The sequence below is a fragment of the Mangrovimonas cancribranchiae genome (assembly GCF_037126245.1).
GTDB lineage: Bacteria > Bacteroidota > Bacteroidia > Flavobacteriales > Flavobacteriaceae > Mangrovimonas > Mangrovimonas cancribranchiae.
On the sequence record NZ_CP136925.1, the window covers coordinates 1 to 115,343 of the forward strand.

Consider the following 115,343-nt stretch of genomic DNA (forward strand, 5'->3'; position numbering starts at 1 on the left):
AAAAGTCGTAACTTTCCGGATCATTAAAATAGTCCAGCTTTAAAACTATGAATAGTCCGGTTGAAAATTATTAAACGAGTCATTATTTTGAAAAAGCACAACCTACAGCGGTTTACATTCAGATAGCCCAACAAATTATTAATGCTATCAGCGTGGTTATTTACTTGAAGGTACAGCTTACCGGTACACGTAAATTTAGTGAGTTGTTGTTATTAACAGAAATACAGCACGTAGCGGGTTACGAAGAATTAGCGTCACAGGGTTGGGTGGATATTGTTCCTAACAAAGGAACTTTTGTGCTTCTTCCAGAGAAAAAAAACAGCCACAATAAAAGTACAGTACATGGGATAGATCATGTAAGAGATTATCCAAAGCGTGCAGGATTTCCTTTTCAACCGTCACTTAATTTAGCTTCCACCCAAGAATTTCAAGCTGTACTTATGGTATTAATGATGGGCGTCCCGATTTACGTTTACATCCTACACATCAATTTTCACGGTGGTATAGTGCTTCTATGAAACGCACGGGTTTAATTTCAAAATGGCATAGAGCAGGAGAGCAATCGTATAATTTTGGGAAATATTTAAGCAATTATTTAAACGCTACGCGGGGATTTCACATTACGCCCGCAAATATTATGAGTACGCGAAGTACCGAAATGAGCCTGTACATTGTGTCGCAATTATTAATAAAGCCTAAGGATGTTGTGCTAGTAGGTATCTTAAGTCATTATGAATCTAACATGATTTTTCAACAAGCGGGAGCTACAGTAAAAACCATTCCTGTTGATGATTATGGAATGGATGTTGACTTTATTAAAACACATTTTACAAAAGGCAGTATACGATGTGTTTACATATGTGCACATAGGCATTATCCAACAACGGTAACGTTAAGTGCCGAGCGACGTTTAAAACTATTGCAGTTAGCAAAAGCTTATAAGTTTGCTATTATAGAAGACGATTACGATTACGATTTTCAATTTGAAGGATCTGCCATGCAACCTATGGCAAGTTCCGATGCGCATGGTATGGTTATTTATTTAGGAAAGTTAGGGCAATCGTTGTTTCCTAGTTTTCAAATAGGGTTTGTTGTTGCCCCAGAGTATATAATTAATGAAGCTAAAAATTATTTACAGATATTAGATAAGCAAGGCGATTTAATACAGAAACAAATGTTATCTGAACTTATTGCCGAAGGAGAAATACACCGCTTAATTAAAAAAAATAGCACTGTTTATAAGCAACGATTAGATTATTTGTGCGATTGCCTAAAAAGTATTTCAAACAAAAATTGAATGTCAAAAACCCTCTGGCGGATTAGCCATTTGGTTACATTTCACTCCGAGAATATCGCTTGTAAAACTTGCCGAAAAGGCAAAAAAACATGATTTATTTCTACCTAAAACCATTTTATATCACAATAAAAACACCTGTGCTATTAGGTTTGGTTTTGGACATTTAAATGAAGATGAAATAAAAGAAGTGGTAAAAAACTACAACAAGCTTATAATGATATTGTAGATTAAAATTATTGTTTTTCGATAATTTTTTTATATTTGTTATCGAAAAACAATAATTTATGAAAACTATCAAGCTTCTTAAAACAGCCATTGACATTTATTATTACTTGATGTTAATTGCTTTGGTCTTTGGTATAATAACCTTGCCTATTTTGCTGTTTACTAATCAAAGCTATCAAGTTAATATGTTTGATTCGGAACCAATTGATTTGGGTATGCTAGACACCTTGGAAACATTAATAATTGTGGTTTCCATGATTGCGGTATTGGGCATTTACTTTGTCGCGATACGTTTAATAAAACAAACGGTTGATATCATGTCGCATGGCAATTATTTTTCAGATGATGTAATAATAAATTTTAAAAAAATAGGCCGACTATTTATTGTGTGTGCCTTTGGTTTTTCCGTATTAAAACTCCTTATAAATCTTGTGCTATTTAGCCAGTTTTCAATAAACATAAATTCAACATTTATGATATTCTTGATTATGGGACTTTTTATGATGTTTTTAAGTGAGGCTTTTGCTTCGGCAAAACAAATGAAAGAAGAAAATAACTTAACCATATAATTATGAAAGCATTAAATATTTTAATTTTTACCCTATTTACAATATTACTTATAGCTTTATTAGGGAATGTAGTGTTGTCAATTTTAGGATTGGTTTTTGAAAAGGATGTTTTGCATTTAGGGCACTTTTCTTCTGAAGGAGTGCCCATTTATATTAAGCTATTAGCATTGGTTAAAGGATGTGTGTTTTTATTATTCTGTTTAGGGGTTTTTTATTTGATGAAAATTTTAAATCGACTATCAAAATCTAATTATTTTTCAGAAAAACATGCTCAACTTTTTAAGACAACAGGAGTATATTTTATTATTTCAGGAATATTAGGGTTTTGTTCAAGCTTATATCCTCTTCTATTTTCTTTTGATTTTTCACATTGGCAATATTTGAATTTTGATTCTAAAAACCTATATATTGTGTTAATTATTGTAGGGCTGTTTTTTATTGTTTTTGGTCGAGTTACGGCTCATGGATATGTTATAAAAAAAGAAAACGATTTAACCATATAATTATGCCGATACAAATAAATTTAGATGCTGTATTGGAAAAACGAGGCATGAAAAGTAACGAACTAGCAGATATTATTGGCATTACAACAGCCAACCTTTCTATATTAAAAACAGGAAAGGCAAAAGCTGTACGTTTTTCAACATTGGAGGCTATTTGTAAGGCATTAGATTGTCAACCAGCAGATATTTTAGAGTATGTTCCTGATTGATTTTATAAAGTCTTTCGTCTTTTTACATTCGACAAATAAATAGTTAGCCTGTTAAAATCTTTCTATTATCTTCTCCTATTTTAGGGCAACTCTTTTTTAATTTGTGTTGTTGATTGCTAATTGTTCACTGTTATGTATGCCTTGGTAGATTGTAATAATTTTTATGCATCTTGCGAACGGGTTTTTAACCCAAACTTGCAAGGACAACCAGTGGCTATTTTAAGTAATAACGACGGTTGTGTTATTTCTCGTAGCGACGAAGCAAAAACATTAGGATTACCCATGGGAGCGCCTATTTTTAAATGGGAAGCATTTTGTAAACAAAACAACATTCGCGTTTTTTCTTCTAATTACCCGTTGTATGGCGATATGAGTAGCCGGGTTATGAGTATTCTTAAACAATTTACCCCAGATGTTGAAGTGTATAGTATAGACGAAGCTTTTTTGCAATTTAAAGGATTTCAGTATTACGATTTTAACGACTACGGCACCCAAATGCGTCGCCGTATTTTAAAATGGACAGGTATTCCAACCTGTGTAGGTATTGCTCCTACAAAAGCATTAAGTAAAGTGGCCAATAAAATAGCGCGTAAATTTCCAAATGAAACAAATGGTGTGTATGTAATTAACTCTGAAGCCAAACGGATAAAAGCGCTAAAATGGCTTAAAATTGAAGATGTTTGGGGTATTGGTCGTCGTTTAGCAAAACGATTAAAAGCAAAAGGCTGTAATACAGCTTTTGATTTTACGCAATTACCTAATGATTGGGTAAGGAACAATTTTTCTGTAACAGAACTAAAGTTAAAAAACGATTTAGAAGGGATTCCAAGTATTCAACTAGATGAAGTGACCAATAAAAGAGCTATTGCTACAACACGAAGTTTCGAGTATACGTTTTCAGATATAGATAATATTAAAGAACGTGTGTCTACTTTTGCCACAAGTTGTGCCGAAAAATTGCGTAAACAGCAATCTAGTTGTTATATGATATTAGTAACTTTAAGCAGCGATAGGCATAAAAAAGAAGCAGAACAACATCGTACGAGCAAGACGATTCATCTAGCATATCCAACAGACTCGACATTAATTATTAGTAGTCAAGCTGTAAAAGCGGCAATAAATATGTTTAAACCTGGTATAAAATATAAACGCGCAGGTGTTATTGTTATGGGATTAGTGCCAAATAATAATTATCAATTACATTTATTTGAGCATGAAAACCCTAAACACAAACCATTAATGTTAGCTATAGATAAGCTAAACAAAAAGTATAAAGATTATAAAATAAAATTAGGTAATCAGGATTTAGAACGCACTTGGAAAATGCGCCAAGAGCGGTTATCTTTAAAATACACAACAAATATCAACCAAATAATAACAGTAAAATGCTAGCTAAAGAAACGACAAACCTAACTTTTTTTCTACCAGATACTAGTAATAGTGAAGGTGCTATTTTTTTTGATTCTGGTATCTCGGCAGGATTTCCATCGCCAGCAGACGATTTTAAAGAAGAGCGTTTATCGTTAGATAAAGAGCTAGTAAAAAACAAAGAGGCTACATTTTTTGCTAGAGTTAGTGGGCAAAGCATGATAGATGCAGGTTTAGATGATAACGATTTATTAGTGATAGATAGAAGCCTAGAACCTGAAAACGATAAAATTGCGGTTTGTTTTTTAGATGGTGAGTTTACCGTAAAACGCCTAAAAGTAGAAAAAGATGGACTTTGGTTATTACCAGCTAATCGTAACTATAAGCCTATAAAAATTTCGCCTGAAAACGAATTTGTCATTTGGGGAATTGTTACAAATGTTATAAAAAAGCTGTAACATTAGAGATCAATTAAAAAAGACTATCTTACAACAAATTAAAAAGAATGACCGAACAAAAAAACTACAATAAAGCACTGTATACGTTAGTTACAGTGTTTTTCTTTTGGGGATTTATTGCAGCGTCCAATGGCGTATTTATACCTTTTTGTAAAACTTATTTCAATATCGATCAGTTTCAATCTCAACTAGTAGACTTTGCGTTTTACGGGGCTTACTATTTTGGAGCTTTGTTCCTGTTTGTTGTATCGAATACATTAGGTAAAGATATTATGAATAGTTGGGGATATAAAAATGGCATTATCTACGGTTTGTTATTAAGTTGTTTAGGAGCAGTAGCCATGTTTCCTGCTATTAATGGTGCTAGTCCTGGCGATTCTAATGTGTTTTATTATGTGCTTATTGCGTTGTTTGTTGTTGGTTTAGGGTTCTCTTTACAGCAAACAGCAGCCAATCCATTTGCCATTGCTTTAGGCGATCCAGAGAAAGGAGCGCATCGTTTAAATTTGGCAGGAGGTGTGAACTCTTTTGGAACAACCATAGGCCCGATTGTTATTGCGCTTATTTTATTTGGTTCTACACCAAAAACGGGAGCCGAATTAAAACAAATGATAGATAACCATGAGATTTCATTATCAACTATTCAATACCTTTATTTAGCTGTTGGTGGGTTATTCCTTTTAGCGGCAGCCTTATTTTTCTTTTCAAAAAAATTACCACAAGCCAAAGCTAATCCAGAAATAATAAAAGCGCCTAATGCAGTTAAATCATTATCTATAATGACGGTTTTACTAGTGATATGTTTCTATTTTATTTTTGATCAATATACAGGAACGCCAAATAACGATTTTATTTTAAAGTTATCCATTTTAGGTTTGGTTACTGTAGTAAGTGTCTTGTTAATCTCTAACTATTTAGCAAAGAAGAATAGTGAAGGATGGGGCGCTATGCGTTTTCCGCAACTTGTATTAGGGATGTTAGCTATCTTTACTTACGTAGGCGTAGAAGTGACTATTCAGAGTAATTTAGGTGAATTGCTCAAGTTTGCTACCAATACGATAGATGGTGTTTCTTACAATGCTTTAGGCTTAAGAGCTATGAATGATTCTGAAATAGCGCCTTTAATCTCCTTGTATTGGGGTGGATTAATGATTGGGCGTTGGGCTGGAGCTATAACAGTGTTTAATCCTTCTAATAAACTAAAAACATGGTTATATATCCTAGTGCCTTATGTGGCTTTTGGTGTGGTGCTTTTTGTAAACTATATTACAGGATTTAATGTGTCTAACTTATTTTTATTTGCAGTATGTATCGCCATACAAATAGGCGGATTTTTCTTAGGCAAAGACAAACCAGCGCTAACCTTAAAGATTTTTGGACTATTAGGTCTTGTTGCTGTGCTAATAGGCATGTTTACTAGTGGTTATGTAGCTCTTTTTGCTTTTATTAGCGGTGGGTTGTTTTGTTCTATTATGTGGCCTTGTATTTTTGCTTTAAGCATAAAAGGATTGGGTAAATACACCTCACAAGGATCTGCGTTTTTAATTATGATGATCTTAGGTGGTGCAATAATTCCGCCTTTACAAGGGAAATTAGCTGATATTATAGGAATATTACCTTCTTATTGGATTGCTGCTTTATGCTTTATTTATTTAGCTTTTTTCGCTCAAAGAGTAGGTGTCATTACAAAAGAGGTTAAATAAGTATTTTAAGACAATTGTTCTTTCCAGTTATCTTTATCAACCCATTCGTAGGGATGCTTCACGGCGTTTAATAAGTTAATATTTAACTGTTCAGAAAGCTCAAAGCCTACAATAAAGGCATCGGTAATACTTTGCCTTTCGTAAAGTTCAAGATGTCTATTACTATTGTACCATAAATTAACTTGATAGGTATAGCTTCCGTCACTTAATAATTGTTTAAACACAGAAACATAGTCGTAGTTTTTTATAGTTTTCCATGCACCAATTTTTATAGGGCCTATTTCATAAGTGGGTTTTAATTTAGAATTTTTAAGATCGATATAAATTCGTTTTTGTGATGAATAACCTATGGCTACAGGAATTAAATAAAAGCTTATAAATAATTGTTCTGCAAATAATTGAATGATAGTGTTATTTATAAAAAATTGTAGCATGAAAGAAAGTATTATAGCAAAAGCTCCTGTAAAACATAATGAAGCAAGAATAATTTGCCAATATGGTCTATTTCTTTCAGAAACAATAATGTCATTATTTTTCATGTCTATAAAAGTAGACATAAAAACTAAAAAAGCCCGATAAATTAATTATCAGGCTTTTTTATTATTGGTAAAGTTTATTATTCTTTAATCTGCTAAGATAATCACTTTGTTGTCTTTCATTTCAATGGTTCCAGATGTGATTTCAACAGTTAATACTTTATTATCTGCTTTTTGTGGCACAATACTGGCATGTAAATCATCTATCACCAAGTGATTTTGAGAATGTGTGTGAATTTGTATAGTTCCCTTTTTTAGTAGCGATACAATAGGTGCGTGATTATTTAACATTTGAAAATCACCATTTACACCTGGTACAACTACAGAATCTATTTCTGAACTAAATAATGTGTCTTCTGGGGATACAACTTCTAAATACATAATTTTATAATTGATAATTGATAATTGTCAATTGATAATTATCAATTGAATTACGCTTCGGCTAACATTTTCTCTCCAGCTTCAATAGCTTCTTCAATAGTTCCTTTAAGGTTAAAGGCCGCTTCTGGTAAGTGATCTAATTCACCATCCATAATCATGTTAAAGCCTTTAATAGTTTCTTTAATATCAACTAACACCCCTGGAATACCTGTAAACTGCTCAGCTACGTGGAAAGGCTGTGATAAGAAACGTTGTACACGTCTTGCACGAGATACGGCTAATTTATCTTCTTCAGATAATTCTTCCATACCTAAAATGGCAATAATATCTTGTAATTCTTTATAACGTTGTAATAACTCTTTTACGCGTTGTGCACAATCGTAGTGCTCATCTCCTAAAATATCAGCAGTTAGAATTCTAGATGTAGAATCTAATGGATCTACCGCTGGGTAAATACCTAACTCAGCAATTTTACGAGATAATACGGTTGTTGCATCTAAGTGGGCAAAGGTTGTTGCAGGTGCCGGATCCGTTAAATCATCTGCAGGTACGTAAACCGCTTGTACAGATGTAATAGATCCTTTTTTAGTTGATGTAATACGCTCTTGCATCGCACCCATCTCGGTTGCTAATGTTGGTTGGTAACCTACAGCAGATGGCATACGACCTAAAAGGGCTGATACCTCTGAACCTGCTTGTGTAAAACGGAAAATATTATCTACGAAGAAAAGAACGTCTTTTCCTTGTCCGTCTCCAGCACCATCACGGAAATATTCAGCAATAGTTAATCCAGATAAGGCTACACGAGCACGTGCTCCAGGAGGCTCATTCATTTGTCCAAATACGAACGTTGCTTTAGAATCTTTCATAGAAGCTTTATCAACTTTTTGAAGATCCCAACCGCCTTCTTCCATAGAATGGATAAAATCGTCACCGTATTTAATAATTCCAGATTCTAGCATTTCTCTTAAAAGGTCGTTTCCTTCACGTGTTCTTTCACCTACACCAGCAAATACCGATAAACCACCGTGACCTTTTGCAATATTATTAATCAACTCTTGAATTAATACTGTTTTACCTACACCAGCACCACCAAATAATCCAATTTTACCACCTTTTGCATAAGGCTCAATCAAATCAATTACTTTAATACCTGTAAATAAAACTTCAGTAGAAGTTGATAAGTCTTCAAATTTTGGTGCTTCCCTGTGAATAGGAAGTCCGCTGTCTCCAGCTTTAGGTAAATCACCTAATCCATCAATAGCATCACCAATTACATTAAATAAGCGACCATAAACATCATCGCCAATTGGCATTTGGATTGGAGCTCCAGTTGCAACAACTTCGGTTCCTCTACTTAAACCATCAGATGAGTCCATCGCGATAGTACGTACAGTATCTTCACCAATGTGAGATTGTACCTCTAGTACTAATGTAGAACCATCAGGTCTGTTAATTTCTAATGAATCATAAATTTTTGGAAGTTCAGCCTCAGAACCGAATTCAACATCGATAACTGGACCTACAATTTGTGCAACTTTACCTGTAACTTTTGACATTACTTATATGTTTAATATTATGCAATTTAAATCTTTGAAAACACATCTAGTTTTCGCGCTGCAAAGATATGTTTTTTAATTTAAATATAAAGTCATTTTTCATGGCTTTTTTAAGCATAAAAAAACACCTTCGTATTGAAGGTGTTTTAGTTATCTTTTGCAATGTATTTCTTATTGTAAAGATGGTGAGTAATTTGTTGGGTAATTACCTGCGTTTAATAAGTTCCCCGAAGCTTCAAAATTACTACCATAAGTTGCATCTATAGCTTTCATCATCTCATTTGCCATCACAGCATAACCTCTTGCAGTTAGATGTACACCATCTAAACTTATTAAGCCGCCTGTTACAAGACTTGTATTTAATGTGAAATCTCCAGAAGAAAGACCAGTTGTGGAAGCTTCTTGAAGAATACCTTTAAAATCGACTAAAGCTAATCCATTGGCATCAGCTAAAGATTGAATTGTTGCATTGTAAGCATCGGTAGCTGTCATTACAGCTTGTTGCTCATTAGGTATTAATACCCATTTGTCTTCTAGTGGCAGAGTAATACCTTCTATTGCAAATTGTCCAGCAAGTGCAAGAGGTAACCCTTGACCAACTAATGCAGTCGCATAATCTTCGTTAACTGTACCAATTACAGAGCTGCTTGGTAATACAAATAAATCTTCAGCTGTTGCTTGTCTTGTTTGGCCATAAGTTTGTCCTAGTAAACCAGCCACTAGTGGAGCAGCAGATGGTGGAAGACCAAATTGTCCTATAAAAGCAGGAAAGGTTGGGCTAGCCATTAAAGCGCCTGTAATTTGAGCTGATATATCAGCTAAACTTTCATCTCTAATAACTACGGCACTAGCTTCTGTTTCTGAAAATACAATAGCTCGTTCAGGTTGTCCTAAAGCAACATACACTTCATTTAAAGCCCCAAAAATCATATTTAATGTTGGTATTTGTGGACCAAAATCTGGGTTTGAAGGCTCTAATGGATTATGTGGAACAGTTGTAAAATGTGCTAAACTTGTAATATAAGGGACATTAGCAACTACACCTTTTGCACCATTAGCTGTTAAGGCATCTATAGCTGCAGAGAATGAAGCGGCAAATACAGTAGGATCTGTTATGTCGTTTCCTGCATATGTATTAGGGTCCATGTTACCTGTTTGGTCAACACCTGTTCCGCCAGATGTTGCATAAGATAAAACATCGTTTCCTCCAATTTCTGATAGTGTGAAAAAGCTAGGGCCTTGTGCAGCAGCGTCTCCTAAAACGGTAGCCGAAGCACTTGAAGCCATTCTACCAAAATATGGATTTAAAGTGCCATAACCTGCAATACCCATATGAAAACTTTTCATGCCTGGAACACCATAATTATTAAAGGGACCAGTAACTGGTGTTGTAATTTCTGTTGTTGGTGTAGCAGGAAGTACAACAGGACCCTCTCCATCAAAATAAAGTCTAGGAGCTGCCGCTAACATGCCACCTGCTAAAAACCCACCAATATTATCATTCATTAATGGTTGATTAAAACTACCACCACCTAGCATAGCAAATTTTTGCGATAGCATATTTGGAAAGGAGTTATTTTGACCTGCAATAAACAAGGCGTTATCTGTGAAGCCAGCTGAAAAAGATGCACCAACGGCAACATATTTAGAAAAATCGGCTTCACCAGCTGTTAGAGCTGGTAATGGTTCGTTCATGCTAGAACTATCGTCATCACTACTACAAGCAACAAAGCCTGTTAGTACTGTGGATAGTAAAATGTATTTTAACGTTTTCATTGTCATAATTTTTTATAGGTTGTTAATTGTCCATGATAAATAGTACATTGAACCAATGTAACCTGTACCAATAGCTGTAAAGTATTCGTCACCTAATATATTAGTTGCACCTGCTTTAAATGATGATTTAATAGAAGGTACTCTGTAGTTAATTTGTGCATCTAAGGTGTGGTATGCTGGAATTTCTCCATCACCAAATGTAGCTTGCCATTTGTAATGGTCGCTCCATCTCCAAGCCACATTAAATCCGAAGTTTTTAAATACATCGGTGTTACCTAAACCTAATTTCACTTTGTGTTCTGGTGTGTTAAAGTTTGTTCTAAAGTCAGGATATTTGTCTTCATCAAAATCTTGTTTAGAGTAAGTGTAGTTAGCACTTAAATCGAAGTTGTTAAGTACTTTTGTTGATACGCCAACTGATCCACCAAAGGCATTTACATCGGCTGGTGAGTTAGTATAGGTTTGGTAGATCACATAGTCATTAACATCAACAGAATTTATAGCATCAGTAGTACCAACATCACCTATAAGTGGTGCAGCTACATTTTCACCAGAGATAAAATCTTGGTATTTATTGTAATATACGCTTAAATCTACGATAGTTCTGTCTAGTTTACCACGGTAACCCACTTCGAAAGAGGTTACTTTTTCTGGCTTAACAATTTCAGAATTACCAATTTCTAATAACGAAGAAGCTTCATTAACGGTCGCTCCATTTTTTCTCGCAGCTTCAAATGCTAAAACTGATGATAAGGTGTAGGAGTTATTATAAGCAGCAGAACCACTTTGGTAAATTCGTTCACCAGTTGTATTTGAGTCATGAGGCCTTACATAGCGTTCTAAATTATCAGGTGCAGAACCAACTAATATGGCACGACCAGCATCTAATCCAATAAATAAATCTTGGGTGGTAGGGTTTCTAAATCCTGTTTGGTAAGAAGCTCTAATATTATGGTCTTCGTTAAGTGTAACACCGGCTGATAATCTTGGTGATACAAAACCATCGAAAAATTCTGATTTATCGTAACGGATAGATCCTGTTAGCTTAAGTTTTAAAGATTCGTTTAAATCTAATTGTTTTTGTAATTGGGTGTAAACACCAAATTCGTTATAATCGATGTTGCCATCGTAATCGGTGTAAATAGTTCCCGAAGAATTTAAGCTATATTGTCTAAAAGACCCTCCCACTTGTACTTCAACAACATCCCATAAGTGACTAAAGTTATAATTAGCATCGGCATGATAATATTTTGAAGCATCTTTAAATTGTGAACCCCTGCTAAAATCAGGATCTGCAATAACTTGATTAAATGTTCTTTGAAAAGCTGGCGTTCCTGGTTCTAAACGTCCAGACTCAGCCTGATTTCTCGCTGCAGCATGTGCTTGTTCGTCTGTAGCACCTCCTAAAGTAGCTCCCACATAGGTGTTAATATATTCGCTAAACCATTGTTCATTGCTCTTCCAAGCACGGTTAATGTTAATACCCGTAAATACCATGTCATAAGAATCTCCAGCTTTATCGGCAACTACATAACCTCTTACAAAAAAGTTGTCGTTTTTTACTTCTAATTTGTGTTGTTGTTGCGTAAAGCCATCAATATAATAGCGGTTAGTTCCTTGATAAATGGTAGATCCTGTTCCTATTTTACCTATGTATTGAATCTCTAAATCGTCTCCCATTGGGCGATAATATAATCCCCAATCGGCTTTAATACTTTCGGCATTGTAATCGGTTAAATCGGCTTCATTATACCCAGTTCTACTCACGTCTACATTTGGAACAATGCCTAAACCTCCAGCTGCATCTCTAATATTTGTAGACACCTCATCACCATAAACATTGTAACCGTCATAATTTAATGAGGCTCTAGAGTTTCCTGTCCCAGGTTTTCCTTGCATATTGTTTGCCATCCAGTCGGTTCCTTTTAACCATCCAAAATTGACTTTTGCCGCAAATTTATCACTAAACTTATAAGCCATTCTTATACCTGAATCTCTATATGTATTGTCTCCAGCGGCATCTTGAGAGGTGATACCTTGTTTGTGGTAAGCACTAATACCTTGATGATCGAAAGGGTTTTTACTTCTCATAAATAAAATACCATTAAAGGCATTTGCTCCATATAATGCAGAAGCAGCACCAGGTAGAAGCTCGACACTCTGAATATCGGTTTCATTCATACCAACTAGGTTACCAATAGGGAAGTTTAACGCTGGTGTAGAGTTATCCATACCGTCTACTAACTGCATAAAGCGTGTATTAGCAAATGTGGCAAACCCACGTGTGTTAACTGATTTGAAGGTTAAACTATTGGTGTTGATATCTACGCCTTTAAGGTTTTCTAAACCGTCGTAAAAATCTGCAGAAGCTGTGTTTTTAATTTCTTTAAGTCCAAAACGCTCTACTGTTACAGGAGATTCGAAAATACGTTCAGGCGTTCTTGATGCCGAAATAACGACTTCATCTAAAGAAGTCCCTTCATTAAGGACAAAAGAAACGTTTTGATTGTTTGAAGTTACTTCTATAGTAGCCGACTCAAACCCTATGCTACTTGCCTTAAGCGTGAAAGGTGGTTCTTTATCAACTGTTAAAGAGAATGCTCCATCAAAGTCAGTCATAGTACCAGACGAGGTTCCTTGAATGATAACATTGGCTCCAGGAATAGGTTGGGAGCTGTCATCCACAACTGAACCAGTAACTGTAGTTTGGGCATAAATTGTGATGCCAGCAAAGAACAGAAATAGTGAAAATAATGATTTCATTTTTTAGTTTAGTTAATTAATAATAAAGCAATATATATAAATCTATAAAAAAAATATGCATTTTTCTCAAAAAATTATGCGTGCATAATAGATTTTGATAATTTAAAGCAGGTTAAAATGTGTAATTGTCAATTAATTACAGATTTAATGTAAAATGATAATTTTTTCAAAAAATTACTCCACCGTAACTGAATGTTGTCCCGTTCGTGATTACTCCACCGTTACAGACTTAGCTAAATTTCTAGGTTGATCTACATTTTTACCCAACATGACTGCTATATGATAAGAAAGTAATTGCAATGGAATTGTAGTAAGTAATGGTGATAAAGACTCTAGTGTTTCAGGAATTTCGATAACATGGTCTGCAAGTTCTTTAACATGTGTATCTCCTTCGGTAACAACGCCAATAATTTTACCTTTTCTAGACTTTATTTCCTGTATATTGCTTACCACTTTTTCATAATGCCCTTTTTTGGTAGCAATAACTACAATAGGCATGTTTTCATCGATTAAAGCAATAGGGCCGTGTTTCATTTCGGCAGCAGGATAGCCTTCGGCGTGGATATATGAAATTTCCTTTAGTTTTAAAGCGCCTTCAAGAGCTACGGGGAAGTTATAGCCTCTACCTAAATATAGGCAGTTTTTAGCGTCTTTATAAATATTTGCAATGGCTTTTACGTTATTATCTGATTGTAAAGCTTTTTCAACCTTTTCAGGGATAAGCTCAAGTTCGATTAGATGATGTCTGTAATCGGAACTAGAAATTGTGCCTTTTGCTCTAGCTAATCTAAGAGCCATGAGAGTTAGAACGGTAATTTGGGTTGTAAATGCCTTGGTTGAAGCGACACCTATTTCTGGTCCAGCGTGTGTGTATGCTCCTGCATCGGTTTCTCTAGCAATAGATGACCCTACAACATTACAAACACCAAAAACAAAAGCGCCTTTTGATTTTGCTAATTTAATGGCAGCTAAGGTGTCGGCTGTTTCACCCGATTGTGAGATTGCAATAACAATGTCGTTTTCGGTAATTACAGGGTTTCTATATCTAAATTCTGAGGCATATTCCACTTCAACAGGAACTCTTGCTAAATCTTCAAAAATATATTCGGCAACTAAGCCAGCGTGCCAAGATGTTCCGCAAGCTACAATAATAATTCTGTTGGCATTCAGGAATTTTTTCATGTTATCCTCAACACCAACCATTTTAATAATGGCTTGGTCTGTTTTTAAGCGTCCTCTAAACGTATCAAGAATAGCTCTGGGCTGCTCATAAATTTCTTTAAGCATGAAATGCTCGTAGCCGCCTTTTTCAATTTGTTCAAGGTTAAGCTTTAACTCTTGCATGTAAGGATCGACTAAAGAATCGTCTTTAATTTTCCTAATTTTAACGTCTTTACCACGTCTTACAATGGCCATTTCCTCATCTTCTAAATAAATGGCATTTTTGGTGTATTCGATAAATGGTGAAGCATCGCTGGCGATAAAGAATTCATCGTCACCTACACCAATAGCCAATGGGCTACCAAGTCTAGCTACAACTATTTCGTTAGGTTTGTTTTTATCAAAAACAGCAATGGCGTAAGCTCCTACAACTTGGTTTAAGGCAACTTGTACGGCTTTGCCAAGTTTAATATGTTCTTGTTTCATGACATCTTCAATAAGGTTAACTAAAACCTCGGTGTCTGTGTCAGATTTAAAAGAATATCCTCTTTTAATGAGCTCTTGTTTTAGGGCGTCGTAGTTTTCAATAATACCATTGTGAATGATAACTAAGTTCCCAGAATTTGAATAGTGCGGATGTGAGTTTACATCGTTAGGGACACCATGTGTTGCCCATCTTGTATGGCCAATTCCGAGGGTTCCATCGGTTGATATTTCTTGTTGTATTTTTTGCTCTAAGTCGGCTACTTTGCCTTTGGTTTTACAAAGTTTTATGTTGTTGCCGTCGTATAATGCAATACCGGCGCTATCATAACCTCTATATTCAAGTCGCTTAAGCCCTTTTATAATTATAGGGTAAGCTTCTCTTTTACCAATGTAGCCAACAATTCCGCACATAAATTTTATTGATTAGGGTCTGTGTAATTTATTTCTAATTGTAATCTTTTATCTTCAGGAACATTGGTATTACTACCATATATTGCGGTTCCTCTTGGTGATAGAACAGTACCGTTAGATACGGTATAATCTTCGTTTAAAACATCTGAAATAGTTGTGTTTTCTATGTTTGTTGTAACGAATAATCCTAACTTTAAATTTGTGGAGTCTCTGTGAATTATATTGTTTAAGTGTTCTGTTACACTAATTTTATATTTTACTCCTTCATTGCTTTCATTTCGTTCCAAAACTCTAGAAAATTGATTTCTCGAGTATTGAGGGTTTACACTATTGGTGTTGGTGTCGTAATAATAATCGGCAATAGGAACATTGTTTTTTAAATCGTACAAAGTAACTCTATCTGGTTCCTTACCATTTACAATTGTTTGATCGACATGAAAAGTAATGCTTGCCTCGTTTATAAGTTTTTTTGCGTGACCTCTTTCATCTATAAATGAAGCCAAAAAAGCCTCGTAATTATCAGAAAGCCCATCACCATCTTCAACACCATTATTATCTTCTCCAGCAAAAAGGTCTATAACTGCAAAAGCACCTTCGCCGCCTTTTAAGTAAAGCGTTTCATCGCCATCTATTTGGTTGGCATTGTTTGCTGCATTTTCGATTATGGTATTACTAGGGTCGTTTTCAAATAAGTTTAATCTATTAACATTAGCAAATCTCATAGTGTAGTCGAGTAGCTCATTAGGGGCAGAATCGTCATTGGTGTAAAGTAATGTAAGAGATGCAGAGGTATTGTTAAAATCAAGCATGAAAGATAATCCATCATCATTTACAGGTTCAACACGTAAGTATAAGCCTCTAAAGAAATTTTTAAAATTATTAGCATTACTTAATACTGGAGAGTCTTGATTTTGAAAAAAGAGTTCATGCCAAAAAAAAGGATTTGGATTTTCTTCGGGAAGGTCTTCTAAGTGAACTCTTAAGCTAGGTGTTAATCTATTGGTTTCGACAACATCGCCATTTTCATCTAAAACTTCGATTAAATGCTCTGAGGCGTTTGGTAAAAAGTCTTCATTTTTATATAGTAATTCAGCATTATGACTATCAAAGTTAATTGTTTGGTTGGCGTTTGAGTAATATTTTTCATCTTCAGAAAAATCACTTTCCGAATTGTAATCTGCTAAGAAATAATCATTTTTATAAATGAAAATTTTTATGGGTTCTGTTCCAAATAAAGAATCTAGTTTGTAAGTTGAGTTACCTTCATTATCTGTTTCTATTCTTGTACTGTAATAAGGTATGTTTAATATAACAGATTCAACTTGCGGATTTTCTCCAAAATCTGGATTATAATTATTGGATGTTGGTACTAGTTGTGTTACAATACTTGCTGTTGTTTTTCCATAAATAGGATCGTCGTAAACACCAAGTAAGTTAGAACTAAGGTTATCTGTTTGTACAGGTCCCATTTTTTGATTGTAAGCTGTTACAGGAAATTTTTCTGTAACAACATCAAAGTTTTGAACACCTTGAATATCGCTTTCAAGTGAGGTGTAATCTTTGTCGCAAGCAATAAATGTAATAGCAAGTATTACTAATGCTAATACAGGTTTTAATATTTGGGTAAACTTTTTCATAGTATTTTTTTGTGGTATAAATTAACAAGAGTTGTTAACCTAAAACCTTAGTGTTGTAAAACTCTGTGTAGGCCTCGCCAAATTCATCTTTGGTTTTATATTCCAATACAGGTTTTTGAGAGTCGTCAAGATACTGAGTGATTTCTTCTGGAATTTCTTCAGACCCAACAATTAAAGCATCAGAATAGTCTATGGCTAATTTCATGATGTTGTTGTATGTTGGTTTTTCTAAAACTTTAATGGCATCATCCTCAATATCATCAAACTTTATTTTATTCTGCATGTCTTTATTTAACGTGCCATCAAAACTTTGATTGTATATTGATGTAACAATTTTACTTTCATTAAATAAAGGTTCGCCTTTGTAATATTCTTTTAGGTAAAGTGGTAATAAAGAAGCTAACCAACCATGAACATGAATAATATCGGGTGCCCAATTTAATTTTTTAACGGTTTCAATAACACCTTTTGCAAAAAATATGGCGCGTTCATCGTTGTCTGGGAACAAATTACCATCTTCATCTGTTAAAGTAGCTTTTCTTTTAAAATACTCATCGTTATCTATAAAATAAACTTGAATACGTTCTTTAGGAATAGAGGCAACTTTGATAATAAGAGGCATGTCTAAATCGTTGATTACCAAATTTATTCCGGAAAGCCTTATAACTTCGTGTAATTGGTGTCTTCTTTCATTAATGTTGCCGTATCGAGGCATGAAGATTCTAATTTGACCGCCTTGTTGATTCACCATACGAGGTGCTTCAAACGACATAGAAGAAATTTCGGTTTCTGGTAAATAAGGAACTACTTCAGATGATACATACAATATCCTCTTATCTTTCATAAATTATATTGCTTTTGAAATTCAAAATAAAAAACACGCAAAATTACAAAAATTTATGCAAATTAACCGTAAAATCTTAAGTTTGCACGCGTTAATTTTTTATTAATTGTGAAAATTTTTTATAATAGAGAAGAAGTTGCTTATGTTGTTAAAGACTTAAAAGCAACAGGGAAAACCATAGGTTTTGTACCTACAATGGGGGCGCTTCATGAGGGGCATTTATCTTTAATAGAAGCAGCATTAAAGCAAAATTGCATAGTGTTTGTAAGTATTTTTGTTAATCCAACGCAGTTTAATAACCAAGAGGATTTAAAAAAATACCCTAGAGATTTAAATGCTGATGTTGAGTTATTGTCTTCTTTGTCAGAGTGTATCTATGTGTATGCGCCATCTGTCGATGATATCTACCAAGAAAAGGTCGCATCAGATAAATTTAACTTTAATGGACTTGACCAAGCCATGGAAGGTAGGTTTAGAGAAGGCCATTTTAATGGTGTAGCTACAGTAGTTAAGCGTTTTTTTGAAATTATAACACCAGACAACGCTTATTTTGGAAAGAAAGATTATCAGCAATTACTTATTATAAAAAAACTTGTTCACATTGCTAAAATTCCTGTAAATATTATAGGTTGCGATATTCTTCGAGAGTCTTCAGGCTTAGCTATGAGCTCAAGAAATATTAGGCTTAAACCAGAATATAAAACTGCTGCGCCTTTTATTTATAAAACGCTAATGTCTGCCAAAGAAAAGTTTGGCACAAAAAGTGCTAAAGTAGTAGTGGAATGGGTTGAAAATCAGTTTGAAAAGCATGAGTTGCTCGAGCTTGAGTATTTCACTATAGCTGATGCTGAAACCTTATTGCCAGTAAAACGTAAATCAAAACAAAAACAATATAGGGCGTTTATAGCAGTATATGCAGATAATATTAGACTGATTGATAATATAGCCCTAAATTAATTATCTTTGCACCATGCAAATACAAGTAGTAAAATCGAAGATACATAGAGTACAATGTACCGGCGCAGATCTTAACTATATTGGTAGTATAACTATAGATGAAGATTTAATGGATGCTGCCAACATTATACAAGGTGAGAAAGTTCAAATTGTAAATAATAACAATGGCGAACGCCTTGAAACTTATGCTATTCCTGGACCAAGAAATAGCGGTGAAATTACGCTAAACGGTGCTGCTGCAAGAAAAGTAGCCGTTGGAGATGTGTTAATTTTAATTACTTATGGTTTTATGGATATTGAAAAAGCTAAAACCTTTAAACCATCACTTGTTTTTCCAGACGAGGCTACTAACTTATTAAAATAGCATGTGAATAGTAAAGCCAAGCGTTTAATTAAGCTTTTATTGCCACTTCTTTTAGGAGTGGTTTTAGTTTGGTATTCACTTTCTAAAATATCTATCTCAACACTTATTAGTTACTTTAAAAATGCCAATTACTTATGGGTAATTGTTGGTGTGTTTTTTGGTGTTTTAAGTCATTTCTCTAGAGCGTATCGTTGGAAATACTTATTAGAGCCACTTGGGTATAAGCCTAAGTTTTTAAACAGTGCTATGGCAGTGTTTTCTGGGTACTTAATAAACTATACCATTCCCAGAGCTGGAGAGGTAACACGAGCCACTGTATTAACTAACTACGAGAAAGTTCCTTTTGAAAAAAGTATAGGAACCATTGTATCTGAACGTGTTGCCGATATGATTGTTTTATTACTTATCATTGCCGTTACGCTACTTTTAGAATTCGACTTCATTTACAACTTACTTATTGACAAATTCAATCCTAAAAAAGTTGTTTTAGGGTTGTTCATCCTAATTATTTTAGGAGGTTTTATGGTAGTTTACTTTAAAAAAAGCACCTCTAAATTGGCTATTAAAGTAAGAGGGTTTGTAGCGGGTTTAATAGAAGGTGTTTTAAGTATTTTTAAAATGAAACATAAATGGGCGTTCATTTTTCATACATTGTTTATTTGGACCATGTATATACTTATGTTTTATGTAACATCATTTTCAATTGAAGAGATCCAACCCATACCTTTTTCAGCTATTTTAGTTGGTTTTATTACAGCCACTTTTAGCATTGCAGCAACAAATGGCGGTGTTGGGTCTTATCCAGAAGCCGTGGTAATTGCCTTTTTATTGTTTAGTTTACCCGAAGAGCCAAGTCGTGCGTTTGGATGGATCATGTGGTCTTCGCAAACCATAATGCTTGTCTTGTTAGGAGGGATATCATTAGTATTTTTACCATTTTACAACAAAAAGCAGTCTGCCAAACCTAAAACAAGCCGTTAACAAGGCTTAAATCACTTCCAATCTATACTTTATTTTTTTATCTTGCCATATCATATAACCAAGATAAAAATGAAAAATCTAATCTATATTTTAGTGCTTGTATGTAGTACACAATTTACCTTTTCACAAGTTGATTATCAAATGCTTTTCTCTGAAAAATTAGGAGAAGAACGCGAATTAAAAATACAATTACCACGAGGATATAGTGATAATACCGATAAAAGCTACCCGCTTATTATTGTCTTTGACGGCGATTATATGTTTGAAGTTGTAGCAGGAAATGTCGATTATTATTCCTATTGGGATGACATGCCCGAAGCTATTGTAGTTGGAATTAATCAACTAGATAAAAGATATGACGATTGTTTATACTCCGAACAAAATTCCCTGCCAGTTGAAACAGGCGTAAGTTTTTTCGAGTTTATTGGAATGGAATTAGTGCCTTATTTGGAAAAAAACTACAGAACAGAAAACTTTAAAATGGCTGTTGGGCATGGAGAAACAGCAAATTTTATAAACTATTACTTACTTAAAGGACAGCCGTTATTTCAAGGATATGTAGTATTATCGCCAGATTTGGCACCAGATATGATTAGCTATATTCCAGAGAAGTTACAAAAAGTAGAATCTAAGATTTTTTACTATTTAGCATCTTCAAAAAACGATGTTAGTCATATTAAAGATGTAACTGGAACATTAGATGCCGAAATAAACAAATTAGAAAACAAAAACATCTTATACAATTATCGCAATTTCGAAGATCCAACACATTATGCCGTCCCGGCATATGCTATTCCAGACGCCTTAATGAAGACCTTCTTTGTTTACCAACCTATAAGCAAGAAAGAATATAAAGAAACCATTTTAAAACTTGAATCTTCTCCTGTTGAATATTTAGAAGAAAAATACCAAATGATTGAAGATCTTTTTGGTATAGAAAAGCAAATTTTAGTTAACGATTTTAGAGCCATTTCAGCAGCCATCGAAAAAAACGAGCAATACGAATACTACGAAGCGCTTGGTAAATTAGCTAGAAAAGAATATCCCGAAGCCATTTTAGGAAGTTATTATTTAGCGCGTTTTTACGAAGAAACCAACGAACCTAAAAAAGCCATGAAAACATACCAATCAGCTTATGTTTTAGAAGAACTTGGCGGTATTACCAAAGACGAAGTATTGGAAAGAGCAGATCGAATTAAAGCAGATTTTGGATATTAATGGCTAAAGTAAAAACCACCTTTTTTTGTCAAAATTGCGGCAGTCAATTTTCAAAATGGCAAGGACAATGTACGGCTTGTAAAGCATGGAATACTATTGTTGAAGAAGTTGTACAAAAACCTGAAAAAAGCGATTGGAAGACCAATAATACTTCGGGACCCCAAAAGCGTGTAACCAAACCGCTTAAAATAGGTGATATTGATACGACCGAGGATATTCGGTTTAATACAGAAGACACCGAATTTAACCGCGTACTTGGTGGCGGATTAGTTCCAGGGTCGTTAACACTATTAGGAGGCGAACCCGGTATAGGGAAAAGTACGCTGCTACTTCAAATAGCTTTAAAATTACCGTTCAAAACCCTTTATGTTTCTGGTGAAGAAAGCCAAAAGCAAATAAAAATGCGCGCCGAACGTATTAATCCTAAAACCAATAACTGTTACATTTTAACAGAAACCAAAACCCAAAATATCTTTAGGCAAATTGAAGCATTAGAACCAGATATTGTCGTGGTCGATTCTATTCAAACCTTGCATAGCGATTATATTGAAAGCTCCAGCGGAAGTATTTCACAAATAAAGGAATGTACTACCGAGCTCATAAAATTTGCCAAAGAAACTGCAACGCCGGTTGTGCTTATTGGTCATATCACGAAAGATGGACATATAGCTGGGCCAAAAATTTTAGAACATATGGTCGATACCGTTTTGCAGTTTGAAGGCGATAGAAATCATGTGTTTAGAATTCTTCGAGCAAACAAAAACCGTTTTGGTTCTACCAACGAATTAGGAATTTACGAAATGCAAGGTTCAGGATTACGAGAAGTAACTAATCCTAGCGAAATTTTAATCTCAAAAAAAGATGGCGAACTTAGCGGAAATGCTGTAGCAGCAACGCTAGAAGGAATGCGCCCGTTAATGATAGAAGTTCAAGCGCTAGTTAGCTCAGCTGTTTATGGTACGCCACAACGTAGCGCCACAGGATTTAATGCTAAACGGCTAAACATGTTGTTGGCGGTATTAGAAAAACGTGCTGGGTTTCGTTTAGGTACTAAAGATGTGTTTTTAAATATTACAGGAGGTATCACGGTTGACGATCCTGCTATCGATTTGGCTGTGGTCGCAGCCATTTTATCGTCTAATGAAGATGAAGCTTTACCCAGTAATTATTGTTTTGCTGCCGAGGTTGGTTTGTCTGGCGAAGTCCGCCCAGTACAACGTGTGGAACAACGCATTTTAGAAGCCGAAAAACTTGGGTTTTCAACCATTTTTGTGTCCAAATACAATAAAATTTCCCTTAAAAACACTAAAATTACGATTCAACTTATTTCTAAAGTAGAAGATTTGGTTGGAATTCTGGTTTAATTTACGCCAATTCTACAGTCCTATTTACTTAAAAATCATTAATTTCGCAGGTCGATTAGAATTAATGATATAATGAGTAAAAAATTCCCTGAATATAAAGGTCTTGACTTGCCAAAAGTGGCAGGAGACATCTTAGAATATTGGAAAGAGAACAATGTTTTTGAAAAAAGTGTAACCTCTCGCGAAGGCAATAAGCCATTCGTGTTTTTTGAAGGACCACCTTCAGCCAATGGGTTGCCTGGTGTTCATCACGTTTTAGCACGAGCTATCAAAGATATTTTTCCACGTTATAAAACCATGAAAGGCTATCAAGTAAAGCGTAAAGCAGGTTGGGATACTCATGGGTTGCCTGTTGAGCTTGGTGTAGAAAAAGAATTAGGGATTACCAAAGAAGATATTGGGAAAACCATTTCTGTAGAAGAATACAACGAAGCGTGTAGAAAAGCCGTAATGCGTTATACCGATATCTGGAACGACCTTACCGAAAAAATGGGATATTGGGTAGATATGGACGATCCGTATGTAACCTACGAACCCAAATATATGGAAAGCGTTTGGTGGTTGTTAAAACAGATTTACAACAAAAACTTACTGTATAAAGGCTATACCATTCAGCCATATTCACCTAAAGCAGGAACCGGATTAAGTTCACACGAGTTAAATCAGCCAGGAACCTATCAAGATGTAACCGATACCACGGTTGTAGCGCAATTTAAAGCTGTACAAAATACATTACCTGATTTTCTGCAAAATCTAGGCGATATTCACTTTTTAGCTTGGACGACAACCCCTTGGACGTTACCAAGTAACACAGCCTTAACCATTGGCCCAAAAATAGATTATGTGTTGGTAGAAACATTTAACCAATACACGTTCGAGCCTATAAAAGTAGTCGTTGGAAAACCATTAGTAGGCAAACAATTTACAGGAAAATATGTTGAAGCTGAAAGTGAAGCAGATATAACTAACTACACTAAAGAAGATAAGAAAATACCATATCGTATTTTAAAAGAATTTAAAGGTGTCGATTTAGTAGGGATTAAATACGAACAATTATTGCCGTATGCCCTGCCAAACGATAACCCTGAGAATGCGTTTCGTGTTATTTCTGGAGATTTCGTGACTACAGAAGATGGTACAGGAATCGTTCATACCGCGCCAACCTTTGGTGCCGACGATGCTTTGGTGGCAAAACAAGCCAATCCGCCAGTACCACCAATGTTAGTGAAAGATGAGAATGATAATTTAGTGCCGTTAGTGAATTTACAAGGGAAATTCCGTCCAGAAATGGGTGAGTTTGCTGGAAAATATGTCAAGAACGAATATTATAACGATGGCGAAGCACCTGAAAAATCGGTTGATGTAGAATTAGCCATCAAACTTAAAATAGAAAACAAAGCCTTTAAGGTTGAAAAATACAAGCACAGTTATCCAAACTGTTGGCGTACCGATAAGCCTATTCTTTACTATCCATTAGATTCTTGGTTTATAAAAGTAACCGATGTTAAAGAGCGTATGGTGGAATTAAACAACACCATCAACTGGAAACCAAAAGCTACAGGAACAGGGCGTTTTGGTAATTGGTTGGCCAATGCCAACGATTGGAACTTATCACGCTCACGTTATTGGGGTATTCCGTTGCCAATTTGGAGAACCGAAGACGGTAAAGAAGACATCTGTATCGGTTCGGTTGAAGAATTAAAATCCGAAATGCAACGAGCCGTTGAGGCAGGAATGATGAAGGCCGATATCTTCCAAAAGTTTGAAGTAGGCAATATGAGCGACGAAAACTATGCCACGTTAGATTTGCATAAAAACATTGTTGACCAAATTACCTTGGTGTCACCATCGGGGCAACCAATGAAACGCGAAGCCGATTTAATTGATGTGTGGTTCGATTCTGGAAGTATGCCGTATGCGCAATGGCATTATCCGTTTGAAAACAAAGAAAAAATAGATGAACACACCTCGTATCCAGCCGATTTTATTGCCGAAGGCGTAGATCAAACTAGAGGATGGTTTTATACACTTCACGCTATAGGAACGATGGTTTTCGATTCGGTAGCGTATAAAAATGTGGTATCAAATGGTTTGGTACTAGATAAAAACGGACAAAAAATGTCCAAACGCTTGGGCAATGCTGTCGACCCATTTGAAACCTTATCAAACTATGGTGCTGATGCTACGCGTTGGTATATGATAAGTAATGCCAATCCTTGGGATAATTTAAAGTTTGATTTAGATGGTGTAGAAGAAGTAAAACGTAAATTCTTCGGAACACTCTACAACACCTATTCCTTCTTCAGTTTATATACTAATCTAGATGGCTTTAAATACGAAGAAGCCGATATTCCTTTAGAAGAACGTCCAGAATTGGATCGTTGGATTTTATCAGAACTTCATACGCTAATCAAAAAAGTAGATGAATTCTATGCCGGGTACGAACCAACAAAAGCAGCAAGAGCCATTTCAGAATTCACACAAGAATACTTAAGTAACTGGTACGTACGTTTAAGTAGAAGACGTTTCTGGAAAGGCGATTACCAAGCCGATAAGATTTCGGCTTACCAAACATTATACACCTGTATGGTAACCTTGGCCAAATTAGGCGCGCCAATAGCACCATTTTATATGGACAGACTTTACCAAGACTTAACACAGGTAACACAAAAAGAAAACGTTGAAAGTGTACATTTGGCGGAGTTTCCTAAATACGATGAAAGCTACATTAATAAAAGCTTGGAGCGTAAAATGGAGAATGCGCAAACTATTTCTTCTTTAGTATTATCATTAAGAGCTAAAGAAAAAATAAAAGTGCGTCAACCATTACAAAAAATAATGATTCCTGTTGATAATGAACAACAAAAGGAAGAAATTATGGCGGTTGCCGATTTAATAAAACGCGAGGTTAATATTAAAAACGTTGAGCTTATGGAGGATGCTTCTGATATTTTGGTGAAGCAAATAAAACCTAACTTTAAAGTGCTTGGCCCCCGTTTTGGGAAAGATATGAAGCTGATAGCTAGTGCGGTAAACCAGTTTTCGGCAGAGGATATTAAAAAAATCGAGCAAAATGGTGAAATTGACGTTGAAATTAATGGAAAAAATGTTACTTTAGGGCTTGCCGATGTGGAAATTACATCGCAAGACATCGAAGGTTGGTTGGTAGCTAACGAAGGCTCGTTAACCGTTGCCTTAGATGTAACCCTTACTGATCATTTACGAAGAGAAGGTATTGCTCGTGAGCTCGTAAACCGTATTCAAAATTTACGTAAAGATTCAGGATTTGAAGTGACAGATCGCATAGATGTGAAACTTCAAAAAGATGATAATATTGTTAAGGCTGTAGATACAAACCTTGATTATATCAAGTCTGAAACCTTAACCGAAGAACTTGAAATTATGGACTCTGTAAACAATGGTATAGAAATTGCCTTTGATGAGGTAACGACCAAATTGTTTATACAAAAACATTAACATTATGTCAGCAGATACAAACGTAAGATACTCAGATAAAGATTTAGAAGAGTTTAGACAAATTATTCAAGAAAAGATTGATAAAGCCGAACATGATTTAGGCTTAATCAAATCAGCCTACATGAACGATTTAAATAATGGAACAGACGATACTTCTCCTACGTTTAAAGCGTTTGAAGAAGGTAGTGAAACCATGAGTAAAGAAGCTAATTCGCAATTAGCTATTCGTCAAGAAAAGTTTATTCGTGATTTAAAAAATGCTCTCATCCGAATTGAAAATAAAACTTACGGCGTGTGTCGTGTTACAGGAAAACTTATTAAAAAAGAACGTTTGTTGCTAGTGCCACATGCTACGTTAAGTATTGAAGCTAAAAACATGCAAAAATAATCTCTTTATTAATAACATATTGTATGAAAAGCGCTTCCCTATCGAAGCGCTTTTTGTTTTTAATTTATGTGTTAATCTGGTTTTTTTCACCTGTTTTAGTAGCACAACAACATATACAACGTCAATTAGACTTATCAAACGTTCAGCACATTAATATAAATGCCAATAAAAGCTTTAAAGTACATGTTAAAACAACCAATACTACAAGAGCAGAAGTGACGTTAAAATCTGAAGGCGAGTACGGAAATCAGCTAGCTTTAATTACAACAATTAAAAACGATACGCTTTATATTTCAAGTGAATTTCAGCCTTTATTTAAGGTGTTTGATGATAAGCTTGCCGCACATAAAGTAATCTCTTTAGAGTTGATGATAAGTTTGCCTGAAGGAAAAGATGTTTATCTAAAAAGTGACTTGGCAAATGTGTTTTGTAAAGGAAGGTTTAACCGTGTAGTTGTAGAGTTGGTTAATGGGCAATTTCATGGTAATAACATGCAGGGAAACGCAATTATAAATACCATTCGAGGAAATATTTATATAAAAACGTTGTACACAGAGCAATCGTATTTTAAGTCTCAAAATAGAACATCTAAAACAATCGTTAATAACGTATTTAAACAAACTTTAAATTCGATTAATGGTGACATATTTATATCTAAAACTGAATAATATGTCTATTTTTGCTGTCAATCTTAAGGCATGTCATTAAAGAAATCTATACTACTTATATTTATTATTTTACTTATCGATCAAGTGAGTAAAATTTACATTAAAACACATTTTGTTATTGGTGATGATGTCGAAATTTTTAAATGGTTTCGAATTTATTTTATTGAAAATGATGGTATGGCTTGGGGGACAAAAATTAGCGATTTTATACCTTTCATTTCTGATAGAACAGCCAAGTTATCTCTCACTATTTTTCGCGTAGTAGCCATTTTTGGAATAGGCTATTGGCTATACGATGTTACAAGAAAGCAAAGCTCTAAAATATTAGTGGTTTCAGTTGCATTTATTTTTGCTGGAGCTCTAGGAAATATAATCGACTCGGTATTTTACGGGGCTATTTTTAACGATAGTTATGGACAAATCGCTAGTTTTTTACCAGAAGAAGGCGGCTATGATACCTTGTTTCATGGAAAAGTTGTGGATATGCTGTATTTTCCAATATGGAAAGGCTATCTACCCGAATGGATCCCTTATTACGGTGGTAAATACTTTACCTTTTTCGAACCCGTTTTTAACATCGCCGATGTGGCTATTAGTACTGGCTTTGGTTTACTGATTGTGTTTAATAAAAAAGCGTTTTCAAAGGAATAGTTTTTTAAACATTACACATATTTCCTATAATTCCCACTTATTACTTCAAGTTGGTGTTTTAGGGTTTAAATCTTTAGCTTAATTTAAAAGTTTTTTAGATGATTACGGTTTTTCCGTAATGGTTTAGCCGTATTTGGGTGGTATACTAGGCAAAATACGTAGTTATACGTATAAAAAATCTAAGATGTATTTAATAGTTTACTGCCAATAACACCATTTAAAACCATGAAACACATATTAATAACTTTAACAATATTCTTTATATTACTATCTTGTAAAGCTCAAACTTTACCTTTATACAATCCTCCAAACGGTTTTAATATAAATAATGCTTATTATAAAGATTTAGATGGTGATTTAACCAAATTAGTTGGCACGTGGAAATACACAAACGGAAATGAAGTATTTCAAATAATTTTAAAAATTCAAGAATATGTACCTTATAATTCAAGTGTGCTGAATATCTCAAATCACGAAGATGAACTATATGGAGAATATCAATATATTGATAGTAATGGTAATGAAGTTATAAATACCTTAAATAATATTGATAATAATATAGATGTCTATGACCATTTAATTAATGGAGCATACATTAAAGGGAAAAATTATTTTCCGCCTTGCAACGATTGTACAGTTAATGAACGTCGTGTTTCTGTTACCATTGAAGATCCTTTACGCTTTTACTTTGACTATGAACTAGAAATACGTCATATACCACCAGACCCACTTAATAATACGCCTGAACAAATTAAGGTAATTGTTAGAAACAACACACATTTTGTAACAATTCCTACAGGTCAACCAAATACACATAGATTACCTTTTGGTGAGTTTATCTTAATTAAACAATAAAAACTAACCACAACAACCTATATAAAAAACAGCAGTTAAGAGGTAAAATTAAAGTTTACTTCTTTTCTGCTATCTTTGTTTCATAACAGAAAAATAGCACTGAACTTTCCTGAAATAGGTTGGCTAAAAATTAATCATTTAATTAAAGTTGAGTGATTTTAGAAACGTAGAGTTTATAAAACAATGAAAACAATAGCTTTAATAATTCCAATGTTATTTTTCTTTGCAATAAGCTGCAAAGCTCAAATAATACCCGTAGAGCAGGTGGTAGATCATTTTGGGAATGTTGAAGATGAAACTACTTACATTAAAGATGTTAATAATATATTAGATAATTATGTTGGTACTTGGGTAGGTATTCAAAATGGAAAATCATATACATTTATAATTACAGAAAAAATAATAGTCTATGATGAATATTACAGTACTTTAAATGATATATTAATTATGAAATATCTTATAGTAGATACTAACACACTAGATGTTATAGAAGATACGACTAGTATGTCTGATGAGGATGCTCCCTGTGAAGGTATCATATTTAGATCAAATTCTTCAGGAGGGCTAACCTATGTGTTTATGTATACAGGAATAAATGAGGATAAAGTATCTTGTGGGCAAAATGGCGACGTTTTTATTACCCTTAAAAATAACAATACCCAGTTGTATTTAAAATTAAGTTCCTATCATGAGATGTATGGTCCATGTCTAGGTGGTTCAGCAGAACAAATATTACCTGAAGAAGGGATATTACTTACAAGGCAGTAAAATACTATAATTAAAACCGATATACCTGTTTTGGCGTTACGCAGTAATCTAAAGGAATATCGTTTTTAAAGGTATTTTCAATACGGTCTTCAGCTTCAAAAAAGCTTACCCCAATTTTTAAAGTGTTTGGACGGCATTTTGATAAAAACTTGTCGTAAAACCCTTTGCCGTAACCTACGCGATGGCCTTGTTTATCAAAAGCTAATAGCGGTACAAAAACAACCTCTATTTTAGCGTTGGGTATATCAATACCATCAACAGGTTCGGGAATGTTATAATGGTTTTTTTTAATTACAGTAGCATCTGTTAGTAAAACATGTGTCATTTCAAACGTTTTAAAATCACTTTTCGAAATAATAATGTTTTTGTCTTTTCCAGAAAGAACATTCAGAATGTAATCGGTATTAACTTCACGTTGTTCTGCTATACTTAAAAAAATATGGTAGTAAGTATAATCCCAGATATCAAGCTTTAAAAGCTGATTAGCAATGTCAAGGCTTAAATCGTCTAATTGACTTGCAGAAAGTGCTTGTCGTTTTTGTTTGTAGGCTTTTCTAAGTTCAGCTTTACTAGCCATAAGTTATTATTTAAGCTTAGTTGTAATATGGAATAACGCATCGCCTTGGTAGACAATAGGCGATTCATTCACATTAATAATATAGCCCGAATGTGATGCTTTAACAAAATGATTGAGTTTCCCATACGGATCGGTAATATTACCCAAAACATCTCCTTTATTTACTTTAGAACTTATTCTAGCCGAAGGCTTAAACATTCCTGAAAAATTAGCACGTTGCCAGCGACTATTACTTATAAATACAGGACTTATTTTAGGTGTTGTTGTTTTAAATTTTGACGATAACATATCAAAATGTTTCAAAATACGTTTGGCGCCATTAACGCCAGTATTGGTAACTTGAGCATCAATATGAAAAGATTTCCCGCCTTCATACAACAGTATAGGTTTGCCTAGTTTTGTGCAAGCGTTTCTAAATGTTTTTTTTATGTTTTTGGAATATAGTACGAAGGGCGCGTTAAATACATGGGCAAAATCGTCTAATTCGGGTTTGTCTTTTATAAGTCTAATTTGCGGGGCATTAAAACGCCCTGATCCGCCTGTATGAAAATCTAAAATGAAATCGACATCGGGAATAATTTCTTTCATTAATTTATGAGCAACACGACTAGCTAAAGAGCCTTTACTACTTCCAGGAAAAACCCGGTTTAAATCTCTGCCATCTGGAAATTGACGTTCTAGATTAACAAAACCAAATACATTAATTACAGGCATACAAATAATAGTGCCACGTTTAGGTTTATTAATGCCTTTAGCAATAATTTGCCGTACAATTTCAACGCCATTTACTTCATCGCCATGAATACCAGCGGTAAATAAAACAACAGGGCCAGGTTTTTTAGAACGTTCAACAATTACGGGTACATCAACGCTTGATGAGGTGTGTAAATTAGCAACGCCAAAACTTAATTCATGGCTTTCGCCAACGTTAATATCTTTACCTAATATGGTTATGCTTTTCTTTTGTTCGTAGGTCATTTATAATTTCTTTCGATAAATGTAATAATCGCACGAGCAATATTTCGTCCTGTAGCGGATTCTATACCTTCTAATCCAGGTGTAGAATTAACTTCTAAAAGTAAAGGCCCTCGTTCCGATTGTAACATGTCAACACCGCAAACAGGAAGTTTTAGTGCTCTGGAAGCTTTCATAGCTAGTTTAAGTTCGTCTTCACTAAGTTTAACAATTTTAGCAGAACCACCGCGATGTAAATTAGAACGAAATTCCCCGTCTTTTCCTTGTCGTTTCATAGCGCCAACAACTTGTCCGTCTACTACTAAAGCACGTAAATCGGCGCCTTTGGCTTCTTTTATGTATTCTTGAACAATAACTCTAGCTTGTAACCCATTAAAGGCTTCTAAAACAGATTCGGCAGCGTTTTTTGTTTCAGCTAAAACAACACCTAACCCTTGGGTGCCTTCTAAAAGCTTTATGATAACAGGTGTTCCACCAACCGAATTAATAACTTCTTCTACATCTCTAGAGTAATTAGTGAATACGGTTTTTGGCATGCCTACACCCGCTTTGGTAAGACGTTGTAAGCTTCGTAATTTATCTCGTGACCGCACAATAGAATCAGAAGTAACCGTGGTAAACACATTCATCATTTCAAATTGTCTTACAACAGCACAACCATAAAAAGTAACAGAAGCGCCAATACGTGGAATAATAGCATCTACATAATCTAAATAACGGTCTTTGTAATAGATTTTAGGTTGCTCTTTTTCAATAATGATTTCGCATTTAAGCGGATCGATAACTTCTACGTCATGACCGCGATGAAGCCCTTCTTCAACCAAACGTTGGGTGGAATACAAATGGGAGTTTCTAGAGAGAATAACAATGTTCATTTTTAACGCGTGTTATGTGATAAGTTTTGTTTGTTAACATCAACAAGAAATTTCTTGCTTAAAAACTGTCGCCCTATAAGGACAGGAAATTTCATGTCGTCTCGTGTGCTTAAAGTTAAGTTAATTGCATATGTTTTACCAAATATAACGATGTCAGTTTTAATTTTAAACCTATTTTCTTTGTACCCATTACTACTTTTTACATCGGTTTTAGAGTAATTGGTAAAGGTAACTTCTTCACCACTAAAATTAGGGTGTCCTTTACTGTAAAACGTACATTTTAAGGTCTTGTTTTCCTCAATGATTTTTGAGCAGTGAATAGCCGATGTATAAGCGCCAGTATCGATTTTCACATCGATATTAAACAGTCCTAAGCTAGGGAAATCTACGATATCTACACGACCTATAATGGGTTTTTGCATCATTGTTTTTTTAGTATTAAAAAAGTGGCGAAAAGTAATGAATTTACCAAATTTGAAGCCATAAAATTTCACTAATTTTTTAGGGCTATGCATTAAAATAATTACCTTTGAAATAATGGGAGAAACATCGCTTGACGTACAATTAAAAACCTTGCCAAATCAGCCAGGTGTGTATCAATTTTTTGATTCAAATGATACGATACTTTATGTGGGAAAAGCCAAGAATTTAAAAAAGCGTGTTAGTTCTTATTTTAATAAGCAACATGATTACGGGAAAACCAAAGTACTAGTCAAAAAAATTGTTAGTATAAAACATATTGTTGTTGATACTGAAACCGATGCTTTACTTCTGGAAAATAACCTGATTAAAAAATACCAACCACGTTATAATGTACTACTTAAGGACGATAAATCGTATCCGTGGATTTGCATAAAAAAAGAACGGTTTCCTAGAGTGTTTTCTACGCGACGGATTATAAAAGATGGCAGCGAATATTTTGGGCCTTACACGAGTATGAAAACTGTAAGCACGTTGTTAGATTTAATCCGAGGATTATTTCAACTTAGAACGTGCAATTACGATCTGGCTCAAGAAAAAATTGACGCAGAGAAATATAAGGTGTGTTTAGAGTATCATTTAGGAAATTGTAAAGGTCCTTGCGAAGGTTTAGAAACTGAGGTGGCATATCATAATAACATTGCATCAATTCGAGAAATTTTAAAAGGGAATTTTAAAGACTCATTACATCAATTTAAAGCGCAAATGAAACGTTTTGCTGAAGAGATGCAGTTTGAAGAAGCCCAAAAAATAAAGGAAAAGATAGAGGTCTTGGAAAACTATCAAGCAAAATCAACTATTGTAAATCCTAAAATTAGCAATGTAGATGTGTTTAGTATTGTTAGCGATGAAAGCTATGGTTATGTTAATTTTTTACAAATATCTTATGGTTCTATAATTAGGTCGCATACTTTAGAAATAAAGAAAAAACTTCAAGAAACAGACGAAGCACTTTTGCAATTAGCTATTACCGAATTACAACAGCGGTTTAATTCAAAATCCAAAGAAATTTTTGTGCCATTTAAAGTTGATGTCAGTAGTGATATAAAAGTTACTGTGCCAAAATTAGGCGATAAAAAACACATTTTAGATTTATCGTTAAGAAACGCAAAATATTATCGTATGGAGCGTTTTAAACAAGTAAAAATAACCGATCCCGACAGACATGCCAATAGAATTATGGTGCAAATGAAAGCCGATTTACGCTTGCATGAAGAGCCAAGACATATTGAATGTTTCGATAACTCTAATATTCAAGGCACAAACCCTGTCGCAGCTTGTGTGGTGTTTAAAAATGGCAAGCCAAGTAAAAAAGATTACCGTCATTTTAATATAAAAACAGTAGAAGGTCCAGACGATTTTGCTTCCATGGAAGAAGTTGTTTATAGGCGTTACAAAAGGCTACTTGATGAAGAAAAACCCTTACCTCAATTAATTATTATTGATGGTGGAAAAGGACAATTGTCTTCGGCTTTAAAAAGTTTAGATGCCTTAGGGTTAAGAGGGAAAATTGCAATCATCGGAATTGCGAAACGTTTGGAAGAATTATTTTATCCAGATGACCCAATTCCCTTATATTTAGATAAAAAAAGTGAAACTCTTAAAATTATTCAACAGTTACGTAATGAAGCACACCGTTTTGGTATAGAACACCATAGAAATAGGCGTAGTAAAAATGCTTTAAATACAGAGTTGGAAACCATATCTGGCATTGGCGAAAAAACAGTTGTTGAATTATTAAAAACTTTTAAATCGGTAAAACGTGTTTCTAATGCTAAATTAGATGAATTAGAAGACGTTGTAGGAAAACACAAAGCAAACATTATTTATAACTACTACCATAACAAATGAAAAGACTTTTAGCCATTTTATTCATTTTAACCCATTTGGCAATGTTTTCCCAAAAAGAGCAAACAACATCTCAAAAAGTTGGCTTAGTGTTAAGCGGTGGTGGAGCAAAAGGATTAGCGCATATAGGTGTTTTAAAAGTAATTGATAGCCTTGGGGTAAAAGTAGATTATGTTGCTGGAACAAGCATGGGAGCTATTGTAGGCTCTTTATATGCTTCGGGATATTCCGGAAAAGAGATAGACTCTATATTCAATAATGTTGATTTTGATAAAATTATAAACGACGAATTACCCCGAGAAGCAAAAACATTTTACGAAAGAGATAACTCAGAAAAATATGCCATAACATTACCTTTCGATAAATTTAAACTGTCTTTGCCTTCGGCTCTATCTAGAGGTCAAAATATGTTAAGCTTACTTTCTAAGTTAACACTTCATGTAAGTCAAATAGAAAATTTTGAAGAGCTTCCCATTCCATTTTTCTGTATTGGGACAGATATTGAAACTGGAGAAGCCGTTATTTTAGACCACGGCAGCTTGCCTCTAGCCATTACGGCAAGCGGCGCGTTTCCATCATTATTTCAACCCGTAAATATAGAAGGAAGAATGCTTATTGATGGCGGTGTAGTTAATAACTATCCTATTGAGTTATTAAAAGATAAAGGTATGGATGTTATTATAGGAGTCGATGTTCAAGATGATTTAGCGACAAGAGAAGAACTAAAATCGGCGCCCGATATTTTACTTCAAATAAATAATTATCGCACCATAAAAGCGATGAAGAAAAAGTCGCAATTAACAGACATATATATAAAACCAGATATAGAAGGCTACACGGTTGTATCTTTTGATGAGGGAAGACATATTATTACAAATGGGGAATATGCAACTATTGAAAAAATAGACCAATTAAAAAAGTTGAAGCAAAAACAGGTGTCTCCCTTGAAAAAGAAACCACCTATAAAACCTGTTGATAGTATAATAATAAATGCTATTAATATCCACGGGAATGAAAAGTACTCTAGAGCTTTTGTGTTAGGGAAATTTAAATTTCGCCCTGGCGATAAAATAAAGTTTGAAACCTTTTTAGATGGCGTTAATAATCTAGCAGCAACAAATAACTTCGAAGATGTAGCCTATAGTTTTCATACTACAGGAAAAGAAAATGAGTACAATGTAGATTTTAACCTTAAAGAAAGCTCTAAAAAAACATTTTTAAAGTTTGGGGTTCATTACGACGATCTTTATAAAAGTGCCGCTTTAATAAATGTCACTAGAAAGCAGTTATTTTTTGGAAACGACGTAGCTTCAATCGATTTTATTTTTGGCGATAATATTAGATACAATTTTGAGTATTATATAGATAAAGGCTTTTATTGGAGCTTAGGTATAAGGTCGCGTTTTAATAGGTTTAAAGATGAAACACCAAGTGCTAGTGTTTTCCCTGATAACAACACTTCTGGAGTTAATAAGCTTGATATGAAATTAAACGACTTTACCAATCAATTTTATCTGCAAACACTATTCAGAAAAGATTTTTCTTTAACATTAGGCGCAGAACATAAAAAACTTAAGGTAAGCACAGAAACTATTTTGTCAAACTCTAACGATAAGGAAACAGTATTTGAAAATAGCGATTACCTAAGCTTGTTTGGGGGTTTGAAGTTTGATACGTACGATAACAAGTATTTTCCTAATAACGGCTTTTACTTTAATGGCGATTTTCATTTGTATCTATATTCTTCAGATTATAGTAATTCGTTTTCAGAGTTTTCTATAGCCAAAGCCACAATGGGATATTCGCATAGTTTTTCAAGCAAATTCACAGCCAATTTAACAGCAAAGGGCGGGTTTAGAATTGGCGAAGATGAAAATCCATATTTAAACTTTACCTTAGGTGGCTATGGTAATAACTTTATAAACAATTTTGAGCCATTCTATGGGTACGATTTCCTGTCAATTACAGGCGATAGCTATGTAAATAGTATCCTAACGTTAGATTACGAACTCTTTAAAAAGCACCATATCAATATAGCAGCAAACATTGCTAATGTAGAAGATGATATATTCTCAACAGGCGAATGGTTCTCAGCACCAGAATATACAGGTTATGCCTTAGGTTATGCTTTCGAAACTTTTTTAGGACCTATCGAGCTTAAATACACGTGGTCTCCAGAAATAAAAGAAAATCATTTCTTTTTTAATTTAGGGTTTTGGTTCTAGCTAGTGCAGTATTTGATAATTCAATTAAAAATTTGCATATTTGAAAGCATGAAACTCTATTGGAAAGACTTATTACTTCACTTACATTTTCTTATCAAGAGAAACCCTGAATAAGTTTCATATTTTGTATCTTTATACATAGTGCTTTACAGTAAAAAAAAGTGCTAACTAGTTAATTTTCAAATTAAAATAAAGCAGCATGCCTTTTTATCATAAATTAGGAGAAATCCCTCATAAACGACACACACAATTTAGAAAACCAGATGGTAGTTTATATTACGAACAACTATTTGGAACCATCGGGTTTGATGGGATGTCTACTAATATGTACCACGAACATAGGCCAACACAAGTTAAAGACATAAAAAAACAATACAGTGTTGCACCAAAAATTGCCAAAGCAAATCACATACAATCCTATAGACTACACGGTTTTAAAATTCCGCAAGTAAACGATTACTTAGAAAGTCGAAAAACAGTACTAACCAACAGCGATTGTAGTATTATTCTTGCAGCACCAAAACAATCAACCAAGGACTATTTTTATAAAAACACCGATGCCGACGAACTTATTTTTGTACATCGTGGTAGCGGTAAGTTGAGAACCCACTTAGGAAACCTCGACTTTAAATATGGTGACTATTTGTTAGTGCCAAGAGGAATTATCTATAAAATAGATTTCGATACAGAAGATAATCGATTATTTATTGTAGAATCCCGTCGCCCAATTTATACGCCAAAACGCTATCGCAATTGGTTTGGGCAGTTGTTGGAGCATTCACCGTTTTGCGAGCGCGATTTGCGTCAACCCCAAGAACTGGAAACCCACAACGAAACGGGCGATTTTTTAATGAAGGTTAAAAAACAAGACGATATTTTTGAAATGGTTTATGCCACACACCCGTTTGATGTAGTAGGTTACGATGGCTACAACTATCCATACGCTTTTTCAATTCACGATTTCGAACCCATAACAGGTCGTGTACATCAACCGCCACCAGTACATCAAACTTTCGAGACCGATGCCTTTGTGGTATGTAGTTTTGTGCCAAGGCTATACGATTATCATCCAGAAGCCATTCCAGCACCATACAATCATAGCAATATTGATAGCGATGAGGTATTGTATTATGTAGATGGCGATTTTATGAGTCGTAACGATATCGATGCAGGTCACATTTCATTACATCCAGCGGGAATACCTCATGGGCCGCATCCTGGGGCAACCGAAAGAAGTATTGGTAAAGTAAAAACAGATGAATTGGCCGTTATGGTAGATACTTTTAAACCTTTACAAGTAACAGAAGACGCATTAACAATAGCCGACGAAGATTATTTTAAATCTTGGTTGGAATAATATATTAATAAGAAGCTAATCCTGCTTTCGGCAGTCGCTTTTTGTTTTTTTTTCACTCTGAACTAAAATACAGAATCTAAAAACAAAAGAGCTCCAACAAACTGCCTCAATCAGGGCTAGAAAACAATTAAATAAACTTGAAGATAAAATAGCAGAATTTCAAAAGATGACCATGAGTTTTCAAAACAAACTATAAGTCTCATATCTTTTCTCTATTTTCTCTTCTCTCTAAAACATAAAATATGAGCAAGAATATAGAATCAGTAAACTACGGATTAGAAAAAATATTTGAAGGCGCCGAAGATTTTCTTCCGCTTTTAGGAACCGACTACGTCGAGTTTTACGTTGGTAACGCCAAACAAGCAGCACATTTTTACAAATCGGCTTTTGGGTTTCAATCGTACGCTTACAAAGGACTGGAAACAGGTAGTAAGGAAACCGTATCTTATGTGTTAAAACAAGATAAAATACGTTTGGTGTTAACGACACCTTTAAATTCAAAACACCCAATAAACGACCATATTGTAAAACATGGCGATGGAGTTAAAGTTGTAGCGCTTTGGGTAGAAGATGCTAGAAGTGCTTACGAAGAAACCACCAAACGTGGTGCTAAATCATTTATGGAGCCAACCGTAGAAAAGGATGAACATGGCGAAGTGGTTCGTGCCGGAATATACACTTATGGCGAAACCGTACATATGTTTGTAGAGCGTAAAAACTATAACGGGCAGTTTATGCCAGGATTTGTAAAATGGGAATCAGACTACAACCCAGAACCTGTAGGGCTAAAATTTATAGACCACATGGTTGGTAATGTAGGTTGGGGCGAAATGAATACTTGGGTAAAATGGTACGAAGATGTGATGGGCTTTGTTAATTTCCTATCGTTTGACGATAAGCAAATCCATACCGAATATTCAGCTTTAATGAGTAAGGTAATGAGTAATGGCAATGGACGCATTAAATTCCCAATAAATGAGCCAGCCGAAGGTAAAAAACGCTCACAAATTGAAGAGTATTTAGATTTTTACGAAGGTCCAGGTGTACAACACATAGCTGTAGCAACAGACGATATTATAAAAACAGTTGCCGATTTACGTGCTAGAGGTGTAGAGTTTTTATCGCATCCGCCAGAAGCCTACTATCAAGCTGTACCAGGTAGGTTAGAAGAGTTTGATCATGAGCTTAGAGAAGATATTGAAAAATTAAAAGGTTTAGGTATTATGATAGATGCCGATGAAGAAGGGTATCTGTTACAAATTTTCACCAAACCAGTAGAAGATAGACCAACCCTGTTTTTCGAAATCATTCAACGTATGGGAGCAAGAGGCTTTGGTGCTGGAAACTTTAAAGCACTTTTCGAATCTATTGAAAGAGAGCAAGAAAAGCGCGGGACGTTATAACATATAATTAACAAGTATATTAGTAAAAACTCCATCGCAATTTTTGATGGAGTTTTTTTGTTTTAATACTTTTGGAACAGTAATTGTAATTTATAACTAAAAATAGATCTCTATTAAAACATATAGTTACACTTACAAACAAAAAAACATGAAAAAAAATCTGCTCATAATACTAGTAATGTCAATCTCTTTTCAAGGGGTGTTTGCCCAAAGCGAATCGGCATTTAAAGAAGGCGAATGGTTTCGTTTTGAAATGAGCTATAGTGGGTTTTTAAAAGCTGGAGAAGCCACTTTAGAAGTAAAAGACAAAACTTATAAAGGGACGCCAGTATATCATGTTGTAGGAAAAGGTTGGACAACAGGTGCTATTAAATGGTTTTTTAAAGTAGAAGACCGTTACGAGAGTTATTTCGATAAAAATACTATAGTGCCTTATAAATTTATACGAGATATAGATGAAGGTGGCCATACCAAAGATATTGTAATTCATTTTGATCAAGAGGTACAAAAAGCCTACATAAATGATAAAAAACACAGGCAGAAATCGGTTATAGAAACAGAGCCAAATGTTCAAGATATGGTGTCTACTTTCTATTATTTACGGAATCAATTAGAGGTGACAGATTTGAAAATTGGCGATGAGGTTTTTGTGAACATGTTTTTCGATAAAGAAAACTATGGATTTAAAATTAAATACCTTGGCGAGGAAACCATATCTACTAATTTTGGTAAAGTAAATGCCTTAAAATTTAGACCATATGTAATGGCAGGAAGAGTTTTCAAAGAAGAAGAAAGTCTAACGCTTTGGGTTTCTAACGATAAAAATAGAGTACCTTTGCGTATAAAAGCTGATTTAGCGGTAGGCTCGCTACGAGCAGATTTAGATGCTTTTAAAGGGTTAAAACATCCGTTTAAAATTTTAGTTAAAAATTAAATGAATAAAGACATAACTAATCAACTAAAAGATAAATACGACAAAATAGGTCAAGATTTAGAGACCCATTTAGAAGGCTTACTATACAGTAAGCCTATCAACTATTGGGATTACATTCAAACAGATGCCTTGTTGGACTTACAAACACAACGATCTGTGTTGCCAGACGAGATGGTGTTTATTATGTACCATCAAATTAACGAATTGTTGTTTAAAATGATTCTTTGGGAAATAGATCAAGTAGCCAATCATGACGAATTAACCGTTGATTTTTTCTCAGAAAAACTTATGCGAATTAGTCGCTATTTCGATATGCTAACATCCTCATTTAATATTATGAAAGATGGTATGGAAGTAGAACAATACAATAAGTTTAGAACAACACTTACACCAGCCAGTGGATTCCAAAGTGCACAATACCGAAAAATAGAATTTGCTTCAACAGAGCTTATCAATTTAATTGATAATAGATTTAGAGAAACCATAGATAGAAATACCTCTTTCGAGCATGCTTTTGAACATTTATACTGGCAAGCTGCTGGAAAAGACTACAAAACAGGCAAAAAAAGTTATTTATTAACAGTTTTTGAAGAAAAATACAAAGAGGAATTTATTAGATTTGCGAAATTCTATAACACAAATAACTTATGGACAAAGTTTAAAGCGTTGCCTAGTAGTGTTAAAGAAGATGAAAAATTAATTAAAGCCATGCGCCATTACGATTATACTGTAAATATAAAATGGGTTATGGCACATTATAATACTGCAAACCATTATTTAAATATTAATGGCGAAACAGCAGAAGCAACAGGAGGAAGTGAATGGGTAAAATACATGCACCCAAAATATCAAAGAAGAATATTTTTTCCAGATTTATGGACAGAAGACGAATTAAAGCATTGGGGAGAAAATGTTTAGCTATATTAGTGATTACATTTATAGCAAGCTGTAAACAAGACCAAGAGCCCCAAATTAAAAACACCGAAGAATTAGCAGTAGCCCAACCAAAAGATATTTACGAGTTTGGGTTTAACTTAAACGATTTTACTGTTAAACGAGACACCGTACGTTCTGGCGATACGTTTGGCGTTATTATGGAGCGCAACAAATTGGGTTACCCAAAAATTTATCAAATAGCAGAACAAGCCAAAGAAGGGTTCGATATTAGATCTATCCAAATAGGAAAACCTTACACATTACTTTGTTCTAAAGATACGCTTCAAGAGCCTAAGTGCTTCATCTATCAGCCTAACAAAGAAGAGTATGTTGTAATTAACTTCCAAGACTCTATTCACACTTACAAGAGCCGAAAGCCTATCAATTTTGTCGAGAAAGAAATTTCTGGAGTAATTAACAGTAGTATTTCTCAAACTTTAGAAGAAAAAGGGTTAAGTCAAAGGTTAGCCTATAAACTAGCGGATGATATTTATGCATGGACCATAGATTTTAGACGCCTTCAAAAAGGCGATCGCTTTAAAGTTATTTATGAAGATAAATACATAGACGATTCTGTTTATGCAGGCATAGGTAAAATAAAAGCAGCCTATTTTGAACACAAAGCAGAACCTTTTTATGCTTTCGAATTTGAAACCGATAGCGCAAAAGGCATTGTAGATTATTTTAATGAAGACGCTAAAAACTTACGCCGCGCCTTTTTAAAAGCGCCAGTTAAGTTTAGTCGTATTTCGTCTCGCTATAACTTAAGACGCCGTATTGCACTTTACGGTAACCGTATTCGTCCACATAAAGGAACAGATTTTGCAGCTTCAGTAGGAACACCAATCATGGCAACAGCCAACGGAACCGTTATAAAATCAAGTTATACAAGAGGTAACGGAAATTATGTTAAAGTAAAGCATAATTCGGTGTATACAACACAATACCTTCACATGAGTAAACGCAAGGTGAAAGTAGGCGACTTTGTTAAGCAAGGCGATGTTATAGGATTAGTAGGAATGACAGGAAACACATCAGGGCCACACGTGTGTTACCGTTTTTGGAAAAATGGCAGACAAGTGGATCCTTTTAAACAAAAACTACCAGAAGCTAAACCTATTTCCGATAGCCTAAAAGCACAATATCTAGAATTTATTTCACCTATTAAATCTCAATTAGATAACATTCCTTTCGAGGAAGAACTACTTTTAGACGATAGTCAAGAAACCAATCTTATTACTCAAGCGTATTAATAAATTACATGGCTTTACCAAACACTAACCCAACCCAAACTCAAGCATGGAAAAAGCTTGAAAACAACTACAACCAAGTAAAAGAATTACACCTAAAAGAGCTATTTGCACAAGATGCCGATAGAGCTCAAAAAATGACCATTACTTGGGAAGATTTTTTGGTCGATTTTTCTAAAAATAGAATCACCAACGAGACTCTAGAGTTATTACAAGAATTAGCCAAAGAGGTTAAGTTAGACAAAGCTATAGAAGCCTATTTTTCTGGTGAAAAAATTAATGAAACAGAGAATAGATCGGTGCTTCATACAGCACTAAGAGCCAAAGAAAGTGACACATTCCTTGTAAATGGTGAAAATGTTATGCCTGAGATTTACAAGGTGAAAAATAAAATTAAAGCCTTTACCGAAGATGTTGTTAATGGAACACGCAAAGGATATTCTGGAAAACCGTTTACACATGTTGTAAATATTGGTATTGGTGGATCCGATTTAGGGCCAGCCATGGTTGTGGATTCGCTTCAGTATTACAAAAACAACTTAACAACCTATTTTGTTAGTAATGTGGATGGCGACCATGTTAACGAAGTCATTAAAAAAATTAATCCTGAAACCACACTTTTTGTTATTGTTTCTAAAACATTTACAACACAAGAAACTTTATCTAATGCCAATACCATTAGGGCGTGGTTTTTACAACACGCTTCAGAAGAAGCTATAGCTAAGCATTTTGTTGCCGTTTCTACTAATCTTGAAAAAGTACAGGAATTTGGTATAGAAAAAGACAATATCTTTCCTATGTGGAATTGGGTTGGCGGACGATTCTCGTTATGGAGTGCTGTAGGTCTTTCAATAAGTTTATCGTTAGGCTATCAACATTTTGAAAGTCTTTTATCTGGTGCCAATAAAATGGATGAGCATTTTAAAAATACATCGTTCGATAAAAACATTCCTGTTGTTTTAGGGCTTTTAACCATTTGGTATAACAACTTCTTTCATGCAGAAAGTGAAGCCGTTATTCCTTATTCCGAATATCTAGGGAAACTAGCTAAATATCTTCAGCAAGGTATTATGGAAAGTAATGGGAAGTATATTGACAGAAATGGAAGTAAAGTAAATTACCAAACAGGCACTATAATTTGGGGTGAACCAGGAACAAACTCACAACACGCTTTCTTTCAATTAATACATCAAGGTACCAAATTAATTCCAGCAGACTTTATTGGTTTTGCAAAATCGTTATACGGTAACCAAGATCATCAAGACAAGCTAATATCAAACTTTATCGCCCAAACCGAAGCCTTAATGAATGGGAAAACTAAAGCAGAGGTAATGCAAGAGTTTGAAGGAAGTGACTTGTCAAAATCGGAAATTGAGAAATTAGCACCATATAAAGTATTTGAAGGTAACAAGCCAACAAACACGCTGTTTATAGACAAATTAACTCCAGAGAGCTTAGGAAAACTTATCGCATTATACGAGCACAAGATTTTTGTACAAGGTGTTATTTGGAATATTTTTAGTTATGACCAATTTGGAGTCGAACTAGGAAAGCAACTTGCTGGAGAAATCCTTAAAGATTTGCAACAAGATGCTGTAAGTAAACACGACAGTTCTACACTAAACCTTATAAAATTCTACAAGGCCAACAATTAAGCTGTTAACATCTTTGTTAATTAAATTGTTTAAACGACTGATAATTAGTCGTTAGTATGTGTAACTTGCTTATTAGTAAAGTAAGGAATAATATGCGCGCATAATTAACAATTACGTAATATATATATTTGAAAGAGTTGCGTAATTTTGCCGAGAATTAAAACCAATTATCTTTTTATAAAAATGAGAAACATTACTAGATTTTTTGTGGCAGTAGCGTTTATGTTTACTGCTTTTTCTATGGCACAAAGTACAGTAACTGGTACTGTAATGGATGCCGAAATGAATGCGCCATTACCAGGTGCAAACATTGTTGAGAAAGGGACTTCAAACGGAGTGTCTTCCGACTTTGATGGAAATTTTACCATAACTACTGAAGCTACTTCAGGAGAAGTTGTGGTATCATATGTAGGTTACGGTAAAGTAACCGTATCTTTTGATGGCGATACGAATTTAGGTTCTATCACATTAACGCCAGACAACTCTTTAGACGAAATTGTTATTATTGGATCTGGAGTTATCGATTTAGCAGAAGATAGAAAGACTCCTATCGCGGTGTCTACAATTAAAGCTTCTGAAATTCAGGAGAAAGCTGGAAACTGGGATTTACCAGAAGTGTTAAAATCAACGCCTTCTGTACAGAATATAAAGGCTGGTGGTTTTGGTGATGGTCAAATGTTTTTAAGAGGTTTCGACCAAACAAACACAGCTTTTTTATTGAATGGGCAGCCAATTAATGGTATGGAAGATGGTAGAATGTACTGGTCTAACTGGTCTGGTGTTATGGATGTTGCAAACGCCATTCAAGTACAGCGTGGTTTAGGCGCTTCTAAACTAGCCATTTCTTCTGTTGGTGGTACAGTTAACATTGTAACAAAAACCATAGATAGAAAAGAAGGTGGTTTTGTTCAGCAAATGGTTGGAAACGATAACTATCTTAAATCTACAGCTTATTATTCTACAGGTGTTGGAGAAAAAGGATGGTCTTTTTCTGCATTATTAGGTCATTGGCAAGGAGATGGATATGTTAATTATACAGATGGTCAAGGTCAAACTTATTTCATATCTGTTGGATATCAGCCAACAGAGAAACACTCTTTAAATTTTCTTTTAACTGGAGCGCCACAATGGCATGCGGCTGCAGGAAGTGGAGCTATAAGCGACTTTTTAGAAAATGGAAGACGTTACAATTCTTGGAATTTTTCAGGAGTTAATAGTTCAAATACATTACATGGAGGTGGGAATGTATACCCTGGTGGAAGAAATATTTACCACAAACCAGTAGCCAACTTAAGTTGGGATTGGACTATTAATGATAAATCTGAATTATCAACTGTATTATATGGTTCTATGGGGCGTGGAAGTTTTGCGCAAGCTAGAACAGATAGTAATGGTGATGTAACTTATGCTCGTGGGTCTAACAACAATCATAACTGGTATGGTTTAGTAACCAACTATAACAACCAGTTAACAGAAAACTTAAACTTTAATATTGGTGCAGATGTGCGTTTGTATAACGGTATCCACTTTAGAGATGTTAGAGAATTTATTTCAGTAAATTCTGTTTCTGCTAATTCTGGGTATAGCGGAGATTATCAATTAACTGAGGCTGGAGGAATTAATCCTTGGACTGTTTTCTTTAAACCAAATACAGATCATGATCAAAGATTTGGCTATGATTATGAAGAGCAAATCAATTACGGAGGTATTTTTGGGCAATTAGAATATGCTACAGATAAATTTTCAGCTTTTTTCCAAGGTGCTGTTTCAACACAATCACATGTTAGAACTGAGTTCTTAAATACTTCTGAAGAAGGAAGGTCAGAGGAATCAGAAACAGTTAATAACCCAGGATTTAATGTTAAAGCTGGAGCATCTTATTTATTAGGTGAACAACACAAAGTTTTTGTTAATGCAGGATATTACTCTAGACAACCTTTTCATGATGTACTGTTTAAAGACAATAGAGGAGGAAACGAATTATTAAATCCTGAAGTAGAAAACGAAAACATTACTGGTTTTGAAGCAGGTTACCAATTTGGAGGAGAAATAATAAGAGCAAACCTTAACTTATACCACACAACATGGGATAACAGAACTCTTGTAAATAGTAATGGTGAGGTTGGAGACGATTATTTAGGTTATCAAACTCAAGGTGTTAAGCAAGTGCATAGTGGTGTTGAATTAGAAGTTTTCACAAATCCATTTGATAATTTATCAGTAAACGGATTCCTTTCTTTAGGAGAGTGGAAATTTAAAGATAATGCAACTCAAAGAACGTTTAATAACGATGGCGAAGAGGTAGGAACGGCTACAGAAGTTGTTATTGACGATTTCAATGTTGGAGGTGCAGCACAAGTAACGGGAGGTGTTAATGCTAATTATGAGTTTTTACCTAGATTAAGTGTTGATGGTGCATGGAATTGGTATAATGATATGTATTCAACAGGTTCTTTAACTGAAGAAACTATTGCAATGCCTTCTTATGATACTTTTGATGCTGGTTTCTCTTACAAGATATTAGTTGGTAAAAACAAACAAAACTCTTTGCAGTTTAGAATTAACGTTTATAATGTTTTTGATGAGGTATATTTAGAGTCTGTATCCGGAAATTTACAGGCCTCAGCTAATCCTGAAGAAAACTACAAGGGAGTTAACATTAATAACAATGGACGTTTTGGTTATGGAAGAACGTGGAATACAAGTATTCGTTTTAACTTCTAATCATTAGATTAATAGAATTAAAACCCCTTCAATTTGAAGGGGTTTTTTTATGGCTATATTCATTACCTTTGTGTATTATAAATACTAATCTAAATTTATTATGTACGACATTGTTAAAACATTACATTCTTATTGGGCATATTTAGTGCTGTTAATCCTTTTTATTGCGGTTATAAATAGTCTTGTTAAAAGAGCTAAAGGGAAAGATTATCTGGCTTTCGATTTTAGAATATCACTCTTTACATTAATTGTGTCGCATATTCAATTATTAATAGGGATTATTCTTTATTTAGTGTCGCCAAGATTAAGTTTATTTAGTGATTTAGGTATGGGAGGCATTATGAAAAACGAGTTAGCAAGATTATATTTAATAGAACATCCTGTAATTAATATAATTGCGATTGCTCTAATTACCATAGCTTATTCCAAGCATAAAAAGAAATTAATCTCAAAAACCAAGTTTAATACTATTGCCATTTTTTACACTATTGCATTAGTATTGTTCTTATCTCGAATTCCTTGGGATGCTTGGTTAGCATAAAAATCTATAAATAAAAAAGGCGACCTAATTGGTCGCCTTTTTTATGTTTTATAAAACCAAACTATTCTTTTACTTCTTTTAAAACGTAAACATAAACAGGAAAGTGATCGCTGTATCCATCGTCAAAACGTCCATTAGAGAAGCTTCTTTTAGGATACCCCTTCCATCTGCCATGTTTGCTTACAAGGTAGCTTTTATTATAAATCCCAGCTTTGTAGTATCTATATGAAGAAAAGTCTTTTTCTAGTAGAGGTTGGCTAACAAGAATTTGATCGAATAAACTCCAAGAATCTCTATAACCAGTAGTTCCTAAACCATCTTTTTTAAACATACTGTAATAAGGGTTATAAATGCCTTTAAAGCCAACATCTTCTTTATCTTCATCATTAGCTTTTAAAACCTTTGTAAAACTATCATTTGTAGGGTTATCATTAAAATCTCCCATAACAAATATTTTTGCGTAAGGGTCATTGTTTTGTAACGAATCTACTAGTTTTTTACTCAACTTTGCTGCAGCGACACGCTTAGGTCTGCTTCTTGCTTCTCCACCACTTCGCGATGGCCAGTGGTTAACAATAACATGAATCATTTCGCCGTCTAATTTACCACTAACTAATAATTGGTCTCTTGTGTAATCTCGTTCTGTAGAGTTGTCATCGTACAAAACTAATTCGTGACTACTTGTATGTAATGGCGTAAACAACGCTTTTTGATATATTAAAGCCACATCAATACCACGTTCGTCTGGAGAATCGTAGTGTACAATACCGTAATCTTTATCAACTAATTGTGGGTCGTTTACAACGTCTTCTAAAACGTGAATGTTTTCAACCTCAGAAATACCAATAATAGCAGGAGAGTTGTGTGTGACTTCTTTGCCAATATCGGCAAGAACTTTGGCCATATTAATGACTTTTTTCTTGTAAACCTCTTCAACATCACCATTCATTTCCATGATAGGACTTGCCTCATCATACTTATCAGGATCGTTTTCTGTATCAAAAAGGTTTTCAAGATTGTAGAAAGCAACGGTGTGTGCGATGTACTTTTTTTTGTTTTGTGCTTGAAGCCCAAAGACAAGCAATGTAATTATAGTTGTTGTAAATAGTCTAAGTTTTCTCATCTAAATCAGAATGTTATGTTTGTGTTATGTTCATACAAATGTTGCGCCAAAAGTAGATATTTATTATAAAAAATGTAAATTTGCAAGCCTTAAATAATGATTATTTAACGCAAAAAGAACTATTAACTATAAATTCAAGTATGAAAAAAAGTTTATTTATTTTTTTATTTGGAATTCTAGCTACATTTACCGCTGCAGCTCAAGAGACTGTGGTTAAAGGAAGTGTAACAGAAGGAGATTCGTATGAGCCTATTCCAGATGTAACAGTAACCATTGAGGGTACTAGTGTTTCTACAACAACTGATACATCTGGAGAGTTTCAATTTCTTCAAGAAGTTCCTTTAGGTGAACAAGTATTGCAGATTTCTAAAAATGGGTATGTGTCTAAACGTTACCCAATTATTGTAAATGAAGGTAAAACGTTAAACATAACGGATATGACTTTAGATAAAGTTGTAGAAGAAACCGACTTATTTACAATTACTTTATCCGATGATGAATTAAATGATGATACTAGTAATGCCGATAATATTTCGGGGTTATTACAATCATCACAAGATGTTTTTCAACGTACAGCCGCTTTCGAGTTTAGCTCATCTTTTTTTAGAGTGCGAGGTTTAGATTCTGAAAATGGTTCGGTTTTGATTAATGGAATCGAGATGAACAAAATGTACAATGGTCGCCCACAATGGAGTAATTGGGGAGGTTTAAATGATGTACTTCGAAATCAAGAGTTAACCACAGGACTAAAACCTTCTGAATATAATTTTGGCGGTATTTTAGGAACAAACAATTTAAATGTAAGGGCTTCTAGATACCGTGAAGGAGGACGATTAACGTATTCATCTTCTAACAGGAGTTATACTAATAGATTAATAGCAAGTTATGCAACAGGGCAGTTAGAAAAGGGATGGTCCATGGCCTTTGCAGCTGGAAGACGCTGGGGTAACGAAGGATACCAAGACGGTACATTATATGATGCCAATTCATTCTTTGCTTCTATTGAAAAAACAATAGGAGAAAATCATGCTATTAATTTTACAACGATGTATGCACCTACTAGAAGAGGAAAGTCATCACCTAATACGCAAGAGGTGTATGATTTAAAAGACATCAGATATAACGAATATTGGGGGTGGCAAGATGGTGAAAAGAGAAACTCTAGAATTAAAGAAATAGAAGAGCCTATCTTTATGCTTAACCATTATTGGGATATTACAGATAAAACCAAGCTTAATACAAATGTAGGACTTCAGTTTGGTAAAATTGGAAATAGTCGATTAGATTATAACGGTACTAGATTAAATGACAATGGTATTGCTGTTGGTGGTGGTCAAAACCCTAGTCCAGCATATTACCAAAAGTTACCAAGTTTTTGGGTAGGACAAGATGCAGGACCTAACTATGCACAAGCCTATTTATGGGAGCAAGAGTTTATTAATGATGGACAGGTAGATTGGAATAATATGTATCTTCATAATTTAGATAATGTAGGCGGACATTCTACTTATATTCTTTATGAAGATAGAAATGACGATACACAATTTACAGCCAATTCTATTTTAACTTCTGAAATTAACGAGAACATTATTTTAAATGCTGGTGTTACATATAAAAACTTAAAGTCGGAAAACTTTGCCGAAGTTTTAGATCTTTTAGGAGGTAACGGTTATTTAGATATTGATTCTTTTGAAACTAACCCAAATACACAGCAAAGTGATATGAACAACCCATTTAGAGTTGTTGGTGTTGGAGATAAGTTTAAATATAACTACAACCTGCATGCCGATGTAATTTCTGGATATGCCCAAGCACAATTTAAGTATAAGAATATTGACTTTTATTTATCAGGTAGTATAACAGGAACACAGTATTACAGAGAAGGATTATACCAAAACGGAGCCAATCCAAATAATTCCTTTGGGAAAAGTGATGAAGTATCCTTTACTGGTTTTGGAGGAAAAGGAGGTTTAACCTACAAAATAACAGGAAAACATTTGTTAGAACTTAATGGAGGCTATGTTACCAAAGCACCTAACTTAAGAAACACCTTTTCAAATGCAAGGGTAAATAACAGCATTGTTCCAGATATTACAGAAGAAAAAATTATGTCTTTTGATGCGAGTTACATTTTCAGATCGCCGTCAATACAAGCAAAGCTTACAGGATATTACACCAAAATTCAAGATGCTAACGAAATTTCTTTCTATTATGCAGATGGTGTTGTAGGTTTTGAAGACAGTAGCGAATTTGTTAACGAAATTCTTCAAGGAGTTGATAAAAGACACTTAGGTGCAGAATTAGGAATAGAAGCACAAGTGTTACCTACCTTTAAATTAAAAGGTGCAGCAGCTGTTGGTAACTTTACTTACGATAATAACCCCAATTTATACTTAACTTCTAATGAGAATAGAGTAAACTTTGGAGAATCGTATTTAAAAGATTATAAACTAGCTAGCGGACCTCAAACAGCAACATCTATAGGTTTTGAATATCGCGATCCAGATTACTGGTGGTTTGGTGCAACTGTAAATTACTTTACTAACACTTATGTAGATGTCGCTCCATTAACAAGAACTAAAAACTTTTATTTAGACCCTGAAGATTCTGTTTTTAATGCTGAAACTGGAACATTTTTAACAGAAATTCCATTTGATGACTATGATGAAGGTTTAGCAAGAGAATTATTAAAACAAGAAGAATTTGATGATTACTTTACAGTAAACTTAATTGGAGGGAAATCTTGGAAGGTAGATGATTATTATATAGGATTCTTTGCAAGTGTAAACAACTTATTAGACGAAGTCTTTAAAACAGGTGGTTTTGAACAAGGAAGAAATGCTAACTATAGACAATTAAGAGATGATGCTTCCAACGGAACCAAAGTTTTTGGATCAAAATATTGGTATGGAAGAGGAGCTACTTACTTTGTAAATGTGTACTTTAGATTTTAAAAAAAAATGATTATGAAAAATATAACTTCAAATATTATGAAAACAACAAAAATTTTAAGCTTGTTGTCATTAATGCTTTTTTCATTTATGACATCATGTGTAAACGATGACGATTACGATATTCCAACCGTCAATATTGAAGAGCCAAATATTACTATAAGCAATACTATTTCAGGTATTCAAACTGCTTATGATGAATCTGGACAAGCTGTAGTTTCGTTCTCAGAGCTTTTTAACTTAGAAGGTGATGATTCATATTACATAGAAGGATATGTTATCTCTAATGACGAAGCAGGTAATATTTTTAAAGAATTAATAATTCAAGATGCTGCCGAAAACCCAACAGCAGGTATTCGTATAAGAATTGACGATCCTTCACTTTATGATTTATATAAACCAGGACGTAAAATTTATATAAACCTTAATGGATTAGCAATAAACGATTACAATGGTGTTTATCAAATAGGTCTTTTAGGCGCTTCAAGTGTAGATAGAATATCAGGAGCTAATTATACAGATTATATTTCTAGATCTCCACAAATGGTAGCAATAGTGCCAATGGTTATTACACCAGACGATTATAATTCTACACCAATTGATATTTTAGTTCAGATAGACAACATGCAAGTACCAGGAAATGCAGATGGATCGGTAACATATGCAAACGTAAACGATACTAATACCGTAAATAGAGCTATTGAAAGCTGTATTGATGATTCTACAATTGATATGAGAAATAGTGGATATGCAGACTTTAAAGCTTATCCAATGCCAACAGGACAAGGATCTATAACAGCTATTTTTAGTCAATACAACACAAGCAAACAATTGTTTATTAGAGACACTGTAGACTTAGTTTTTAACGATGAGCGTTGCGATGGAAACGGTGGTGGAAATTCTGGTGATTGTAACTTTACAATAAGCACAGAAAGTTTACCATATACAGAAGATTGGAGTTCTTATGGAAGTAATCCTGATTATGAAGATATTGTAGCACCGTGGATTTCTTATGTTGAATCAGGTGAAAGAGAGTTTTCTATTAGAAACTTTGATGGTGTTAACTATGCACAATTATCAGCTTATAATTCTGGAGATGCTCAAAATATTGCTTGGCTAATCTCTCCAACAGTTAATATGGATGATGCTACAGAGAAAATAATCTCCTTCAATATGGCAGATGCTTATTCAAACGGAAATCCTTTAACATTACATTATTCAACAGATTTTGATGGTTCAGATTGTCCAGATGCATTTACTTGGACAGAAATAGGAGCTTCAGAAATAGCTGCTTTAAACCAAAACACTGGAAATTACGATAATAATTACGAGTCTACAGGAGATATAGACTTATCTGCCCTTTCTGGCGACGTTACTTTTGCTTTCATTTACGAAGGAGGAGAAAACGATATCACAACAACAGTTCAAATTAGTGAAGTATCTATCGGTGGAGAAGGCTCTGGCGGTGGCGGCAGCGGAAACACGGGAGCTGTTTTTTCTGAAGATTTTGAGTCAGGTACTGCTTACGAAGATCTTGATTTAGCTGGTTGGACGAATTACAATGTTAATGGAGGAGCCAATGTATTCCAATTTAGAAGTTATGATAGTAATATGTATGCACAAACATCTGCATATAATTCAAGTGAAGACCCTTACGAAGTATGGTTAGTAACACCTAGTATTGATTTAACTTCATCTACTTCAGCGACATTAAATTTTGGAACAAAGGATGGTTATTACAACGGTGATGCTTTAACAACATATATTTCAACAGACTTTTCTGGTTCTGGAGATCCAACAACAGCAACTTGGACAGAATTAACAGGTATTAATTATTCAACAGGTAATTCTGGAGGATATGGTGATAGCTTTGTAAATTCTGGAGACATTGATTTGTCAGCTTATGCAGGACAAACTGTATACATAGCTTTCCAATATGTAGGTGCTGATGGCGGCGTTACAACAACATATCAAATAGATAATGTAGAAGTATCGGCTAACTAGTTTTTAGTATTATAGTAAAAAAAAGCCTGCAATTTGCAGGCTTTTTTTATTAATAAGATTCTAATAGAATATACACAGGGAAATGATCACTGTAACCACCTTGGTATTTTTTGCCAATATAGGTTCTAAAAGGTGCGGCTTCATATTTACCTTTAAAAACCTGTAAAAAACGCTCATTAAAAATATCACTTTCTTTATACGTTAGCTCTCCTTTTCTTTTTTCAAAGAAATTGGTGCTAAACAATATTTGATCAAACAAGTTCCAGTCCGTATAATGTACTGTGGTACCTTTGTCATGAGATTGCAATGTCCTCATAGGATTAAACAGGTCTTGTTTTTCGGTTAGTTGCGTCATACTTTTATTATATGGATCATCATTAAAATCGCCCATAACAATAATTTTAGGACTCTCATGCTCTTGTTTAATCAAGTTTATAATGTTATCCACTTCATTTGAAGCAGTCAAGCGTTTTTGTTCTGTAACATCTTCACCACCATGACGAGACGGCCAATGATTAACAATAATATGAACAACTGAGCCGTCTAGCTTTCCAGTAACTAATAAAATATCTCTAGTATAATCTTTTGTGCCATCTTCATTATAAATATCTACAGAAAAAGGTTCGGAACGTGTAACAGTAAATATGGTTTTGTTGTATAATAATGCCACATCTATACCGCGCTCATCAGGAGAGTTGTAATGAACAAAATCGTATTTATGATGCTTTAACTCGCTAGAATTAATCAAATCCTGTAAAACTAATTTGTTTTCTACTTCGGCAAAACCTAATAAAGCTGGTGGAAAATTGGTTTCTTCCAAGCCAATATTTTTTATAGCGTAAGATAGTTTTCGTATTTTGTTATAATATCGCTTAGAGGTCCAACGTTTGACAGAGTTTGGTAAAAAATCATTGTCATTAGTCAAGTTGTCATCATAGATATCAAAAAGATTCTCCAGATTATAAAAAGCTACAGTAAACTGTTTTTTAGGCATAAGCAATTATGTTTTTTGTAAATATACAGATTAATAGGCGTTTCGTTTTTTCTGAAAATAACTTTAATACTCGTAACTTTGTAAATATGTTAGAAAAGAAAAATATAGAGCTAGAAAATGCGGTGTTGATAGGGATTATAACTCAAGACCAAGATGAAGTACAATCTAAAGAATATTTAGACGAGCTTGAGTTTTTAACTTATACAGCCGGTGGCGAAGTTGTAAAACGATTTACCCAAAAACTAGATACACCCAACCCCAAAACCTTTATAGGCTCTGGAAAATTAGATGATGTAAGGGCTTTTATTAAAGAAAATGACATAGGTACCGCCATTTTTGATGATGAGTTATCACCTGCTCAAGAACGAAATATTAGTAAAATTCTAGGATGTAAAGTGTTAGATAGAACCAATTTAATTCTAGATATTTTTGCGCAACGTGCCACGACAAGTTATGCTAGAACGCAAGTAGAATTAGCGCAGTGTGAATACTTATTGCCACGCTTAAAAGGGATGTGGACACACTTAGAGCGGCAAAAGGGCGGTATTGGTATGCGTGGTCCTGGTGAAACCGAAATTGAAACCGATAGACGTATTGTACGCGATAAAATAGCCTTATTAAAAGATAAAATAAAGACTATAGATAAACAAATGGCTGTGCAACGTGGTAACCGTGGGCAGTTAATACGCGTGGCTTTAGTAGGGTATACTAACGTAGGGAAATCAACATTAATGAATGTGGTAAGTAAAAGCGAAGTATTTGCCGAAAATAAATTGTTTGCTACACTAGACACTACGGTAAGAAAGGTTGTTATTAAAAACCTTCCTTTTTTAATGACAGATACGGTTGGGTTTATTAGAAAACTACCAACACAATTAGTAGAAAGTTTTAAAAGTACTCTAGATGAAGTTAGAGAAGCCGATTTGTTATTACATGTAGTAGATATTTCTCATCCTAATTTTGAAGAACATATAGAATCGGTAAACAAAATACTAGGCGAAATAGAAAGTGCTAATAAACCAACAATTATGGTTTTTAATAAAATTGATGCCTACGAGGCAGAACCGTTTGATGAGGATGATTTAATAACTGAGCGGACAACGGCAAATTATACCTTAAAAGAATGGAAACGCACCTGGATGAATAAAATGGATGGTAACGCGTTATTTATATCGGCGTTAAATAAAGATAATATGGAGTCGTTTAGGAAGAAAGTTTATCAAGAAGTTAGGAAAATCCATGTCACACGATTTCCTTATAACAACTTTCTGTATCCAGATTATGATGAAGAATAAAAAAAAGCGTTTCAAAATAGAAACGCTTTTTTTATTTATAGGTTTACATGAATGCCTAAGCCAAAAACTTCTCTAACTTGAAAGCCTTCAAAGGCATTATCGTCATATATGGTTTGAAACGTAAGGTTTGTCGAAAATATATCGTTAATTTTCATAACCATGTTCATGGTGTAATCAATATCGGTGTTTAAAGGTTTGTTTAAATAATTAGAATACAGCATGATTATGTTTTCCATGCTAATATTCTTCATTATATTAAACTTATAGTAGCCTCTAATATTTAAACCAAATTCATATAAAATACCTCTTCCTGGTGCAACACCGTAAGTTTCAATATCGTCACTAGACTCATAAAAAACATTGTTGCTATCATCGTCATTAATTGTGAAAACTTCACCTGTTAAAAAGGTGAATTTTGAAGTTGCTGGCGCGAAGTTAACATTTAAATTATCGCTTTTTTTCCATAAAAAACCTGGGCCAAAACTCCAATAAGCTGGTTTAAATGGTCCCGAAGTTCTGTAGTCTTCGTTATCACCAATAAAATCATCATTGTAATCATAACCATCAGAAAACTGGGTTTTAAAGTTCATGAAAAAGGAAAAAATCCAGTTTTGATTTTTCATTTTTCTACCAGCTACAGAGTTTATTTCTAAACGATCATCGGTTTTTCTTTTTCCATCATCTTCGTTAATACTAATACCATAATTGGCAAGGAGTTTATTGTCCCAAATCCAAGCGCCTTTAGTATAATTAAGATCGTAGTTTATACTGGCATTGGCACCTAAGTTATTGTCTCCACCAGCTTGCCAATTAGCAAATGCTGTTTGGTTAACTAAGAGTGTAATTTTACCAGAGCCTTTCCAGCCTTCTAAAGAATCTGTTTGTATAGTGTTGTCTTGAGCATTAGCTATAAAATAGCACGTGATAAAACAGATGATTAATAGCGATTTCTTCATAAAAATAAAGTTTAATAGGGACTATTCTTAAAAAGAATAGCTTAAACCAAAGGTAGTGTAAACTTGAATATCGTTATCTACATTGTCGAATGTTGGTTCTGGATTTGTAGAAGCTGTGTCGTATTGACTAATGGCATAATTTAATGCTTCTTGCTTGTTGTTTCTTAAACCAACTTCAACACCAACACCAATACCTTTCCAGAGCGAATAGCTAGCAGAGTTTATCCATGTCCAGTTTGAAAGGTCTGAATCTTTATAGCTTTGAAAAGCTGATAAATTAGAGATGAAGTTTATGCCACCAAAAGTTTTCGTATAGTTAGCTACAATTTTAGCACCTAAAGACGAATCGAAAACAGCATCGTTATCAGCAAAAACAAAGTTGTAGTTTAATGGGTGAACAACAACAACTAGGTCGGCATTAGGTTTCCAGGTAGCACCAACACCAACATCTAAATAACCTGGATCGTTAAAGTTATCTAAAACAGTTGTTCTGTATTCTGCTAAAGTAGACACCGCAATAGTTTTTGTAAGGTTATAACCAAAAAGAGAGGTTACGTTAAACACGTCTGTAGCTTCACGCCAATCTTTTTCGTCTGTTGGGTCGTCTTTATCATCAAACTTAACCCAGCTAAGATTAACATTAGCATTGTTGTACCAAAAGTAATCTTCCTTAATTAATTTAGCATAAGGTGTAAAAGTAATCCCAATTTTTCCAGAGGAATTGTTTGGTGAGCTTTGTGCGTACCAGTTATTAAACTCTGAGAAACTACCGCCAATAATACCAACAGCACCAAATCGCCAACCGGGCATCTCGTCTATTTGTTTTTGAATGTCGTCAACTCGCCCTTGAATTGCTGAAATAGAATCTTTTTTAGCAGCTTGTTCGGCTTTTAACTCTTCTAAAGTTTGTGCAAACCCTATATTTAAGGTTAGCAAAAACAGGATGGCTGTAAGTAATTTTTTAGTCATACGTTTTGTTTTTATTGTTGTTTTAAATTTTAAAAGCCTGCAAATATAACAGTTAGGATAAATAGTAGCAAAACTATTTTTTCTTAAACAAAGGTACAGTAGAACAAGCTTCACCAAACATAATTGATTTTGCTATGGGTTGTAATTTTGAAATAAGTAATGTGTAAGCAGATTCGGGTATAGGTTTGTTTGCGCAGCCTTTTACAATAATAGGCTTGTCTTTGTAGTCTTCTAAGGGTAAGTTATTTATAATATTTTGGTAAATAACGGTTTCTAAAGTGTCTAAATTACCAACTGTTACAGTATTGGCGAAAGGTGTTAATTTTGAGGTAATTAGCATAAACGCCCAAGAAGGGATAATAGCATCGACGCTAGAGGTTAATGCTATATAAGTGTTTTTGTATTGACTCCAGTCGTGCTGTTCTACATAATCCCTAAAGTCTTTTTCTTTAAGAATAAGTTCTTCGTACAACCAGTCCTTAATATCAAAAACAATGCGTTGTCCTTTTGGGTAAAAGTCCTCTAAGTCTAACGTGACTAACTTACTGTTTGCAATACGATTTATAATTTCTTCTGCCATAATGTTATAACATGCCTAATTCTAACTTGGCTTCTTCACTCATAAGGTCTTGACTCCAAGGTGGATCGAACGTAATTTCTACTTCGGCACTTTTAACGTTGTCTAAGGATTTTACTTTTTCTTCAACTTCCATAGGAAGTGTTTCGGCTACAGGACAATTAGGTGTGGTTAAAGTCATTAAAATTTTAACATCGTAATCTTCGTTTACAAAAACATCATAAATTAATCCTAATTCGTAAATGTCTACAGGAATTTCAGGGTCGAAAATAGATTTTAAAACTTTTACTATTTGTTCTCCTAAGGCATTGGTGTCTATTGTGGTTTCGCTCATGTTAACTTAATTGTGTTTGGTATGCCACGGCATACATTTTGAGTTGTTTAATCATGCTTAGTAACCCGTTGGCGCGGGTTGGTGATAAATGTTCTTTAAGCCCAATTTTATCAATAAAATTGGTGTTTGCTTCAATAATATCTTTTGGGTGTTGATTGGAAAATACACGTATTAAAATAGCAATAATACCTTTGGTTATAATAGCATCGCTATCTGCAGTAAACACAACTTTGTCGCCATCTAAATTGGCATGAACCCAAACACGACTTTGACACCCTTTTATAAGTTGATCGTCGGTTTTGTATTGTTCGTCAATTAATGGCAATGTTTTGCCTAAATCTATCATGTATTGGTAACGTTCTTCCCAATCGTCAAACATTGAGAATTCGTCTATAATCTCATTTTGTATTTCAGTAATACTCACGTTGTTTTCTTTTATGCAAAAATACAAATAGTAAAGTTGCTATTCAACCTTTTCAGATAATGATAACAGTTCTTCTACTAAAGCTTTAATAAGTTTAGGTGGGTTTCCGTGATCAAACGATGTGGTTTGATATGATTTGTTGTTGGTCGTTATTTTTAAGTTAGCAATAAGAGCGCCATCATATTGAAATGCTTTTGAAGGCGCTTCTAGAGTTTTTAAATCGTCTAAATTTAAAGCTTCTACTTTTTCTATAAGACTTTGATAAGCTTCTTTAGATATAGGCTTTGTAATAGGTTTTGCGCTTAATCCGTTTTGATATGTTATGCTTTCTGGGGTTACTTTTATTTCTTTAAAACTCCCTCTAGTGGTTGCTTTATAGTTAAAAATATAAGTGTCGTCGATTTGTTTTAATTCAGCTAGATTTGCTGTGTTATTGTTTTTTGAAGTTCCGCAAGAATTCATAACAAAGAAGCTAAATAATATAGTAAGAATTTTCATAGTAGTATGTTTTACTATAATAATACAAAAAAGACGCCAAAGTTGACGTCTTTTTTAATTTGTCATGACATAGTTTTTTTTAATTAGCCATAGCCGATCTTGATCCTCCAGACTGGAAAATAGCTCGCATTCTTTCTTTTTGTCCGTCAGAGAACATATACATACAAGCATCGTTTACATAATCCATGTAGTTCATAGTCATGTCGGTAGATCTACAATTAACTGTTGGGTAAGATGGGCAACCATAGTTAGGACCATCTGATTTTGGCGTATCAGCAACAAAATCATCTCTGTTGCATCTTCCATCACCCCAAATATGTCTTAAATTTAAGTAATGTCCTACTTCGTGAGTTGCTGTTCTACCTTCGTTATATGGTGCTGCAGAACCGCCAGGTAAAGAAGAATAAAGCAATACTACGCCATCGGTACTAGAAGGGCCACCTGGGAATTGTGCATATCCTAAAATACCACCACCAAGATTACATACCCAAATGTTTAAATGTGTTTCTGGGGTAATTGGAGGATATTCGTTTTTAACAGCATCGTTAGTTCCCCAAGATGTTTGTGGGTTAGCATGTCTAAATACACCATCAAGGGTGAAATTAATTTCGGAGTCCGTTACTAAGCTAGAAAATTCTGATGGTACTTGATTTAAATCGTTATTTGTTGCTCTAAAATCTTCGTTTAAAACAGCGATTTGCGAGTTAATTTGTTGGTCGCTAACATTTTCAGCAGAATTGCTGTAAACAACATGTACGTATATAGGAATGTTTATAACACCTAAATTATCGCCTGTTCCGCCATCGTCTCCGCCGCCGTCATTTCCACCGCCATTACCATTGCCGTTTCCATTTCCTGCTCCATCAGGTTTTTTTCCGGCAATAAAAGCTCTTGTGTTATATTCTATATTGTACATTTTCTTTTCTAACCCAGGATTTTCATTTAGCAATCTATTAAGATTAACCATAGAATAACAGGATTTGCCTTTTCCCTGGGCTAATCTATTTGTTTCATCTATGTCAGCATCTGTATAAACGTAAAAATCGCTCATATCAATTTTTGATTGCTGATCGTTTGCTAAGTTTTCATTTGAATTGTCACTACAAGATGACAAGATTAACCCTAAGGCGGTTAAGCTTAAAAATAGTTTTTTCATTATTAGTGTTTTTTTAATTAAAATCGGTTGAAAGTATAAAAAAAATGTTAAAAACATAGAAAATAAATTATTTTAATCCATTTTTTCGATGAAATACATTTTTTTGAAAATAAAAAAAGCACCCATTTAGAGTGCTTAATTGTTGTAGTTTTTTGTGAGCTTTATGATAACATCATTTTTGCTTTTTTAACCCCTTCAACTAAGGCGTCTATTTCTGCTTTGGTGTTATAAAAAGCAAACGAGGCACGAACGGTTCCTGGAATTTTATAGTAATCCATTATAGGTTGTGCACAATGGTGTCCAGTTCTTACGGCAATACCCATTTTATCTAACAAGGTACCTATATCGTATGGGTGGATTCCTTCTATATTGAACGAAATCACAGACGTTTTGTATTTAGAAGTTCCATAAATTTTAAGTCCTTCAATTTCAAGAAGTTTTTTAGTAGCATACTCTAAAAGCTCGTGCTCATAGTTTGCAATAGCTTTAAAACCAATTTGATTCATGTAATCTATAGCTGCACCAAAAGCAATACCGCCACAAATGTTTGGTGTTCCTGCTTCAAATTTATGAGGTAAATCGGCATAGGTAGTTTTTTCAAAAGTGACTTCGGCAATCATTTCGCCACCACCTTGGTAAGGTGGTAATTTATTAAGCCATTCTTCTTTTCCATAAAGGATTCCAACACCTGTTGGGCCACACATTTTATGTGCAGATGCCACATAAAAGTCAACATCTAAAGCTTGAACATCGGGTTTTATATGTGGACATGCTTGGGCACCATCCACTAAAACCGCAGCACCAAATTGATGCGCTTTTTTAATAATATCTTCAATAGGATTTATGGTTCCTAAAGCGTTAGAAATGTGATTAACAAAAACTAATCGGGTATTGTTGTTAAGCAGTTTATCGTACTCTGAAATTACCAATTCGCCATTATCATTCATTGGGATAACTTTTAAAATGGCTCCTGTACGTTCGCAAAGCATTTGCCAAGGGACAATGTTGCTATGGTGCTCTAAGGCTGAAACAATAATTTCATCGCCTTTATTTAATAAAGATGAAAACCCATTGGCTACTAAGTTAATACCATGTGTAGTACCTGAAGTGAAAATGATTTCGTAAGGCTTGTTGGCATTAAAATGTTTTTGAATTTTAAGTCGTGCCTCTTCATATTTATCTGTAGCTTCCTGGCTTAAGCTATGCACACCACGATGTATGTTGGCATTATAGTTACTGTAATAATCTACAATACAATCGATAACTTGTTGTGGTGTTTGCGACGTAGCTGCATTATCAAAATAGACCAAAGGCTTTCCGTTAACCTTACGATTAAGGATAGGAAAATCTTTTCTTAAGGCTTCAACATTAAAAGGTGTCTCTAATTTCATAGCACAAAGGTACAAAGCATTGGTGTATCTATAAACATAAATTGAGGTGCATTTTAAATTGTAATTTTAAAAAACAATACATTTTTATAAAATGTATTTAAAAAAAATGTATATTTGTGATATGTATAGTAAAGAATTGACTAAAGGAACGTTACAACCCATCATTTTAAAACTAATTAGTAGTAGGGATAAAATGTATGGTTATGAGATTACGCAAGAGGTTAAAAAAATAACTTCCGGCAAGATTGATATTTCTGAAGGAGCGTTGTATCCCATTCTTCATAAACTAGAAGCTCAAGGAGTTTTGGTTACGGAAAAAATATATGTAGGCAAGCGTGTAAGGAAATATTACAGTGTTACTAAAGACGGGAAGCAAAAAGTGATTGAGGCAACGAAAGAGATTAACGATTTTATAATAACGTTACAAACTATTTTTAATGCTAAACCAACAATATCATGAGGTTAACAGACAAACATATCGATTTTATAGAGCGTAGTTTAACACTTTATGGTGTTGAAGATAAAGCGTTGAGAGAGGATTTAGTTGATCATATATGTACTTATATTGAAAATGAAGAGACCAGTGATTTTAATACCTTATACCAAAAGGCTTTACGTAAGTTTGGTGGTTATGAGAGTTTTCAGAATTTGCAATTAGAAACCAACCATCAAAAATTTGCTAAACAGATAATTACAATTAACAGACTGAAATTTTCTATGGGGTTTGTAGTTATCCTGCTTTTGGTTATGAGTTTAGTTTTTCAAATGATGCATTGGCCTTATGCTAATGCTTGGTTGTTAGCTGCTATTGCGCTTTCGGTTTTAGTTATTCTTCCCATACACTTATATTTTAAGTATAAACTAGCTATTCATAAATTTTCTTAAACACTAAATACATGAAAAAATCATTTTATATTCTTGGTTTTATTACCTTTTTTATCCTTGGTATTGGTGCTATGTTTGAGTTTTTAACTTGGCCTTACAGAGGCATCATCGTATTTATTGGTTTTTTGTTTCTTAATTTTGGACTAATACCAACCTATTTTTATCAAAAATACAAGCAATGTCAGTCTTAAAATATGGAATTGTAGTTTTTGGCTTTTTGGTTGCTTGTAATGTTAATGCACAAGCCAATTTTACTGATAAGATTGATAAACTGTTAAGTGTTTACAATTTTAATGATGCGCCAGGATTGAGTGTAAAAGTTATTAATGAAGGTGAATCCATTTATTCCAAAGGCTTCGGACTTTCCAATTTAGATTATACTGTTAAAAACTCAGACTCTACCGTTTACGATTTTGCGTCTATTGGAAAGCAATTTACAGCATCGGCCATTTGGTCTTTGATTAAAGAGGATAAAATTAGTTTGGAAGATGATATTAGAACCTATTTGCCCGAATTTCCAGATTATGAAAACATTATTAAGATTAAACATTTATTAAATCATACTAGTGGCATTAGAAATTACCATACATTAATGTATTTGGCAGGATTTGATTACAATACTTCTTATTACGACAACAATACCGTATTAGAATTGGCTATCAAACAAAAGCACTTAAATCACCAGCCAGGCGAGAAAGTAAGTTATTCTAATACAAATTATAATTTATTAACCATTATTGTTGAGCGTATTTCGGGACAAAATTTAAATGACTATCTGAAGCATCATGTTTTTAGCCCTTTAAAAATGAATGCCACTTTTGTAAGGGTGGAACATGGTAAACCGGTTAAGAATAAAGCTATAGGTTATATGAAAAGTAAAGATGGATACAGTTTTTCTATTAATACTCAGTTAAGTTATGGCGCAGGAAGCATGTATGCTTCTGTAAACGATTTAGCTATATGGACGCGAATGCTAAACGAACAGATTCCTCGCTTTAAACCATTAGCACAATTTTTAAAAGAAGCTGACATTTTAAATTCTGGTAAAAAATTAAACTATGCTAGAGGACTAATGTTAGATACCTATAAAGGTTTTAATGTTGTTGGGCATAGTGGCTATGGTTTTGGTGGACGATCGCACTTACTTGCCATTAAAGAAAAGCAAATAGGCATTATTGTTTTAACAAACACGCCAACTATCAATGCAACAAGTATTGCTTATCAAATTTTAGATGCTCTTTTATTAAGTGAAGAAAAGACTCAAAAAGACAATAAAGTAAATTCACCTTTTGAAAAACAAAACATTAATGGGTTTGTTGGCGAATATAAAGAAGTGAATAGCGATATGACCATGACGCTATTTATTGAGAATGACACTTTGAAAGCTTTGGGCTCAATGGGTAAAATTCCTGTTTCTCTCGTACAATTTGCCAAAGATAAATTTCATAGAGCACAAAGTGAAAATGTGAAGTATGATTTCACTATTTCTGAAAATCATGATATGATAATTTCATTTGGTGGCACGCCATTTTATTTTAAACGCGCTCATTTTGTTGATGCAAACACGGTAAATATATTAGAATATATTGGTGATTACTATGCTGAAGAATTAGATGTTAGCTACCATTTTTATACAGAAAACAGTACGCTTAAATTAAGTTATAAAGGACATGAAAACATTACTTTAAAGCCTGTTCAATTAAACGAATTTGGAAATAATGACAGAACGCTCTATCATTTTGTAAAAGATAAAAATGATAAGGTTACAGGAATGCTATTATCTTGCGACGGAACGGTGAAAGATATCATTTTTAAAAAAGAAAAGGATCGCTAAATAGCCATCCTTTTTTTATTTCTCTTTCTAAAACTTACAAATCAAATCCAATATCAACACCAAGTTTATTAGCAATAAGTTTGGTAATGCGTTGTTTTATTTCAGGAATTTTTACGCTTTCTAAAACATTGTTGCTAAAGGCATACATTAGTAAGGCTCTGGCTTCCTTTTCAGGAATACCACGCGAACGCATATAAAACATAGCACTTTCGTCTAATTGTCCAATAGTACAACCGTGAGAGCATTTTACATCATCTGCAAAAATTTCTAATTGTGGTTTAGAGTTTATAGTTGCCTTATCACTTACCAGAATATTGTTGTTAGACTGGTAAGCATTGGTTTTTTGGGCTTCTTTTTCTACAACCACTTTGCCATTAAAAACACCTGTAGCACTGTCGCCAAAAATGCCTTTATAATCTTGATGACTTTCACAATTAGGTTCTATATGATGTACTAAAGTATTGTGATCTACATGTTGTTTGTCACCTATAATCGTGATACCTTTTAAGGTAGAATCCATGCGCTCACCATTTTGATAAAAATTAAGGTTATTACGCGTTAATTTTCCGCCAAACGAAAAGGTGTGCACAGAAGCATGACTTTCTTGCTTTTGTTTAATAAAGGTGTTGTCTATTAAAGAGGCGTTTTGATTGTCGTTCTGAATTTTGTAATAGTCTACAATAGCACGTTTATTAGCAAAAATCTCTGTTACCGAATTGGTTAACACAGGATTATCGGTAAGACTCTGGTGACGTTCTATAATTTGAACATGAGAATTTTCGTCAACTACAATTAAATTTCTAGGTTGAAGCATTAAAGCGGCTTCGTTACCTGTTGAAAAGTGCACAATTTGAATGGGTTTTTCAACAAGCTTATTTTTAGAAATATGAATGTAAGCACCTTCGCTTGAAAATGCAGTGTTTAAAGATGATAGGCTATCTTTTGTCGCAGCTTTGTTAAAATAATTTTCAATAACTAAGCGATACTTAGGTTTTGCTAAAGCAGCAGACATTAAGCAAACATCTATACCATCGTGAGTTGTTTCAGAAAGGTAAGATGAATATTTACCATCAACAAAAATAATCTTGTACGAATCAATATCGTGAATTAAATATTTTTTTATGTCTTTATATTCTATGCTTGTTTCCTGTTTAGGGAACAAGCTGTAATCGTGTTTTAAAACAGATTTTAGAGAAGTGTATTTCCAAGCTTCATCCTTTTTTGTAGGAAAGCCTTCTTGCTCAAACAATTTAATGGCTTGGTTTCTTACATCATGTATGGGCGAGGTGTCTTCTAAATGATCCTCGAAAGCCATAAATGATGATACTAATTTATCTTTTAATTCCATATGTTTCAGTATTCACTTTCAGCATTCAATTTTTAGCTATAATAGCTGGTCACTAAAAACTGTAAACTGGTTACTGGCACTATGCGCCAACTTCTTCTTTTACCCAATCGTACCCTTTGTCTTCAAGCTCATGAGCTAATTCTTTAGATCCAGATTTTACGATTTTTCCTTGATGTAAAACATGTACATAATCTGGTACAATATAGTCTAGTAAGCGTTGGTAATGCGTAATGACGATTACGGCATTGTCTTTAGTTTTTAGTTTGTTAACGCCGTTAGCTACAATACGTAAGGCATCGATATCTAAACCAGAATCGGTTTCGTCAAGGATGGCTAGTTTTGGTTCTAGCATTGCCATCTGAAAAATTTCGTTACGTTTTTTTTCACCACCAGAAAATCCTTCGTTTAAAGAGCGAGATAAAAACTTACGGTCTATTTCTAGAAGTTCAGATTTTTCACGAATCATTTTAAGCATTTCGTTGGCTGGCATATCATCAAGCCCTTTTGCTTTTCTGGTTTCGTTAATGGCTGTTTTCATGAAATTAGTTACCGAAACCCCTGGGATTTCTACAGGATATTGAAACGATAAAAACACCCCTTTGTGAGCGCGTTCTTCGGCATCTAATTCATTAATGTCTTCACCCTCAAAAATAATTTCACCTTCGGTTACTTCGTATTCTTCTTTTCCTGCAATTACAGATGCTAACGTACTTTTTCCAGAGCCATTTGGCCCCATGATAGCATGTATTTCGCCAGGGTTAACTTCAAGGTTAATACCTCTTAAAATTCCTTTATCTTCAACACTTGCGTGTAGGTTTTTAATCTTTAACATAGTCTTATTCGCTTCCTAATTTAACAACGTCTTTATTGTTTGGGTCTGGTTTAGAGACCTTAATAATTTCTTTTATTTCAACTCGAAATGGCCAACCTTCTTCATTTTTAGGTTTTGGTGTTATTAGTCCCATTATTTCAACAGGAACCATATCGGTATCTTCTTTTTTATATTGTTTTACTTGGTTATCTAACTCGTGCATTTTGTCGTTAATAATAACGCCGTAAACTTCTAAGTTGGTTTGTAGCACAGCAGCATCAGCTAAATACACAAACTCTCCTTTTAGTAGTGTGTAATTATCACTTTCTGTATCTTGTTTTTTAGTATTGTTTTTACAGGATACTAGTAATGTAAACGTTAAAAGTAATAGTGCTAGTTTTTTCATAGTATTTGTTATTATCCTACAGATCCTTCCAAGCTTATTTCCAATAGCTTTTGCGCTTCTACAGCAAATTCCATGGGTAATTTGTTCAATACTTCTTTACTGAAACCATTTACTATTAAAGCAATGGCTTTTTCGGTATCTATACCACGTTGGTTACAGTAAAAAATTTGATCTTCACCAATTTTACTAGTTGTTGCTTCGTGCTCTATCTGTGAAGTTTGGTTTTTATTTTCTATGTATGGAAAAGTGTGTGCACCACATTCGTTACCCATTAATAAACTATCGCATTGTGAAAAGTTACGGGCGTTTTCGGCACGAGAATTAACCTGAACTAATCCACGGTAACTGTTTTGCGATTTTCCTGCAGAAATACCTTTTGAAATAATGGTTGATTTGGTGTTTTTTCCCAAATGAATCATTTTGGTACCTGTATCGGCTTGTTGGTAATTGTTGGTTACTGCTATGGAGTAAAACTCACCCACAGAATTATCTCCTTTTAGCACACAGCTTGGGTACTTCCAAGTTACGGCGCTTCCTGTTTCAACTTGTGTCCAAGAGATTTTAGCGTTTTTCTCGCACAACCCACGTTTGGTTACAAAATTGAATACGCCACCTTTCCCTTCTGCATTTCCTGGATACCAGTTTTGTACGGTAGAGTATTTTATTTCGGCGTCATCCAAAGCAATTAATTCAACCACAGCGGCGTGTAGTTGGTTTTCGTCACGCATTGGTGCCGTACAACCTTCAAGGTAACTTACATAGCTGCCTTCATCGGCTACAACAAGGGTTCTTTCAAATTGTCCTGTTCCTGCTTGGTTGATACGGAAATACGTAGATAATTCCATTGGGCATCGTACGCCTTTAGGAATATAACAGAAACTACCGTCGCTAAATACAGCGCTATTTAATGCCGCATAAAAGTTGTCCTTTTTAGGAACAACGGTACCAATGTATTTCTTGACCAATTCTGGGTGTTCTTGAATGGCTTCGGAAATGGAACAGAAAATAATGCCTTTTTCTGCTAATGTTTTTTTGAATGTTGTGGCTACGGAAACCGAATCCATAACAACATCTACGGCAACACCAGCTAGTTTTTTTTGTTCGTCTAGAGAGATACCAAGCTTGTTAAATGTATCTAACAATTCTGGATCGACTTCATCTAAGCTTTCGTATTTAGGTTTTTTATTTGGTGCCGAATAATACGAAATGGCTTGAAAATCGGGTTTGTCATAATGTACGTTAGCCCAATCGGGTTCTATCATATCTTGCCAAACACGAAAGGCTTCCAAACGCCACTCGGTCATCCACTCTGGTTCGTTCTTTTTCTTTGAAATAGCACGAACGATATCTTCATTTAAACCCACAGGGAATGTTTCCGATTCTATATCGGTGTAAAACCCATACTCGTATTCTTTGGTTTTAAGTTCTTCTCTTAAATCGTCTTCGGTATACTTGCTCATTAGTTTTCTCGCTTCAAAAAGTTACAGTGAAAATGATTCGCCACATCCACAGGTTCTATTGGCGTTGGGATTGTTAAAAACAAACCCTGAGCCGTTTAATCCGCCTGAATATTCTAATGTGGTTCCTATAAGGTACAAAAAGCTTTTTTTGTCAACAATAATTCTTACGTCGTTATCTTCAAAAACTTTATCGCCTTCTAGCTGTTCTTTATCAAATTTTAAATCGTATGATAAACCAGAACAACCGCCACTTTTCACACCAACGCGAACAAAGTCTGTCTCAGCGTTATAGCCGTCTTCAGTCATCAATTCAATGACTTTCTTTTTAGCTGATTCCGATACTTTTATCATATATTATTTAGATTAATTAAAATAGAATGCAAATATACAATATAAGTGGGGTTTTACCATATTACCTAACATTATATTAATAAATAGCGTAATAGGGTTTAGCTATTGATTTGAGAAGTTTGGGTTGTTAATAAAGGATGGATCTGAAAGTGTGAGTAAAAATGCTTTTAAATCGGCTTTATCTTGATCTGTAAGTTGTACACCGCCTTGATCTATTTTTTTCATTAAAGGGTCAATCGTAGGGGAGTCTTGCAGGCCTTCGCTGTAGTGATTTATAACCTCGTCTAATGTAGTAAAACGTCCGTCGTGCATGTAAGGTGCTGTATAGGCTAGGTTTCGTAATGAGGGTGATTTAAATTTACCATTATCGGCTGGGTCGCCCGTAATTTGCCCTAAGCCATTATCTGAAAAAGTGGTGTCTAATCCATTGTTATGAAAGGCATTATCCGTCCACAATGGATTGTTTGGATTACCATGGCAATGAAAACAATCGCCACGATCTTCATCCATAAAAATATTAAGTCCGTTTTGTTCTTGAGGTGTTAACGTCGCTTGCCCCAATAAAAATTGATCGAATTTAGAATTAGCAGAAATTAAGGTTCTTTCAAATTGCGCAATGGCTTTGGTTGTTAATTCTTTGGTGATATCTTGGTTGCCAAATGCAGCTTTAAAAAGCTCTGGATATTCTTCATGATTATTTAATCTAGTAACCACTTCGCTCCACGTATTTGCCATTTCGGTAGGATCGGTAACAGGTTGTAAGGCTTGATGTTCTAATCTAAAGGCTCTGCCATCCCAAAAAAAGTTTTCGTCGTAATTCCAGGCAAGGTTGAATAGTGGCATAGAATTTCTTGTACCTAAATCGCCATTTACACCAGTACTAAATGTATTACTATCTGTAAACGCATTTTGGGGTAAGTGGCAACTTGCACATGCTTGACTAAAATCTACAGATAGAATGGGATCGAAAAATAGTTTTTTTCCTAAAGCTATGCCTTCAACTGTTTGTGGATTATCTATGGGGATTATTGGAGCTATAATATTGTCTTCAAAAACTTGAGGGATGTTTAATGGCGACGGTGTTGGGGTGTTTTGCGTTGGTATATAATCATTATCGGAACTGCTACTTGAGCAAGAACTAAATAGAAATATGATTATAATATGAATATACCAGCGGTTTTTCATGGCGTTTATTGTGTAATCTCTCCTAATGTGAATGCAGAAGCAATGTTTTCTTGCATCATTTTTTGTGCCTCGTAATTAGGCATTAAAGGTGTGTTGTAAATATTTAAATCCCATAAATTAGGGTTTTTGAATAGTTCGGCAAGATTAAATTGAATTTCAATTGTTGTGGTTTCCGAAATAGGTATTTCTGTTGGAAACTCAAAAGCAACAAAGTTTTGTTCAAAATTGTCTTCGCTAACCATAGCGGTACCATTATGATAATTAAAAGGCATTGGCGTTGTAGTATTAACGTTGTATTGCCCGTCAAATTGTAAAAAATGATAACCACCGCCTAACATTTCTGGCCAATTCCAAGATGCCGAATTTAAATCGGTATAGGCGCCATCAATATTATCTGCTTCGTTAAATCCGTAAACAAATTTTAAGGTGTAGCTTCCTGGTGTAACAGCACTTGTGGGGATAAAATTATATGTTTCAGCATCGGATAAATCGATGAGTTGATAGCCTTGTAATGGTGTTGTATTACCGTTTTCGTCTAATAGCTCAAAATGAGAAAGCAAATATCTAAGTCGTGTAATAGTTAGTACTTCGCCATTAGCATTGGTGTATTGCGTGTTTTCAATATCGGAAGAAGTAATTGCTGTGCCATCCCAATTTTGCGTAAAGGTAAATGTGGGAGTAACATTAATGTTGTTGCTGCCTAGTTTGTCGTCATTGTCTTCACTACAAGAGAAAGTAAGCATCCCTAAAAAGAGTATGTAAGCTATTTTTTTCATTTTCAAGTTATTTTAAAACTGTTATTAAAAGGTCGGTAAATCCTTTGTTTTCAATGATGTCAAAATCTAAACTGTTAGATTCGCCAACTGCTATAATGTTACCGTTATTAATTTGAACGGCATCGTAAAAAAAGTCTATTTGTGAGCCACCAACAGTTTTTTGCCATAATAAGTTGCCTTTGTTGTTCACCTCGAAAACCCAAGCATCGTTTTGCCCGTTGTTATTTGTTAGGTTACCATCTATACTTCTAGAGCTACCAGATATGACAAAGTTATTGTTTTGAGTTTTAGAAATAGAGCGTCCAACATCGAAACCACTTCCACCAAACGACTTTTGCCATAACAACTCGCCTTCGGGAGTTATTTTTATTAGCCATAAATCGGCTAAGCCATAGTTTGTGCTTACATTCTCATTGTCACTTCTGGTATCTCCAACAATTAAGTAATTACCGTCGTTTGATTTGGTGATGGCTCGTGCTTCGTCTATTTCGGTGCCACCAAAGTTTTTCTCCCAAACAATCTCTCCTGTGTTAGAGGTTCTAACGACCCAAAAATCGTAAGTCCCAATATTATTGGATATGTCTACATCGTCACTATCCGATGAGCCAACTATTATAAAGCCGCCATCGTTTGTTTCGGTTGCGCCATAAGGTGTATCAGTAAAAAAACCACCATAATAACGGCTCCATTCTATGCTGCCAGAAGTGTCTAGTTTTAATGCCCAATAATCGCCACCAGCATGTCTGGCATTTGCTCTAGAGTTGCCTTCGCCGTTAGAAGCCGTAACATCTAACACACCAGAAATAAGAAAGCCATTATCTGAGGTTGGAATAACAGTATATCCAGTATCTATTCCTGCATAACCAAAAGATTGTTGCCATAGTAAATTCCCGTTAGAAGATAACTTTGCTAGCCAATAATCTTTTAATCCATGGTTGTTGGTAACATCTTGATCGTTACTATCACTAAATCCTAAAACGGCTAGAGACCCATCTGGGGTTTCAATAATTGAATTTCCTCTGTCATTTCCAGAACCGCCATAGGTTTTGCTCCAAAGCAAGGTGTTTTCGCTATCAAATTTTAATACCCAAAAATCAAAACTTTCATTGTTTTTGCCCGATATGTCGCCATCCATACTTTGTGTGTAACCTAGAATAGCATAACCACCGTCTTGCGTATTTGTAACGGCTGTTGCAACATCGTTTAAACTACCACCAAAAGTATTTATACTTACAATATCTCTTGTTATAATATTTAGTGGATTAGAGTCGTCACTTTTAGAGCAATTGTACATACAAAAAGTGGCGCATAAAAGTAGTATTATTAATGTTGTATGTTTTGTTTTTTTAAACATTTTAATTCTGTCTTCTAATAATAAACAGTCCTCTATCAATATCGCTTACAATAATATTACCACTAGAAAAATATGGGTAAACACTCCAAGCACCTTGAAAATTAGCTGAATTACTTTCAGGGTAAGTGTCGAAATATCCAGATTCGGTCATGGAGCCTGAGTCAAGGTTGGAAGTATTAATAAATCGAACACCAGCACTATAATTTGCTAGGAAAAAGGTGTTGTTTTTTACATAGCCATTATGATCTATTGCAGGTGTTGGTCCTAAATAATCTAAATGAAAAGAAGGATTGTCTAAATCTGAAAAATTAAAAACTAAGGTTCTTGTATTGTTGCCGTAATATTGCTCGTCTAACTCATCACCTAAAATAAAGTATTCCATATTTTCGGTAAACCATCCTTGGTGTACATAGCCAATATTATTGTAGGCGATGGTTGAAATGATTGTAGGGTTGCTTTTATCGCTAACATTGGCAATAACTATTTCGTCTTCATTACTTCCAATTAAAATCTCTTGTCCTAAGTAATCATTGTCAGGGCCATTGTAGGTAATAACTTGTGCGTCGTGAGCATAATCATGTAACCCACCTTCGCTAATTGGTGATAGTGGATTTTGAATATTGATGAAAAGTGGCCCACCGGCATACGTACCACTTCTTGAGGTTCCAACAATGTATGCGTAACCAGAATCTTCGTTAATTACAATGTTGTGTGCGCTACCAAAATCGGTAAAATGTGTATCGGCTGTAAAGTCTTGGGCTTGTGTTATGTTTCTTAATCTTGTAAGATCGAAAACTTGCATACCGTGTCCCGTGGCTTCACTTACAATAAAAGCATGGTTGTTATACACTTTAACATCGCGCCAAATATTACCATTATTCCCTGGATTGGCACTGGCTAGTTTTCCTATAAGTTGTGGTTGTGTTGGATTAGAAATATCCACAAAAGCAGTCCCTTGAGTTGAACATATTAGTCCATATTCTTTGCCTGTAATAGGGTCTGTCCATCCCCAACAATCATTGCCTTCTGCATTAGGTTCGGCTAGTTCATCTAAAGACATGTAGCCAATAAGATCGTAGCCTTCGCAAGGGTAAATATCTGCCATCCCATCAATACATTCTGCAAGTGGTTGCGGTGTGTTGCTCTCGCATGCATCGCCAATGCCATTTCCGTTGGTATCTGCTTGATTTGCATTGGCTATTTGTGGGCAATTATCTTCACTATCTGGAACACCATCGTTATCTGTATCAATTACGGCAATTTCAGCCACAGGTTCGTTATCACAAGATAAAATAACACTAAAACTAAGTGTTATTAATAGCGTTTTTATGATGCTTTTTTTTGTAATCATAAGATTATTTGATAATTAGTTTTTTTATGGTGGTGTTATTTACTTTAACTAAATACAAGCCTGTTGTAAATTTTTTTGTGGGTAAAACGAAAGACTTAAGGTTAATATTGTTTGAGCTAAAGACAACTTTACCTAGAGTATTATAAACTTCAAGAGATTGAATTAAACCTTTTTTAGTGCTTATTTTGGTTTGATTTATTGCTGGGTTTGGGAACAATGTGAATGTTTCTTTAGTTTCGAAAGTATTAGTGTTTAACGTACCGCTTTTTCTAACAACAAATAATCCTCTTTCAATATCGCTAATAATAATATTTCCACTTGAAAAATAAGGGTAAACACTCCATGCGCCATTAAACGCCGTGCCGTTACTTTCAGGATGTGTGTCGAAATAACCAATTTCTTCCATAGCATCTGTTGTAGCTGCTATATTTGTAATATCTAAAACACGTAATCCAGCTCTGTAATTTGCTATAAAAAATTTATCACCCAAAACGTATCCGTTATGATCAATCGCAGGTGTAGAACCATAGTAGGTAGATGAAAGAGTGGGGTTGTCTAAATCGTTAAAATCAAAAACTAGTGTTCTAGTGTTAAAGCCATAACCTTGTTCGTCTGTTTCATCACCTAATATAAAGTATCTTTGATCATCGGTAAACCAACCTTGGTGGGTGTACCCCGTTTGTGAGTAAGTGATTTCAGCAAGTTTTACTACATTGTTTTTATCGGTAACATCTAGTATTAAAACTTCAGATTCATTGCTGCCGATATAAATTTCTTTTCCTACATGTTCGGTATCCGGGCCGTTATATGTGACTACTTGTGCGTCGTGAGAATAACCGTCATTGGCATAGCCGCCAGCGTTAGTGGGGTTTGTAGGGTTAGAAATATCAATAAATGCAGGGCCGCCAGCATAAGGACCGCTTCTACTTGTTCCAACAATATAGGCATATCCAGTATCTTCGTTGATAACAATATTGTGTGCGCTTCCAAATTCTGTATAATGTGCATCAGTAGTAAATGTTACAGGTGGAGAGGTTACGTTTCTAAGCCTTGTTAAATCGAAAACTTGCATACCGTGGTTGCCAACAAGGTCGGCTACAATAAACGCATGATTATTATACACTTTTACATCGCGCCAATAACTCGTTCCTGCTGCAGTATCTAAACGCCCAAGGAAAGTAGGGTTTATAGGATTTGAAATATCTACAAAAGCTGTGCTGTTTGTCATGGCTATAATGGCGTATTCTTTTCCGTTTGTGGGATCTGTCCAGCCCCAAACATCACTACCTTCTGGGTTACCTTGCGTGTTTGCTAGAACAGATACTGGTATGTTGGAAAGTAAATCGTAATCATTACACGGATATGCTCCTGCAAAACCATTATCGCAAGGTGTTTGCGAAAAAAGAAGGGTTGTTATAAAAAGAGTGTAGATTAAGGGTAAAGTTTTTTTCACGTTTTTTTGTTAAAAGATTAAAAATGATGAACAAAATTACGTGAAAATGGGGTAATTGTATGTTTTTTAACCGTTAAAATTAAAGATTTTATGAGTTTTAAGGCTATTTCATCGAAAGCGATTATTTTTGCATTATGATTGAAGATAAAAACCAAGAAAGAACACCGCTTTCGGAATTAGGCGAATTTGGTCTTATAGACCACCTAACAAAGCACTTTAAAATATCTAAAGAATCCACGGTAAAAGGCATTGGTGACGATGCTGCTGTTTTAGATTTTTCTGATAAAAAAGTAGTTGTAACCACAGATATGCTTGTTGAGCAAGTGCATTTCGATTTAAGTTATATGCCATTAAAGCATCTTGGTTACAAATCTGTTATGGTTAATTTATCTGATGTTTATGCTATGAATGCTAAGGCGACACAAATTACAGTTTCTATAGCAGTTTCTAACCGTTTTCCTTTAGAGGCATTGGAAGAATTGTATTCTGGAATTCAAACTGCCGCTGAGGTTTATGGTGTTGATCTGATTGGTGGCGATACAACATCATCTACATCGGGGTTAATCATATCAATTACAGCTTTAGGTGAAGTTGGTAATGAGACTGTTGTTTATAGAAATGGTGCTAAGCCAAACGATTTATTAGTTGTTACTGGAGATTTGGGTGGCGCTTATATGGGGTTACAAGTGTTAGAAAGAGAAAAAGAAGTGTTTAAAGTTAATCCGCAAAATCAACCAGATTTAGAACCATATACTTACATTGTTGAACGACAACTTAAACCAGAAGCTAGGAAAGATATTGTTGCTTTATTGAAGGAATTAGAAGTTAAACCCACGTCTATGATTGATATTAGCGATGGTTTGTCATCGGAGATTATTCATTTATGTAAACAAAGCGATGTTGGTATCGAGTTATACGAAAATAAAATCCCATTAGATCCACAAGTTATTTCTACCTGTGAAGAGTTTGATATAGATAGCACAACAGTTGCTTTAAATGGAGGTGAAGATTACGAATTGTTGTTTACAATAAGTCAGGAAGATTTCCCTAAAATTAAAGGTAATCCTAATTTAACGGTTATTGGTTTTGTAAAGGATAAGAGTCAAGGCATGCATTTAATTACACGTGCAGAGCAAGCTATTCCATTAAAAGCACAAGGATGGAATTCTTTAGAGCATTAAGAATAGCAAGTTTCTTGCCTTCTTTTAGTACGAGTTTTATACAAGCGTTCTAAATCTTTATTTATTTCTTGGCGTTTTTTGGTAAGAGGGGTTAAATGCCCTCTGTCGCTTGTGGTAACTTGTTTGTTGCAGTGTATGCATCTGTATTCTTTTACCGATGCGGTAACATTCTTTTTTACTACAAATTTATGTTTGAATAATCTACAATAAAGATTTTTCAAGATGTCTGTTTTTTTTGTGTTTAACAATTTAATGATTAATAACCTCTAACATAAAAAAATAATTGAGGTGATAAAACCTTTAATGTTAAGATTTTATAAAATAGTGTGATTGCTGTTATTTTATACGTACCATCCTTCTTGTATAGATATCTTCAAGAATGGAATTTATTTCTTTAAATGTAGGTGTTAATTCGGTTAAGTTGCCATTACTATTGGTTGTTAGTTGTTTTTTGCAACACTTACAGGTGTATTCTTTAACATGTGATGTTACTTCTTTGCTAACAACATATTTGTGACCAATAATATCACAAATAATCTTAAAGGCATTTTGGTTAGTAGATTTTTTCATAATGTAAAAGATTTGGGGATTCTAAACTTAGGAAAAAATCATTTGAAAGCAGTTTAAGTGTGTTATTTTTCGATGAAACACATAATTACGTAAGATAATTCCTTCGAATTTTCTATATGACTCATGTGTCCATCTGGGAACTCGTGTAATGAAATATCAGTTGGTTTAAACAGGGTTTTTATTTTTTCAGCATTTAAAACAGTGTCTTTCAGTCCAATAATTATCATTTTTTTGCATTTTGAGGTTTTAAAAAAAGAGGTTCTATTTGGTCTAATTTTCATACCTTCTAGTGCAGCAACTATTCCTTGGAGCGGTGTTTTTAAAGCTTCTTGCTTTACGTTTTCAATTTCAGAAGAAAGTCTTTCTCTATTGCTTATGGCAAATAAATTTGAAATTGCCATACTAATAAATGCTTTATGGTTTTGTTTTACAGCTTTTATAGCACGATCCCTATTAGCTTGCTTATCTTTGCTGTCGGCTTCCGATGTTGAGTTTAACAAACAAACACTTAATGCCTTTTTTGGGAACTTCTCTAACAATGCTAAAGTAACGTAGCCACCCATAGAGTGCCCAATAAAATGAGCGTTTTGAATGTTTAATTCATTCAAAACCGTATTTACGGCATCAGCCATATCTTCCATGGTATGAATATATCCTAAGCAATCTGTTTTACCGTGTCCTAGTAAATCAATAGTTATAACGTGGTATTTGTTTTTAAGCGTATTTGCTAAATTATCCCACATAGTTAGGTTTTCTAAAAACCCATGAAGTAGCACTACGGCTTCTCCGGTACCTATATGATTATAATGAATGCTAATGTTTTTATGTTGAGTAATCATAAGTGTTGTGCTCTTTTTAACTTTTCAGTTTTTTGATAACAGAAAAAGCTTTATCTACTAAGTCGTCTTCAACCAAAACAGTAAATTCATTCGTGGTTGAGACCACTTCGTAAAGGGCAATACCTTCCCATGCTAAACGCTTAAATATTTGGTAGTATAATCCGGTAACTTTAGAGTTGTTTTCTGGTAAGCTAATGCTTATTGCCGAAAGGTTTTCTTTAATACCTTTTTGTTTTTCATTTTTAAAATGCTCTAGAACATGTTGTTTTTCTGAGCTGGATACAATAATGTTGCTTTCTAAAATACCTCTTGTAAAGGCATAAAAAACATTAGCGTTTAAGTTTATATGTTCTAATATTTTTGAATGACTCTCTATTAATGTGTTTGAGTTTTGAAACGTGAAATCACTTAAGTTAGACCTAACGGTAATATCACCTAAGTTTTTAATAATACGTTTTAGTCTGGGTGAGCTTCCTAAATCTTTTGGTGGGTTATAGCGGCGTAAAGCCATCATTATAGCGCCTGTTTTTACGGGTTTTCTTAACATGTCGCCAACAGGTTTTGATAACTCCTCAGCTAATGCCGAATAGTTTATAATGTTCCGCGATAAAGCTTCTTCTAAAAATGGTTGAGCAACTAAAAGCTCTTCAACACATGCTGCAATAGTTTTCATATTGTTAATTATTTAACTAAGTGTGCAAATTTAGTTTAATTTTTTCAATTTTATTTTTAAAAAGCCGCTCTACGTTAGTTTTGTTCACATAAATAAAAAATCTAATATGCAAGTTTTAAAGTTTGGTGGAACATCGGTTGGTTCAGTGCAAAACATGACTAATGTGAAAGGCATTATAAATGATGGCAGCGAAAAGATTGTAGTGCTTTCTGCTATGTCTGGAACAACTAATGCTTTAGTTGCCGTTTCTGAGGCTGTAAAAGAAACAAACACAAAAAAAGCTATTCAGTTATTAGATGCGTTATATATAACCTATGTTGATGTCTTAGACGAGTTGATTCAAAATAAAGTCTTATACCAAGAAACGGAGAGGTATATCCAGTCTGTATTTAATAGGCTTAACGATTTTGTGAATCAGCAACATACGAGTTTTTTGCATAACCGTATGGTTTCTCAAGGCGAGTTGTTGTCTACCTTTTTGTTTAGTAGGTTCTTACAACAAGAAGGTGTAAATGCGCAGTTAATATCAGCTTTAGATTTTATGAGAATTGACAAATCTAACGAGCCAGATTATTTTTATATCAAGCAAAATTTATCCAGAATTATAGCCGAACTTCCTCAAGCCGATATTTATATCACACAAGGATTTATTTGTTTAGATGCTGATGGACATATTACAAACTTACAACGTGGTGGAAGTGATTATACAGCAAGTATTATTGGCGCTGCTATAAACGCAGAAGAAGTACAAATTTGGACCGATATAGATGGGTTTCATAACAACGATCCAAGGTTTGTAAACGATACACAAGCTATTTCGAATCTATCGTTTGATGAAGCTGCAGAGCTGGCATATTTTGGTGCGAAAATTCTGCATCCACAAACCGTAATGCCTATTAGAGAGCAGAATATTCCGTTACGGTTAAAAAATACGATGGCACCAAATGCTCATGGAACGTTAATAACAAATTCTGTACACGGCGAAGGTATTAAGGCTATAGCTGCAAAAGATGGTATTACGGCCATAAAAATTAAGTCTGGAAGAATGCTGTTGGCTCATGGGTTTTTAAAACGTGTTTTCGAGGTTTTTGAAAAATACGAAACGGCTATTGATATGGTTACAACCTCGGAAATTGCTGTGTCTTTAACTATAGATAATATAACGCATTTAACCGAAATAGTAGCAGAATTGGAGCGATTTGCATCTGTAGAAGTCGATGCATTTCGTACGATAGTCTGTTTGGTAGGAAATAATATTGTGTTCCATCCAGATACGCCTAAATTATTTCAAATATTACAAGATGTTAATGTAAGAATGATTGCCTATGGCGGCAGTAACAATAATATATCATTACTAATTAATACAAGCGATAAAGTAGAAACCTTAAGGAAGCTAAATCGTTATGTATTTGAAATGGAAATGGTATAGGTTTTTTTAATTAAATCAGAAAAGGCCGGGTTTAACCGGCCTTTTTATTTTTTAAGAATTCATAATATCTTCAATCTCATCAGCTTCAATAGGAATGTCGCGCATAAGATTAAAAGGCTCACCTGTTTCTTGAATAACAACATCGTCTTCTAAACGAATACCAAATCCTTCATTTGGAATATAAATACCAGGTTCTACGGTAAATACCATATTAGCTGTCATAGGTTCTGTTAAAATACCATAATCATGCGTATCTAAACCAATATGATGACTGGTGCCATGCATGAAGTATTTTTTATATGCTGGCCAATCTGGATTTTCGTTTTGCACATCGGCTTTATCCAATAAACCTAAGCCTAATAATTCCGAAGTCATTAATTTACCAACTTCAACGTGGTAATCGGCCCAAATAGTTCCTGGAATAAGCATTTTTGTGGCTTCATCTTTAACACGGTTTACAGCATTGTAAACCTCTTTTTGGCGTTTAGAGAACTTTCCAGAAACAGGAATCGTTCTAGTCATATCGCTAGAGTAATTGGCGTATTCTGCGCCAACGTCCATTAAAATTAAGTCGCCATCGTTACACGGTTGATTGTTTTCTATATAGTGTAATACATTAGCATTGTTCCCTGAGGCCACAATAGGAGTGTAAGCAAAACCACGAGAGCGATTTCTTAAAAACTCATGCATGTATTCGGCTTCAATTTCAAATTCTGAAACACCTGGTTTTACAAAATTTAATACACGTTTAAATCCTTTTTCGGTAATTCTACAAGCTTGTTGCATAATATCAAGCTCTATTTGGTCTTTTACAGAACGTAAACGCTGTAGTATAGGGTTGCTTTTTTCTACACTATGTGCTGGAAATTTCTCTCTTAACCATTTATTAAAACGGTCTTCGCGAGTTTGTGTTTCTATATTAGCTCGGTAATGTTCGTTAGTGTTAATATAAACGGTGTCGCATTGCGCCATGACTTCTCTAAAAACTTTGTCGAAATCTTGAAGCCAATACACGGTTTTTATCCCAGCTGTTTCAAACGCCTTCTCTTTGGTTAGTTTTTCGCCTTCCCAAACAGCAATATGATCGTTTGTTTCTGTAAGAAATAAAATTTCACGATGCTTTGGGTTTGGACAATCAGGAAATAATAATAAAATGCTTTCTTCCTGATCGACACCGCTTAAATAAAAAATATTGCGATCTTGTTGAAAAGGTATGGTGCTGTCTGCACCAATAGGGTAAATGTCATTACTATTAAAAACAGCTAAACTATTAGGTTTCATTTTAGCCATGAAGTTGTTGCGGTTTTTAATAAATAACTTGCTGTCTATAGGTAAGTATTTCATATTAAAAATTGAATTTTTCCAAAGGTACTCAATCCATGAGGTTTAATAAAATTAGGGTGTTAAAACTTTATTAATGCAATATTTTTTCACAAATTTGGTTATTAAAAGAAACCTCAAATCATGAAACATCTATTTAAAATTTGCTTTTTTACTTTTTTAATTGTCATGTCTTGTAGCGAAGATAACGATGATGCGCAACAACTTAATAGTCCTAATTTAGTCATAAAGCTAAAGTTTGATCCTAACCAAGAACGTTTAAATAATGTTGGAGAGCCAGCAATTATTCCTAGTGGTAATGCGGCGCAATCCCCAACTATTTCAAAAATGAGTGCTAATTATATAGAGTTGGCTCCAGGAGCATTTACACCACTAGGAGAGGGTGAAATTGTTTTTAATGGTTCTGAAACAACAGCTGGAGGTGACCGAGCGATAAATTTTCAAAATGCACGTTTTGCTGGAGATGATGAGGTGTTTTTAACCTTACCATTAAATCAAGTTTCTGCAGGAACGTATGAATGGATTCGTGTATCGTTAGCCTATCAAGAAGGCGACATCGATTTTCTTTTAGATGGCGTAGATTATACCGGAACATTAGCAAGTTTTGTTGGGTACAATACCTACATAACAACCTTCGACTTAAATGGGCAAAGTATAGATGTAAACGGAAACAAATTACAAGGTTTCTGGGCTTTCGAGGCCGAAGGGTTTGCTACGCAAGGTCAAGCGCCTGCTGGGGCAACAACGGTTCCTAATCCATTATTCGATTCCTCGCCAATACCGCAAGGGTCTTGTGTGGTAACTGGCGCGTTTGAAAATGGGTTTACTATAACTGGCGAAGAAACACAAGATGTTGAAGTTGTCTTGTCATTTTCAATAAACAATAGTTTTGAATGGACAGAGGTAAATGCTGATGGTAAATACGAGCCAAGTGCTGGAGAGCAAGTTGTCGATATGGGATTACGAGGACTTATTCCTATGGTTTCAGAGTAACTTCTGTTTAAAATCATTCTAAATACCTAATTATAACGTTTGAGTTTTTGTCTAAAATTTAGAGGTAGTGTATCTTTGTTTGGATAAAAAATTAAACTTCAACAATGAGCGGAATTCTAAATTCTTCGATAGGAAGAAAATTTGCCATGGCACTTTCGGCCCTCTTCCTAATGATTTTCTTGTTACAACACTTTATTATCAATTTTTCATCTATAATTAGTGCAGACGCTTTTAACAACCTGTCTCACTTTATGGGAACCAATTGGTTAATTCAATACATTATGCAACCTGTATTGATTTTTGGTGTCGTTTTTCACTTTGTAATGGGATTTATTCTGGAGATAAGAAACAAAGGTGCTAGACAAATTAAGTATGCAAAAAACAATGGTGCTGCCAATTCATCATGGATGAGCCGCAATATGATTTACAGCGGGTTATTCATTTTAATTTTCTTGGTTATTCACTTTATCGATTTCTGGATTCCGGAAATCAACACTAAATATATCCAAGGCGATATGTCTGGGTTGTTGCCAAGTGGTGAGTACAGATACTACGAAGAACTTGTGCATAAATTTCAACCATTATGGCGTGTGGCGCTATATTGTTTAGGTTTTGTGTTTTTAGCATTGCATTTATTACACGGATTTATGTCGGCCTTTCAATCAGTTGGTGCTAACAACAAATACACAAGAGCATTAAAAGGATTTGGAAAAGCATATGCAATTATTATTCCTTTAGGGTTTATCATTATTGCATTAGTTCACCATTTTAATCATTAAAATACATCTAACATGGCTTTAGATTCAAAAATACCAAAAGGTCCTTTAGCAGATAAATGGACCAATCATAAAAACAATATTAACTTAGTTAATCCAGCCAACAAACGTTTAATAGATGTAATTGTTGTGGGAACTGGTTTAGCTGGTGGTTCTGCCGCTGCAACTTTAGCAGAGCTTGGCTATAATGTAAAAGCATTCTGTTTTCAAGATTCGCCGCGTCGTGCACACTCTATTGCTGCACAAGGCGGTATAAACGCTGCCAAGAACTATCAAGGTGATGGCGATTCTGATTACCGATTATTTTACGATACAGTAAAAGGTGGTGATTATCGTTCGCGTGAAGCCAATGTGTATCGTTTGGCCGAGGTGTCTGCTAATATTATCGATCAATGTGTAGCACAAGGTGTTCCTTTTGCTCGTGAGTATGGTGGGTTGTTAGATAACCGTTCTTTTGGTGGAGTTTTAGTATCTCGTACTTTCTACGCCAAAGGTCAAACAGGGCAACAGTTACTGCTAGGAGCGTATTCTGCCATGAACCGACAAATTGGACGTGGTAAAATTAAAATGTACAACCGTCATGAAATGTTAGATGTTGTTGTAGTAGATGGAAAAGCGCGAGGTATTATTGCACGTAACTTAGTAACTGGAGAAATTGAAAGACACTCAGCTCACGCTGTTGTTTTAGGAACAGGAGGTTATGGTAATGTATTCTTCTTATCAACAAATGCTATGGGAAGTAATGTTACCGCAGCTTGGAAAGCTCATAAGCGTGGTGCTTATTTTGCTAATCCATGTTACACACAAATCCACCCAACATGTATTCCAGTGTCTGGAGATCATCAATCTAAATTAACATTGATGTCGGAGTCGTTACGTAACGATGGCCGTATTTGGGTGCCAAAACATATGGAGGATGTTAAAGCCATTCGAGAAGGTAAATTAAAACCAACGGAAATTGCTGAAGAGAATAGAGATTATTATTTAGAGCGTCGTTATCCAGCCTTTGGTAACTTAGTGCCACGTGATGTGGCTTCTCGTGCTGCTAAAGAGCGTTGCGATGCTGGCTATGGTGTAAATAAAACAGGTGAGGCTGTTTACTTAGATTTTGCCTCGGCAATTCAACGTTATGGTAAAGAACAAGCTCATGTTAAAGGATTAAACGAAAACGATGCGGCTTTAGTTAAAGAGCTAGGTCAAGAAGTGATTAAAAATAAGTATGGAAACTTATTCCAGATGTATGAAAAAATCGTCGACCAAAATCCATACGAAACCCCAATGATGATTTACCCAGCAGTGCACTACACTATGGGCGGTATTTGGGTAGATTATAATTTAATGACAACCGTTCCTGGATTGTATGCAATTGGTGAAGCTAACTTCTCCGATCATGGTGCTAACCGTTTAGGAGCTTCGGCTTTAATGCAAGGATTAGCAGACGGATACTTTGTATTACCATATACTATTGGAGATTATTTATCTAACGATATCCGTACTGGACCAATTTCAACTGAGTCACCAGAATTTGAAGAAGCCGAAAAGAATGTTCGTAACCGTATTGAATCTCTAATTAATAACAACGGAACACATTCTGTAGATTATTTCCACAAAAAACTAGGAAAGATCATGTGGAATAAAGTAGGTATGTCCCGTAATGCTAAAGGTTTATCTGAAGCTATAGAAGAAATTGCAGCATTACGTGAAGAATTCTGGAAAGATGTCAAAGTCCCTGGAGAAGCAGAGGAATTTAACGAAGAATTAGCCAAAGCAGGTCGTGTAGCCGATTTCTTAGAATTAGGCGAGCTGTTTGCTAAAGATGCTCTACAACGAAATGAGTCTTGTGGTGGACACTACCGTGAAGAATCTGTAGAAGAAAGTGGCGAACAAAAAGGCGAAGCCAAGCGTGACGATGAGAATTTTAAATATGTGGCTGCTTGGGAATATAAAGGAGAACCTAAAGATGCTGTATTGCATAAGGAAAATCTCGTATTTGAAAATATAGAATTAAAACAAAGAAGTTATAAATAAGGAAGACTATGAATTTAACGTTGAAAATATGGCGTCAAAAAAACGCTAACGATAAAGGAAAAATGGTTGACTATCCAATTAGTGGGATAGAGCCAGATATGTCTTTCCTTGAAATGTTAGACGTTTTAAATGAAGAGTTAATTAATAAAGGAGAAGAGCCTGTAGCATTCGATCACGATTGTCGTGAAGGAATTTGTGGTATGTGTTCGCTTTATATTAATGGTGAAGCCCATGGCCCAGATCGAGGCGTAACAACATGTCAATTACACATGCGTATGTTTAATGATGGCGATACCATTTATATTGAACCATTTAGAGCAGCTGCATTTCCAGTTGTAAAAGATTTAGTTGTAGACAGAAGCTCATTTGATCGTATACAACATGCTGGAGGATTTGTTTCGGTTAACACTTCTGGAAATACTATTGATGCGAATACCATTCCAGTAAACAAACATGATGCTGACGATGCTTTCGATGCAGCGACGTGTATTGGTTGTGGTGCTTGTGTGGCAAGCTGTAAAAACTCTTCTGCTATGTTATTTGTTGGGGCTAAAGTATCGCAATTTGCTTTATTACCTCAAGGGCAAGTAGAAGCTACAGATCGTGTTATGAACATGGTTAAACAAATGGACGAAGAAGGATTTGGTAACTGTACTAACACAGGTGCTTGTGAAGTAGAATGTCCTAAAGGAATTTCTTTAGAAAACATTGCACGTATGAATCGTGAGTACTTAAAAGCCTCTTTTAAAGGATAAAATACGTTTTTACAAAATCTTATAGATAATAAAAGTCCCGACTTAACGTTGGGATTTTTTGTTTCTTTACAATTCAAAATATAAGTATGCAACAGCCCACTAGCTTTTATAAAACGCAATTAGATACATTTAAACAACATGTTAGTCGTTTAAACAAACAATTAATCGGGTTAAGTTCCATTAGATTAGTTGTATTTGTTTTAACCGTTGTAGGTGTTTATTTTACGTATAATAATTGGCAAGTTGCAGCAGGAATTTCGGTTTTCGGGATAGTTGCTTTTTTAATCACGTTATCAAAATATACCGATACCAAATGGGAACGAGATCTTAATAAGGCTCTAGTTACAATTAATGAAGAAGAATTAACCATTGCCTCAGGTCAATTTCAGCATAGAGACAGCGGAACAGAATTTCAAGAACCAAAACACTTTTATAGTTTAGATATAGATTTATTTGGAAATGGTTCATTCTTTCAATTTATAAATAGAACAAGTATTACAGAAGGTAAAACCACTTTGGCAAACCTGTTAAAGGCTAATAATATTAGTAACATTAAATTAAGACAAGAAGTTGTAAAAGAATTGAGTTCTAAACCAGAGTGGCGCCAATTATATTCAGCAACAGCGTCTTTAATCCATGTTGAGGTTTCTGCAAGATACATTATCCAATGGTTAACACAACACAAGCAGTTTTTACCTAAAATAATGCGGTGGTTACCAATGATGTTTAGCGGGATAACCGTTCTGTTTTTTGTGTTATTCCTCTTTAAAATACTAGACGTTTCTATTTTAGGATATTGGTTGTTATTGGGGTTGTTTATTACTGGCGTTTATGTAAAAAAAATTAATATTCTTTCGCAACAAACAGATAAAGCAAAAGATACTTTTAAGCAGTACTCGCAACTTTTAAAACAAATTGAAAACACCTCGTTTTCATCGGAATTATTACAGGAAAAGCAACAAAAAATACAAAACAATCATAAAAAAGCATCGGTTATATTTAAGCAATTTTCAAAATATTTAGATGCTTTAGATAATAGAAACAACCTTATTGGCGCCATTTTTGGCAATGGCTTGTTTTTAACCGATTTAAAAAACAGTTATAAAATCGAGCAATGGATAGCAACATATAATAAAACTGTTGCCGATTGGTTTGAAGTGGTTACTTTTTTCGATGCTTATAACTCCTTAGGAAATTATGCTTTTAACCATCCAGAATTTGTATATCCTAAATTAGTTAATAAAGGTATTTGTATAAAAGCCGAACAATTAGGGCATCCGTTATTACAAGCCGATAAGCGTGTGGATAGCGACTTAAATATAGATAACGAACAGTTTTTTATTGTAACTGGAGCTAATATGGCAGGAAAGAGCACGTTTTTACGAACTGTTTCGTTACATATTGTCATGGCAAATGTAGGATTGCCAGTTTGTGCGCATAAAAGTGAATACAGCCCAATAAAACTTATTACAAGTATGCGAACAAGCGATTCGCTAACCGATGATAGTAGTTATTTCTTTTCAGAATTAACCCGATTAAAATTTATTGTTGATGCTATTAAAACCGAATCCTATTTTATTATCCTTGATGAGATTTTAAAAGGAACAAATAGCACCGATAAAGCTATTGGTTCTCAGAAATTTGTTGAAAAATTAGTGTCTAGCCATGCTACTGGAATTATAGCTACGCACGATTTAAGTTTAACTAAAATTGAAACAAATCTAGACCAGGTAAAAAACTACTTTTTTGATGCCGAAATAAAAAACGAGGAACTTTATTTTGACTATAAGCTTAAAAAAGGCGTCTGCCAAAATATGAACGCGAGCTTTCTGTTAAAGAAAATGGAGATAGTTTAAAAATTATATACTATGAGGAACAAAATGTGTTTATTTTTAATGATAAGTTTAATGTATATTTCATGTAACTCAACAAAAGAAGTAGGTAGTAAACCAAAGCAATTTCAAAATTATATTTGTTTAGATAGTGAAATAGCTAAAATAAAACAGCTAAAATATGAGATAAATATTCCTGATACATGGTGTGCTTATGTAGGATTTCACGATATTATTTCTTATTCACCTAGACCATTATTTGATTTAGAAGCTAATTATTATAAAAACACTGTTTATGTATCTGCTTATGATAATGATACATTTAAAAGTGATAATATCGAAGAAGCTTTAAATAAACATATTGTCGATGCGAATGTATCTTCTTTTTTTCAGCCTGTTTACACATCAAATATTCATGATATTTATGGCAAATATTATATAGTCAAGCGAAATGGAATTCTACAAGGTGTTGCTTTAATACAATTAGATGTGTTGTTTAATTATAATAATCAAGATTATATAATCCATTATTCGGTTTTAGAAAATAACTACGAAACTTACATAAATGATGTTATAAAAATGATTGAGTCATTTAGAATAAAACAGTAAAATGGAAAAATTTTACTTCTTTGGAATCACCTACTTTATGTCTTTTAATTAATTTTTAGGTATCAAAGGTATACTTCCAGAATAGCTTTCCGTAATATGTTTACTACAAATTAAAACAAGGCATTTGCCAAAATATGAACGCTAGTTTTTTGTTAAAGAAGATGGAGATTGTATAAAAACAAAAAGGTCTCATAAATTTATGAGACCTTTATTAATAGAATAAACTATTATCTTATTTTTTAGGATGTACAAGTGACATTTCATCGACAAGATGTTTCGCACCAGCATATTTGTCTATAATAAATAAGACATAACGAATATCTACCATAATATTTCTGCAAATTTCAGGGTCGTAATTCATGTCGCTCATGGTACCTTCCCAAACACGGTCAAAATTTAAACCAATTAAATTCCCTTCGGCATCAATTGTTGGGCTGCCAGAGTTTCCTCCAGTAGTATGGTTTGTACCAATAAAGCATACAGGCACTTTACCGTTAGTGTCAGCGTAATTTCCATAGTCTTTAGTGTTGTATAAATCGATTAGTTTTTGAGGGACATCAAATTCATAATCACCCGGAACATATTTTTCAATAACACCATCTAAATAACTAACGTGATTGTAATACACAGCATCTCTGGGAGAATATCCCTTTACTTGCCCGTAAGTAACACGTAAGGTGCTATTAGCATCTGGGAAATAACGCTCGTTTGGTAAGGCTTTCATTAAGGCTGTCATGTATTGAGTTTGCAGTGCAGAAATTGCTTGGTTTTTCTCGGTATATTCAGGGTTTATGTTATTAAAAAAGTCTGCAATAAGAGGTTTAGCGTAAACATAAGCGGCATCCTTGTTTAATTTTTCAATAATCTCTTCAGCAGAACCTTCAAATAACTTTAAGGCACTATCTAGGTTTGTAAATGCAGTTTTGTCGTAAATAGTTGGATCGACATTGTTCTTTTTATATAAAGGCATCACGACTTCGTAAACACCTTTATCCACAGAAACATTGTAGTTTTTATGAATGCCTTTTAAAGTGTTTTCTATAGATGCTTTAGCGCGATCTAACACTTCGGGTCTGTTGGTTAGGGCTTCTTCAAATTGATAGGCTCTAAAAGTCATTTGCATTAGTTCGTTAGTAACTAAAAAGACTTCGATAAAGTTTCGGCGTTTAATATTAATATCAGCAAAATCTTTATAACGTTTATCAAATTCAGGAAGAATGTTTCCGTAGTCATCTTCCAATTCTTTGTCTTTTAGTGCTTTTTTAAAGCGCTCTTCAAAGGCTTTTCTGTTAGCAATGGCTTGACTTTTTTCAATGCCTAAATTTTCACCTATCCACTTTTTCCATGCATTGGCTATTCTAGCTTGTTTAGACGCATACTTGATTCTAATATCATCACTGACTTTCATATTCGCATCAATAACTTTTAACGCGGCTTCGCGAATGGCAATATTACTAGGGTTAAATTCTTTTGTAATATGTTCTATAGCTACTGCTGGCAGGTATTCGTTGGTGGTTCCTGGAAAACCAAATACCATGGTGAAGTCGTTTTCTTCAACGCCATCTAACGAGACCGGTAAAAAGTGCTTTGGTTTGTAAGGCACATTGTCTTTACTGTACTTAGCAGGACGATTATTTTTATCGGCGTAAATTCTAAATAACGAAAAATCGCCTGTATGTCTTGGAAACACCCAATTATCGGTATCGCTACCAAACTTTCCTATGCTACTTGGTGGCGCACCTACTAAACGAATGTCTTCGTAACGCTCGGTAACAAATAAGAAGTATTGATTGCCCTTGTAAAACGATTTTACTTTTACATCCTGCCATGTTTCTTTGTTAACTTGTGCTTGTAACGCATTACTATTTTTATCGATTGTAGACTGTCTAGTCTTTTCGTCCATAGCGTTGGTAACACCAGAAAGTACTTGCTGTGTAACATCTTCTATTCTTACAATAAACTCTACAAAAAGCCCTTCGTTAGGAAGTTCTTCATTGTAGTTCATAGCCCAAAATCCGTCCTTTAGGTAGTCGTTTTCTAATGATGAATGTGATTGTATTTGACTAAACCCGCAGTGGTGATTGGTTAATAGTAATCCATTAGGAGAAATAACCTCACTAGTACAACCACCGTTAAAATGCGCAATAGCATCTTTAAGACTAGAGTTATTAACATCGTAAATGTCTTGAGCGGTAAGTTTACTGCCTAGGTTTGTCATTTCTGTTTCATTCATGCCTTCTAAAAGTGAAGGAATCCACATGCCACCTTGTTGGGCCGAAACCTGAAAGCATAAAAATAATGCGAGAAGTTTTAAATATTTCATTGTTTTATATTGATTGAAAAATTGAATTTCCCAAAGATACGAGTTCTTATTATAAAAAATAGTAAGAAGTTATTACCTTTAAGAGTATGAGACATATTTCAAAATTACCCCAAGTAGGTACGACCATTTTTACAGAAATGAGTGCTTTAGCAAACAAGCACGATGCGATAAATTTATCGCAAGGATTTCCCAATTTTAAAAGTGATGAAAAATTAATGGCATACGTTACTCAAGCGATGCATTCGGGGTATAACCAATATGCGCCTATGGCTGGGAACATAGAACTAAGACAGGCTATAGCTAACAAATTTAAATCACTTTATAACAGTACTTATCAGCCCGAAACAGAAATTACTGTTACCGCAGGAGCCACACAGGCCATTTTTACTATTATTTCTGCTTTTATAAGACCAGAAGACGAAGTTATTATTTTTAGACCAGCTTACGATTGTTACGAACCAGCGATTACATTGCATGGCGGAAAAACTGTTTCGGTGCAATTAGAAGCGCCTAATTATTTGGTGAATTGGGACGACGTGGAAGCTAAGATGTCTTCTAAAACTAAAATGATTATTATTAATACACCACATAATCCCACAGGAACATTATGGACTAAAAGAGATATGATAAAATTACAAGAGGTAACCAAAAACACCAATATTATTGTGTTGAGCGATGAAGTATACGAGCATATAGTTTTTGACGATGAAAAGCACCAAAGCGTTTGCTTATTTCCTGAGTTAAAATCGCGTAGTTTTATTACAGCTTCGTTTGGGAAAACATTTCATAATACGGGATGGAAAGTAGGCTATTGTTGTGCGCCAGAAATATTAATGAAAGAGTTTAAAAAAGTACATCAGTTTAATGTGTTTTCGGTAAACCATCCTATGCAAAAAGGACTGGCCGATTACATGCAAACTCCAAGTCATTATTTAGAGCTTTCGGCATTCTATCAACGTAAACGCGATTTATTTTTAAAATTAATTAAGGACTCAAAACTTAAGGCCAAACCATCTAAAGGAACCTATTTTCAAATAGTAGATTTTTCCAATATAACAGATGAATCTGATATAGACTTTGCCAAACGCTTAACAATAGATTATAAATTAGCATCTATTCCGTTATCAGTATTCAACGAAAATAATCGAGACGATAAGGTTTTAAGGTTTTGTTTTGCTAAAACAAATGAAACGCTTGAGAGTGCAGCAGAAATTTTATGTAGCCTGTAAATTGTTAAAAAAATAATAAAAGAAGTAACTTTTTTTAACTCTTGTGTCTAAATCATAAATTAAACTATTTAAATTATGATGAGATTATTAAGCGTTGTTTTACTATTGTTTTTAATGCTTTCATGTGGTACAACCCATAAAGTAATTATGGATAATCATGAAGTTTACGAAGTAAAAGGAAGTAAGATTTTTAAAGATGGTACAGAGGTTACAGAAACCTTGAAAAAAGATCGGAAAAATGCTATTTTAGACACTTTAGAGGAACGCCTTGAAGCCGAAGAAGCGCTTGCAGAACAACAAGAGGCTTTAGAAAAAGCACAAAAAGAAGCTGAAGAGCAACAAAAGGAAATAGAAAAAGAGTTAAAAGAAAAAGAAGATGCTAGAGAAGCTTTTTTTGACGCAAAGGAAAAATTAAAAGATCAAAAAAATAAATATGAGCGTCTTCATAAAAACGGAAAATTGTCGCCAAATGATGAAGAAAAATGGGCTAAGAAGCTTAAAAAATTAGCCGAAGATGTTGCAGAAGCCAAAGAAAACCTAAATAAATTATAATTTGAGTAACACCCTAAACATAGCACTTGTACAAACCCATTTGGTTTGGGAAAACCCTATAGCAAACAGAACAAATTTAGCACATAAAATACAAGCCATTTCGAATGATGTAGACCTTGTTGTGCTACCAGAAATGTTTTCTACTGCGTTTACTATGAATGCTTCTGAAATTTCAGAACCGATGACTGGCAAAACGGTAAATTGGATGATACAACAAGCCAAAGACAACAAGGTTGCTATTGTGGGGAGTTTGGTAATAGAAGACCAAAATAATTTTTACAACAGATTATTGTTTGTTTATCCAGATGGAACCCTAAATCAGTATGATAAAAGACATACCTTTTCACTTGCAGGCGAGGACAAAATTTATACTGCAGGAACAAAAAAACTGATTGTAGATTATAAAGGATGGAAACTTTGCCCAATGATTTGTTACGATTTGCGTTTTCCTGTTTGGACAAGAAATATTGAAGATTACGATGCTTTAATTTATGTGGCTAATTGGCCTAAAATACGTATACATGCTTGGGATGCTTTGCTAAAAGCACGCGCTATAGAAAACATGGCATATTGCATAGGTGTAAATCGTATAGGCTTAGATGGTAATGGTTACGAATACAATGGCCATACAATGGCGTTTGATGTATTAGGAAATCGTAAAGATACTATTACTGAAAGCAAAGAAACAGTTGAAGTAATATCACTTTCAAAAGATCATATTAATAAGAATCGAAAAAAGTTTAATTTTTTAGAGGATCAGGATCACTTTCAGATAAAATAAACTCTTGTACTAAATCCCATCCAGAACGCACATCAAGTTTTTCTGGGTAATAACTTACGCGTTCTGGTTGTTGTTTTTTTAAGAAATTACCGGGGTCGTATTCTTGGTTACCATTGGTATCAAAAATAACTCTTAAAAAATATTGTCCAGGCGTAGTGTTTCTAAAATCTATAGGTTCGGGTTTGTTACTTATTTTTTCAAAAGCCACATCCCCATTGTCATCGGTTAATTGAATAATTACTGGGTAAGTAGCATTTTTTAAATTAACGCGAACATTACCATAATCGGAAAATTCTTTAGTTGAAAGATTATAGCTTAGCGTGTCGTTGCTATTGCCAAACAAATCGGTAACACTATTGGGTAAAAAAGTAATGTTGTATTTGTTTTTTTCAGTTTTATCAAATTCAAGATAGTACTTGTTTGATAAGGTGTCTAGATGGGTTTTAAAATCTACTTTTGTAGAGTCTTTATCAAGAATGGTTATATGCTCTTTTTTTAAATCGACTAAAGGCGTGCTACTTGTAATGCTAAAATGGTCGCTAAAATTTATGTTTCCTTTAGGTTCTGGTGTAATGTTTAACGTATCGCGAGATTGTTCGCTTATTTTTACGGTAAACTCTTCTGTGTAATTTTTGTTATTAGTGACTTTAAATATTAAAGAGTCGGTTTTTAGTCTAGGAACATACCAGAAATTAAGCGAATCGGTTTTAGGGTCTTTTGTAATGCGATAATTAAAACTATCAGGTACTTTAGAGAGTAATTTAATATCGAAATTTTTGTAATCGCCTTCATAACCAAATGCTATTTTTTCACCAGAAATTAAGCGTGGTCTTATAATTCTATCATCGGTTTTTTCCTTGAAAAGTTTTATCGTGTAAGTTGTATCAGAAGGCACAGTAATAAAGGTGTCGTGAAATCCTATTTTGTCTGCTTTCTGTTGAAATTTATTGTCTTGGTTTTCGTCTTTCATGGCAACTAGCAGGTATTTTCCTTTTTTAATATTATCTATAGAAAAATTGGTAGTGCTATCTAGTGTGTTGGTAATGTATTTAGGGTTTTCTTTATAAACGATAGAATCGGAATATGTCGAATCTATTTCGTATAACATAACAGATACAAAATCGTCTGGTTGGCGTTTTGTGGCATCGATAATATTCCCTTGTACCGAAAGCGAATCGATGTAATCTCCTGTTGAAATAACGTAGCGATAATACGGATACGGATTTCCTTCATTATTATCAACAATACTATTGCCAAAATTAAATGCATATGTTGTGTTGGGTTCAAGTGTATCGTTAATTTTTATAGAAATATATTTACTAGCGGTTCCTAAAGGAGTTATTTCTGGCGCAGGTTCTATAGGTGGCGAAATAATAAGCTGCTTTTGAATGTTATTTACTTTAATAAATTCGTTAAAGTAGATACGAATTTCATTTCCTTCAAAATTGGTGGAAAAGTTTTTAGGAGTCGCTCTAACTATTTCTGGAGGTGTAACGTCTTTTGGGCCACCAGTTGGGCGCCCTCTATTAGCACAATTAGCCATAAGTAACAGGCAAACGATAAGTAAAACGTTGTAAAAGTATTTCTTCATGTTTTGGACACCTCTATTTTAATACAAAGAAACAATATATTTATCATTAAATAAACTGTCCTTAAGCGATTGCCATGGTGGCAATACTTATTTTAACATTTTTCGCCTGATGTAATACAGAAATACAGGCTTCCATAGTGGCACCAGTAGTAATAATATCATCAACTAAAAGAATATGCTTATTCTCTATTTTAGAAGCATTTTTTAGTTGAAAAACCTCCTGATTAGAAAACCATCTTTTAAATCTACTTTTATCTACTTGCGATGTTATATTACGAGCTTTTATTAAAACGTCTTTATAATATTCCGCTTCTAAAGCACATGCAATTTCTTGCGAACATTTATCTACTTGATTGTATTTTCTTTTTCGTAGTTTCTTTTTATGAATAGGTACAGGAATAACAATATCTACATCTTTTTTTAACGATGTTTCTTTAATAGTTTCGCCTAACCACTTTCCTAAAAATTCGCCAACCTGTTCGTAACCCCGATATTTTAGATTGTGTAACAACTTTTGTGTGATGCCTTTCTTTTCAAAGAGTAATAACGATATAGCCGATTCTATTTTAACACGTCCATAAAGCGCTTTGTAAGTACCGTTATTTTTGCCAAATTCCTGGTTAGTAACTGGAAGGTTATGTCTGCAAGACGTGCAAATATAAATTTCATTATCGGTTAGCATTTGGGTACAAGCTAGGCAAACATCAGGAAAAAATAGTCGGATAATACTTTCAAACATAATTCTATAACGTTTTCGTAATGTTGATAAAACAAGTTTAACAATTTTTTTACCGTTTTATCGATTAAAATAAAAAAACTCACAGTATGTTCTTAATTTTGTGGTTTACAATTGATTAATCCATTTTGTTTAGAAATTAAGATGATAGTTACCCCTCAATTATTTAACTACAGATTAATTATCGGTACATTGTTGTTTTCCATTGTTGCCTTAGGGTCGTATAGCTTGGCAAACTACAACACTTTAAAAGAACAGCAAGATTTTTTAGAACAAGAAAAGTCTTTGATTCAGAGTGAATTAACCGAAATAATTACTATGTATGAGACGTTAAGTCTTAATAAGAATATACTGCAAGCCGATTTTGAAAAATCGAAGCAGCAACTGTTGCTTGTTAAAGACTCGCTTAATATAGAAAAAGCCAATGTCGTTTCTCTGTCTAAGTATAAAACCCAATTAAATCAAGTAAAAAAGCAAAACAAAGCGCTTTTTACTTTGATAGATTCTCTAAAAAAAGTCAATAATAACTTAAAGCATACCGTAGAACCTATTGAAACCTTACAAGCTACAAGTATAAAGGCAGAAGCTTTAAGAACAATAAGCTTAAATACAGGCTATATAACCAATAAAGCAGATAAAACAGATCATATTAAAGTTTGTTTTAATCTAAAGAATAACACGTTTACACCCGAAGGAAACAAAACCATTTATGTGCAAATACTAGATCCAAAACACCAAGTAATTGCAGATAAAGGTGTTGCTGATTTTAATGAGAAATCTTTAGCTTACAGCGGAAAAACAACGGTTAACAATCTTAAAGGAGAGCAGGAAATTTGTGCAAAGATCGATGTGAACAAAGACAGCAAACTTTTAAAAGGCGATTATTTAGTGAATATTTTTGAAGAATCTTATTTTTTGGGAAGAACTCAATTGAAACTCAATTAATTTACCAAATATATTTTTGTACAAACCGTTCTTCTTGTCAGAACGGTTTTTTATTTTTGTGCCATGGCAAATAACGACGATCAATTTAAAAAAGTAATCGCTCACGCAAAAGAGTATGGTTACGTATTTCAAAGTAGTGAAATTTACGATGGCCTAAGTGCTGTTTACGATTACGCTCAAAACGGTGTAGAACTTAAAAAGAACATTTGCGACTATTGGTGGAAAGCCATGGTGCAAATGCACGACAATATCGTAGGCTTGGACGCAGCCATCTTTATGCATCCAACCACTTGGAAAGCATCTGGGCATATCGATGCATTTAACGATCCATTAATAGACAATAAAGACTCCAAGAAACGCTATCGTGCCGATGTTTTAGTAGAAGATTACTGCGGAAAGCTTGAGGCTAAAATTGAAAAAGAAATCAAAAAAGCCAAAAAACGTTTTGGTGATGCCTTTAATAAAGAAGAATTTGTTTCCACAAACGGAAGGGTGTTGGGCTATCAAGAAAAAATAGACACCATTTTAAAACGCTTAGGAAAATCTTTAGAAAATGAAGATTTAGCCGATGTAAAAGCTTTGATAGAAGAATTGGACATTGCCGATCCTGTTTCGGGTTCTAAAAATTGGACCGATGTGAAGCAGTTTAATCTAATGTTTGGCACCAAGTTAGGCGCTTCTGCCGATTCTGCTATGGATTTATATTTGCGTCCAGAAACCGCCCAAGGTATTTTTGTTAATTTCTTGAACGTTCAAAAAACAGGACGTATGAAAATTCCGTTTGGTATTGCCCAAATAGGAAAAGCCTTTAGAAATGAAATTGTGGCGCGCCAGTTTATTTTCCGTCAGCGTGAATTTGAACAAATGGAAATGCAATTTTTTGTAAAACCAGGCACGCAAAAAGAGTGGTATGAGTCTTGGAAAGATACCCGAATGAAATGGCATTTATCACTTGGTTTAGGAAAGGATAACTACCGTTTTCACGACCACGAAAAATTAGCACATTACGCCGATGCTGCTGCCGATATAGAATTTAGATTCCCTTTTGGATTTAAAGAATTGGAAGGGATCCATTCGCGTACCGATTTCGATTTAAGCCAGCACGAGAAATTCTCGGGCAAGAAAATGCAATATTTCGATCACGAAGAGAACAAAAGCTATGTGCCTTATGTTATTGAAACCTCAATAGGTTTAGATAGAATGTTTTTGGCGGTATTTTCTAATGCATTAATGGAAGAAGAGCTAGACAACAATACCACAAGAACAGTATTAAAATTACCAGCCGTTTTAGCGCCAACTAAAGCCGCCGTGTTACCGTTGGTGAAAAAAGATGGCTTACCAGAAATTGCCAAGCAAATTGTAGATGATTTAAAATGGGATTTCAACGTAAGTTACGACGAAAAAGATGCCGTTGGCCGTCGTTATCGTAGGCAAGATGCCAATGGAACGCCATTTTGTATTACCGTGGATCACGATACTTTGGAAGATAACACGGTTACCATTCGCCATCGTGATACTATGGAGCAAAAACGCGTTAATATTGAAGAACTACGTGATATCATTAAAAAAGAAGTCGACGTAAAAGAATGGTTGATGAAGATGTAATTTCAGCCTTCAAAAGCTGAACTCCAATAAAACAAAAAACACCCAAGTGAAACGCTTGGGTGTTTTTGTTATTATTACTTAATGACTATGTCCGCCGCCTTCATTATCATTTAAAAGCATTCCAATACCTTTAACTAAAATAGGTTTGTTTTTTAAGGCCTCCGAGTTTAAAATTTCTACAGAATTTTCGTTTTGTTGTCCTATGTCAACGGCAATTTTTTTAAAATGATATTCGTTATCTAGTTTTTCATCTAGAACAAGCACATAGTTGTTGTCATCAACAGTGGTTATGGCTTCTTTAGGCAGCCCAATTCCTGTGGTATCTTCGGTAATGATATTGGCTTCTACAAACATACCAACAATAAAGTTTTGCTCGTCATTATCAACGTGACCGTGAACTTTTACACGTCTTGTGGTTTCGTCTATAGTCGTACCAACCAAATGAACGTCGGCTTTATAGGTTTCGTTAGAAGCTTCAGGAATTTTAAATTGAATGTCTTGCCCTTTTTTAATGTGCATAATGTCTTTTTCAAACACCGATAATTCTAAGTGAATGTGATCTATATCCACGATTTCCATAATCACATCGTTTGGTGACACATAAGCGCCATTACTAACATTTACCTTGGTAACGTGTCCGTTTATTGGCGCATACAAATTAATGGTTGAGGTGATTTGCCCTTGCTCGACAGCTTTTGGGTTAATATTCATCATTTGTAATTTTTGGCGTAAGCCATTGTAAGTTGCCAAGCTACTTTTGTAGATGCTTTGAGCTTTTAAATAGTTTTTTTCTGAAGTTATGTTTTCATCGTAAAGTGTTTTTTGTCTGTCGTATTCAGCTTTTAAATAATTAAGTTGCTCGGCAATTTCCAAGTAGCTTTGCTGGATTTCGACATACTCAGGGTTTTTTAAACTGACCAAAAGTTGTCCGTTTTTTACTTCATCACCAACTAAAAGCGGTGTGTGCGAAATATAACCACCTACAAATGTGGTAATGCTCGATTTGTTTTTAGGTGGAACATCTATCATTCCTGTAACTTGTATTGTGCTATCAAAATGTAAGCTTTTTAAGCTATCTAAAGCCATTTTTTCACTGTCAAATTGAGCTTTGGTAACAGTTACCATATTGCTTTTGGTTGTTTTCTGCTCAATAGGATCTGAGTTGTTTTCTTTATTTCCGCAGGCTATGAGTGTAAGCGAAAAAAGTAATATATATAAATGTTTCATCTTAGTTAATATTTAATGTCAAGTGGTTGATTTGTATTACGGTTTGATTGTAAGCGTTTAAGTCTTTAAGGTAAGAGAGTTCAATCTCGCTAGCATTTTCAAGACTTTGTATGTATTGAAAAAAGTCAATTTCACCTTCTTTAAACGTACGCGTTGCGGTTTTAATAATTTGTTCTTTTAGCGCATTTCCTTCACTTTTATAATAATTAATAGCTTCGTTGTGTTGCTCGAGTGTTGCAATAAGCGATTGGTATTTAGCTTCTAGTTTTGTTTTATAATCCTGTTCTTGCTGTTCTATAATGTCTCGCGCAATTTTAGATGCTTTTATTTTTGAGGCATTTCCAGAAAACAATAAAGGAATTTTCAACCCTAATTGATAGCCTTGAATATTGTCGTTTAATTGACTGTTAGAGCCTTGGAAATATTCCAAACTAATATCGGGCAAGAGAGTTTGTTTTTCTTTACTATATATAGCATTTTGATACGTTTTGGCGCTTTCAAAATATTGCAATCCAAGGTTGTCGGTTGTTGAGATACTTTGTAGTTCTAACTGTAGTAATGGTTGGTCCACAATATCTATCGTATCTACTTGCACGACACTTTTTAGTTGTTCTTTTGAAAAAGCGACTTTTTTTAAGGCTTGTTTGTATAAGGATTCTAGCTGTTTTTGTTTGGATTTGGCGGTAATCATTTCCAGATAATTAGTTTCACCTAATTCAAAACGACGCTCCGATTTTTTAGCAAAATCCTGATACAAACTGTCTAAATACTTATAGGTTTTTACTTTATTTTTCGCATAGCTTAATTGATAATAATTTGAATAAACAGCCTTTTGTAGTTGTTGTAATTGTAAATCATTATGAGTTTCTTCCAAGCCAACTTTGGCTTTATTGGCTTTTTTGTCAGCAAAATAAATAGTTGGGAATTTAAAATCTTGAGCAATACCAAAAACTTTAAGCGGTTCGTTGTTTACAGCTAGATTGTTTTCGTCGTAACTGTAGTAAACAGATGTTTTATCGAAATTAAAAGCACTACCAACCCAAGCCTTACTTTTATCTACTTTTAGGTTAGAGGCTTTTAAAGCTGCATTGTTTTCAATAGCTAGTCTTAAAGTTTCCTCAATAGTTAATTTTGATTGCGCATTGACATTAGTTAGAAAAAAGAAACCTATAATGCCAATAATGGCTGTTTTATTCATTTTTAATTCTTTTTTTGTTTCAAACCACGCATAAAGTACGGGCAGGACAATTAAAGTTAAAATGGTTGCGGTAATAAGACCACCAACAACAACCGTAGCTAATGGACGTTGCACTTCGGCACCTGCATTGGTAGATACAGCCATAGGTAAAAATCCAAGTGCAGCAGCAGAAGCTGTTAACAATACTGGTCTTAACCGATCAGTAGCTCCCACTTTTATGCGTTCTTCAATATCGTCCATACCTTGTTCTTTTAATTCTTTAAAATGTTCAATAAGCACAATGCCATTAAGCACGGCAATTCCAAAAAGTGCAATAAATCCTACGCCAGCCGAAATACTAAACGGTAAATCGCGTAGCCAAAGTAATAAGACGCCACCAACAGCCGATAGTGGGATGGCAGAATACACTAATAAGGCTTCTTTGGCAGAGCCAAAAGCAAAATACAGTAAGATAAATATTAAAGCCAATGCCACTGGCACAGCAACAAGCAATCGCGCTTTGGCGCTTTGTAGATTTTCAAACTGTCCACCATACGTAATGTTGTACCCTGTAGGCAATTGTAAGTTGCTTTCAAGAATGTTTCTCACATCGTCGACTACCGATTGTAAATCCCGGTTACGCACATTAATACCAACGACTATGCGACGTTTGGTGTCGTCTCTTGAAATTTTTGCTGGCCCAGTTGTATATTGTATGTCGGCCAATTCACTAAGCGGAATTTTAACACCACTAGGTGTATCGATATATAGATTTTGAAGGCTTGCTAGGTTTTTTCGGTTATTTTTATCTAAACGCATCACTAAATCAAAACGTTTTTCACCTTCAAAAATACTGCCTACTGTGCCGCCAGCAAACCCCATTGAAATCATTTGATTAACATCGGAAATATTAAGTCCGTAACGCGCAATTTTACTACGGTTGAATTTCACGCTCATTTGTGGTAAGCCTTCCACTTTTTCAATAACAATATCCGAAGCGCCTTCAACATCTTTAATCAACTCTTTCACTTCGTCAGCTTTATTGGCTAAAACTGATAAATCCTCACCAAAAATTTTAATGGCCACATCGGCTCTAACTCCTGTAATAAGCTCATTAAAACGCATTTCTATGGGTTGGGTAAACTCGACTTCCATACCAGGAATTACAGTAAGCGCTTCTTTAAATTTATCAGCCAATTCGTCTTTACTTTCTGCCGAAACCCATTCGTCTTTTGGTTTTAGCTTTATTATGACGTCACTTTCTTCCATAGACATTGGGTCTGTTGGTACTTCGGCGGCGCCAATACGCGTGACTACTTGATCAACTTCAGGGAAATTGTCTAGTAGAATTTGTTCGATTTTAGTGGTTGTTTCAATGGTTTTTCCTAGAGATGTTCCTGTTTTTAAAACGGGCTGAATTACAAAATCGCCTTCGTCTAATGTGGGTACAAATTCGCCACCCATTCTACTAAATATCCAAACGCTTAAAGCCAATAAGATGCTGGCTAAAACGACTACCGTTTTTTTGTTGTATAAAGCCCAATGTATGGACGGTTTGTACCAACTATTTAAGACCTTCATTAATCTAACCGAAATATTTCTATCACTTGGTTTTTTAGGTTTTAAGAATAGTGAAGATACTACTGGTACATAAGTTAAGCACAATAGCATTGCACCAATTAACGCAAAGCTAAACGTGAGTGCCATAGGCTTAAACATCTTGCCTTCTACACCGCTTAAAGATAAAATAGGAATAAATACAATTAAGATGATAAGTTGTCCAAAAATGGCCGAATTCATCATTTTTGAAGCACTTTTTAAAGTGATTTCATTTATTTTGGCCTGTTTTTGATCTTTTGCAAGTGTTTTTAGTTGGTCACTTTGTGTAATAATTCTGAAAGCAATAAACTCAACAATAATAACAGCACCATCAATAATAATCCCAAAGTCTATAGCTCCAAGACTCATTAAATTGGCATCGACACCAAAAATATTCATTAGAGAAATCGCGAATAATAAACTTAACGGAATAACCGAGGCAACCACTAATCCAGAACGTAAATTACCCAATAATAAAACCACGACAAAAATCACGATTAGGGATCCTAAAATGAGGTTTTCAGATACGGTAAATGTCGTTTTTCCAATCAGTTCGCTACGCTCTAAAAACCCATTGATGTAAACACCTTCTGGTAGCGTTTTTTGAATGGAGGCGACGCGTTCTTTTACGGCGTCGATAATAGCTTTGGAGTTCCCGTCTTTAAGCATCATAATTTGCCCGAGTACTTTTTCGCCTTCGCCATTACCAGTAATAGCACCAAAACGTGTTGCACTACCAAATCCAATAGTAGCAACATCTTTAATGTAAATTGGAGCACCTTGGTTTTTTACCACGATTTGCTCAATATCTTTAAGGTTTTTAACCAAACCTTCACCACGAATAAAATAGGCTTCGTTGCTTTTTTCAATATATCCGCCACCGGCTACGCTATTGTTTTTTTCTAAAGCATTGTAAATTTCGGACACCGAAATATTCATAGCGTTTAGTTTGTTTGGGTTAATGGCAACTTCGTATTGTTTTAAAAAACCGCCCCAAGTATTGACTTCGACAACTCCAGGAATACCAGATAGCTGGCGTCTCACAATCCAATCTTGAATGGTACGTAATTCGGTAGTTGTGTATTGGTCTTCGTAACCAGGTTTTACGTCTAAAATGTATTGGTAAATTTCACCTAAACCTGTGGTAATTGGACCCATTTCTGGAGAGCCAAAACCTTCTGGGATTTTCTCGGAAGCCGATTTTATTTTCTCGGCAATAAGTTGTCTGGGAAGAAAGGTGCCCATATCGTCTTCAAAAACAATGGTAACCACAGAAAGCCCAAATTTTGAGACGGATCTAATTTCTTCTACGCCTGGCAAATTAGCCATTTCCAGCTCGACAGGATAAGTGATAAATTGCTCGACATCTTGTGTGGACAAGTTGCGCGATGTGGTAATAACTTGAACTTGGTTATTGGTAATGTCTGGTACAGCGCCAATAGGAATTTGGGTTAAAGAGAAAATTCCGAAACCAATAATAAACGCTGTTAACAGGAAAATGATTAGCTTATTGTTTAAGCTTAATTTTATGATTTTTTCTAACATGATTCATAATTAATTAAAAATTGAAATATGTCTGATTTAATAAATCAGATTTGGTTTTAAATAATTATGCGTGTTTTGGGGGCTGAAAAACAGCGGGTTTTTCAAAAGAGGTAAAAGTATCTTTATAGAAGAAGTTACAAGGAATTTCAACAAATTCTTCGTTGCTTATTTTAAAAGAGGTATTCGGGCTAATAAAAGTTACATTAATGTGTGTGCAAAGGTGATGACAATCTTTAAAAGGAAGGTCTTCATGTTCTTTGTGGTCGCTTTCATGGTCGTCTTTAGCATCGCCATAATGTTCAGCTAAAAATTGAATAAACGAATCGCCATACATTTCTTTATGAAATTGCGCATGATCAATTAAGGCATTAATCTTATTAAGGTCTTCTAAGTTAATGTTAAAACTTTGGATAAGAATTAAAAGCGAATATGTTAATGCCACGACTTTGCTCATACCAATACGAAATTAAAAAAAATAAAGTATTTTACTGTAACAAAAGTTACGCAGCGTAGTAATATAGAACGTTTATAATTAACAGTTTCGACTTTTATAAAATCTTTTCAGCTAAATAGTTAGCATCCTTTTTTATGCCACCTAAAGTTGCAGAACCACGTGTATGCAACCAAGGCAAACCAATAAAATATAATCCTTTAGTAGTACTAATACCACGATGATGTTTTGGATAACCATCGTTAGTGAGTTCAATGTTTTTTATCCAATTAAAATTGGGTTTGTAGCCTGTTGCCCAAACAATATTTTTAACATCTTTAAGTGTTTTTTTTGATGTTTTAATTGTATTGTCATCAGCATCTAAAGTATAACCAACAGGGACAACATTATCCCGATTAATGATTGATTTTACATCGGTGCCAATTATGGGTTGTTTAGATTTGCTAATCTTTTTACCTATCCATGAGTTTTTACTAAAACTTAAAAAACCAGTTACGGTAAACCACCACCAAAGTGTTTTGCCTAAAATTTCTTGAGGCAAGGTTCTTATGTTGGTGTCTCCAGAAAAATAGGTGGTTTCTGAAGTGTTTTTAGAAATTTCATCTAAAATTTGAAAACCACTATCGCCACCACCAACAACTAAAGTAGCTCCTTTTTGTAATTGCTCTGGATTTTTATAATAATTACTATGTATTTGAAAAATATCCTTGGAAAGTTTGTTGTGAAACATCGGTGTGTATGGGATGTGAAACGGTCCAGTAGCCACAATAACTTCTTTACATGTTAAATTGCCTTGATTGGTTTTTATAACAAAATGATTGTTTGTTTTCTCAATGCTTTCAGCAAGGGTGTTTAATTGTACTGGAAAATCGAACTTTTTTACATAAGCTTTAAAATAATCTGCGACTTCATATTTGTCTGGATAATGTCCTTTTGGAGCAGGAAAAGGCATTCCAGCAAGATGATTAAATTCGGTTGGCGTAAATAATTTTAATGAGTTCCAGCGGTTAAGCCAAGAGGCGCCAATTTCTTCTTCTTTATCTATGATTAAAAAATCTTTTTGATTTTTCTTTAAATGATACGCCATAGAAAGTCCAGCTTGAGCTGCACCAATTATTATAAAATCTTTCATGTATACAATTGTGGTTGTTGGGGAGTATACACCTTTTCATGGTTTTATACAAGTTGAAACGGTGTGTATTTAAATATATCTTAAAAATACGCCTTTAACTGAATATTTCCCGTATGAATAACGCGGCTAGTTTCACTTTTTCTGCCTAAGTAATTTAAGTTTAAGTCTAAGTATTTGGTAATCTTTTTTTGTGCTAAAAGGCTCCAAGTAAAATTGGTGCCTGGCTGTAAGCCTTCTAGCATTTGGTAGGCGACAGGTGTGTTGTTGTCTCCAGAAAAAGTGTTGGAGAAGTAGTTAAACTCCCCATTTAACGCTATTTTTTCGGTATTGGAATAGGCAAAAGACACACCATAACGTTGTTGCGATAAGGTTTCTAAACTACCAATAGTGTTTTCTTTACTGCTGTATTGATAAAACACATCAAATTGAGCGTTGTCGTTAAACAAATAAGAGAGTTTTGGGTGGATGTTGTTTTCATCAATATTAAAGTTTTTACTTGTGAAATTTTCACTAAAACTCTCGTTGTTGTTATGGTTGCTTTCTAAATTAAACAACCAACTTTTAGCAAATTTATGCGTAAACTGAAATTTATGACTAGTTAAAGCGTTTTCAATAAGCCCAACACTTAAGGTGTTTTTGGTGTTATTCTGTAAATAAGTGTACGATGTGGTGTAGCGTTGTTTACCACGATTAAAAAATAACACATGTCTAAAGTTAGATTGTAACCCTAATTCGTTTTCGGCATCACTTTTAAAAGGGTTTAGGTTAAAATTATTGCCTTCACGACGTTGTTTACGGTCAACTAAATACGATGTCTGACTATAAAAACGAGATAGTACTTTTAAAACCCCATTATTGCTTGTAGACCATTGCTGTGGATTAAGAGTTAAATTCAGGCTTAACCTATTTTGATGCGTTTTTATATATACTTGATTAGGAAGTAAAACGCGAATATATGTTCCTTGATCTTGAAATTGCGCTACCTCAAATTCTTCCAATTCTTGAATGCCATTTTGATTGTAATCTATCCAAACGTACGCGCCTTGTCCAGGTTCTACTTCAACAAAGGTGTAATCTTGTTGTGGTAAAGTTCCAGAGTTGGTTTCGTAAGCGGTATTAAAAAATATTAGTTGTTTGAACAAGCGTTGGCTAAACTGCAATCTAGAGTTTATAGAATGTTCGTCCTCTAAAGTGTCGTCGTTATGTTTTAGCGTTCTGTAATTGGCGTAAACCGATAAGTTTGTTCTCTGGTTTTTTATAAGTCGGGAGTTTAAATAATAGGTGTTTGATGTATTTACTTGTTGTAATTGATTGTTTTGCAAACTATCGTTTACACGAAATTTATACCCTGCTTCAACAAACACATTGGTGCTATCGCCAATACCAGCAAATAGATCGGCCGATTTGTATCGCTGGCTTAATTCGGTGTAATTATTGGTTGCTTTTTCTTTCTGTTCGTTGTCTTCAATGGCTAGTTTTGTGCCAATCCATGCTTTGTTAAAACTATATGTAATACGGTTATAACTGCGCAAAAAGGTTGAAGTGTTTGTAGTGGATGAAGCGTTTAAAAAACTAGAGCTTGATGCAATGTGCCAACGATTTAACATTAGATTGGTGTTAAATACATGACGGCTACCATTAAAGTTTTCAGAATAGTTTAAATATTCAAATTGATATTCGGCAAATCCTTTTTTATAATGAAAGGCTTGCAAGCCAGATTTTAATAACGTTTGATGCCCTAAATTGGTAGCAATATAAGAGTTTGAGCTGTTGCCTAAATTCCAATCACGGTTAAATTCGGCATTGTAAATACGTTGAATAGATTTAAAATTTTCATTTATATAATCGCCATCTACCATAGCATTTAAATTCCAAAGGCTGTCTTTTTTTACAATAGATTGGTTAATTTTTAGTTTGGCGGCGTAGCCATCGTTATTATCATCGTTTAAATTTGAAAATAAGTTAAGGTCGTTTTTACTGCCAGCAACTTCAAAAGCGATATCTGTTTTTTGGGTGGGCTTGTAATTTCCGTTTAAAACAGCCATTTGTAGTTTTGTAGGAGCGACAAGGCGTACCACAGGATCGTAATTACCTTGCGGGATGCCATTTATAGGCGCAACATATTCGTAAATATTGCTAATAGTGTTACTCGTACTTATAATATAATTTCCTTGATTATCGCCAACTAAAGTAAACTGAACATTAAATAACTCATCTTCTGGATTGTTAGAGAACACAAAAATTTCTTCGCCATTAACTAGCTCTTTTCGGTATAAAATGCGATTTTCGTTATATTCTTCGGGAGTGCTAGACGGTGCAAACATAAGGTCTTGGTTGTCGCCAGCGTTAGCAAGAATATCAATTTGTTCTGTGGACAGGTTTTGTTGTAACGGATTGTTTTTCGAATCGTTTTCACTATACACAGAAACGCCTAAGTTAAGATTGTCGCTTTCGTAACGTCCGCCACCAAAAACAACCAAGCGCGAGTAATTACGTTCGCTATATTGATAATCTACAGTAACACGCATTTCTGAAGTAACCGGAAAATTAGCATTAAAAATAATTTCGCCAGCATTATAATCAATAATATAATCGTTGTTTTCGCCGCGCTCTAAAGCAATGCCGTTAACGTAAACGGTTTCACTCCCCGAAACAATAAGCACAAAAAGTTCTTGGTTGGGGCCACGAAGTTTATACGGTCCTTGATTGCCTTCTTGTGCAGTAAATTGACTGGTTGTAAACTGCCCACGAACCAAAGCACCCGAGGCAAATAAATTTGTAGCAGACGCCTTGTGATTAAGCTTAGCTTGAACACTTAATCCTTGAACACGCTTGGAGAAATTAGCAAAATACGAGTGTGTATTTGTAAGATCTATATCGCCTGCACGAATTTTCCAGTTGTCGCTAAAAAGTTCTACAAAAACTTGGTCAAACTCGTCTAAACGTTGCGAATAACCACTTTCTTGTAACGGAATATTGGAGTCCTGTATTGAGGCTTTTAAAGAGATTTTATCGGTTAGTTTTCCCGTAACTTGTAAATCTAATTCACTATTTAAAACCGAGTTTTGGTTGTTGCCAATAACAATTCCACGCGAGATACTCCCAGAAGTGGTTAAACCATCAAACGGCGTAAAGGTTTTTTGGTCGCTTGGTTGCGAAAACTTATAAAGTTTTTGGAGATTATCACTACGCTCTACAATAATGTTTTCATCAAGTTGTTTGTAGGTTTTCGTTAAAAAATCAGGATATTTTAAGTAATCAATAATTAAAGAATCGCTTTCAATACGCTTTTTAAGCGTTAAAATAGATTTTTTATAATCTATGGTGTAGTAACTGTCATCTAGGTAAGTCCCTTTTTTTGTTTTTAAAGAAAAGAAGTTTGGGTTAATACTTACACTATCAATAACAATACTATCGGCAACAGCCACACGTTTTGTTTTGTAATTACTGTTTGTGTCTTGAGCAAAAGCACCAAGTCCAAATAGAAAGATAAGAAGTAAAAGAATTCCTTTCATTAACAGTAAAACTTGATAACTTTAAAAATATTTTATGGTTAAGAGATGTTAAAAGCCTTTTAATTTAATGGTGTAAAAGTAACGCATTATTTATTTTAGCTGAAATTCTTAAAAAATCATTCTTTTGAAAATAATTTCATACAACGTAAATGGCATTCGTGCCGCTATAAGAAAAGGGTTTGCCGATTGGTTAAAAACTGCTAATCCAGATGTTATTTGTATTCAAGAAACAAAAGCCCTAAAAGAACAGGTTGATGTTGTCGTTTTGGAAGAAGCGGGTTATAAATATCATTATTGGTTTTCTGCCGAGAAAAAAGGTTATAGTGGTGTGGCTATTTTTTGTAAAGAAGAACCAAATCATGTAGAATACGGAACAGGAATTCAATCTATGGATACCGAAGGAAGAAATCTAAGAGTAGATTTTGATGATATTTCTATTATGAGTTTGTATTTACCTTCGGGAACTAACATTGCAAGATTAGAGCATAAGTTAGACTATATGGCTATGTTTCAAGAGTATGTAAATACCTTAAAGCAAGATTATCCTAACTTAGTTATTTGTGGCGACTATAATATTTGTCATGAAGCAATAGATATTCACGATCCTGTGAGGAACAAAAATACGTCTGGTTTTTTGCCTGTAGAGCGTGAGTGGATAGGCAATTTTATAGATAGTGGTTTTATAGATTCGTTTAGATTTTTTAATAAAGAACCACATCATTACAGTTGGTGGAGTTATCGTGCCAATGCAAGAGCTAACAATAAAGGTTGGCGAATAGATTATGCTATGGTGGCAAATCCATTACAAGAAAAACTTAAACGAGGCGTTATATTGCCTGAAGCAAAACATAGTGACCATTGCCCCATAATGGTTGAATTAGAACATTAAAAAATGAACAACTTATTTATTATGAAAAAACAACTTGCAACATCTTTATTAGGCGTTATTTTAGTAACCTCTTGTGTGTCTCCTAAAGTTTATAAAGATTTGGAGAGTAAGTATGCTACCTTAAAAAAAGAGAATAAAGCACTTGCTGAAGAAAACGAAGGCCTGTTAAATAAAGCAACAACAACAGAAAACGAGCTGTCGCAGCTTCAACAAGCTTACGATGAAGCCATAGCAGAAAGAGATCAATATCAACAAGATTATAAGGCAGCAAAAACAAATTTAGATAATCTAAAGGCATCTTATGAAGCCTTAGAGAAAAACAGTTCTGCATCTATCGCAAAAAACGCACAAAAAAACAGAGAGCTTTTAGCACAATTAGAAGCTAAGGAAACTGCTTTAGCTGCCGAGAATGCTAGATTAGAAAAACTTAAGAGAGAATTAGAAGAACGCTCTAATCGTGTGGCGGAACTTGAAAGTGTTATTGCAGCAAAAGATGAAGCTATGACAAAGCTAAAAGACGCTATTTCTTCGGCCTTAACCGATTTTGAAGGTAAAGGATTAACCGTTGAGCAACGCGATGGAAAAGTATATGTGTCTATGGAGAATAAACTCTTATTTCAATCAGGAAGTTGGGCTGTAGGCAGTAAAGGAACTCAAGCTGTAAAGCAATTAGGAGCTGTTTTGGCAGATAATCCAGATATCGCTATTCTTATAGAAGGTCACACCGATAATGTGCCATATTCTGGACGAGGGCAATTAACCAGTAATTGGGATTTATCAACTAAAAGAGCTACGGCTATTGTTAATATTTTAAGAAAGAACCCAAGTATTGACCCTAGTAATTTAACAGCAGCTGGTCGAGGAGAATTTGCGCCTGTTGCAAGCAATGAAACCCCAGAAGGACGTGCAAAAAATAGACGAATAGAAGTTATTTTAACGCCAAAGTTAGATGAGGTGTCAAAACTCTTAAACGATATTTAATTAAATCACTTAACAAGTAGGCGCATCGTAAGATGCGTCTTTTTTATTATAAATGAAATACACCACACTACCTAATACCAATATAAACGTTAGTAAAATATGTTTAGGAACCATGACTTGGGGTAATCAAAACACTCAAGAAGAAGGTTTCCAGCAAATGAATTTTGCTTTAGAAAGAGGCGTTAATTTTTTTGATACAGCTGAGCTTTATCCAGTACCAGCATGTGCCGAAACATATGCTGAAACCGAACGTATTATTGGTAATTGGTTTCAAAAAAACGGTAAACGAGACAAGGTTATTCTTGCAACTAAAATAGCTGGAAATGGCGATTATACAGCCCATATACGAACCAATGGATTTTCCAAAGAAGCGTTAAACAATGCTGTGGATAACAGTTTAAAAAGACTGAAAACAGATTATATTGATTTATATCAACTACATTGGCCAGAACGCGATACCAATACATTCGGCACACGTGATTTTAAATACAACCCTAATGATAAGTGGGAAGATAATTTTCAAGAGGTTCTTCAATCGCTTCAAGAGATAGTAACATCTGGAAAAGTAAGGCAGATAGGAATATCAAATGAAAAAGCCTGGGGAGCTATGCGCTATTTAGAAGAAGCTAAACAATATAATTTACCAAGAGTTATCACTATTCAAAATCCGTATTCACTTTTAAATAGAACTTTTGAAGGCGATTTAGCAGAAGTTTCCATAAGAGAAAACATGGGGCTTTTGGCTTATTCTCCAATGGGATTTGGAGTGCTTTCAGGGAAGTATATTAAAGGACTTGATAATGAGAACTCAAGATTGAATAAATTTTCAAGGTATACAAGGTATAGTAGTAAGATGGCAACCTTGGCAACCGAAAAATATATGGCTATTTCAAAAAAATATGGATTATCTATGGCGAAAATGGCATTAGCTTTTGTAAATCAGCAATCATTTATAACCTCTAATATTATAGGGGCTACAAATATCAATCAGTTAGAAGAGAACATTAATAGCATCCATATTTCGCTAGATTCTGAAATCCTGCATGAGATTAACGAGGTTCATGCCGAAATACCTAATCCAGCACCCTAGTTTCCTTAAAGAGATATAATCACTTTATCGAAGAAAAAAGCTTTTTATCTATTAAGCTTATGTTAACTTATTCTTGCAATAGTTTTTTTCTAATTTTAAGGATTAAAAATTTTGTAGGATTACTTTTAAAATGTCCGGCAAAATGATGAATACATAATGTTTTTATTGATAATTTACTGTCAATAAATGAAAAAGATTAATAACTAACTATTTAACAACACATGAAAAAAATTACACTCTCTATTTTATTTGGGTTTATGGCTTTCTTTGGCTATTCTCAAATAGGATTAGTGGAAAACTTCGATGGTCAAGCTGGGTTACCTCCCGGATGGACAACAGATTCTTACAATTGGACAGTGGCTGAGGTATGTAACGTTATTTCTTTACGAGGTAACTTAAATGATACTAATACTACAGATCAATTAACATCACCAAATATTGCAGGGCAATCAAATGGAACAGATGTTAATATTAGTTTTGATTATAAAGTCGTAGACTGGTCTGCAGGTACTCAAGCTACGCCGCCAGGTTGGGGGCAAATGGATATTCAATACTCTACAGATGATGGTGGTAGTTGGACTACGATCACCACTATAGATGATGGAAACCATACAACATCAAATACTTGTGCAACATTCAATACGGTGTTGCCAGCTGCAGATATACCAACAGGCTCAGATTTTAAACTTAGGTTTGCTAATACTTGGGTAGCGGGAGATTATTATTTTTATATAGATAATGTTGTAGCTAATCAAGTAGTTGCAGATCCACCTTCTTGTGTTACCATGACAACTCCTGTAAATGGAGAAACGTCAGTTAGTATTAATACAACACTGTCTTGGAGTAGTGCTTCAGGGTTGCCAAACGGATATGTGCTTTCTGTTGGAACAACACCAGGGGGAACTGAAATAATAGATAATGAAGATGTTGGTTTATCTACATTTTATAATACGTTACCAGTATTAGATTATTCAACAATATATTATGTGAGTATAATACCTTACAATGATAATGGTCCTGCTATTGATTGTGAAGAGCAGATCTTTACAACAGGAGCAGATCCAAATGCACCAGTAGACTGTGCCTCTGGAACACCAATAAATGTGATACATTGTTATACCAATAACGATACAACTACATGGAACTTTCAAAGTTCTAGTGGTGCGCCATTAAATGTGTTCTTTAATTCAGGAGGGATTGAGTCTTGTTGTGATGATATTTTTATTTATGATGGAACAGATAATACAGGAACATTATTGTACGGTGGCAATAACGGAGGTGATTTAGCAGGATTGTCAATTAATTCAACAGGAGATTCTATTTTTATTGAAATCGATGCAGATCCTAGTGTTAGTTGTGATTCTGGTAGTACTTGTTGTACATCACCTTGGAACTTTGATGTGTCTTGTATAGATGAAACAGCAGTGCCAAACTGTAATGCAGATTTAACAACACCAACAAATGGAGCAACAGACGTTGATGTAGCTACTCAAATTACATGGTCTCCAGCATCTGTTGTTGTTACAGGGTACTATTTGTCTTTAGGTACAACACCAGGAGGAACAGATATAGCTGATAACCTTGATTTAGGAAATGTACTTTCTTACACACCTTCAAATATTTTACCTTACGAGACAGATGTTTATGTAACTATCACTCCGTATAACGATAATGGGTCTGCTGTAAACTGTAGTGAATATACATTTACCACAGAACAAAACCCATACCAATGTGCTGCTGAAGATCAGTGTGTCTTTACATTTACTATAGAGGATAGCTGGGGTGATGGATGGAATGGTAATACCATGTCCGTTTTACAAGATGGATTAGAAGTTGCTATTTTAGGTGAAGATTTTACTTCAGGAGCGGGACCAATCGAATATCAAATTCCATTATGTGATGGAATCCCATTTGAGTTATTTTGGAATGATGGAGGCTCATTTGCTGGAGAGGTAAGTGTCGTAGTGGTTGATGCTTTTGATGAAGAAATTTTTAATATGCCTAATGGTAATGGTGATTTACAAGGAACCTCTTTATTTTCAGATATGGTTAACTGTACACCACCTACTTGTCCAAGACCGAGTGATTTAACTATAGTAAATGTTACTCCTACCTCAGTTGAAGTGTCTTGGACATCAAATGGAACAGAAGATACTTGGGAAGTCATAGTTCAACCCCAAGGTACAGGATATCCAGATGGTACCGAACCAGAAATTATCCAAACAATGGATAACCCATATTTATATGAAAATTTAACCCCAGGCGTTGATTACGAAATTTATGTAAGAGCGATTTGTGCAGCTAATGACATGAGTGATTGGGAAGGTACAGTAAATTTCTCAACCCCTTATTTAGTTGACTGTGATGCCGGACAGGTTATTAATGAAACACATTGTTATGATAATGGTAATAATCAATATGTTGAAATATATAGTTTCCAAAGTTCTAATGGAGATCCTTTAAATATATTTTTCCATGCAGGAACAATAGAAACATGTTGTGACACTATTAGATTAGAAGAAGCAGATGGAACAGTTATTTATGAAGGAACAGGAAATGGAGGAGACTTAACAGGACTTTCTTTCAGTTCAACTGGAGATACTATAGTTATGTTTGTTGAAGCAGATGGTTCTGTAAGTTGTTCTAGTGGTTCTAGAGTAGAATGGGACTTTAGCGTGTCTTGTGTAGATACTACAGCAGTGCCAAACTGTAATGCTTCTTTAACTTTACCTGTAGATGGAGCTGTAGATGTTGATGAAAATACTGATTTAACTTGGAGTCCAGCCTCTATTATAGTTACAGGTTATACATTATATGTAGGAACAGCTCCAGGTACATCAGATGTAATAGATGGATTAGATGTTGGAGATGTCCTAACTTACGATTTAGGAACATTAGTATATGATACAACTTACTATGTAACCATTGTGCCTTATAATGATAACGGTAATGCTGCCGATTGTACAGAATATAGCTTTACCACAAGACCAGATCCTAATCAAATAATTGATTGTGAGGCCGGTCAGGTGTTCAATACAACATATTGTTATACTGATAATGATCCTATGGAATTTTATTTTGCGAGTTCAAGTGGCTATCCATTAAGCTTAGAATTTAACGCAGGTGAAATAGAAGAAACTTGGGATGAGATCATTATTTTAGATTCAGATGGTAGTGTTTTATACCAAGGAGATAATGGCGGAGATTTAACAGGTCTGTCATTTATTAGTTCAGGAGACACACTAACGATTCAAATAGATTCAGATGGTTTTGGTAGTTGCTCAAGTAGTGGTTACATTCCGTGGGATTTCGACGTTTGGTGTCAAACTTGTATTACACAAGACGTTAGTTTTAATATTATAAATGGTGATTGTGTTACAGATCCTGACAACCCTGTTTTTGAGGTTGCTGTCGATATTTCCGATATGGGAGATGCCGAATCTTTAACAATTACAGATGATCAGTCAGCAGATTCTCAAGAAGTATTTGAAACAGGAACCGTTGTTTTAGGACCATACCCTGCAAGTACCAATGTTGTGGTAACTGTTGCCAATACAAACGACTCTAACTGTATTGTGGAAAGTAATCCTTTAGCATTTTTATGTCCACCACCACCAAATCCATGTTCTATTGCTTATGCTGGAGAAGATCAAGTAGTAGATTGTGAAAACCCAGAGGCAACACTATCTGCAAACTTCCATTTATA

General features: G+C 34.5%; 98 protein-coding genes (1 of these 98 running past the window's edge). 53 read left to right on the forward strand and 45 right to left on the reverse strand.

The annotated features are described in order from the left end of the window. Positions 1-164: 164 nt before the first annotated feature. From R3L15_RS00005 to R3L15_RS00040, 8 genes are all read left to right on the forward strand, one after another. The gene (locus R3L15_RS00005) at positions 165-518 is read left to right on the forward strand and encodes a hypothetical protein (RefSeq protein WP_338732469.1); all 354 of its coding nucleotides are present in this window, start codon (positions 165-167) and stop codon (positions 516-518) included. Beyond that, a complete protein-coding gene (locus R3L15_RS00010; protein WP_338732470.1) occupies positions 515-1,297 on the forward strand; it encodes a PLP-dependent aminotransferase family protein in 783 nt (260 codons plus the stop codon). The genes R3L15_RS00005 and R3L15_RS00010 overlap by 4 nt, the downstream gene beginning before the upstream one ends. Positions 1,298-1,581: 284 nt before the next feature. Beyond that, on the forward strand, positions 1,582-2,091 hold the full coding sequence (locus R3L15_RS00015) for a DUF2975 domain-containing protein (protein WP_338732455.1): 510 nt from the start codon (positions 1,582-1,584) through the stop codon (positions 2,089-2,091). Between the two features lie 2 nt (positions 2,092-2,093). Continuing rightward, positions 2,094-2,594, forward strand: coding sequence for a DUF2975 domain-containing protein (locus tag R3L15_RS00020; RefSeq protein WP_338732457.1), 501 nt, complete (start codon positions 2,094-2,096; stop codon positions 2,592-2,594). Positions 2,595-2,596: 2 nt separating this feature from the next. Beyond that, the gene (locus R3L15_RS00025) at positions 2,597-2,803 is read left to right on the forward strand and encodes a helix-turn-helix transcriptional regulator (protein WP_125466682.1); all 207 of its coding nucleotides are present in this window, start codon (positions 2,597-2,599) and stop codon (positions 2,801-2,803) included. Between the two features lie 132 nt (positions 2,804-2,935). Further along, a complete protein-coding gene (locus R3L15_RS00030; RefSeq protein WP_338732458.1) occupies positions 2,936-4,195 on the forward strand; it encodes a Y-family DNA polymerase in 1,260 nt (419 codons plus the stop codon). Further along, complete coding sequence (locus tag R3L15_RS00035; protein ID WP_338732459.1) at positions 4,189-4,629, forward strand: translesion error-prone DNA polymerase V autoproteolytic subunit; 441 nt, start codon at positions 4,189-4,191, stop codon at positions 4,627-4,629. Before R3L15_RS00030 ends, R3L15_RS00035 begins: the two co-directional genes overlap by 7 nt. Before the next feature lie 47 nt (positions 4,630-4,676). Next, on the forward strand, positions 4,677-6,332 hold the full coding sequence (locus R3L15_RS00040; RefSeq protein ID WP_338732460.1) for an MFS transporter: 1,656 nt from the start codon (positions 4,677-4,679) through the stop codon (positions 6,330-6,332). A 5-nt stretch (positions 6,333-6,337) separates the two neighbouring features. On the opposite strand, the gene R3L15_RS00045 is transcribed toward R3L15_RS00040, so the two are convergent. The 8 genes from R3L15_RS00045 to R3L15_RS00080 all read right to left on the reverse strand — a co-directional run bounded on the left by R3L15_RS00045 (position 6,338) and on the right by R3L15_RS00080 (position 17,886). Beyond that, the gene (locus R3L15_RS00045) at positions 6,338-6,871 is read right to left on the reverse strand and encodes a hypothetical protein (protein WP_338732462.1); all 534 of its coding nucleotides are present in this window, start codon (positions 6,869-6,871) and stop codon (positions 6,338-6,340) included. An 84-nt stretch (positions 6,872-6,955) separates the two neighbouring features. Then, positions 6,956-7,249, reverse strand: coding sequence for a F0F1 ATP synthase subunit epsilon (locus R3L15_RS00050; protein WP_338732463.1), 294 nt, complete (start codon positions 7,247-7,249; stop codon positions 6,956-6,958). A 50-nt stretch (positions 7,250-7,299) separates the two neighbouring features. Then, positions 7,300-8,808 (reverse strand): F0F1 ATP synthase subunit beta, encoded by a 1,509-nt coding sequence (gene atpD, locus R3L15_RS00055; protein ID WP_338732466.1) that lies wholly within the window; start codon positions 8,806-8,808, stop codon positions 7,300-7,302. A gap of 171 nt (positions 8,809-8,979) precedes the next feature. Continuing rightward, positions 8,980-10,584, reverse strand: a complete 1,605-nt coding sequence (locus R3L15_RS00060) for a G-D-S-L family lipolytic protein (RefSeq protein WP_338732467.1) — start codon at positions 10,582-10,584, stop codon at positions 8,980-8,982. Positions 10,585-10,596: 12 nt separating this feature from the next. Further along, a complete protein-coding gene (locus R3L15_RS00065) occupies positions 10,597-13,347 on the reverse strand; it encodes a TonB-dependent receptor domain-containing protein (RefSeq protein ID WP_338732471.1) in 2,751 nt (916 codons plus the stop codon). 210 nt (positions 13,348-13,557) lie between these two features. After that, entirely contained in the window at positions 13,558-15,405 is a 1,848-nt protein-coding gene (gene glmS / locus R3L15_RS00070; RefSeq protein WP_338732472.1) for a glutamine--fructose-6-phosphate transaminase (isomerizing), read from the reverse strand. Between the two features lie 5 nt (positions 15,406-15,410). Beyond that, a complete protein-coding gene (locus tag R3L15_RS00075; RefSeq protein WP_338732473.1) occupies positions 15,411-17,042 on the reverse strand; it encodes a DUF4270 domain-containing protein in 1,632 nt (543 codons plus the stop codon). 34 nt (positions 17,043-17,076) lie between these two features. After that, positions 17,077-17,886: a glycogen/starch synthase gene (locus R3L15_RS00080; protein WP_338732474.1), complete on the reverse strand. Its 810-nt coding sequence runs from the start codon at positions 17,884-17,886 to the stop codon at positions 17,077-17,079. A 108-nt stretch (positions 17,887-17,994) separates the two neighbouring features. On the opposite strand from R3L15_RS00080, the gene panC reads away from it, so the two are divergent. From panC to R3L15_RS00135, 11 genes are all read left to right on the forward strand, one after another. Beyond that, a complete protein-coding gene (gene panC / locus R3L15_RS00085; RefSeq protein ID WP_338732475.1) occupies positions 17,995-18,843 on the forward strand; it encodes a pantoate--beta-alanine ligase in 849 nt (282 codons plus the stop codon). A 13-nt stretch (positions 18,844-18,856) separates the two neighbouring features. Then, entirely contained in the window at positions 18,857-19,207 is a 351-nt protein-coding gene (panD, locus tag R3L15_RS00090; RefSeq protein ID WP_125466695.1) for an aspartate 1-decarboxylase, read from the forward strand. Positions 19,208-19,210: 3 nt separating this feature from the next. Next, positions 19,211-20,188: a lysylphosphatidylglycerol synthase transmembrane domain-containing protein gene (locus R3L15_RS00095; RefSeq protein WP_338732476.1), complete on the forward strand. Its 978-nt coding sequence runs from the start codon at positions 19,211-19,213 to the stop codon at positions 20,186-20,188. A gap of 69 nt (positions 20,189-20,257) precedes the next feature. Then, on the forward strand, positions 20,258-21,406 hold the full coding sequence (locus R3L15_RS00100; RefSeq protein ID WP_338732477.1) for an alpha/beta hydrolase-fold protein: 1,149 nt from the start codon (positions 20,258-20,260) through the stop codon (positions 21,404-21,406). After that, on the forward strand, positions 21,406-22,770 hold the full coding sequence (radA, locus tag R3L15_RS00105) for a DNA repair protein RadA (protein ID WP_338732478.1): 1,365 nt from the start codon (positions 21,406-21,408) through the stop codon (positions 22,768-22,770). The genes R3L15_RS00100 and radA overlap by 1 nt, the downstream gene beginning before the upstream one ends. Positions 22,771-22,842: 72 nt before the next feature. Next, complete coding sequence (gene ileS / locus R3L15_RS00110) at positions 22,843-26,247, forward strand: isoleucine--tRNA ligase (protein WP_338732479.1); 3,405 nt, start codon at positions 22,843-22,845, stop codon at positions 26,245-26,247. 4 nt (positions 26,248-26,251) lie between these two features. Further along, positions 26,252-26,635 carry a TraR/DksA C4-type zinc finger protein gene (locus R3L15_RS00115; RefSeq protein WP_125466700.1) on the forward strand — a complete coding sequence of 128 codons (384 nt, stop codon included), beginning with the start codon at positions 26,252-26,254 and terminating at the stop codon, positions 26,633-26,635. Between the two features lie 23 nt (positions 26,636-26,658). Continuing rightward, a complete protein-coding gene (locus tag R3L15_RS00120; protein ID WP_338732482.1) occupies positions 26,659-27,303 on the forward strand; it encodes a hypothetical protein in 645 nt (214 codons plus the stop codon). A 30-nt stretch (positions 27,304-27,333) separates the two neighbouring features. Beyond that, on the forward strand, positions 27,334-27,954 hold the full coding sequence (locus R3L15_RS00125) for a lipoprotein signal peptidase (protein ID WP_338732483.1): 621 nt from the start codon (positions 27,334-27,336) through the stop codon (positions 27,952-27,954). 225 nt (positions 27,955-28,179) lie between these two features. Then, complete coding sequence (locus tag R3L15_RS00130; RefSeq protein ID WP_338732484.1) at positions 28,180-28,809, forward strand: DUF6705 family protein; 630 nt, start codon at positions 28,180-28,182, stop codon at positions 28,807-28,809. Positions 28,810-28,992: 183 nt separating this feature from the next. Beyond that, complete coding sequence (locus R3L15_RS00135; protein WP_338732485.1) at positions 28,993-29,577, forward strand: DUF6705 family protein; 585 nt, start codon at positions 28,993-28,995, stop codon at positions 29,575-29,577. Positions 29,578-29,587: 10 nt separating this feature from the next. On the opposite strand, the gene R3L15_RS00140 is transcribed toward R3L15_RS00135, so the two are convergent. The 4 genes from R3L15_RS00140 to R3L15_RS00155 are packed head-to-tail and all read right to left on the reverse strand — an operon-like array spanning position 29,588 to position 32,426. Beyond that, complete coding sequence (locus R3L15_RS00140) at positions 29,588-30,154, reverse strand: 5-formyltetrahydrofolate cyclo-ligase (RefSeq protein ID WP_338732486.1); 567 nt, start codon at positions 30,152-30,154, stop codon at positions 29,588-29,590. Positions 30,155-30,160: 6 nt separating this feature from the next. Next, entirely contained in the window at positions 30,161-31,132 is a 972-nt protein-coding gene (locus tag R3L15_RS00145; RefSeq protein WP_338732487.1) for a succinylglutamate desuccinylase/aspartoacylase family protein, read from the reverse strand. Continuing rightward, positions 31,129-32,004 (reverse strand): 30S ribosomal protein S6--L-glutamate ligase, encoded by an 876-nt coding sequence (gene rimK, locus R3L15_RS00150; RefSeq protein WP_338732489.1) that lies wholly within the window; start codon positions 32,002-32,004, stop codon positions 31,129-31,131. The genes R3L15_RS00145 and rimK overlap by 4 nt, the downstream gene beginning before the upstream one ends. A 2-nt stretch (positions 32,005-32,006) precedes the next feature. Further along, positions 32,007-32,426 carry a RimK/LysX family protein gene (locus tag R3L15_RS00155; protein ID WP_338734153.1) on the reverse strand — a complete coding sequence of 140 codons (420 nt, stop codon included), beginning with the start codon at positions 32,424-32,426 and terminating at the stop codon, positions 32,007-32,009. Positions 32,427-32,541: 115 nt separating this feature from the next. Between R3L15_RS00155 and uvrC the strand changes: the two genes are divergently transcribed. The 10 genes from uvrC (at position 32,542) to R3L15_RS00205 (ending at position 47,357) form a co-directional block, all read left to right on the forward strand. Beyond that, positions 32,542-34,335, forward strand: a complete 1,794-nt coding sequence (gene uvrC / locus R3L15_RS00160) for an excinuclease ABC subunit UvrC (protein WP_338732490.1) — start codon at positions 32,542-32,544, stop codon at positions 34,333-34,335. Beyond that, a complete protein-coding gene (locus R3L15_RS00165) occupies positions 34,332-36,557 on the forward strand; it encodes a patatin-like phospholipase family protein (protein ID WP_338732491.1) in 2,226 nt (741 codons plus the stop codon). The genes uvrC and R3L15_RS00165 overlap by 4 nt, the downstream gene beginning before the upstream one ends. 199 nt (positions 36,558-36,756) lie before the next feature. Beyond that, a complete protein-coding gene (locus R3L15_RS00170) occupies positions 36,757-37,914 on the forward strand; it encodes a homogentisate 1,2-dioxygenase (protein WP_338732493.1) in 1,158 nt (385 codons plus the stop codon). A gap of 242 nt (positions 37,915-38,156) precedes the next feature. After that, positions 38,157-39,317 (forward strand): 4-hydroxyphenylpyruvate dioxygenase, encoded by a 1,161-nt coding sequence (gene hppD / locus R3L15_RS00175; RefSeq protein WP_338732494.1) that lies wholly within the window; start codon positions 38,157-38,159, stop codon positions 39,315-39,317. Positions 39,318-39,465: 148 nt separating this feature from the next. After that, positions 39,466-40,251 (forward strand): DUF3108 domain-containing protein, encoded by a 786-nt coding sequence (locus R3L15_RS00180; RefSeq protein WP_338732495.1) that lies wholly within the window; start codon positions 39,466-39,468, stop codon positions 40,249-40,251. Next, entirely contained in the window at positions 40,252-41,169 is a 918-nt protein-coding gene (locus tag R3L15_RS00185; protein ID WP_338732496.1) for a tryptophan 2,3-dioxygenase family protein, read from the forward strand. It begins immediately after the preceding gene. After that, on the forward strand, positions 41,127-42,440 hold the full coding sequence (locus tag R3L15_RS00190; protein WP_338732498.1) for a peptidoglycan DD-metalloendopeptidase family protein: 1,314 nt from the start codon (positions 41,127-41,129) through the stop codon (positions 42,438-42,440). The genes R3L15_RS00185 and R3L15_RS00190 overlap by 43 nt, the downstream gene beginning before the upstream one ends. An 8-nt stretch (positions 42,441-42,448) precedes the next feature. Beyond that, the gene (gene pgi / locus R3L15_RS00195) at positions 42,449-44,092 is read left to right on the forward strand and encodes a glucose-6-phosphate isomerase (RefSeq protein WP_338732499.1); all 1,644 of its coding nucleotides are present in this window, start codon (positions 42,449-42,451) and stop codon (positions 44,090-44,092) included. 183 nt (positions 44,093-44,275) lie between these two features. Continuing rightward, the gene (locus R3L15_RS00200; protein ID WP_338732500.1) at positions 44,276-46,816 is read left to right on the forward strand and encodes a TonB-dependent receptor domain-containing protein; all 2,541 of its coding nucleotides are present in this window, start codon (positions 44,276-44,278) and stop codon (positions 46,814-46,816) included. A 100-nt stretch (positions 46,817-46,916) separates the two neighbouring features. After that, positions 46,917-47,357: a hypothetical protein gene (locus R3L15_RS00205; RefSeq protein WP_338732501.1), complete on the forward strand. Its 441-nt coding sequence runs from the start codon at positions 46,917-46,919 to the stop codon at positions 47,355-47,357. Positions 47,358-47,418: 61 nt separating this feature from the next. On the opposite strand, the gene R3L15_RS00210 is transcribed toward R3L15_RS00205, so the two are convergent. Then, positions 47,419-48,480 carry an endonuclease/exonuclease/phosphatase family protein gene (locus R3L15_RS00210; RefSeq protein ID WP_338732502.1) on the reverse strand — a complete coding sequence of 354 codons (1,062 nt, stop codon included), beginning with the start codon at positions 48,478-48,480 and terminating at the stop codon, positions 47,419-47,421. Between the two features lie 140 nt (positions 48,481-48,620). Between R3L15_RS00210 and R3L15_RS00215 the strand changes: the two genes are divergently transcribed. Both R3L15_RS00215 and R3L15_RS00220 read left to right on the forward strand, forming a co-directional pair. Then, a complete protein-coding gene (locus R3L15_RS00215; protein ID WP_338732503.1) occupies positions 48,621-51,434 on the forward strand; it encodes a carboxypeptidase regulatory-like domain-containing protein in 2,814 nt (937 codons plus the stop codon). A gap of 36 nt (positions 51,435-51,470) precedes the next feature. Continuing rightward, entirely contained in the window at positions 51,471-53,435 is a 1,965-nt protein-coding gene (locus R3L15_RS00220) for a DUF5689 domain-containing protein (RefSeq protein WP_338732504.1), read from the forward strand. A 49-nt stretch (positions 53,436-53,484) separates the two neighbouring features. Here the strand turns inward: R3L15_RS00220 and R3L15_RS00225 are convergent, their stop codons facing one another. Next, positions 53,485-54,429: an endonuclease/exonuclease/phosphatase family protein gene (locus tag R3L15_RS00225; protein ID WP_338732506.1), complete on the reverse strand. Its 945-nt coding sequence runs from the start codon at positions 54,427-54,429 to the stop codon at positions 53,485-53,487. An 86-nt stretch (positions 54,430-54,515) separates the two neighbouring features. On the opposite strand from R3L15_RS00225, the gene hflX reads away from it, so the two are divergent. After that, complete coding sequence (gene hflX, locus R3L15_RS00230) at positions 54,516-55,724, forward strand: GTPase HflX (protein ID WP_338732507.1); 1,209 nt, start codon at positions 54,516-54,518, stop codon at positions 55,722-55,724. 35 nt (positions 55,725-55,759) lie between these two features. On the opposite strand, the gene R3L15_RS00235 is transcribed toward hflX, so the two are convergent. The 8 genes from R3L15_RS00235 to R3L15_RS00270 all read right to left on the reverse strand — a co-directional run bounded on the left by R3L15_RS00235 (position 55,760) and on the right by R3L15_RS00270 (position 62,029). After that, on the reverse strand, positions 55,760-56,680 hold the full coding sequence (locus tag R3L15_RS00235) for a DUF3078 domain-containing protein (protein WP_338732508.1): 921 nt from the start codon (positions 56,678-56,680) through the stop codon (positions 55,760-55,762). A gap of 27 nt (positions 56,681-56,707) precedes the next feature. Beyond that, positions 56,708-57,649, reverse strand: coding sequence for a DUF3078 domain-containing protein (locus tag R3L15_RS00240; RefSeq protein WP_338732509.1), 942 nt, complete (start codon positions 57,647-57,649; stop codon positions 56,708-56,710). 73 nt (positions 57,650-57,722) lie between these two features. Beyond that, entirely contained in the window at positions 57,723-58,229 is a 507-nt protein-coding gene (locus tag R3L15_RS00245; protein WP_338732510.1) for a DUF2480 family protein, read from the reverse strand. Positions 58,230-58,233: 4 nt separating this feature from the next. Then, positions 58,234-58,560 (reverse strand): DUF59 domain-containing protein, encoded by a 327-nt coding sequence (locus R3L15_RS00250; protein WP_125466725.1) that lies wholly within the window; start codon positions 58,558-58,560, stop codon positions 58,234-58,236. Position 58,561: 1 nt separating this feature from the next. Further along, positions 58,562-58,984, reverse strand: a complete 423-nt coding sequence (locus tag R3L15_RS00255) for a SufE family protein (RefSeq protein WP_338732511.1) — start codon at positions 58,982-58,984, stop codon at positions 58,562-58,564. A gap of 39 nt (positions 58,985-59,023) precedes the next feature. Continuing rightward, entirely contained in the window at positions 59,024-59,482 is a 459-nt protein-coding gene (locus R3L15_RS00260) for a hypothetical protein (RefSeq protein WP_338732512.1), read from the reverse strand. A gap of 79 nt (positions 59,483-59,561) precedes the next feature. Continuing rightward, positions 59,562-60,638 carry a zinc metalloprotease gene (locus tag R3L15_RS00265; protein ID WP_338732513.1) on the reverse strand — a complete coding sequence of 359 codons (1,077 nt, stop codon included), beginning with the start codon at positions 60,636-60,638 and terminating at the stop codon, positions 59,562-59,564. 161 nt (positions 60,639-60,799) lie between these two features. After that, entirely contained in the window at positions 60,800-62,029 is a 1,230-nt protein-coding gene (locus R3L15_RS00270) for a cysteine desulfurase (RefSeq protein WP_338732514.1), read from the reverse strand. Positions 62,030-62,150: 121 nt separating this feature from the next. On the opposite strand from R3L15_RS00270, the gene R3L15_RS00275 reads away from it, so the two are divergent. The 4 genes from R3L15_RS00275 to R3L15_RS00290 are packed head-to-tail and all read left to right on the forward strand — an operon-like array spanning position 62,151 to position 64,748. Next, the gene (locus R3L15_RS00275; protein WP_338732516.1) at positions 62,151-62,489 is read left to right on the forward strand and encodes a PadR family transcriptional regulator; all 339 of its coding nucleotides are present in this window, start codon (positions 62,151-62,153) and stop codon (positions 62,487-62,489) included. Then, on the forward strand, positions 62,486-62,914 hold the full coding sequence (locus R3L15_RS00280; RefSeq protein ID WP_338732518.1) for a hypothetical protein: 429 nt from the start codon (positions 62,486-62,488) through the stop codon (positions 62,912-62,914). Before R3L15_RS00275 ends, R3L15_RS00280 begins: the two co-directional genes overlap by 4 nt. An 11-nt stretch (positions 62,915-62,925) precedes the next feature. Continuing rightward, positions 62,926-63,105 carry a hypothetical protein gene (locus R3L15_RS00285; protein ID WP_299333247.1) on the forward strand — a complete coding sequence of 60 codons (180 nt, stop codon included), beginning with the start codon at positions 62,926-62,928 and terminating at the stop codon, positions 63,103-63,105. After that, positions 63,093-64,748, forward strand: coding sequence for a serine hydrolase domain-containing protein (locus tag R3L15_RS00290; RefSeq protein WP_338732523.1), 1,656 nt, complete (start codon positions 63,093-63,095; stop codon positions 64,746-64,748). The genes R3L15_RS00285 and R3L15_RS00290 overlap by 13 nt, the downstream gene beginning before the upstream one ends. Positions 64,749-64,782: 34 nt before the next feature. Here the strand turns inward: R3L15_RS00290 and sufD are convergent, their stop codons facing one another. The 10 genes from sufD to R3L15_RS00340 all read right to left on the reverse strand — a co-directional run bounded on the left by sufD (position 64,783) and on the right by R3L15_RS00340 (position 75,243). Continuing rightward, positions 64,783-66,096: a Fe-S cluster assembly protein SufD gene (gene sufD, locus R3L15_RS00295; RefSeq protein ID WP_338732525.1), complete on the reverse strand. Its 1,314-nt coding sequence runs from the start codon at positions 66,094-66,096 to the stop codon at positions 64,783-64,785. Positions 66,097-66,175: 79 nt separating this feature from the next. Then, entirely contained in the window at positions 66,176-66,928 is a 753-nt protein-coding gene (gene sufC, locus R3L15_RS00300; RefSeq protein ID WP_338732526.1) for a Fe-S cluster assembly ATPase SufC, read from the reverse strand. A gap of 4 nt (positions 66,929-66,932) precedes the next feature. Continuing rightward, a complete protein-coding gene (locus tag R3L15_RS00305; RefSeq protein WP_338732528.1) occupies positions 66,933-67,313 on the reverse strand; it encodes a hypothetical protein in 381 nt (126 codons plus the stop codon). 11 nt (positions 67,314-67,324) lie between these two features. Beyond that, positions 67,325-68,773 (reverse strand): Fe-S cluster assembly protein SufB, encoded by a 1,449-nt coding sequence (gene sufB, locus R3L15_RS00310; protein ID WP_338732530.1) that lies wholly within the window; start codon positions 68,771-68,773, stop codon positions 67,325-67,327. Positions 68,774-68,794: 21 nt separating this feature from the next. Beyond that, positions 68,795-69,124: an iron-sulfur cluster assembly accessory protein gene (locus R3L15_RS00315; protein ID WP_125466737.1), complete on the reverse strand. Its 330-nt coding sequence runs from the start codon at positions 69,122-69,124 to the stop codon at positions 68,795-68,797. A 102-nt stretch (positions 69,125-69,226) separates the two neighbouring features. Then, complete coding sequence (locus R3L15_RS00320) at positions 69,227-70,309, reverse strand: cytochrome c peroxidase (RefSeq protein ID WP_338732532.1); 1,083 nt, start codon at positions 70,307-70,309, stop codon at positions 69,227-69,229. A gap of 5 nt (positions 70,310-70,314) precedes the next feature. Continuing rightward, positions 70,315-71,085, reverse strand: a complete 771-nt coding sequence (locus R3L15_RS00325; RefSeq protein ID WP_338732533.1) for an MbnP family protein — start codon at positions 71,083-71,085, stop codon at positions 70,315-70,317. Positions 71,086-71,092: 7 nt separating this feature from the next. After that, on the reverse strand, positions 71,093-72,439 hold the full coding sequence (locus R3L15_RS00330) for a hypothetical protein (protein ID WP_338732534.1): 1,347 nt from the start codon (positions 72,437-72,439) through the stop codon (positions 71,093-71,095). Between the two features lies 1 nt (position 72,440). Then, positions 72,441-73,790 (reverse strand): choice-of-anchor B family protein, encoded by a 1,350-nt coding sequence (locus R3L15_RS00335; protein WP_338732535.1) that lies wholly within the window; start codon positions 73,788-73,790, stop codon positions 72,441-72,443. A gap of 4 nt (positions 73,791-73,794) precedes the next feature. Further along, a complete protein-coding gene (locus R3L15_RS00340) occupies positions 73,795-75,243 on the reverse strand; it encodes a choice-of-anchor B family protein (protein ID WP_338732536.1) in 1,449 nt (482 codons plus the stop codon). A 134-nt stretch (positions 75,244-75,377) separates the two neighbouring features. On the opposite strand from R3L15_RS00340, the gene thiL reads away from it, so the two are divergent. Then, positions 75,378-76,424 (forward strand): thiamine-phosphate kinase, encoded by a 1,047-nt coding sequence (thiL, locus tag R3L15_RS00345; RefSeq protein WP_338732537.1) that lies wholly within the window; start codon positions 75,378-75,380, stop codon positions 76,422-76,424. Here the strand turns inward: thiL and R3L15_RS00350 are convergent. The 4 genes from R3L15_RS00350 to R3L15_RS00365 all read right to left on the reverse strand — a co-directional run bounded on the left by R3L15_RS00350 (position 76,421) and on the right by R3L15_RS00365 (position 78,506). After that, the gene (locus tag R3L15_RS00350; protein WP_338732538.1) at positions 76,421-76,645 is read right to left on the reverse strand and encodes a hypothetical protein; all 225 of its coding nucleotides are present in this window, start codon (positions 76,643-76,645) and stop codon (positions 76,421-76,423) included. The genes thiL and R3L15_RS00350 overlap by 4 nt on opposite strands. Positions 76,646-76,760: 115 nt before the next feature. Beyond that, entirely contained in the window at positions 76,761-76,994 is a 234-nt protein-coding gene (locus R3L15_RS00355; protein ID WP_338732539.1) for a hypothetical protein, read from the reverse strand. Positions 76,995-77,056: 62 nt separating this feature from the next. Next, a complete protein-coding gene (locus R3L15_RS00360) occupies positions 77,057-77,833 on the reverse strand; it encodes an alpha/beta hydrolase (RefSeq protein ID WP_338732541.1) in 777 nt (258 codons plus the stop codon). A gap of 16 nt (positions 77,834-77,849) precedes the next feature. Continuing rightward, entirely contained in the window at positions 77,850-78,506 is a 657-nt protein-coding gene (locus R3L15_RS00365; RefSeq protein ID WP_338732542.1) for a hypothetical protein, read from the reverse strand. A gap of 106 nt (positions 78,507-78,612) precedes the next feature. Between R3L15_RS00365 and R3L15_RS00370 the strand changes: the two genes are divergently transcribed. After that, positions 78,613-79,935: an aspartate kinase gene (locus tag R3L15_RS00370; protein WP_338732543.1), complete on the forward strand. Its 1,323-nt coding sequence runs from the start codon at positions 78,613-78,615 to the stop codon at positions 79,933-79,935. 51 nt (positions 79,936-79,986) lie between these two features. On the opposite strand, the gene R3L15_RS00375 is transcribed toward R3L15_RS00370, so the two are convergent. Further along, entirely contained in the window at positions 79,987-81,279 is a 1,293-nt protein-coding gene (locus R3L15_RS00375) for an aminopeptidase P family protein (protein WP_338732544.1), read from the reverse strand. 120 nt (positions 81,280-81,399) lie between these two features. Here R3L15_RS00375 and R3L15_RS00380 point away from each other — a divergent pair, with 120 nt between their 5' ends. The 6 genes from R3L15_RS00380 to R3L15_RS00405 all read left to right on the forward strand — a co-directional run bounded on the left by R3L15_RS00380 (position 81,400) and on the right by R3L15_RS00405 (position 88,269). Then, entirely contained in the window at positions 81,400-82,269 is an 870-nt protein-coding gene (locus tag R3L15_RS00380; RefSeq protein WP_338732546.1) for a hypothetical protein, read from the forward strand. Positions 82,270-82,373: 104 nt separating this feature from the next. Continuing rightward, positions 82,374-83,048, forward strand: coding sequence for a succinate dehydrogenase cytochrome b subunit (locus tag R3L15_RS00385; protein ID WP_338732548.1), 675 nt, complete (start codon positions 82,374-82,376; stop codon positions 83,046-83,048). Between the two features lie 12 nt (positions 83,049-83,060). Further along, positions 83,061-85,073 carry a fumarate reductase/succinate dehydrogenase flavoprotein subunit gene (locus R3L15_RS00390; protein WP_338732549.1) on the forward strand — a complete coding sequence of 671 codons (2,013 nt, stop codon included), beginning with the start codon at positions 83,061-83,063 and terminating at the stop codon, positions 85,071-85,073. Positions 85,074-85,081: 8 nt separating this feature from the next. After that, the gene (locus R3L15_RS00395; protein ID WP_338732550.1) at positions 85,082-85,828 is read left to right on the forward strand and encodes a succinate dehydrogenase/fumarate reductase iron-sulfur subunit; all 747 of its coding nucleotides are present in this window, start codon (positions 85,082-85,084) and stop codon (positions 85,826-85,828) included. 86 nt (positions 85,829-85,914) lie between these two features. Continuing rightward, a complete protein-coding gene (locus tag R3L15_RS00400) occupies positions 85,915-87,684 on the forward strand; it encodes a MutS-related protein (RefSeq protein ID WP_338732551.1) in 1,770 nt (589 codons plus the stop codon). 12 nt (positions 87,685-87,696) lie between these two features. After that, positions 87,697-88,269 carry a hypothetical protein gene (locus R3L15_RS00405; RefSeq protein WP_338732553.1) on the forward strand — a complete coding sequence of 191 codons (573 nt, stop codon included), beginning with the start codon at positions 87,697-87,699 and terminating at the stop codon, positions 88,267-88,269. Positions 88,270-88,501: 232 nt separating this feature from the next. Here R3L15_RS00405 and R3L15_RS00410 read toward each other — a convergent pair whose 3' ends face one another. Continuing rightward, the gene (locus R3L15_RS00410) at positions 88,502-90,592 is read right to left on the reverse strand and encodes a S46 family peptidase (RefSeq protein WP_338732554.1); all 2,091 of its coding nucleotides are present in this window, start codon (positions 90,590-90,592) and stop codon (positions 88,502-88,504) included. 86 nt (positions 90,593-90,678) lie between these two features. Between R3L15_RS00410 and R3L15_RS00415 the strand changes: the two genes are divergently transcribed. From R3L15_RS00415 to R3L15_RS00425, 3 genes are all read left to right on the forward strand, one after another. After that, positions 90,679-91,821, forward strand: a complete 1,143-nt coding sequence (locus R3L15_RS00415) for a methionine aminotransferase (protein ID WP_338732555.1) — start codon at positions 90,679-90,681, stop codon at positions 91,819-91,821. Positions 91,822-91,896: 75 nt separating this feature from the next. Continuing rightward, on the forward strand, positions 91,897-92,373 hold the full coding sequence (locus R3L15_RS00420) for a hypothetical protein (RefSeq protein WP_338732557.1): 477 nt from the start codon (positions 91,897-91,899) through the stop codon (positions 92,371-92,373). Between the two features lies 1 nt (position 92,374). Further along, positions 92,375-93,154, forward strand: coding sequence for an amidohydrolase (locus R3L15_RS00425; protein WP_338732559.1), 780 nt, complete (start codon positions 92,375-92,377; stop codon positions 93,152-93,154). On the opposite strand, the gene R3L15_RS00430 is transcribed toward R3L15_RS00425, so the two are convergent. Continuing rightward, positions 93,114-94,745: an Ig-like domain-containing protein gene (locus R3L15_RS00430; RefSeq protein WP_338732560.1), complete on the reverse strand. Its 1,632-nt coding sequence runs from the start codon at positions 94,743-94,745 to the stop codon at positions 93,114-93,116. The two genes, R3L15_RS00425 and R3L15_RS00430, sit on opposite strands and share 41 nt — an antisense overlap. A 61-nt stretch (positions 94,746-94,806) precedes the next feature. After that, positions 94,807-95,484, reverse strand: coding sequence for a phosphoribosyltransferase family protein (locus R3L15_RS00435; RefSeq protein ID WP_338732562.1), 678 nt, complete (start codon positions 95,482-95,484; stop codon positions 94,807-94,809). A gap of 141 nt (positions 95,485-95,625) precedes the next feature. On the opposite strand from R3L15_RS00435, the gene R3L15_RS00440 reads away from it, so the two are divergent. Both R3L15_RS00440 and R3L15_RS00445 read left to right on the forward strand, forming a co-directional pair. Beyond that, a complete protein-coding gene (locus R3L15_RS00440; protein ID WP_338732563.1) occupies positions 95,626-96,426 on the forward strand; it encodes a hypothetical protein in 801 nt (266 codons plus the stop codon). A 63-nt stretch (positions 96,427-96,489) separates the two neighbouring features. After that, positions 96,490-98,031 carry a glycine--tRNA ligase gene (locus R3L15_RS00445; protein ID WP_338732564.1) on the forward strand — a complete coding sequence of 514 codons (1,542 nt, stop codon included), beginning with the start codon at positions 96,490-96,492 and terminating at the stop codon, positions 98,029-98,031. Positions 98,032-98,109: 78 nt separating this feature from the next. On the opposite strand, the gene R3L15_RS00450 is transcribed toward R3L15_RS00445, so the two are convergent. The 5 genes from R3L15_RS00450 to R3L15_RS00470 form a co-directional block, all read right to left on the reverse strand. Then, the gene (locus R3L15_RS00450) at positions 98,110-99,258 is read right to left on the reverse strand and encodes an efflux RND transporter periplasmic adaptor subunit (RefSeq protein ID WP_338732565.1); all 1,149 of its coding nucleotides are present in this window, start codon (positions 99,256-99,258) and stop codon (positions 98,110-98,112) included. 1 nt (position 99,259) lies between these two features. Beyond that, positions 99,260-103,579 carry a CusA/CzcA family heavy metal efflux RND transporter gene (locus tag R3L15_RS00455; protein WP_338732566.1) on the reverse strand — a complete coding sequence of 1,440 codons (4,320 nt, stop codon included), beginning with the start codon at positions 103,577-103,579 and terminating at the stop codon, positions 99,260-99,262. Between the two features lie 64 nt (positions 103,580-103,643). Further along, complete coding sequence (locus R3L15_RS00460; protein ID WP_338732567.1) at positions 103,644-104,033, reverse strand: hypothetical protein; 390 nt, start codon at positions 104,031-104,033, stop codon at positions 103,644-103,646. A 94-nt stretch (positions 104,034-104,127) separates the two neighbouring features. Beyond that, positions 104,128-105,162 (reverse strand): NAD(P)/FAD-dependent oxidoreductase, encoded by a 1,035-nt coding sequence (locus R3L15_RS00465; RefSeq protein WP_338732569.1) that lies wholly within the window; start codon positions 105,160-105,162, stop codon positions 104,128-104,130. 80 nt (positions 105,163-105,242) lie between these two features. Further along, positions 105,243-108,677, reverse strand: coding sequence for a hypothetical protein (locus R3L15_RS00470; RefSeq protein ID WP_338732570.1), 3,435 nt, complete (start codon positions 108,675-108,677; stop codon positions 105,243-105,245). Positions 108,678-108,801: 124 nt separating this feature from the next. Between R3L15_RS00470 and R3L15_RS00475 the strand changes: the two genes are divergently transcribed. From R3L15_RS00475 to R3L15_RS00490, 4 genes are all read left to right on the forward strand, one after another. After that, positions 108,802-109,566: an exodeoxyribonuclease III gene (locus tag R3L15_RS00475; RefSeq protein ID WP_338732571.1), complete on the forward strand. Its 765-nt coding sequence runs from the start codon at positions 108,802-108,804 to the stop codon at positions 109,564-109,566. 21 nt (positions 109,567-109,587) lie between these two features. After that, positions 109,588-110,547: an OmpA family protein gene (locus tag R3L15_RS00480; protein ID WP_338732572.1), complete on the forward strand. Its 960-nt coding sequence runs from the start codon at positions 109,588-109,590 to the stop codon at positions 110,545-110,547. 52 nt (positions 110,548-110,599) lie between these two features. After that, positions 110,600-111,637 carry an aldo/keto reductase gene (locus R3L15_RS00485; RefSeq protein WP_338732574.1) on the forward strand — a complete coding sequence of 346 codons (1,038 nt, stop codon included), beginning with the start codon at positions 110,600-110,602 and terminating at the stop codon, positions 111,635-111,637. Between the two features lie 221 nt (positions 111,638-111,858). Next, positions 111,859-115,343: the 5' portion of a gliding motility-associated C-terminal domain-containing protein gene (locus R3L15_RS00490; RefSeq protein WP_338732576.1), read on the forward strand. Its footprint extends 2,464 nt past the window's final position; the window shows 3,485 of its 5,949 coding nt (coding positions 1-3,485); the start codon lies at positions 111,859-111,861; the stop codon falls past the right edge of the window.

Excerpts from the sequence above, each read along its gene's own strand:
- R3L15_RS00180 (WP_338732495.1), top strand. The coding sequence starts at position 39,466 with ATGAAAAAAAATCTGCTCATAATACTAGTAATGTCAATCTCTTTTCAA.
- R3L15_RS00075 (WP_338732473.1), bottom strand. The coding sequence starts at position 17,042 with ATGAAAAAGTTTACCCAAATATTAAAACCTGTATTAGCATTAGTAATA.
- hflX (WP_338732507.1), top strand. The coding sequence starts at position 54,516 with ATGTTAGAAAAGAAAAATATAGAGCTAGAAAATGCGGTGTTGATAGGG.
- R3L15_RS00130 (WP_338732484.1), top strand. The coding sequence starts at position 28,180 with ATGAAACACATATTAATAACTTTAACAATATTCTTTATATTACTATCT.
- R3L15_RS00270 (WP_338732514.1), bottom strand. The coding sequence starts at position 62,029 with ATGAAATTAGAGACACCTTTTAATGTTGAAGCCTTAAGAAAAGATTTT.
- R3L15_RS00290 (WP_338732523.1), top strand. The coding sequence starts at position 63,093 with ATGTCAGTCTTAAAATATGGAATTGTAGTTTTTGGCTTTTTGGTTGCT.
- R3L15_RS00375 (WP_338732544.1), bottom strand. The coding sequence starts at position 81,279 with ATGAAATACTTACCTATAGACAGCAAGTTATTTATTAAAAACCGCAAC.
- R3L15_RS00480 (WP_338732572.1), top strand. The coding sequence starts at position 109,588 with ATGAAAAAACAACTTGCAACATCTTTATTAGGCGTTATTTTAGTAACC.
- R3L15_RS00035 (WP_338732459.1), top strand. The coding sequence starts at position 4,189 with ATGCTAGCTAAAGAAACGACAAACCTAACTTTTTTTCTACCAGATACT.
- R3L15_RS00325 (WP_338732533.1), bottom strand. The coding sequence starts at position 71,085 with ATGAAAAAAATAGCTTACATACTCTTTTTAGGGATGCTTACTTTCTCT.
- R3L15_RS00395 (WP_338732550.1), top strand. The coding sequence starts at position 85,082 with ATGAATTTAACGTTGAAAATATGGCGTCAAAAAAACGCTAACGATAAA.
- R3L15_RS00100 (WP_338732477.1), top strand. The coding sequence starts at position 20,258 with ATGAAAAATCTAATCTATATTTTAGTGCTTGTATGTAGTACACAATTT.
- R3L15_RS00320 (WP_338732532.1), bottom strand. The coding sequence starts at position 70,309 with ATGAAAAACCGCTGGTATATTCATATTATAATCATATTTCTATTTAGT.
- ileS (WP_338732479.1), top strand. The coding sequence starts at position 22,843 with ATGAGTAAAAAATTCCCTGAATATAAAGGTCTTGACTTGCCAAAAGTG.
- R3L15_RS00030 (WP_338732458.1), top strand. The coding sequence starts at position 2,936 with ATGTATGCCTTGGTAGATTGTAATAATTTTTATGCATCTTGCGAACGG.
- radA (WP_338732478.1), top strand. The coding sequence starts at position 21,406 with ATGGCTAAAGTAAAAACCACCTTTTTTTGTCAAAATTGCGGCAGTCAA.
- R3L15_RS00445 (WP_338732564.1), top strand. The coding sequence starts at position 96,490 with ATGGCAAATAACGACGATCAATTTAAAAAAGTAATCGCTCACGCAAAA.
- R3L15_RS00415 (WP_338732555.1), top strand. The coding sequence starts at position 90,679 with ATGAGACATATTTCAAAATTACCCCAAGTAGGTACGACCATTTTTACA.
- R3L15_RS00380 (WP_338732546.1), top strand. The coding sequence starts at position 81,400 with ATGAAACATCTATTTAAAATTTGCTTTTTTACTTTTTTAATTGTCATG.
- R3L15_RS00010 (WP_338732470.1), top strand. The coding sequence starts at position 515 with ATGAAACGCACGGGTTTAATTTCAAAATGGCATAGAGCAGGAGAGCAA.
- R3L15_RS00165 (WP_338732491.1), top strand. The coding sequence starts at position 34,332 with ATGAAAAGACTTTTAGCCATTTTATTCATTTTAACCCATTTGGCAATG.
- R3L15_RS00420 (WP_338732557.1), top strand. The coding sequence starts at position 91,897 with ATGATGAGATTATTAAGCGTTGTTTTACTATTGTTTTTAATGCTTTCA.
- R3L15_RS00185 (WP_338732496.1), top strand. The coding sequence starts at position 40,252 with ATGAATAAAGACATAACTAATCAACTAAAAGATAAATACGACAAAATA.
- R3L15_RS00210 (WP_338732502.1), bottom strand. The coding sequence starts at position 48,480 with ATGAGAAAACTTAGACTATTTACAACAACTATAATTACATTGCTTGTC.
- R3L15_RS00250 (WP_125466725.1), bottom strand. The coding sequence starts at position 58,560 with ATGAGCGAAACCACAATAGACACCAATGCCTTAGGAGAACAAATAGTA.
- R3L15_RS00275 (WP_338732516.1), top strand. The coding sequence starts at position 62,151 with ATGTATAGTAAAGAATTGACTAAAGGAACGTTACAACCCATCATTTTA.
- hppD (WP_338732494.1), top strand. The coding sequence starts at position 38,157 with ATGAGCAAGAATATAGAATCAGTAAACTACGGATTAGAAAAAATATTT.
- R3L15_RS00015 (WP_338732455.1), top strand. The coding sequence starts at position 1,582 with ATGAAAACTATCAAGCTTCTTAAAACAGCCATTGACATTTATTATTAC.
- R3L15_RS00020 (WP_338732457.1), top strand. The coding sequence starts at position 2,094 with ATGAAAGCATTAAATATTTTAATTTTTACCCTATTTACAATATTACTT.
- R3L15_RS00145 (WP_338732487.1), bottom strand. The coding sequence starts at position 31,132 with ATGACCTACGAACAAAAGAAAAGCATAACCATATTAGGTAAAGATATT.
- rimK (WP_338732489.1), bottom strand. The coding sequence starts at position 32,004 with ATGAACATTGTTATTCTCTCTAGAAACTCCCATTTGTATTCCACCCAA.
- R3L15_RS00285 (WP_299333247.1), top strand. The coding sequence starts at position 62,926 with ATGAAAAAATCATTTTATATTCTTGGTTTTATTACCTTTTTTATCCTT.
- R3L15_RS00220 (WP_338732504.1), top strand. The coding sequence starts at position 51,471 with ATGAAAACAACAAAAATTTTAAGCTTGTTGTCATTAATGCTTTTTTCA.
- R3L15_RS00025 (WP_125466682.1), top strand. The coding sequence starts at position 2,597 with ATGCCGATACAAATAAATTTAGATGCTGTATTGGAAAAACGAGGCATG.
- R3L15_RS00235 (WP_338732508.1), bottom strand. The coding sequence starts at position 56,680 with ATGAAGAAATCGCTATTAATCATCTGTTTTATCACGTGCTATTTTATA.
- R3L15_RS00370 (WP_338732543.1), top strand. The coding sequence starts at position 78,613 with ATGCAAGTTTTAAAGTTTGGTGGAACATCGGTTGGTTCAGTGCAAAAC.
- R3L15_RS00155 (WP_338734153.1), bottom strand. The coding sequence starts at position 32,426 with ATGCAAAAACCCATTATAGGTCGTGTAGATATCGTAGATTTCCCTAGC.
- R3L15_RS00460 (WP_338732567.1), bottom strand. The coding sequence starts at position 104,033 with ATGAGCAAAGTCGTGGCATTAACATATTCGCTTTTAATTCTTATCCAA.
- R3L15_RS00205 (WP_338732501.1), top strand. The coding sequence starts at position 46,917 with ATGTACGACATTGTTAAAACATTACATTCTTATTGGGCATATTTAGTG.
- R3L15_RS00245 (WP_338732510.1), bottom strand. The coding sequence starts at position 58,229 with ATGGCAGAAGAAATTATAAATCGTATTGCAAACAGTAAGTTAGTCACG.
- R3L15_RS00120 (WP_338732482.1), top strand. The coding sequence starts at position 26,659 with ATGAAAAGCGCTTCCCTATCGAAGCGCTTTTTGTTTTTAATTTATGTG.
- sufB (WP_338732530.1), bottom strand. The coding sequence starts at position 68,773 with ATGAGCAAGTATACCGAAGACGATTTAAGAGAAGAACTTAAAACCAAA.
- R3L15_RS00365 (WP_338732542.1), bottom strand. The coding sequence starts at position 78,506 with ATGAAAACTATTGCAGCATGTGTTGAAGAGCTTTTAGTTGCTCAACCA.
- thiL (WP_338732537.1), top strand. The coding sequence starts at position 75,378 with ATGATTGAAGATAAAAACCAAGAAAGAACACCGCTTTCGGAATTAGGC.
- R3L15_RS00330 (WP_338732534.1), bottom strand. The coding sequence starts at position 72,439 with ATGTTTAAAAAAACAAAACATACAACATTAATAATACTACTTTTATGC.
- R3L15_RS00405 (WP_338732553.1), top strand. The coding sequence starts at position 87,697 with ATGAGGAACAAAATGTGTTTATTTTTAATGATAAGTTTAATGTATATT.
- R3L15_RS00115 (WP_125466700.1), top strand. The coding sequence starts at position 26,252 with ATGTCAGCAGATACAAACGTAAGATACTCAGATAAAGATTTAGAAGAG.
- glmS (WP_338732472.1), bottom strand. The coding sequence starts at position 15,405 with ATGTGCGGAATTGTTGGCTACATTGGTAAAAGAGAAGCTTACCCTATA.
- R3L15_RS00065 (WP_338732471.1), bottom strand. The coding sequence starts at position 13,347 with ATGAAATCATTATTTTCACTATTTCTGTTCTTTGCTGGCATCACAATT.
- R3L15_RS00385 (WP_338732548.1), top strand. The coding sequence starts at position 82,374 with ATGAGCGGAATTCTAAATTCTTCGATAGGAAGAAAATTTGCCATGGCA.
- R3L15_RS00170 (WP_338732493.1), top strand. The coding sequence starts at position 36,757 with ATGCCTTTTTATCATAAATTAGGAGAAATCCCTCATAAACGACACACA.
- R3L15_RS00470 (WP_338732570.1), bottom strand. The coding sequence starts at position 108,677 with ATGAAAGGAATTCTTTTACTTCTTATCTTTCTATTTGGACTTGGTGCT.
- R3L15_RS00045 (WP_338732462.1), bottom strand. The coding sequence starts at position 6,871 with ATGAAAAATAATGACATTATTGTTTCTGAAAGAAATAGACCATATTGG.
- R3L15_RS00215 (WP_338732503.1), top strand. The coding sequence starts at position 48,621 with ATGAAAAAAAGTTTATTTATTTTTTTATTTGGAATTCTAGCTACATTT.
- R3L15_RS00315 (WP_125466737.1), bottom strand. The coding sequence starts at position 69,124 with ATGATAAAAGTATCGGAATCAGCTAAAAAGAAAGTCATTGAATTGATG.
- R3L15_RS00225 (WP_338732506.1), bottom strand. The coding sequence starts at position 54,429 with ATGCCTAAAAAACAGTTTACTGTAGCTTTTTATAATCTGGAGAATCTT.
- R3L15_RS00465 (WP_338732569.1), bottom strand. The coding sequence starts at position 105,162 with ATGAAAGATTTTATAATAATTGGTGCAGCTCAAGCTGGACTTTCTATG.
- R3L15_RS00190 (WP_338732498.1), top strand. The coding sequence starts at position 41,127 with ATGGACAGAAGACGAATTAAAGCATTGGGGAGAAAATGTTTAGCTATA.
- R3L15_RS00280 (WP_338732518.1), top strand. The coding sequence starts at position 62,486 with ATGAGGTTAACAGACAAACATATCGATTTTATAGAGCGTAGTTTAACA.
- R3L15_RS00400 (WP_338732551.1), top strand. The coding sequence starts at position 85,915 with ATGCAACAGCCCACTAGCTTTTATAAAACGCAATTAGATACATTTAAA.
- R3L15_RS00410 (WP_338732554.1), bottom strand. The coding sequence starts at position 90,592 with ATGAAATATTTAAAACTTCTCGCATTATTTTTATGCTTTCAGGTTTCG.
- R3L15_RS00485 (WP_338732574.1), top strand. The coding sequence starts at position 110,600 with ATGAAATACACCACACTACCTAATACCAATATAAACGTTAGTAAAATA.
- R3L15_RS00060 (WP_338732467.1), bottom strand. The coding sequence starts at position 10,584 with ATGAAAACGTTAAAATACATTTTACTATCCACAGTACTAACAGGCTTT.
- uvrC (WP_338732490.1), top strand. The coding sequence starts at position 32,542 with ATGGGAGAAACATCGCTTGACGTACAATTAAAAACCTTGCCAAATCAG.
- R3L15_RS00305 (WP_338732528.1), bottom strand. The coding sequence starts at position 67,313 with ATGAAAAAACTAGCACTATTACTTTTAACGTTTACATTACTAGTATCC.
- R3L15_RS00260 (WP_338732512.1), bottom strand. The coding sequence starts at position 59,482 with ATGAAAATTCTTACTATATTATTTAGCTTCTTTGTTATGAATTCTTGC.
- R3L15_RS00355 (WP_338732539.1), bottom strand. The coding sequence starts at position 76,994 with ATGAAAAAATCTACTAACCAAAATGCCTTTAAGATTATTTGTGATATT.
- R3L15_RS00240 (WP_338732509.1), bottom strand. The coding sequence starts at position 57,649 with ATGACTAAAAAATTACTTACAGCCATCCTGTTTTTGCTAACCTTAAAT.
- R3L15_RS00435 (WP_338732562.1), bottom strand. The coding sequence starts at position 95,484 with ATGTTTGAAAGTATTATCCGACTATTTTTTCCTGATGTTTGCCTAGCT.
- sufC (WP_338732526.1), bottom strand. The coding sequence starts at position 66,928 with ATGTTAAAGATTAAAAACCTACACGCAAGTGTTGAAGATAAAGGAATT.
- R3L15_RS00135 (WP_338732485.1), top strand. The coding sequence starts at position 28,993 with ATGAAAACAATAGCTTTAATAATTCCAATGTTATTTTTCTTTGCAATA.
- R3L15_RS00390 (WP_338732549.1), top strand. The coding sequence starts at position 83,061 with ATGGCTTTAGATTCAAAAATACCAAAAGGTCCTTTAGCAGATAAATGG.
- R3L15_RS00265 (WP_338732513.1), bottom strand. The coding sequence starts at position 60,638 with ATGAAAAAACTATTTTTAAGCTTAACCGCCTTAGGGTTAATCTTGTCA.
- R3L15_RS00200 (WP_338732500.1), top strand. The coding sequence starts at position 44,276 with ATGAGAAACATTACTAGATTTTTTGTGGCAGTAGCGTTTATGTTTACT.
- R3L15_RS00335 (WP_338732535.1), bottom strand. The coding sequence starts at position 73,790 with ATGATTACAAAAAAAAGCATCATAAAAACGCTATTAATAACACTTAGT.
- R3L15_RS00450 (WP_338732565.1), bottom strand. The coding sequence starts at position 99,258 with ATGAAACATTTATATATATTACTTTTTTCGCTTACACTCATAGCCTGC.
- panD (WP_125466695.1), top strand. The coding sequence starts at position 18,857 with ATGCAAATACAAGTAGTAAAATCGAAGATACATAGAGTACAATGTACC.
- R3L15_RS00440 (WP_338732563.1), top strand. The coding sequence starts at position 95,626 with ATGATAGTTACCCCTCAATTATTTAACTACAGATTAATTATCGGTACA.
- R3L15_RS00050 (WP_338732463.1), bottom strand. The coding sequence starts at position 7,249 with ATGTATTTAGAAGTTGTATCCCCAGAAGACACATTATTTAGTTCAGAA.
- R3L15_RS00140 (WP_338732486.1), bottom strand. The coding sequence starts at position 30,154 with ATGGCTAGTAAAGCTGAACTTAGAAAAGCCTACAAACAAAAACGACAA.
- R3L15_RS00455 (WP_338732566.1), bottom strand. The coding sequence starts at position 103,579 with ATGTTAGAAAAAATCATAAAATTAAGCTTAAACAATAAGCTAATCATT.
- R3L15_RS00080 (WP_338732474.1), bottom strand. The coding sequence starts at position 17,886 with ATGAAAGATAAGAGGATATTGTATGTATCATCTGAAGTAGTTCCTTAT.
- R3L15_RS00360 (WP_338732541.1), bottom strand. The coding sequence starts at position 77,833 with ATGATTACTCAACATAAAAACATTAGCATTCATTATAATCATATAGGT.
- R3L15_RS00040 (WP_338732460.1), top strand. The coding sequence starts at position 4,677 with ATGACCGAACAAAAAAACTACAATAAAGCACTGTATACGTTAGTTACA.
- pgi (WP_338732499.1), top strand. The coding sequence starts at position 42,449 with ATGGCTTTACCAAACACTAACCCAACCCAAACTCAAGCATGGAAAAAG.
- atpD (WP_338732466.1), bottom strand. The coding sequence starts at position 8,808 with ATGTCAAAAGTTACAGGTAAAGTTGCACAAATTGTAGGTCCAGTTATC.
- R3L15_RS00430 (WP_338732560.1), bottom strand. The coding sequence starts at position 94,745 with ATGAAGAAATACTTTTACAACGTTTTACTTATCGTTTGCCTGTTACTT.
- R3L15_RS00125 (WP_338732483.1), top strand. The coding sequence starts at position 27,334 with ATGTCATTAAAGAAATCTATACTACTTATATTTATTATTTTACTTATC.
- sufD (WP_338732525.1), bottom strand. The coding sequence starts at position 66,096 with ATGGAATTAAAAGATAAATTAGTATCATCATTTATGGCTTTCGAGGAT.